We start from the raw sequence: 93,227 nt of genomic DNA on the forward strand, positions 1-93,227 counted from the left end.
TGACGATGTCGCCCAGCACGGTGGTACGGGTGCGATAGATGCCCCCCGAATTGCGTACTTCGCGCGATGCGTCGCCGCGCAGATAAGCCATGGCCGTGGCGATGTCGCCGCCCAGCTTTTCAGCCTCGGTCGCGGAACAGCGCGCAATGCCCGGATACTGCTTCTCATCCTTGTTGCAGAGGTCGCTGAAGGCGATGTTGGTGCTGCTGAAGTCAACTGCAGCATTGCCCTTGGTGGCAACGATGGTGCGCGAACGCTGCGCTCCCAGTTTCTCCGCCGCTTCCCACACCTGCGTGTACTCGGTCTGCTGCGTCTTGTCGTTCACCGCAAGCTTGGATGCCTTCAGGCGACTGAACCAATCGGTTTCCTCGTTGGCCACTTCGAACTGGGGTGTGACCGCCAGCGACCCGGTACCGATACGCGCGCCGGTCAGGCCCTGGCTGCCCGAAGGCGCTGGCCCGGAGGTGACCGACGACAGCACCCGGCGCATGGCCGCGGTGATGTCTGCCGGAGTACGCGCGTTGATGTACTCACCGCGGGTATTGGTCGCGGCGTGCCAGATGTCATCCACGGTGCTGGGGTTGTCGTTCTGGCGACTTGGCCAGTTGCTGTAGACCGCCGAATCGGTATACGGGTTCTGCTGCTTGTCAGGGTCGAACAGGTTGCCACGCGCACCCAGGGTGATCCCGTAGAAGTTGATATGCAGGTTCTTGTTGCAGTCCAGCGACTTGTCGGTACTGGTCGCGCACTGCTCCGGCACCGGCACATTGCCCTTGGGCATCGCGGTATCGGTGCGCAACGGATTGACGTAATAATACGCCGCGATATCAGCCATCGTATCCGAGTTGCTGTCCTTGAACGGGGCACCCATGGCACCGTCAATGTTCCCTGGGGTGGGAATCGAACTCGATGGGAACCCGTTGCCGTTGTTGCTGTAGCCATCGGTGAACAGCATCACCGCGTTTTTCTGGCAGGAAAGCTTGATGGGGGCCGCATCGTCGGTTCGCATGAACTGCAGGCCGGCCGCATTTACCGCATTGCGGTTTGGCGTGCCACCGCTGGCCGTCAGTGCGATCATGTCGTTATACAGCTGAGTCTTCTGACCAATCAGGCTCATGTCCTGGATCGTTAGACGCTTCGCAGCATCCGTCGAGCTGTTGTACTTCAGGAAATCGTTGATCCTGAAATAGCCGACATACATATCGTTGACATTCAACGCATGCGTCATGCCCGCGATCATCGCGCGGTTGCGGTTTCCGTAGTAGGTAAACCAGTTGGCGAAGTTCTGCATTGCCGCCGCATCACTTGCCGTGAGCACGTACTTCCACATGTGGCAACCCTTGCCGCAGGCATCCAGGACCTTGGTCCGATTGTTGCCCGCGTTGGCATAGGCATTGGGCGTTCCTGCCAACTGCGGATAGGGGTCGCCATCGCTCTTGAAGGGCATATAGAACGTCGCAGGCGTGTACTCCAACGACGCGTTGGCCGCGGACGACCATGAGGTCCCAGATTTGTTCTCCTGCACGGAACTGAACCGTCCGGAGTCGGATACGGTCATGTATCGCTGGCCCGGCGGGGCATACATGCCGTCCTGCATGCGCTGCACATCCCAGGATCGAGTTCCCAGGTAGCTGCTCGATACATTTACGACATAGTTGCTGTCATTCTGGTTACGCGGATCAATGAGCGCGGCGCTGGCGACCGATGCCGGGTAGGATTCAACAGCCTCATTGACGATACGGAGCCAGGGTTGATACTGGATCGAGGGATCGTAGTAGGCTGGATTGTAGGCAGCGGATCGGGCAAACCCGAACACGTCCAACGCAGGGATTCCGAGATAACTGGTGTTGATCCGCGGCCCCGGCAACAGGTAGAAATAGTTGCACTGCCCATCGTTGTAGGGCCTGTTCCACGAATCGTAAGCGATGATGTCATCCGGTTTGTTCAGGACCCCGGCCGACTTGAAGAAGCTCTTGCGCGCGTTGCTCCAGCACGCCGTTCCATCCTGCCCTGGGAACTGAGTCTGAAAGGTCATCGAACCCGAATCATCCACCGCCATGATGAATGACGGCGGCGCGGAGACCTTCAGGTTCATCGGGTGCTGCGACAATGTGCCCTGCGCCTGCGCGGCGAACAGGTTCATCGCAAGCCAGGTGCCGCCAGCCACCGCCAGCAACAGCCCGGAGCCGGCCAGGATCTTGATCTTTCGGGTCGCCATGACCGGGTTCCTCAAAGCTTGAAAACAGTGTCGACAGCCGCCGAGGAAGTACCCTCGTTGCTGGTGGCGGCATCGCGATCGGAGCCGAACGCGGTGATCTGGTAGACGCGGGTGGGCTCTTCGCTTTCCGGCGTGCCCATGCCCAGCGTCGATTCGCCCTGGATGCAGGCGTCGATGCGGCGCACGCTGACCACCGGCGCCGCCGACAGTTTCTGCTCTCCCACCCAGCGGGTGGGATCGAAGCCGTCATCGCAGATGCGCTTGATGGCGTCAGCCTTCAACGAGCCGCCGTCGCCGGTATTGTTGTCGATCTCCTCGATCGACCGCTCGGCGTCACGGACCGCCCGCTCGCTGGCCTGGAACGCCACGTTGGCGGCCCGGTAGTTGGAGGACATGCGCTCCTGCATGCTCGCCACCTGCATGCCGACCACGCCGATCAGCGACAGCAGGATCAACAGCATCAGAGCCACGTACAGCACCGCACCGCGCTGCTGCGTACGCCCCTGCAATCGACGGGAGACGGAGGGCTTCATGGGTCAGTTCCCGAACAGTCGGTTGCGCAGTGCCACGGACACCTCGTAGGAGGCACGGTAACGATCGTCGTAGGTCGTGGGCGGATTGAAGCCAACGCCGAGCACGCCCAGCTGGGCCACGGCCGTATTGGCCTGCTCGGCCGCGGCGCGCTGCGGGCTGCGCACCAGCAGTCCAAACTGCACCAGGCCAACCCGTCGCCACGCGGCGACAGCGGCAGCATCGGTACCGGTACTGACCCCGCTGGCAGTCTTCTGGAAGGCGATTACCCCGGTCGGCGGCGCGGTGCTGCTGATCGCCGTCTCGGTATCCTGGCCGTAGAGGAACTGCAGGCTCTCAATGCCTTCCACCAGCTCCTCACCGGTGGCGAACGTATTGTCGCCAGCGCCACGCGCGCGGTACAGCGCGGGTTCGCCGGCGGTATTCGTTGCCACGTAGTACGCCATCGATTCCACCCGATAGACCATGGTCACCGCGTTGTTGGCCGAATACGCCGAGAGATCGGCTTTGCTGGCCGTGATCGTGCTGCCGGCGATTTTTCCGGCAAACACGTCCACTTTGCTGCAATCGGCCACGGCAAACGCCGAGGGCGTGGTGACGGCACCGGCCGACAGGCGGGCCGCCGCGTCACTGGCGATCGTGATGTCCGGCGAAGTACCGGAGCCGATGGACAGCACCGGCGAGCCTTCCGGCGCCAGGTAGCGCATCACGATGATGTCGCTGCCGCCAAGCGGTTTGGGCTTCAGATTGGTGATCGCCGACGGCGTGCTGCCGGCAGCCCCCCAGCTTGCGCCGAGGGTCAGCTTGTTGCCAGGCGCGGTGCCCTGTGCCTCGTAACCCTGGATCGGCACCGAAAAGTCCATCGGGCTGCCATCACCCGACTTCACGCCGGCAATGTTGACCTTGACACTGTCCTGGGCGCGCACCAGGTGCGCCTGGTCATTCACGCAGCCCATGTGCCCGGCCATCCGGATGTCGCGCTCGAGGAACTCCAACGCGAATCGGGCGTTCTCCTGGGTGCGCGCGACACCTTCGGACAGCTGTGAGGCCGCCCGCGAAGCCATGAAGATCTGGGTCACGCCCAGCATCAGCACCAGGCCGATGACCAGCGAGATCAGCAGTTCAACCAGCGAGAGGCCAGCCGCATGGCTGGCAGCGGAAGGCGCGCGCTTCATAGACGGGTAACCAGGGTGAACGTGGTGATGCTGTCGGGATTGGCTGCGTTCCATCGCTCGTCTCCCCAGCCGATGCCCACCGTGACCAGACCATCATTGACGGTCACGTTGGCGCTGGCCTTGCCTCCCAGCACCTTGACGACCTGGCATTGCCAGCGCGCCACGTTCGCCTTGGAGGCTGTCACGTCGGCACTGTTGGGCCAGGTGCAGGGGCCAGCCGGCGCGGTGACCGAGCCGGCAGTGAAGGAGGCCTTGGTGTATTCGCCACCGTTGAGGGTTTCGCTGCGCTGTACGCGCATCAGCTCGATCAGATCGTAGGCCAGGCTGGTGGCCTGGGTGCGCTGGCTGGCGCTCTGCACGAACCGCACGTTCATGGTCTGCAGCAGCGCAAAGCCAAGCAGGCCGAACGCCAGCACCAGCAGCGCGATCAGCACCTCGATCAGGCTGAAGCCACGACTGCGGGCAGGCCCGCCCATGCCGGAACGACGACGTTTCATTTGCAGGTTCCTGCGGTGGAGCGGACCTGCCCGGAGAACAGGACGGTCAGGGTCCGCATGGGGTCACCCGTCTTGCAGCCTTGCGGCACCAGGCTCACGACCTGGTCGGCGGACGCGCGGCGGCGCCCCTGGGAATCGAAGGTGATGACGGTTGGGCTGGGAGCCTCGACCGCCAGGCTGCTGCTGCCCTTGGAGAAGCGCAGCACGCTTTCGCTGCCGCTGACGGAGCCATCGCCATCGGCGTCGCCCCAGGCCAGCATGCCCTTGCTCCACTCACCATCGCAGGACGTGCCGTTGCTGCTGCCGCACACCCCGCCACCATGGCGGTTGCGGATGGCCTCGCTGCGAGCGAGCGACAACAGACCGATCACCTCGTTGTTGGTGGTGGTCAGCCGGTTCGAGCGCATCGCGGTGCGGAAGCTGGGATAGGAGATGCTGGCCAGAATGACCAGGATGACCAGCGTGATCATCAACTCGACCAGCGTGAAGCCGTTTTGCCGGCGCAAAGACATTGGACGCTCCCCAGCGTGTTGATGGCCACGATGGGCCATCGTCCCGCCACCGGCAAGCGGCGGCAGGATGAACGGTCAATCCAGGGCGACGGGCGTCAAAGCCTTGACGACCCGCACCTTCCCACCCCGGCCGGCGCGATCCCCATCGCGCCGGCCCGGGCTCAGGCCAGCACCTGGTAGCAGGGCTGGTATTCGCCAGAGATCTTCATCCGGCGCTGCTCGACGAAAGCGCGCAGCAACGCGTCCAGCGCCTGCATCATGTCCGGGTCGCCATGGATCTGGAACGGTCCGAACTGTTCGATGCGACGCATGCCGTCTTCCTTCACGTTGCCGGCGACGATGCCCGAGAACGCGCGGCGCAGGTCGGCCGCCAGCGCGTGCGGCGCACGCCCGTGGTGCAGGTCCAATGCGGCCATCGCCTCGTGGGTGGGCACGAACGGCTGCTGGTACTCCCACGGAATCTCGATCGACCAGTTGAAGAAGAACGAGTCCTTCTGCGCCAGGCGGTGCTCGCGCACGCGCTTGATGCCATTGGCCATCTTCTTCGCCACCGCCACCGGGTCGCCGATGATGATCTCGTAGCGCTCGGCGGCCGCGTCACCCAGGGTCAGACGGATGAAGCGGTCGATCTGCTCGAAGTACGGCGCCGCCACGGTCGGTCCGGTCAGGATAAGCGGGAACGGCAGGTCCTTGTTTTCCTCGCGCAGCAGGATGCCGAGCAGGTACAGGATCTCCTCGGCGGTACCGACGCCACCGGCGAACACGATGATGCCGTGGCCGATGCGGACGAAGGCCTCCAGGCGCTTCTCGATGTCCGGCATGATCACCAGGTGGTTGACGATCGGGTTCGGCGACTCGGCGGCGATGATGCCCGGCTCGGTCAGGCCGATGTAGCGCGTCACGGTACGGCGCTGCTTGGCATGTGCGATCGTGGCACCCTTCATCGGACCCTTCATCGCGCCCGGGCCGCAGCCGGTGCAGATGTCCAGGCCGCGCAGGCCCAGTTCATAGCCCACCTGCTTGGTGTACAGATACTCGTCGCGCGAGATCGAGTGGCCGCCCCAGCACACCACCAGGTTCGGGTCACCCGGGTTGAGGATGCGCGCATTGCGCAGCAGGCCGAACACCGCGTTGGTGATGCCCTCGGACGACTCCAGCTCGGCCGCGTAGGCAGGGCCCATCTCGATGGCCATGTAGGCCAGGTCACGCACCACGGCGAACAGCAGTTCGGCAACACCGCGGATGATCTCGCCATCGACGAAGGCCATGGCCGGTGCGTTGACCAGGTCGATGCGCACGCCGCGATCCTGCTGCGCGACCTGGATGTCGAAATCGGGATACAGATCGCGCGCCGCGCGCGGATCGTCAGAGGCACTGCCGCTGGTCAGCACGGCCAGCGCGCAGCGGCGCAGCAGCTCGTGCATGCCGCCGGCAGAGGCATCGCGCAGGCGGGCCACTTCGGCCCGCGACAGCACATCCAGCCCACCGCGCGGGTAGATCCGTGCGTCCTGCACCGGCAGTGCGCGGGCTGATTTTTCGTTCGTGGTCATGTCCAATTTTTTGCTTCCTTCAAGGTTTCCGACTGTACTGCCGCCCCCTTAAAAAGCAAAACGGCCGGGAAGCCCGACCGTTGGATGTGTGCTCCCCGCGTTCGCCTTTCCGGGACCGCATCGGCGGCGTTGGCACCGCGCACATTTCCGGATGCTACGCCGATGCAGAGTGGCCCGCAAGGACTTTCGCCTGAACGGAAAACGGCCGGGTTTCCCCGGCCGTTTTCACTTACCGCTTCAGGCTCTGATTGATCAGAACTTGTACTTCACAGTCAGCTGCATGGACCAACGCGACACGGCAGTGTTGCCCTTGTCGTTGTTGTTTTCCTGGATCGACGAATCATCCGCACCGGTGAACGAGTACACATACTTCCCGGTGGCCGGATCGATACCTGCGAAGTTGCCCACGCGGCGGGTTGCATAGAAGCCGTAGTCGTCGATCAGGCCCCACTTCTTGTTCAGCAGGTTGCCGACATTCATGATGTCGAGGGCGACTTCACCCTTGTGACCCTTCACGAAGCCCGGGAATTCCTGGCTGATGCGGACGTCGAAGCTGTTGACCCACTTGGCGCGGTGCGAGTTGGCCGGGACCACGCTGCCACGGTAGGCATCGAGTTCCGGGTTCTGCGCCAGCCAATCGAAGAACTTCTTCTCCATCGTTGCGCCGCCAGTGAACAGCACGTCGCCCACACCCTTCGGCACGTAGAACAGATCGTTGCCGATCGCACTGTCGCCGTTGGCATCGTTGTAGAACACGTAGCTGTACGGACGGCCCGAGCGACCTTCGTAGAACAGGCCGATACGGGTAGCGTTGTCACCGAAGAAGTTGTGCTTCCACTCCAGGGTGCCGGTGATACGGTCCTTGATCGCATAGCGCGAGTTGTACGCGATGTTCTCGTTGGCGTTCAGGATCTGGGTGTTGTTCCAGTTCGAGGTGTTCTGCGAGCTGGTCAGCGGGCTCACTTCCTTCGACTGGGTGTAGGTGTAACCCAGCGACCAGCCCCAGTTCTCGGTCAGCGGCTTGGCCAGCGAGAAGGTAGCCTGGCTGCCACGACCCTTGTCGGTGTTGCGCAGCAACATCACGTCACCGATGTTGTTCGGACGGTTGGCGCGGTTCAGCGCGCCGTTGGTGCCGTTTTCCATACCAAGGTTGTCGCCGGAACGGCTGTCGATCTTGCTGTTGGCCTGATTCAGACCTGCCGGGTTCCAGTAGAGCTCACGACCGTCCTGCGCCGAAACGAAGGTCGCACCCTTGCCCTTGCCGTCCGTCAGGTCCAGACGTTCGAAGTACAGACCATCCTTGACCTTGGTGAACAGCACTTCAGCCGACGCCACGATGCCGTACCACGGCAGCTCATGGTCGAACGCCAGGTTGGCCTTCCACACCGACGGCAGGCGGGTGCCCGGAGCGATAATGTCCACGTTCTGGCGAGCAATGATCTTCGACGGATCCGGAATGAACGGATTGTCGGCATCAGCACTGAAACCACCCGGGTTGCCACTGACGTTGTACTCAACGTAGTTCAGACCGGTGTTCTGGTAGGCACCTGCCAGCCACACGTTCGGTGCTGCACCGCCGAACAAGCCAACGCCACCACGCAGCTGAGTCGGACGATCGCTGTCGAAGGTGTAGTTGAAGCCAACACGCGGCTGGAACAGGCTCTTGTCCACCAGCTTGGTGTTGTCGTAGCCGTAGCGCGACTGGATGTCGGTGTTGTACTTGTTCTGGCTGGTGAAGTCCGGGATATCGAGACGGACACCAAACATCAGGCTCAGGTTGTAGTTGATCGCCCAGGTGTCCTGGATGAACAGGCCAGTGTTCTTCAGATGGAACTTGGCCGGAATATCATCCAAGCTGCCACCCGGACGCGGCACCCGCAGCTGGTAGCCGTTGGCGGTACCCTTCAGGAACGACGCCAAGTCGCGGAAGTCATACGCGCCGTACAGATTACGGCCGTAGAAGTTCATCAGGTTATTGTCGGTGTAATCGAAACCGAACTTGACGGTGTGGTCACCGATGTACCAGGTACCAGCACCGAAGGCGCTCAGCTCCTTCGACTCGACCAAGTTGGTGTGAGTGTTCTGCTCGGTGCCCAGGTACAGCGAGTTGTTGCCGAAGCGCACGCGCATCTGCGGCAGGTGCGAGGCCGCGACACGATTGGACGAGTAGTCCTTGTGCGAAACCTTGAACTCGGTCGAGAAGTTCTCAGACCAGTCACTGAACAGTTCACCCATCCAGGTTTCGTACTGGGTCGGCTGGGTGTACCAGAAGTCACTCAGCGACAGCGCGCTGCTGCTGACCTGCGGGAAGCGGACGACGTCCTGCTTCATCTTGTTGTAGCGCAAGGCCGCACGGTGGTTCTCGTTGATGTTCCAGTCGAGCTTGACGGCGTACTCTTCGATCGTCGTCTTGTTGTTCAGACCGTCAACGCCGCCGACCGGATAGCCCAGATCACTCATGCGCTTCTGGACTGCCGAGATATCGGCGTCACTGATGCCGCCCTTGGACGGATCCTTGTTGTACGGGCTGTCACTCAGGCTCACGCCGCCGCCGCTACGCTCGTACTTTTCATAGTTGGTGAAGAAGAACAGCTTGTCCTTGAGGATCGGACCGCCGAACGTCATGCCGTAGGTCTTCTCGTCCTTGAAACCATTGAAGTCCGACTTGTCACCTTCCAGGCGCGAACGGACCATGTCCTTGTCGCGGTACGAGCCGTACACGGTGCCGTGGAACTCGTTGGTACCCGACTTGGTCACGGCGTTGATCACCGCACCGGTACCGCCGGAGATGGTGGTGTCGTAGTTGGCCAGGTCGATGTTGATTTCCTGGATGGCGTCCATCGACACCGGCTGACGCTCGGTCGGCAGGTTGTTGGAGCCCAGGCCGAACGGATCGGAGGCGCTGATGCCGTCGATGCGGATGGCGTTGTAGCGGGTGTTCTGGCCACCGGCCGAGATCGCACCGTCAGCCTTGCTGACCTGCGAGATGCGCGGGTCCAGGCGGATGTAGTCCTGGATGTTGCGGTTGGCCGACGGCAGCGCGTCCATCGTTTCGCGGGTCACGTTGCTGCCGGTGCCCATCTTGTTGGCGCTGAACAGGTCCAGGCCGCCGGCGGTCGCAACAACGTTCACCGCGTCCAGGTTGGTCGCAGCCAGGTCACCGCCCAGGTTGGCGTTGACGGTGTTGACCTGGTTCAGGTTCAGGTAGACACCCTCTTCGGTCTTGGTACCTTCACCGGACTTGGTGATGGTGATGGTGTACGGACCACCCACGCGCAGGCCGCGCGCGTTGTATCGACCCGACGCATCGGTGGTGGCACGCGAAACGGTGCCCGACTCGGTGTGGGTGATGGTGACTTCAGCGCCGGCGACAGGCTGGCCTGCGGCGGACATCACCTGGCCGCCGACACCGGCAGAGGTGCTCTGGGCGAAGGCGGGAGCGGCGGCGAGCGCAGCCACGAGACCAAGGGTGAGCTTGGACATCCGGAGTGGGTGGGTCATTTTTCGGTAGCCTCGATGCGAGTTGGCGATGGCGGAAAAAAAGCGCATCCAAACAGCCCTGCGGGTGGCTGGTCGGAGATTTATCTGGGGTTCCCTACCGCTTGGCTGAAGGCAGCCATAACGGTTAACACTAGATTAACACGCTACGCCATCAATGTGACGGTTGTGCGACAAACGGCACCGGATCGCAACGCAATCGTGACGGGTTCTTCACTCCGCCTTTCCCCCGGCCTCATTCCGGCAGGAGCGCCTCACTGGCGTCGAGAACCCGGCCCCGCCAGGCAAGCCCAGCGCCGGACAGCAGGGTCACGGCCGCCGCAGCGGCGGCCTCCGGGCCCCGGGCGGCCGGGTCCTGGTCGACGGAATAGGCCCTGGCGCGCAGCGCCGTGCGCAGGGGGCCCGGATACAGGCCGCTGACCCGCACCGGGCTGCGGCCGAGTTCGTCATGAAGGCTGGTGATGAGCCCGCGCAGGCCATGCTGGGCCACACCGTATCCCCCCCAATAGGCCTGCCCCACCCGTTCGGAGGCATCGACCGCAAACACCAGGGCCGCGTCCTCGCGCTGCCGCAGCAGCGGCAGGCAGGCCTGGGCCAGCCACGCCGGGGCAGTGAGCGTGACATGCACCGCACGGGCGAAACTGGCCGGGTCGGCCAGTTCGAACGGGGTCAATCCGGGGAAATGGGCGGCACAGACCAGCACTCCATCCAGGCGCCCCAGCTCGCGCTGCAGGGCCTGGGCCAGTTCGGCATAGTCGTCGGGGCCCGCACCCTCCAGATCCAGCGGATACAGCAGCGGTTCCGGGCCGACGGCCTGGACCTGGGCGTAGACACGGTCCAGGCGGCGCGGCTTGCGGCCCAGCAGGACCACGGTGGCCCCGGCGGCGGCGGCGGCAACGGCCGCCGCACTGCCCAGCCCACCGCCGGCGCCGGCAACCAGCACCACGCGATCCTGCAACGGGCGGCCATCGAGCGCCCCGTTGGTCGGTGACGTCGATGGCCAGGCACTCATCCCTGGGTCGCCTCTTCGACGATGCGCTTGAGCTCGCCGGCTTCAAACAGTTCCAGGACGATGTCGCAGCCGCCGATCAGCTCTCCATTGATGAACAGCTGCGGGAAGGTCGGCAGGTTGGAGAACCGCGGCAGGTTGGCGCGGATCTCGGGTTCTTCCAGCACGTTGACGGTGCGCAGGGTGACCGCGCCGGCTGCCATCAACGCCTGTACGGCGCGGCTGGAGAAACCGCACATCGGGTATTGCGGGGTGCCCTTCATGAACAGCACGAGTGGGTAACGATCGACCTCGGCCTGGATTTGCTGCATTACCGCCACAACCTCACTCCTTGCTTCGCCGGACAAACCGACCGCGGTGGTCGGCTAGACTGCCCACGGTAGCCGCCATTGTAAGCGGATGGAACCGGCTGCCGCCGCCCCTCTGGCCACGAACCTGTCCATGCCTGTCGAATTGCCTGCCCTGCCCTACCTTTCCGGCTCCCTGCAGCCGCACCTGTCCGCACAGACCCTGGAGCTGCACCACGGCCGCCACCATCGCGCCTACGTGGATGCGGTCAATGCCGGCATCCTCGGCACCGAGTGGGAAGACGCGTCACTGGAAGAGATCGTCCGCCAGGCCCAGGGCAAGCTGTTCGATGCGGCCGCCCAGGCGTGGAACCACGGCTTCTACTGGCAGTGCCTGCGGCCTCGTGGCGGTGGCGAACCGCAGGGCCGCCTGGGCGAGCTGGTGAAGCGTCAGTTTGGCGACGTGCAGCGCCTGCGCGAGGAATTCAACCGCACCGCGCTGGGCCTGTTCGGCTCCGGCTGGGTGTGGCTGGTGCAGCATCCGGGCGGGCAGCTGGGCATCCAGGCGACCCGCAATGCCGGCACGCCGCTGACGGGTGAAAGCACGCCGCTGCTGTGCTGCGATGTCTGGGAGCACGCCTACTACACCGACTACCAGAATGATCGCGCGCGCTATCTGGACGCGTTCTGGCAGATGGTCAACTGGGAATTCGCTGAGAGCCAGCTACGCTGAGGCAACGGCTCCGCCCCGGGGTGGTGCCGGCCGCTGGCCGGCATCCCCATCGGTGTACAGAGATGGCGAATCTGCCGGCCAGCGGCCGGCACTACCGGAAAGCAGAGCGTGGCTTCACGCGTTCTCGTGCGCGGCCACCGCATCCATCACCCGCGCCGAGTACACCAGCGCCGCACCGGCATTGAGCGACACCGCCACACCCAGCGCCTCGGCGATTTCCTCGCGGTTGGCACCGTGCTTCAGCGCGGCATCCACGTGCACGGTGATGCAACCGTCGCAGCGGGTGGTCACCGCCACCGCCAACGCGATCAGCTCGCGGGTCTTCGCATCGAGGTGGTTGGTCTGCGCGCCAGCGTTGGCCAGGGTGGCGTAGCCCTTGACCGTATCCGGTGAGAGCCTGCCGATCTCACCGATACGGCCCTTCAGTTCCTTGCGGTAGGCATTCCAGTCGAGCATGGTCGTGACTCCTGTAAAAGGAGTTCCACGCTACCACCGGGAATGTTGCGCCGACGCCTGCACCGGCGCGCCACAGCGTTGCACTGCCGGCCAGCGGCCGGCACTACCGGACTCAGCGATTGCGCAGCGCGTGCACCGCCGGCGCCACCTGGGCCTGGCGATCCAGCTCCAGGCCGACCTGCTCCAGCGCATCGGCCAACGCGGCAGCATCGTCATCGCGCAACGTGGCGTGGCCGACCTTGCGGCCTTCGCGCGGCTCCTTGCCATAGTCGTGCCAATGGCCGCTGGCCTGGCCCAGCACCGGTGCCGGGTCCGGCATCGCACCCAGCCAGTTCAGCATGCAGGCGTGGCCAAGCATGCGGGTGCTGCCCAGCGGCAGGCCCAGCACGGCACGCAGATGGTTCTCGAACTGCGAGGTCTCGCTGCCCTCGATGGTCCAGTGGCCGGAGTTGTGTACGCGCGGCGCCATCTCGTTGGCCAACAGCTCGCCATCGCGACAGAACAGCTCCAGCGCGAACACGCCGACGTACTGCAGGTGCTCGGCGACACGGCGGGCATAGCCGATCGCGGCCTGCTGCTCGGCATCGGACAGCACAGCCGGTGCCACGCTGGCCGACAGCACGCCGTCGACATGCCAGTTGCCGGTGACCGGCCAGGCTTCGAAGCTGCCATCGCGGCCACGCACGGCGACCACGCTGACCTCGCGCTGGAACGCCACGAAGCCTTCCAGGATCAGGCCGGTACGCTCGACCTGCGCGCCCAGTGCATCCCACGCGGCGTCGATGTCGGCCTCGCTGCGCAGGCGGAACTGGCCCTTTCCGTCATAACCAAGGCGGCGGGTCTTGAGGATGCACGGCAGGCCGAACTCAGCCGCCTTCGCAGCCAGCTCGTCACGGCTGCGGATATCAGCGAAGGCCGGCAGCGGGATGCCCAACTGCTGGAACAGGGTCTTCTCGCTCAACCGGTCCTGGGCCACCGCCAGCGCGGCCGGCGGCGGATAGACCGGCACGCGGTTGGCCAGGAACTGCGCGCTGTCTGCGGGCACGTTCTCGAAATCGAAAGTGACCACATCGACCTTGGCGGCGAACTCCGCCAGCGCGTGGCGGTCATCGAAGGCACCGACGGTGAGCGGCGCCAGCGGGCCACTGCAGGCGTCGGCCGCCGGGTCGTACAGCTGGAAGCGCAGTCCCAGCGGCGCACCGGCCAGGACCATCATGCGGGCGAGCTGGCCGCCGCCCAGGATGCCGACGGTCAGGCTCATTGGCGCGGATCGTCGTGGGCCATCACGTGTTCGGTCTGGCGTGCACGGAAGGCGTCGAGCGCCTGGCCGATCGCCGGCTGGTCGCTGGCCAGCATCGCAGCAGCGAACAGCGCCGCGTTGGACGCTCCGGCATTGCCGATGGCGAAGGTGGCGACCGGGATGCCGGCCGGCATCTGCACGATCGACAGCAGCGAATCCATGCCGTTGAGGGCCTTGGACTGCACCGGCACGCCCAGCACCGGCACGGCGGTCTTGGCGGCGATCATGCCCGGCAGGTGGGCGGCCCCGCCGGCGCCGGCGATGATCGCGCGCAGGCCACGCGGACCCGCCTGCTCGGCGTAACTGAACAACACATCCGGCGTCCGATGCGCGGACACCACCTTCACTTCGAACGGAACACCCAGGGCTTCAAGCTTCTGGGCGGCGTGCTGCATGGTTTCCCAGTCGGAACGGGAACCCATGACGATGCCGACAAGCGGCGCGATCGGGTTGGGGGTCATTGGCCGTCACCTGCCTTAAAGACGTATTCTAGCCATCTTCCACGCAAGACGAAGAACCATGGATCGCAAGCTGCTCGACCTGCTGGTGTCGCCGGACACCCGCCAGCCCCTGTCCCTACTGGATGGCAAGGGCCTGGAAGCCCTCAACAAGGCCATTTCCGCCGGCGCGGTGAACAAGGCCGATGGCAACCCGCTGGCGCAGCCACTGCGCGAAGCGCTGGTCACCCGCGACCGCAAGCAGGTGTTCCGCGTTGACGACGGCATCCCGGTGCTGCTGGCCGAGGAAGCCATCCCGACCGCCCAGATCGCCGACTTCCCGGCCGCATGAGCGCGCTGCCGACGCCGGATGCGGCCGTTGTCGCCGCCGATGTCGCGCGTGCGCTGGCCGAGGACCTGGGCAGCGGCGACGTCACCGCCGCCCTGCTGCCCGACCAGGCCGACAGCGCTTACCTGCTGTGCAAGCAGGACGGGGTGATTGCCGGCCGTCCGTGGTTCGACGCCACCCACCGCGCACTCGACCCGGACGTGCGCATCGAATGGCGTGTCTCCGAAGGTGACGCAGTCACCGCAGGCACCGTGCTGGCCCTGCTGCACGGGCGCAGCCGCAGCCTGGTCAGCGCCGAGCGCACCTCGCTGAACTTCCTGCAGACGCTGTCTGGCACCGCCACCACCACTGCCCGCTACGTGGCGGCGGTGGCCGGTACCGGCACGCGCATCCTCGACACCCGCAAGACTCTGCCTGGCCTGCGCCTGGCGCAGAAGTACGCGGTGCGCTGTGGCGGCGGTGACAACCACCGCTTCGGCCTCTATGACACGGTGATGCTGAAGGAAAACCACATCCGTGCCGCCGGTTCGCTGGCCGCGGCGGTGGCCGCCGCGCGCCGGCAATGGCCCGCGCTGCCGCTGGTGGTCGAGGTCGAGGACCTGGCCCAGCTGCGCCAGGCGCTGGAAGCCGGTTGCGAGCGCATCCTGCTGGATGACTTCAGCCCCGACCTGCGCCGCGAGGCAGTGCGCATCACGGCGGGCCGCATTCCGCTGGAAGTATCCGGCAGCGTGGGCCTGGGTGGCCTGCGTTCGATCGCCGAGGACGGCGTTGACTGCATCTCCATCGGTGGACTGACCAAGCACGTGCAGGCCATCGATCTGTCGCTGAAGCTGGGCCCGCCGCCGGGTTGAGGCCTGGCGTGGGGGCCGATTCCTTTTCCATGGAAAAGGGATCTGACCCCGTTCTCACACCCGGCGTTCACGACAGCGCTGCGACGCTGAGGTATCCCCCACAGGAGCCGCGCATGCGCCGGATGCTCTTGCCTGCCTGCCTGCTGCTGGCCGCGGCTCCGTTGTCCGCAGCGGCCGCCGAGGCCTGCGATGTTCCGCCCCGCTTCGGTCTGAGTCCGTTGGCGGTGGCCATCCGCAACACCGCCTGCAATGAGCACCGGCTCTGGTACCGGCCCTTCATCGATCGTGAAGGCCGTGCCGCCAGCCTCAGCGTCACCGAGGCCGAAAGCGATCACCTGGCAGACAATGGCCTGATCGCCTGGCAGCGCGTGGCCGGCTACTGGCGCAACAGCGGCACGCTCAATGCGATGGGCAGCATCGCGGGCGCCAGCAGCTGCCTGGCGCCGTTGGGCACGCGCTACACCGACAGCGACTGCCGCGCCTTCCTGATCGACAACCCATGGTCGGCCGCGTTCATTTCCTGGGTGATGGTGCAGTCCGGCGTTCCTGGCTTCAATACGTCGCCACGCCACATCGACTACATCCGTGCCGCCTACCAGGGCGGCCCCTCGGGCGTGCCGTACCGGCTGGTCGACCCGGCCACGGCCAAACCCGCACCGGGCGACCTGCTGTGCTTCCTGCGCGACCGCAGCACCACGCTCAGCTACAGCGGGCTGGTGCAGGCACTGGGCAATGGCTCGGTGGGCCACTGGAAATCGCATTGCGAAGTGGTGGTGGCGGCCAACCTCGGCGGCGACCAGACCCTGTACCTGGTCGGTGGCAACGTGATGAACACCGTAGCGATGCGGTTGCTGCAGCTGGATCGTACGGGGCTGATCAAGCTGCCTCCGGCACGCGAACGCAACAGCACCGGCATCGACCCCGGCTGCACGCCAGGTCGCGAGGACGAATGCAGCTTCAACCGGCAGGACTGGGCAGCGCTGCTGCAGCTGACTGCAACCTCACCGCTGGTGATGCCCTCGCCCACTGCGACGCCGATGCAGCCCACTCCGGCACCTCAACCGGTCATCGTGCCCGCGCAGCCGATGTCCAGCGAACCGCAGCCGCGGCGGTGAGTGCAGCGCTTGATCCCGCGCGCGTTCGCCGCCATCTTTGCGGGATCGCCCCCTGACGGCTGACGCCATGCCCACCCTGCTGCTGTTGCTGATTGCCGGCGGAATCATCTATTTCTTCTGGAACGCGGCGCGTTCGGCCGCCGAGCGCGCGGTCGAACTGGGGCGCAATGCCTGCCGTGCTGCCGACGTGCAATGGCTGGATCAGGCGGTGCACGCCACCGGCCTGCGCCTGTCGCGCGGCGAAGATGGCCGGCTCGGCTTCGAACGTACCTTCAAGTTCGAGTATTCCTACGACGGCATCGATCGCCACGTGGGCCGCATGGTGCTGCGCGGCGACCAGCTGATCTCATTCACTGGTCCGGGCGCGGCGCGGATCAGCCAGATCCGCGCGGATGTGGACGATGCCGAGGATGTGTAAGGGCTGAAGGCGTGCCGACCAACGGTCGGCACCCACCGTTACCTGGTTACTTGACCACGCGCAGGTTCGGGCGCCCCTTCGGCGGCGGGCTGGCTGGCGGCGTATCGTCCGGCGGCGTGCCTTCCTCGTGCAGCAGCTCATCGCTGGTCGGAGCGGTCTCGTTGCCCGGGATGTCATCCGGTAGCGCCATGCCCTGCCCGGTCTCGCGGGCGTAGACGGCCAGCACGGCGCTGATCGGCACCTGCACCGGGTAGCTGGTACCGGAGAAGCGCGCAGAGAAGCTCACCATCTCGTTGTCGATCATCAGCCGCACGACAGCACGTTCGGCGATGTTGAGCACGACCCGGCCATCCTTGACCGCCGAAGGCGGGACCTGCACGCCGGGAACGCCGGCGTCGACCAGGATGTGCGGGGTCAGCTGGTTGTCGTTGATCCATTCCACCAGCGCCCGCAGCAGGTACGGGCGGTGGCTGGTCATGTGGAAGAAGTCTTCGGTCATGCGTGAAGTGTACGCGCCCGGCGCCCCGCCGGGGCGGATCACCTGCACGCCGGTCGGCGTGCAGACGGGTAACGCAGGCCCGGATCAGACCGGCAGATCGCGCAGCTTCTTTTCCTGATCGGTCAGGCTGCGGACGAAGCCCGGATGGCGGAAGATGCGGTTGCCGTAGTCCTCGATCGCCTTGCCGTCCTTCGGCAGCGGTACGTCCAGCGACTGCAGGCGCCAGATGATCGGCGCCATCGCGCAGTCGGCCAGGCTCATTTCCGGGTTGAGGAAGAACTTGCTGGCCTTGAACAGCGGCAGCGAGGCGGTCAGCAGCTCCTTCAGGCGCTTGCGGCCAGCCTCGGCCTGGGTCTTGTTGCCGAGCTGGATGGCCTGCACCTGTGGCACCCAGTCGTGCTCGATGCGCAGCATCGCCAGGCGGATGCGCGCACGCGAGAGCGGATCGACCGGCATCAGCGGCGGATGCGGATAACGTTCGTCCAGGTACTCGCTGACCACTGATGCGGCGTACAGCACCAGCTCGCGTTCGACCAGGGTCGGCACCGAGTGATACGGATTGAGGTCGATCAGGTCTTCAGGCGGGTTCTGTGGATCGACCGGAACGAAGTCGAAGGTCACACCCTTGGCCGCCAGGACCAGGCGTACACGGTGGCACAGTACATCGTCGTTCGAGGAAAACAGCGTCAGTGTATTGCGCATGCGTACGCTCGCCGCCATCAAAGGCTCTCCCACGACAGGAGACCGCCTGCCGCATCGGCGCCGCCGGCACCGTGCCGGCGGTCGACTCCTCCCCGAGTGTGCAACCGACCATCACAAAAGCCAATAGGCCCGTGAGATGGCCGGCGGCAGATTCAGTGAACGTCCTTCCAGTATTCCTTCTTCAGCAGGTACAGCAGGAAGGTGAGCAGGGCCAGGAACAGGATCACCCACACGCCCAGCTGCTGGCGCTTGAGCGCGGCCGGTTCACCGGCATACTCGAGGAAGTTGGTGATGTCCCGCACCGCCTGGTCGTACTGCCCGGCATCGACCGACCCGGGCGTTTCGATCTTCAGGCCGGTCACCGGCGGGTCCATGCCGGGCGCTTCCGCCTTGCCGTGCACCGCATGCTGCAGGCCCTGCATCTCCCACAGCGGGTTGGGCATGGAGGCATTGGCGAACAGCGCGTTGTTCCAGCCCAGCGGGCGACTGCTGTCCAGATAGAACGACTTGAGGTAGGTGTAGACCCAGTCACTGCCCCGCACACGCGCGATCAGGCTGAGATCGGGCGGCATCTTGCCGAACCACTTCTCCGCATTCTCCTTGGGCATCGCCACCGGAATCGGGTCGCCGATCGCCGAGCCGGTGAAGTTGAGGTTGTTCATCACCTCTTCCTCGGTCAGGCCCAGGTCCTGCGCCATCCGCGAATAGCGCAGGTACTTCAGCGCGTGGCAGCCGGAGCAGTAATTCATGTATAGCTGCGCGCCGCGCTGCAGCGAAGCGCGGTCGCCCAGATCGTTGCCGGCCTGCAGCAGCTTGGTGCCACCTTCGGCGGCGGAGGCCAGGAAACTGCCCAGCATCAGGGTGGCCGTCAGGGCCAACCGGACCATCCAGCGATCAGTCATGGGTGGTCACCCTCTCCGGTACCGGCTTGGTCTTGTCCAACCGCGTCCATAGCGGCATGGTGATGAAGAACGCGAAGTACAGGAAGGTCAGCACCCGCCCGATGTAGGTCTCGTGCACGTCGGTGCCCGGGCCGGAACCAATCACGCCCAGCCACACGAAGCACACCGCCAGCACGCCCAGCATCACCTTCGAGATCCAGCCGCGGTAGCGCACCGACTTCACCCTGGCCTTGTCCAGCCACGGCACCAGGAACAGGATCGCAATGGCCGAGAACATCACCAGCACGCCACCGAGCTTGTTCGGCACCACGCGCAACATCGCGTAGTAAGGCGTGTAGTACCAGACCGGCTTGATGTGTTCCGGGGTCACCAGGCGGTTGGCCTCGGTGAAGTTGTCATGCTCCAGGAACAGGCCGCCGAAACCGGGCGCGAAGAAGATGATGAAGGCGGCGATGATCAGCAGGAAACCGGCGCCGACGCCATCCTTGAGCGTGTAGTACGGGTGGAACGGGATGCCATCGGCCGGTGCGTTCGGCGACCAGCGGTTGCCCTTCGGCCCCTTCTTGATCTCCACGCCATCGGGGTTGTTCGAACCCACTTCGTGCAGCGCGCCCAGATGCAGTACCACCAGCAGCAACAGCACCAGCGGCAGGGCGATGACATGCAGCGCGAAGAAACGGTTGAGCGTGGCGTCACTGGGCAGGTAATCGCCCATGATCCATTCGGTCAGGCCGTTGCCGATCACCGGTATCGCGCCGAACAGCGAGATGATCACCTTGGCGCCCCAGAACGACATCTGGCCCCACGGCAGCACGTAGCCCATGAAGGCTTCGGCCATCAGCACCAGGTAGATCAGCATGCCGAGGATCCACACCAGCTCGCGCGGCTTCTGGTAACTGCCGTACAGCAGGCCACGGAACATGTGCAGGTAGACCACGATGAAGAACAGCGAGGCACCGGTGGAGTGCATGTAGCGGATCAGCCAGCCCCACTCCACATCGCGCATGATGTATTCGATGGAGCCGAACGCCTCGGCGGCGCTGGTCTTGTAGTGCATCGTCAGGAAGATGCCGGTGACGATCTGGTTGACCAGCACCAGCAGCGCCAGCGAACCGAAGTAGTACCAGATGTTGAAGTTCTTCGGCGCGTAGTACTCGCTGACGTGCTTCCGGTAGACCGGCATCAGGCCCGGCGCGCGGGCATTGACCCAGTCGGCGACGCCGCTGGCGGTACGGGCGAGGATATTGGCCATCAGGCAGCCCCCTGCGGATCGACACCGATGATGATGGTGTTGTCGTCCTGGTAATGGTGCGCGGGCACCTTCAGGTTGATCGGCGCCGGCACGTCCTTGAAGACGCGTCCGGACATGTCGAAGCGCGACTTGTGGCACGGGCAGAAGTAACCGCCCTTCCACTGCGGGTCGTAGGGCTCAGGCCGGATTTCGGCGACCATTTCCGGCGAGCAGCCCAGGTGCGTGCACAGGCCGACCAGTACGGAGATATCCGGCTTGATCGAGCGCAGCTCGGGGTTCTGCTTCAGCACGTAGTCCGGCTGCTGGTCCTTCTCGCCGGACTCGGGGTCCTTGAGGCGGCCATCCAGCCCGTGCAGCGCGTCCAGGATCGCCTTGGACCGCTTGACGATCCAGATCGGCTGGCCACGCCATTCCACGATCAGGCGTTGGCCTTCCTGCAGGGCGCTGATGTCGGCCACCACCGGTGCGCCGGCAAGCTTGGCGCGGGCACTGGGGTTCCAGGATTTGATGAAAGGAACTGCGGTGAATCCGACGCCGACGGCGCCAACCACAGCAGTGGTGGCAGAAAGAAAACGCCGACGTCCGGTGTTGACTGGATCGTGTACCCCATCGTTGGCCATCCGGCACTCCGATATTGATTAGGTAGCTTTAAGGCTGCCAGCGGATCCGGTGGGGGCCAGAGCCGCATTGAATCACGGTCGAGTGTAGCGGAACCGTCGCGCGCCACACAACGCATTGCAACAACATTGATTGCGGGGTTGCCGGCCAGCGGCCGGCACTACCTTTCAAAGGAGTGCCGACCAACGGTCGGCACCTACTGGTGACTCAGGGCGGTGCGGTAACGCTCGGCCAGCTGCCCGACCCGGCGCACGTAGTACTGGGTCTCGCTGTAGGGCGGCACGCCACCGTGGCGGTCGACCGCGCCTTCGCCAGCGTTGTAGCCGGCTGCGGCAAGGGTCAGGTCGCCATTGAAGCGTTTCAGCAACCACGCAAGATACTGCACGCCGCCACGGATGTTCTGCCCGGCGTCATAGGAATCGCTTACGCCGAAGCGCGCGGCAGTCGGCGGCATCAGCTGCATCAGGCCCTGCGCGCCAGCACGGCTGAGCGCGGTCGGGTTGTAGGCCGACTCGGCATGGATGATGGCGCGCACCACCGCCTCCTCCACGCCGAACTCGCGCGCGGCCGAGGTGATCTCGGCCTGGAAGGCCGAGGTGTTCAGGCGCACGGTGCCGAAGTCCACGCGTGGATTGACCCCACAGGCATAGCAACGTTCCATGAAGCTGTAGCGGATGGTCCGGACCGGGCCGAGGTTGGCCACCTGTGCCGGGCGCGCACTGGTGTAGTGGCGCACGCCATCCTTCATGAAGGAATACACCTGGCCACTGACCATGCGCCCGCTGCGCGAGGCGACCGGCTGTGCGGGACCGGATGCCGGCACGGACGCAGGCGCGACCGTTGCCGGCGCTGCGGCACTCGCGGCAACTGCCACCGGGTTGCGTTCGATGCTGGCCATCGTGGTGGATGCCGGCCTGGGCGCGGCCACCACCGGTCGAGGTGCCGGGCGGGTGTCACGGGTGTAGCTGATGGTGCTGCAGCGCGCGCCGGCCACCCGCTTGCTCACATAACTGGTGACGCCGTCAGCGCCCTGGCACTTGTACAGGGTTCCAGCGCTGGCCGGCGCAGCGGTCAGCGCAGCGATGATGATCGCCGTTGTCCCCAGTATCCCCTTCATGGCGGCGAGTGTCCCAGCTTCGCCGGGGCTTGCCAAGCGACGTGGCTCAGCCTGTGACCGGCGGCACAGCCAGCAGCTGGCCGAGGCCCGCCAGGCGCTGTGCCAGTTCGTCGCGCAGGCCCGGCGGGGTGGTCCAAAGCGCCACGGGTAGGCGGTCCAGGCTGAGAATCTGCGCCAGCATCATGCCGCGGCTCTCGGCGCCCATGCGCAGCAGGCAGTGGTCTGGGCCATCCGCTTCCAGTACTCCACACCACGGCGGGATGCGGCCTTCCAGCTCGGAATGGCTGCCGGACAGGCGGAGGATGGCCTGCAGCGCGAACGGCGCCTGGCTGACCGCCTGCCGCACCATCACATCGGGCGGCGCCGGGGTGCGCCGGTGCAGGCCCGGCCCGGCGCACTCACGTACGGCGCCCATGCGGTCCACGCGCAGGGTGCGCCAGTCCTGCCGCCCCAGGTCCCAGGCAAGCAGATACCAGCGTCGCCCGTAATTGACCAGGTGCTGGGCCTCGACCTCGCGCTGGGTGACGGCTTCCTGCGCGCTGCGGTATTCGAAGGCCAGCCGTGACGCCTGTCGGCAGTGCTGGGCCAGCCGCCCGAGCAGGCGTGCGTCGGTGGACGTAAGGTCGGACAGGGTGGCCGTCGCTGCATGCACCTCGCCGGCCTGCTGGCGACGACGGGTCGGCACCAGCGGATCGAGCTTGGACAACAGGCCACGCGCGGTGTCGTCGATCCCGGCAACGGTGGCCGCGGCTGCGCGCAGGGCGATGGCCAGGGTGGTCGCCTCCTCCTCGTCCAGCAGCATCGGCAGCACCGGGGCCCCGGCCCCCAACTGGTAGCCGCCGCCGACCCCGGACGAGGCCTGCACCGGATAGCCCAGCTCGCGCAGGCGCTCGATATCACGGCGGATGCTGCGCCGGTCCACGCCCATGCGCTCGGCGAGCTCGGCCCCGGACCACTGGCGGCGGGCCTGCAGCAGGGCGATCAGGCGCAGCAGACGATGGGCGGTATGGCGCATGAAGGATCGAGGACAGAAGTCGTCCGCAATAGTGCCCCAGGATGGCCTCCAGTTCACCACCCACCGCAAGGAGCAATGCCATGAATTCACGCCAGATCACCCTGTACCACGCCGCCCGTTCCCGCTCGAGCGGCGCCGTGGCCCTGCTCGAAGCGCTGGGTGCCGACTACCGCATGCAGGTGCTGGACCTGAAAGCCGGCGCCAACCTGGCCCCGGCCTACCTGGCCATAAACCCGATGGGCAAGGTGCCGGCCATCGTCCACAACGGCGCACTGGTGACCGAGCAGGTGGCAATCTACCTGTACCTGGCCGACCTGTATCCGGAAGCCGGGCTGGCGCCGCCGATCGGTGACGCCCTGCGCGGGCCCTATCTGCGCTGGATGGCCTTCTATGGCGCCTGTTTCGAGCCGGCGATGGTCGACAAGGCGATGCACCGCGAGCCGCCGCCGCGCCTGATGTCGCCGTACAACGATGCCGAGACCGTGCTGCAGGTGGTCGAGGCCCAGCTGGCGCAGGGCCCGTACCTGCTGGGCGAGGTCATGAGCGCCGCCGACGTGCTGTGGGGCAATGCACTGGCGTGGACCACGGCCTTTGGCCTGGTACAGCCGGCGCCGGCCACGGCTGACTACATCGCACGGATGAGCGCGATGACCGCGTTCGACCGTTCGCGGCAGATCGATGCGGAGCTGGTGGCGGCCTGAGGCGTGCCGCCGGGCGCGGCCGGGGGGCGGACCCGCAGTTCCAGTAGATCCACGCCATGGGTGGATGAATACAGCCAGGCATGGCCTGGCTCTACTGGGCCGGCGCACGCGCCGGGATGCAGGTAGAATTGCCGGCTTTCCCGCCACCCGAATGGATTAAGCGCCATGACCGGGACGCCAGACGTCTTTCCGCCCGCCCCGCCGGGCGGTGCCCCGCTCGTTGCCCTGCCCGCCGGTCCGCGCAAGCCCGACCAGGTGAAAGGCAAGCTGTACATCAAGACCCACGGTTGCCAGATGAACGAGTACGACTCGGCCAAGATGGCCGACGTGCTCGCCGCCAGCGATGGCCTGGAACTGACCGATACCCCGGAAGACGCCGACGTCATCCTGGTCAACACCTGCTCCATCCGCGAGAAGGCGCAGGAGAAGGTGTTCAGCCAGCTCGGCGTCTGGAAGGGCCTGAAGAACAAGGGCCGCGAGGTCATCATCGGCGTGGGCGGCTGCGTTGCCTCGCAGGAAGGCGAGGCGATCATCAAGCGTGCGCCGTTCGTGGACCTTGTGTTCGGCCCGCAGACCCTGCACCGGCTGCCGGAGCTGATCCGCGCCCGCCGCGAGCAGAAGCGCCCGCAGGTGGACATCAGCTTCCCCGAGATCGAGAAGTTCGACCGTCTGCCGGAACCGCGTGCCGAAGGCGCTTCGGCGTTCGTGTCGATCATGGAAGGCTGCTCGAAGTACTGCTCGTTCTGCGTGGTGCCCTACACCCGCGGCACCGAAGTCAGCCGCCCGTTCGAGGACGTGGCGGTGGAAGTGGCGCAGCTGGCCGCGCAGGGCGTGCGCGAAATCAACCTGCTCGGGCAGAACGTCAATGCCTATCGCGGCCCCTATGGAGATGGCGAGTTCGCCGATCTCGGTCTGCTGATCCGGACCATCGCCGAGATCGACGGCGTCGGCCGCATCCGCTTCACCACCTCGCACCCGCTGGAGTTCAGCGACTCGCTGATCGATGCGTTCCGCGACGTGCCGCAGCTGGCCAACTTCCTGCACCTGCCGGTGCAGGCCGGCAGCGACCGCGTACTGTCGGCGATGAAGCGCGGCTATACCGCACTGGAATTCAAGTCGAAGATCCGCAAGCTGCGCGCGGTGCGCCCGGACATCTCGATCAGCTCGGACTTCATCGTCGGCTTCCCCGGCGAAACCGATGCCGATTTCGAGAAGACCATGAAGCTGATCGAGGACATCGGCTTCGACCACAGCTTCTCCTTCATCTATTCGCGCCGCCCGGGCACGCCGGCGGCCGACCTGGAGGACACGATCAGCGATGCCGAAAAGCACGCTCGCCTGTCGCGCCTGCAGGAGCGCATCAATGCGCACGCCGCCGGCATCTCCGAGAAGATGGTCGGTACCGTGCAGACCGTGCTGGTGGAAGGCCCTTCGCGCAAGAACCCGAACGAACTGACCGGCAAGACCGAGAACATGCGTTCGGTGAACTTCCCTGCGCCGGCGCGGCTGATCGGCCAGTTCGTGGATGTGGTGATTACCGAGGCGCTGACCAATTCGCTGCGCGCGCGCGTGGTGGCGGAATAAGGTGCGCCGACCAACGGTCGGCACCCACCGGGGTGGATGCCGACCGTTGGTCGGCATGCCTCAATCCAGTCGCTTGCGGAAACGCAGGATCGCCAGGGTCATCATCACCGCGATGAAGGCCAGCAGCGCCAGCGCGTCGTGCCACAGCTCCCACAGCGACGCTCCGCGCAGCATGATGCCGCGCACCAGGCGCAGGAAGTGGGTCAGCGGCAGTACTTCGGCCAGCCATTGCACCGGCCGCGGCATGCCCGCGAACGGGAACATGAAGCCCGACAGCAGGATCGACGGCAGGAACAGGAACAGGGTCATCTGCATCGCCTGGAACTGCGAGCGCGCGCGCGTGGAAATCAGCAGCCCCAGTGCGAGGTTGGCCAGCACCAGCAGCACCGCGGCCAGGTAGATATCGAGCAGGCTGCCGCGGATCGGCACCTGGAACAGCCAGGTGCCCAGCACCAGCACCAGCGTGGTCTGCAGCAGGCCGATGGCTGCATAGGGCAGCACCTTGCCCACCATCAGTTCGCTGCGCGACACCGGTGTGGCGATCAGCAGCTCCATGTTGCCGCGTTCGCGTTCACGCACCACCGCCACCGCCGTGAACATCACCAGGGTCATGGTCAGGATCACCCCGATCAGGCCTGGCACGATGTTCACCGCCGAACGCCGCTGCGGGTTGTAGAAGCTGGTCACGCTGATTGGACCATCGGCGATGCTGCCTTCGCGCAGCGGCCGCGTGTTGCTGGTCGGTCGCGTCTCCAGCGGCACCTGCGCCAGCTGGATCGCCGCGCTCTGCACCACGGTGTCGCTGCCATCAACCAGCACCTGCACCGCCTCGCGTCCATCGAAGCGACGGCGCTCGAAGTCGGCCGGCACCACGATGCCGACACTGATCTCGCCACGCCGCAGCGCCTGCATCAACTGGTCGGGCGTATAGGCTTCGCTGCGCGGCGTGATCACGCCGGTGGCGACCATGTCCTGCACCAGCGCGCGTGACGCCGCACTGCTGGCCTGGTCGGCGACACCTGCGTCGAGGTGGCGCAGGTTGAGATTGATCGCGTAGCCGAACAGCAGCAGCTGCATCACCGGAATGCCGACGATCATCGCCAGCGTGATGCGGTCGCGGCGCAGCTGGCGCAATTCCTTGAGCATGATCGCCCACAGCCGGCGCAGGTTCATGCCGCTGGCTCCCGGCCACGGCCGCGGGTGGCGGCGACGAAGACGTCTTCCAGGTTCGGCGCCACCGCCTCGATGCGGGCCTGCGGGTCGGCGCTGGCCAGCGCGCGCCGCAACGCTGGCGTATCGGCGGCCGCCTCGCTGCACAGCACGCGCAGCTGCGTGCCGATCTGTGCCACGCTCAGCACGCCGGGCAGCTCAGACAATGCGCGGCTGGCCTGCCGCGGCTGCGCCGACGTGACCTGCAGCGTGCGGCCGTCCAGCCGTGCACACAGTTCGGCCGGCGTGCCATCGGCGACCAGCGCGCCTCGATCGAGGATCGCCAGCCGGTGGCAGCGCTCGGCTTCGTCCATGTAGTGGGTCGATACCAGCACGGTGGTACCGGCGTCGGCAAGTTCAAACAGGGCCTCCCAGAAATCGCGGCGTGACTCCGGGTCAACCGCGCTGGTCGGCTCGTCCAGGAACAACAGCTCGGGCGCGTGCACGACGGCGCCGGCCAGCGCCAGGCGCTGCTTCTGGCCACCACTGAGGGTGCCGGCCAGCTGCGGCTGCCGGTCCAGGAGACGGTACTGCTGCAGCAGTTCGTCGACCCGCTGCCGGGCCTGCGTACGCGGCAGGTCCTGGATGGCGGCGAGGAATTCCAGGTTCTCGCGCACCGAAAGGTCTTCATACAACGAGAAGCGCTGGGTCATGTAGCCGATGCGCCGGCGCAGTGCCTCGGCCTGCTCCGGCACGGCCAGGCCGAGCACCTCGATCTGGCCGGCGCTCGGTTCCAGCAGGCCGCACAGCATGCGGATGGTGGTCGACTTGCCCGACCCGTTCGGGCCCAGGAAGCCATAGACCTGGCCACGCGGCACGGTCAGGTCGACATTGTCCACGGCCAGCAGATCGCCGAAGCGGCGGGTCAGGCCCTGGGCATGCACCGCGATGTCGTTGCCGGTGTTCAGAAGGTCACCTGCACCGGCATTCCCGCCGGCAGCTTCCGCATGTCGGCGGCGTCGTCCACTTCGATCTCGGCGAGGTAGCTCAGGCGCGCGACGTCGTCACCGGTCAACGCGTAGTACGGCGTAAATGACGGCTCGCTGCGGATCGAGCGCACATGCCCCTTCAACGCAGTGCCCTGCCCTTCCAGGTGCACCTGCGCGACCTGCCCGACCTTGACCTGCAACCGCAATGGCTGCGGCAGGTAGACGCGCGCATAGGGGCGCTCGCCGACCAGCATCACCGCCAGCGGCGCGCCGACCGGCGCCTGGTCGCCCTGCCGGTAAGGCAAGGCATCGACCACGCCGTCGCGCGGCGCACGCAATTGCAGCTTCTGCAGGTTCACGGCCTGCACTGCCTGTTGCGCCTGCGCGGCATCGGCGGTGGCCTGGCCCTGGGCGATATCCTGCACACGGCTGCCGTGCACCCGCTCCAGCCAGGCCTGCTCGGCAGCACGCACGCTGGCCTCGGCATTGCCGGCGGCGGCACGTGCACGATCCAGCTCAGCGGCGGCAATCAAGCGCTGCTGTGCCAACGGCTGGACCCGTCGGTAATAGGCACTTGCTTCGGCAGCCTGCGCGCGCAGCGCGGCCAGTTGCGCCTGGGCCTGCGCGATCTGCTCCTGGCGTGGGCCGATCTTCAGTTCTTCCAGCTGCGCCTGCGCACGCGCCGTATCAGCCTGCGCTGCGGCGAACTGCGCGTCGCCGCGGGCCGGGTCGAGCTGCATCAGCACGGCGCCGGCCTTGACCTGCTGTCCCTCGCGCACCTCCACCGTGGCGATCACTTCGGCCGCCGGTGCCGGCACCGTGATCCGGTCCCACTCCAGCGTGCCCAGTGCAGTCGGTGTCGACTGCCCACACCCGGCAAGCAGGCCGATGCCCGCCAGTCCGATTCCTCGCATCCCGTTGCCGATGCCCATGCCATCCCCTCCTGCGACGGCGACACGGTGCCATGTGCCCCGTGCACCCTCAATGATTCCGATCAGCCCTGGCGGTTTTTTCGCCACGCGCGGGCACGCCTTTTGCTGCAAGGCTCCGCACCACCTATCCACAGGTTGATTCGGCATCATTCCACAACCGTTGTGGAAATCCGCCAGCGCGCGGCTTTGTTGCTCGCCCGGCAACGAAACCTGCACTGTCGTCACGATGAATGCCCCCGTGCAGGCCCCCCGTGGCAGTGTTGCCGAAGCGACGAGCGACCATGACGTTTTTTTCACCAGGACCTCATGGGCCTTGTGGCACAAGCATTGCGAGGGTCTATCCACAGGTTTTCGCGCGCCCCGTCCACACCGGGTGTGGAAAACGCTGTATCGACCGTCTGCTGGCCGTGTGCCCCGCACGCGCGCTACCCTTGTCTCCCCTGAATACACTGCGGTGGAAGGCGTCCGCCCCACCCGAAGCAATGAAAAGCATCGAGCATCGAGACTTCACCCTGTCGCCGGAAGACAACGAACGGCTGGCCAACCTGTGTGGCCCGTTCGACGGGCACCTGCGGCAGATCGAACTGAAACTCGGCGTGGAAATCGCCAACCGTGGCTTCGTGTTCCGCATCAGCGGGCCGAACGAAGCCATCGTCGAGGCGCAGAAGCTGGTTGAAGCGCTGTACGCCGAAGCCGGCGAAACGACCTTCGACAACCACGCCATCCACCTGCGCCTGGCGCAGGCCAATGTCGAGCAGATCGCCGAGCGCTCCTACGAAGCGCAGGAGGTGGCGATCAAGGTCAAGCGCGGCACGGTACGCGGGCGCGGTGCCAACCAGGCCCGCTACCTGCACCAGATCGCAACCCACGACATCAACTTCGGCATCGGGCCGGCCGGCACCGGCAAGACCTTCCTGGCCGTGGCCAGCGCGGTCGAAGCACTGAACGAATCGCGGGTGCAGCGGCTGATCCTGGTCCGTCCCGCGGTGGAAGCCGGCGAGAAGCTGGGCTTCCTGCCCGGCGACCTGAGCCAGAAGGTCGATCCCTATCTGCGACCGCTGTACGACGCCCTGTACGAGATGATGGGCGTGGAGAAGGTGGTCAAGCTGCTGGAAAGGAACGTCATCGAGATCGCGCCGCTGGCCTATATGCGTGGCCGCACGCTCAACGATGCGTTCGTGATCCTGGACGAAGCACAGAACACCACCATCGAGCAGATGAAGATGTTCCTGACCCGCCTCGGCTACGGCTCCACCGCGGTGGTCACCGGTGACCTGACCCAGACCGACCTGCCCAAGCACGTGAAGTCGGGCCTGCGCGACGCCATCGATGTGCTGCGCGACGTGGAGGGTGTCAGCTTCACCTTCTTCGAATCCCGCGACGTGGTCCGCCACCCGCTGGTGGCGCGTATCGTCAGCGCCTACGACCGCCGCGACCTGCATCAGATCCAACCTGGAGCGACTCCATGACCCGTGGTCCCGTGCGACTGGACGTCGCCGTCAGTTATGCCCTGCCGCGTGCCGGCCTGCCGGCGGCAGTGAGCTTCCGCAGGTGGGTGGCTGCCGCGCTGAAGGGCCGCATCCGCGAGGCCGACCTGGCCATCCGCGTGGTCGACGCCAAGGAAGGCCAGTCGTTGAACCGCCACTACCGTGGCAAGGACTACGCCACCAACGTGCTCAGCTTCCCGGCCGAAGTGCCCGAAGGCCTGCCCAAGGGCGTCAAGTTCCCGCTGCTCGGCGATCTGGTGATCTGTGCACCTGTCGTAGCGCGGGAGGCCGACGAACAGGGCAAGGCGCTCAACGCCCACTACGCGCACCTGACCGTGCACGGCGTGCTGCACCTGCTCGGCTGGGACCACGAGGACGACAAGGAAGCCGAAGCGATGGAACAGCTGGAACGGGAGATCCTGGCCGAGCTGGGCATCGACGACCCCTACGCGGGCGAGCGCTGACACCGGGCCCTGTTCCGAGCCCACGCACTCACGGAAGAGGAGCGCAGCATGACCCTGCCCGCACTTGTGCTTGCCGCGCTACTGCAGTCCGGGGCAGGCCTGATGCCCGATCCTGACCGTCCCTCACCGTTCCCCGCCAGCGACAGCGAGGCCGACATCGCCGCAAAGATCGCCGAACTACGGGCGTTCTTCGGCAGCAGCGAGCGCGACACCCGCAACATCGTCGCCACTGCCCAGCAACGGGCACTGATCGAGCGCCTGGAAGCGCGGCACGCGGCACGTCTGGCCGGCATATGGGTGGACAATGCGAGGGGCTGGAACGTTGTCGTGCGACTGACAGGCGCCGCACCCGAGGCCGATGAGACACATCCAGGGGCGGATGGCCCGCAACGTGTGCGCTACATCACCGGCGCCGCGATGACCGAAGCGGAGATGACGCGCCGCCTGCACGCACAGCAGGACTGGCTGCGGGCCCAGCTGCCCGACCTGTTCGGCCATGGCCTGGATGTCAAGACCGGGGAGCTGGAGGTGGAGCTGCGGGATACCCCAGCCAACCGCGCGACGGCGGCGGCCGTGCGTGACCACCTGCAGGCGCGACTGGGCTACCCGGTCAGGCTGCGCTGGTACCCAGCGGCCACGCGCTGGAATCCGCCCTGACTGCGCCACGGCTGGAGTGCCAGCCCATGCGCTGAGCTACTGTTCAACACCGGCCAGGACGCGGAAGGAAAAAGGATGAACCCAGGGAACAGCTTCACGACGTTTGCGATGGCCCCCGGCCTGCTCGCGGGCCTGCTGGTGCTGGGCGCTTACACCTTGCGCCGCATCAGCGCCCGCGACCCCGGCGGCAGGCACTGGCTGCTGCGCAGCCTGGCCCTGCTGTCGCCCGTGTGCCTGCTGGCCGGGCTGGCGATCGGCATGTTCGGCCCGCACCTCACAGGTAGAGCTGAACCCGCCCACCTGCCGGGGCTTTGGGAAACGTCGATGGTGCTGATACTGGTCGGTGCCTTGACCCTGCCAGTACTGTGGCGAACGCTGCTGCAGCAGTGGCTTGGCAGGCCGGCCAATGCACTCCCGTTCTTCCACGCCAGCCGCACCTCGCTGCTGGTGCTGTTCGTGCTGGCCGTGATCTACATGAAAGTGGCCAGGACAGCCGCGGCGGAACTGATGCCCTGGCTGACCAGCCCGGGCCTGTGGCCGGCGGTGGCGCGCATCGCGGGGCAATCGATGCAGGTCGCCATGCTTGCGGTTGTGCTGACTCTCTCACTGATGGTCGTACGGCGGGCGATGACCGGTTTCCTGCGCCTTCTCAGCGGGCTGTTCCGGCGCTCGCCGGGGCTATGATGGCGGCCCCTCGCCTGCGGAAACCGACCGTGTCACTGCGCTGCTGTCTGCCCCTGCTCTGTGCCCTCGCCGCTCCCTCCGCCTTCGCCACCCGCCTGGACCTGCCGGCCCTGATCGAATGCCGCCAGGGCGTGGCCGAGCAGGCCGCGCTGGCGCCGCTGCTGGCCGATCCGCTGAAGGCCGTGGCCCAGGGCCTGCAGCCGCTGCCGCAGGGCAACCAGTTCATGAGCGAGTTCCGGCTGGCCAGCCCGATCACCGTCTTCGGCCAACAGACCGATCGGGTGGCGGTGGCCGGCGCCAGCGTCATGGCCGTCCTCGACCAGGCCGACCCACGCCCGCTGGCCAAACGGCTGGAATTGGAGACCGGCTACGACCAGGACGGCAAGTTCATGGCCGGCCGCGAACTGGTCAGCCGCGACGTGACCGACCCGAAGACCGGCGAGGCCCAGATCGAGTCGATCATCCTCAGCGTCTCCACCGTGGCCTCCCACCCGGGCAAGACCCTGGCCGGCTGCACCTACAGCCTGGACCTGCCCGAGGAGGCGCCGGCCGCGGCCGCCCCAGCCCCGGCCACCGGCAGTCACTGACAGGCCGTCACATCCTGCTAGACTTGGGTCAACGCCCGGCCTGCCGGGTGCCTTTTTTCCAGAGATGTCAGAAGACGACAGTAGTAGCTCCCCTGCGGAGCACAGTGAAAAGAAGCGCGGCTGGCTTGAACGCCTGACCTCCGCCTTCTCCGGCGAACCCCATACCCGCGACGAGCTGGTCGCTGTCCTGCACACCGCGCAGGAAGAGGGTCTGATCGCCGCCGATACCCTGAAGATGATGGAAGGCGCCATTTCGGTGGCCGAGCTGACCGTGGGCGACGTGATGATCTCGCGCTCGCAGATGGTCTCGCTGCCGGTTGAAGCGCCCTTCCTGGAACTGATGAAGCAGGTGGTCGAATCCGGCCATTCACGCTTCCCGGTACACGGCGAGAACAAGGACGACATCCTTGGCATCCTGCTGGCCAAGGACCTGCTGCGCGGCGTGGTCGCCGACAACGGTCCGGCCAACGTGCGCGAGCTGCTGCGCCCGGCGGTCCTGATCCCGGAAGCGAAGAAGCTCAACGTGCTGCTGAAGGAATTCCGCCTGTCGCGCAACCACATGGCCATCGTGGTGGACGAGTACGGCGGTGTCGCTGGCCTGGTCACCATCGAGGACGTGCTGGAACAGATCGTCGGCGAGATCGACGATGAGCATGACGAGGCCGAGGATCCCTCGGCGCAGATCGCGATCCAGTCCGACGGCCAGTACGTGGTCGACGCGCTGACCCCGATCGGCGACTTCAACGAGCGATTCGGCGCGACGTTCTCCGACGAGGACTACGACACCATCGGCGGCCTGGTCACCGAGGCCGTGGGCCACCTGCCGGAAGTCGGTGACGAGCTGGCGCTGGACCGCTTCATGTTCCGCGTGGCCCGCGCCGATGCGCGCCGGGTACAGGCCTTCCACGTGACCGTGCTGCCGCCGGACGCGCAGGACGACGCTTGAAGCGCCGCGGCCTGATCCTCATGGTGTGGCTGGCACTCTACGTGCTGGCCATGGCCCTGCCGCTGGCCGCCTTCGCGCAGCCGGCGCCGGCCACACCTGCCGTGCCCGCGGCCAGCGCTGAAGCCCCTGCTCCGCGCATCGGCGTGGTGACCATGCAGCCGGGCACGGTGTTCTTCGAACGCTTCGGCCATGACGCCATCGTGGTGGTCGATCCGCTCAGCGGTGAAGCGACCTCGTACAACTTCGGCTACTTCGATCCGTCCGAGGACGATTTCGTCAGCCGCTTCGCGCGCGGCGACATGATGTACTACCTGGTGGCGCTGCCGCTGCAGCAGGACCTGTCGTACTACGACGAGACCGGCCGTGGCGCCAGCGTGCAATGGCTGGACCTGCGCCCGGACCAGGCGCGCTCGCTGGCCGCCGGCCTGGCCGAGCGGGCCAAACCGGAAAACGCGCGTTACCACTACGATTACTACACCGCCAACTGCGCCACGATGGTGCGCGACACGCTGGACAAGGCGCTCGGCGGCGGCCTGCAGTCGCAGCTGTCGGGGCGCTCGCGTGGCAACACCTATCGCAGTGAATCGGTCCGTCTGGCCTCGCCGGCACCCTGGATGTGGCTGGGCTTCGATGTAGGCCTCGGACCGTTCGCCGACCAGCCGCTGTCGCGCTGGCAGGAAGCGTTCGTCCCGATGCGCCTGGCCGATGCCCTGCGCCAGGCACGCAACAGCGATGGCCGGCCGCTGGTGCAGTCCGAACAGGAACTGTTGCCGCACCGCATCGATCCGGAGCCGAAGGAGTTCGCACGCCGCTGGTGGCCGTGGCTGCTGTGTGGCCTGGTGATCGCCGCTGGCGTGCTGGCGCTGCGCAACCGCCCGCGCCTGCTGGCCGGGCTGGCCCTGCCGTTCTGGCTGCTGTGCGCCCTGTTCGGTGGCGTGCTGGTGTTCCTGTGGGGCTTCAGCATCCACTATGCCGCATGGGCCAACCGCAACCTGCTGCTGCTTTCGCCACTGGCCGTGCTGCTGCTGCCGGGCGCGATCGCACTGCTGCGCCGGCGCGTGCCGGGACGCATGTTCAGGATCGTGCTGTGGCTGCTGGCGGTACAGGCGGTGGCCGCGCTGGTGCTGCACTGGCTGAGCCTGCAGGCGCAGTACAACGTGCAGTGGATCGTGCTGCTGCTGCCGGTGCACATGGCACTGGCGTGGGTGCTGGCGCGTCGTCCTCACTTGTCCGAAACACGGCCCTGACGCACGATGGCGGGCATGTCATTGCCCGCCTCCGCTTCCGCCCCCGCTTCGGCCAACCCTACCTGCGTCATCAACTGCGTCCACTACGATGACGAGGGCAAGCGCCACGACATCAGCCTGGATGCCATCAGCGATGTCATTGCCAGCGGCAACGGCTTCGTCTGGGTCGGCCTGTACGACCCCAACGAAGACGTGCTGCTGAAACTGCAGGAAGAATTCTGCCTGCACGACCTGGCCATCGAGGATGCGCGCAACGCGCACCAGCGGCCCAAGGTCGAGACCTATGGCAACTCGTTGTTCGTGGTGGTGACCACCGCGCAGATGGTCGACGAACGCATCCAGTATGGCGAAACCCATGCCTTCCTCGGCCCGCGCTTCCTGGTGACGGTCCGCCACGGCGCCTCGCTGTCCTACGCGCCGGTGCGCGCACGCGTCGAGCGCGAGCCGCAGCTGCTGAAGATGGGCCCGTCGTACTGCCTGTACGCGGTGACCGACTTCGTGGTCGACAACTACCTGCCGATCGTGCACCGCTTCCGCGACACCCTGGACCTGCTGGAAAAGGACATCTTCGCCGACACCTACAAGCGCAGCACGGTGGTGCGGCTGTACGAGCTCAAGCGCGAACTGAACAAGATGCGGATGGCGGTGGCGCCGTTGCAGGACGTGCTGGCGCAGCTGCGCCGCTACCAGGGCGAACTGATTCCCGATGAAGTGAAGCTCTACGTGCGTGACGTGCATGACCATGCGGTGCGCATCAGCGATGTGATCGACACCCTGCGCGAGATGCTGGGCACCGCGCTGAGCGTGAACCTTTCGCTGGTGACACTGGCGCAGGGCGAGACGGTCAAGCGGCTGGGCGCCTGGGCTGCGCTGCTCGCCGCGCCGACGCTGATCACCAGCTGGTACGGCATGAACTTCAGTCACATGCCGGAGCTGAGCGAACCCTGGTCGTACCCGCTGATGATCGTTGGCGTGGGCGGTGTGTGCGTCGGGCTGTACCGGTTGTTCAAGCGCGCGAAGTGGTTGTAGGGCGTATCGACCAACGGTCGATACCCACCAAGCACGGCACATGCCCCGCTTCTGGTAGTGCCGGCCGCTGGCCGGCAACCCGGCAATGCCGGCCGGCGGCCGGCACTACAGTTCGGGATCAAGCCACGTAGACGGTCTTGATGTTCATGAACTCATGGATGCCATGGTCAGCCAGCTCCCGACCAAAGCCTGACTGCTTGCTGCCGCCGAACGGCAGCCGCGCGTCGCTCTTGACGATGGCGTTGACGAACGCCGCACCGCATTCCATGCGCTGCGCGAAGCGCTCGCCGCGTACCGGATCGCCGGTCCACACGCTGCCGCCCAGGCCGAAGCGGGTGTCGTTGGCCACGCGCAGTGCCTCGGCCTCATCCTTGACCCGGATCACCGCGGCCACCGGCCCGAACAGCTCCTCGTCATACGCTGGCATGCCCGGGCCGACCTGATCGAGCACCGTGGCCGGATAGCCGGCATGGGTGCCGGCAATCGGCTCACCACCGATCAGCACCCGCGCGCCCTTGGCCACACTGGCCTGCACCTGCTTGTGCAGTTCGTCGCGCAGGTCGGCGCGCGCCATCGGCGCCAGCGTGGTGCCCCGCTCGTCAGGGTCGCCATACTGGCGCTCGCCCGCCGCTTCCACGAAGCGACGGGTGAATTCATCGGCCACCGCCTCGACCACGATGAAGCGCTTGGCCGCGATGCAGGTCTGGCCGCTGTTGTCGAAGCGTGACTTCACTGCCGCGGCCACGGTCTTGTCGAGGTCGGCATCGTCGAGCACCACGAAGGCATCGCTGCCGCCGAGCTCCATCACCGACTTCTTCAGCTGGCCGCCGGCATTGGAAGCGATCGAGCGCCCTGCCCGCTCGCTGCCGGTCAGCGTCACCGCCTTCACCCGCGCGTCGCGCAGCACCTCGGCGGCCTGGTCGTTGTCGATGTGCAGCACGTCGAACACGCCATCGGGCAGGCCGCCGTCACGGCACACCGCCAGGATCAGGTCGGCGCACTGCGGCACGTTGCTGGCGTGCTTGAGCAGGGCCACGTTGCCAGCCATGAACGCCGGGGCCAGGAAACGGAACACCTGCCAGATCGGGAAATTCCACGGCATCACCGCGAACACGCAGCCGATCGGCTCGTAGCGCACGTAGCTGCGCTGGGCTTCGGTATCGATCAGCTGCGGCTTGAGATAGTCGGCCGCGTGATCGGCATAGTACTCGCAGGCGGCAGCGCACTTGTCGACCTCGGCCAGCGCCTCGGCCTTGAGCTTGCCCATCTCGTGGGTCATCGCCTGCTGCAGGTCGTCGCGCCGCGTGCGCAGCTGCGCGGCGATCTGGCGAAGGATGGCGCCGCGGTCCTGCAGCGAGCGATCTGCCCAGCCCGGAAATGCATCGGCAGCGGCCTGCAGGCGCTGCTCGATGTCGGCTGCGCCCATCAGTTCATGGCGGTAGGTCACCTGTCCGGTGGCCGGGTCGACGATCTCGACGGTCATGGGGGATCTCCATCTGGAAGACCCCCATTGTGCGCCGCCGGCTGTGAGCCGGGTGTTGCCGGCGTTGTCGGCAGACCGTGTCCTCAGCCGTTGTCCTGCCGCGCCAGCTGCAGGTCGCGCTGGCGCCGCTTCTCGGCGCGGGCGTTGATGTACCAGCCGATCACCGCGGCGATCGACACCGCCGACACCAGCAGCGTGGCCAACGCGTTGATCTTCGGGCTGATGCCCATGCGCACCGAGGCGAACACCTTCATCGGCAGCGTGGTCGAGCCCGGGGTGGCGACAAAGCTGGCCACCACCACGTCATCCAGCGACAGGGTGAACGCCAGCAGCCAGCCCGCCACCAGCGCCGGCGCGATGATCGGCAGGGTGATGCGACCGAACACGGTCAGCCGGCTCGCTCCCAGATCCATCGCCGCTTCTTCCAGCGACAGGTCCATTTCCTGCAGCCGCGAGGACACCACCACGGTGACGAAGCACAGGGTGAAGGTGACGTGGGCGATCCAGATGGTGGCCAGGCCGCGTGCCGGGAAGCCGGGAATCGCGCCCATCGATGCCAGCAGCGCCATCAGCGAGAAGCCCAGGATCACATCCGGCATCACCAGCGGTGCGGTCACCAGCGCGCCGAACAGCGGCTTGCCACGGAAGCGCTTGAAGCGGGTCATCACCATCGCCGCCAGCGTACCCAGCACGGTAGCGGTACAGGCGGTCCAGAACGCCACCACCAGGCTGGTCCACATCGCATCCATCAGCGCGCGGTCGGCGAACAGGTCGCTGTAGGCACGGGTGGAGAACCCGGCCCAGACCATCGCCAGCCGCGAGCTGTTGAACGAATAGAACATCAACAGCAGGATCGGCAGGTACAGGAAGGCGAAGCCGAGCAGCAGCACGCCCAGCCCCAGGCCCTTTGCGCTACGCGGGCTCATGCCTGCTTCCCTTCCAGCAGGCGCTGCTGGGAACGGTTGAACAGCAGGATCGGCACCAGCAGCAACAGGATCATCGCCACCGCCATCGCCGAGGCGCCCGGCCAGTTGCGGTTGTTGAAGAACTCGTTCCACAGCTGGCGGCCGACCATCAGCGTTTCCGAGCCACCCAGCATTTCTGGGATCACGAATTCACCGATCGCCGGAATCATCACCAGCATGCAGCCGGCGATGATGCCCGCTTTGGACAACGGCAGGGTGATGCGCAGGAACGCCTGCCACGGCCTGGCACCGAGGTCGTAGGCCGCTTCCAGCAGGCGGTGGTCATGCTTGACCAGATTGGCGTACAGCGGCAGCACCATGAACGGCAGGTAGCAGTAGACGATGCCGATGTAGGCGGCGGTCGGGGTGTCGATCAGCTGCAGCTTGGGCAGACCCATGCTGGTCATCAGCGATTGCAGGCCGGTGAACTGCAGGAACTGGTCGAGCAGCCCATTGCGGTCCAGGATCGCCTTCCACGCATACACGCGGATCAGGAACGAGGTCCACGACGGCAGCACCACCAGCATCATCGCCACGTTGCGAGCGGCGGGCGACAGGCGCGCGATGGCATAGGCCATCGGATAGCCGATCAGCAGGGTCAGGAAGGTCGAGATCGCCGCGATCTTGATCGAGCTCAGGAACGCCTGGGCATAGATCGAATCGCGGAACAGCGCCAGGTAGTTTTCCAGGTTCAACTTCAGCGAGAAACCGCCGTCGGCGTACTGCAGCAGCCAGGTGTACGGCGGCGAGCCGACCCGGCTGAGCGAGAAGCTGATCATCAGTACGATCAGGAACGGCACTGCGAAGAACAGCAGCAGCCACAGGTACGGAATGCCGATCACCGTGGCACGCAGCCCCGGCAGCCAGCGCTTCAGGCCGGCGGTGCTCATGAGGTGAGCACCACGCCGTCGTTGTCGCGCCAGTGCACCCACACCTCGTCGCCCCAGGTGAGGCCATCACTGGCCCAGCGCTGCGAATTGGCGAAGTTGGCCAGCACCTTGGCGCCGCTGGGCAGGCGCACGTGGTAGACCGAATGGCTGCCGAAGTAGGCGATGTCCTCGATCACGCCCTGGGCCTTGTTGGTGTGCCCTTCCGGTTCGTCCTTGCCGATCATCACCTTCTCCGGGCGCAGCGCGAACGCGACCGGCTGCCCTTCATAACCGGTGATGCCATGGGCGATGTAGATCGGCGCCGGGAACAGCGGCGAGCGTACGGTCACGTACTCCGGCAGGTCCTCGTCGATCACCCCGTCGAACAGGTTGACCGAACCGATGAACTCGGCGACGAAGCGGTTGGCCGGCTGCTCGTAGACCTCGTCCGGCTTGCCGACCTGCTGGATCCAGCCGGCATCCATCACCGCGATGCGGGTGGCCATGGTCATCGCTTCTTCCTGGTCGTGGGTGACCATCACGCAGGTCACGCCCGACGATTCGATGATGCTGACCAGTTCCAGCTGCATCTGCGAGCGCAGCTTCTTGTCCAGCGCGCCCATCGGCTCGTCCAGCAGCAGCAGCTTCGGCCCCTTGGCCAGCGACCGCGCCAGCGCCACGCGCTGCTGCTGGCCGCCGGACAGCTGGTGTGGCTTGCGCTTGCCCAGGTGGCCCATCTGCACCAGGTCGAGCATCTCGCCGACGCGCTTGCTGATCGCGTCCTTGCCCAGGCCATCCTGCTTCAGGCCGAAGGCAATGTTCTGCTCGACCGTCATGTGCGGGAACAGCGCATAGGACTGGAACATCATGTTGACCGGCCGCTGGTACGGCGGCAACGCATCCAGGCGCTGGCCGTCGAGGGTGATGCTGCCCTTGGTGGGCGTCTCGAAGCCGCCCAGGCAGCGCAGCAGGGTCGATTTGCCACTGCCGGAGCCACCGAGCAGAGCAAAGATCTCGCCCTTGCGCACGTCCAGGTTGACGTCGTCGACGGCGACGAAACCGTCGAATTCCTTGCGCAGGTCACGAATGGAGAGATAGCCGGGCACACCGGTCGTGTCAACGACGGCGGCTACCGGCTGGGCTTCAACGGGCATGGGGGCTCCGGGAGCGGGCGGTGGACAGCGGCCGCCATTCTAACGGCCGGGGAGGCCCAGGGGATATGACGGCGGCAGGCGGAAGCGGCCGCTGGCCGGCTCCGGGGGCCCCAGGAGTGTCGGTTTTCCCCCGCCATGGTGGCCTGCCCGCGCAAAGGCCCGGGCTCCCCTGGACGACCCTGCGGCCGTCCCGGCCAGACACCACAGGCGACGCCTCGATCTGCAACGTTTTTCAGAACCGGATCTGTTGAAGGCCCGGGGCATTCCCCGCGCAATGGCCCTGATCAAGGCCTTGCATGGACCCACCCTCGTGACTTCCCCGGACAGCCCCTCCCCTTTCCCGCCCCGCCTGCCGGGCTCCCTGCCTGCAAGGCTGCCGCTGGTCATCATCGGCGCCGGCCAGGCCGGGCTGTCCCTCAGCGCGCTCCTGCAGGAAGCCGGCGTCGAGCATCGCGTGCTGGAGGCCGAAACCGTGGGCGCCAGCTGGCAGCGGCGCTGGGAGTCGTTCCAGACCAACACCGCCAACGCGACGATGGCCCTGCACGGCCATGCCTATGCGGGTGACGACCCGGAAGGCTTCATGGGCGCCCCGGAGGTGATCCGTCGGCTCCGCGACTATGCCGACGAGCGCGTGTTGCCGATCAGCGAAGGGTGCGCGGTACATCGGGTCGCGCCCGAGTGCGGCGGCTATGCCATCGACAGCAGCCAGGGGCTGATCCATGCCAGCGCGGTGGTGGTCGCCACCGGTGAATACCGCCGTGCACGGATGCCCCGGGTCCCGTTCGCGCCCGCGCCAAGCCTGACCGTGCTGCACTCGGGCGACTACCGCAGTGCCCGCCAGCTGCCCGATGGCGCCGTGCTGGTCATCGGGGGTGGGCAGTCCGGCGCGCAGATCGCCCAGGACCTGCGCGACAGCGGTCGCAGCGTGCACTGGTCACTGGCCCAGCGCCATTCGCATACCCGCCGGCTGCGCGGCAAGGACTCGATGACCTGGTGGGACATGGCCGGGCGCATCCACCAGCACGTGAGTGAAGCAGCCGCCGTACTGGCCGGGGAACCGGATGCGCTGCGCAAGGCCCGCACCGCGGAGTTCCCACTTATTTCCGGCAAGGGAAACGGTGGCCTGGGTAGCTCGATCAGCCTGCTGGCGATGCACCGCGCGGGCATCAGGCTGCTGGGCCGGTTGCAGGGCTTCGATGGAAACGTCGCCCGCTTCGCCGATGTGCGCCCGCAGCTGCGTACCGCGATCGAGGCCACGCAGGCCGAGTACGCCTATCTCGATTCGCTGGCCAGCGCGTACTACGCCACGCGTCCCGAGCCACGCACCGACGATGCCCGCTACATTCCGGAGGAGGTCTATCTGCACTGGGAGCCGGACGCCGCCCCGCGTGAACTGGATCTGCAGGCGGAAGGCATCCGCTCGGTGGTGCTGGCCACCGGCTTCGTCGCCGAATGGCCCTGGCTCGACGTACCGGGCGCGCTGGATGCACATGGCTACCCGCTCGGCGACTTCGGTGTTTCACCGCAACCGGGGCTGTTCTTCATCGGCATGCACAACCTGCAGCGGATGAGTTCATCGTTCCTGTGCAACGGCGGTCGCGATGCACGCGACCTGCTGCCTGCCATCCTGCGGCACCTGGGCCGAAGCGGGAGTACCGGCATCGACCCAGGGTAAGGCAGCCGCCGGGCATGACGCGGCGGCACCAGGCCGGCTCAACGGCCGGTCTTCACCTCGGTCCACAGCCGGGTGTAGAGCTTGTCGGTTTCCGGCGTGTTGATCGAGTACGTGAACATCTTCGCGGCCACGTCGGCCGGCGGGTAGATGGTCGGGTCGGTACGGATCGCCTCATCCACCAGCGGGGTCGCGGTCGGCACCGGGTTGGCGTAGTGGATGAAGTTGGTGTTGGCCGCGGCAACCTTCGGCTGCAGCAGGTAATTGATGAAGGCGTAAGCGGCCTCCGGATGCTTGGCGTCCTTCGGGATCGCCAGCATGTCGAACCACTGCGGGGCGCCTTCCTTCGGGATCGAATAGGCCACGTGCACGCCATTGCTGGCTTCCTCGGCGCGGTCGCGGGCCTGGATGATGTCACCCGACCAGCCGACCACCAGGCAGGTGCCGCCATTGGCCAGCGAACCCACGTACTGCGAGGAGTGGAAATTCTGCACGTACGGTCGGATCGACTTCAGCAGGTCGGCCGCCTTCTGCAGCTCGGCCGGGTCACCGCTGTGCGGGTCCAGGCCCAGGTAATGCAGCGCGATCGGGATCATGTCGGCCGGCGTGTCCAGGATGGTCACGCCGCAGTCCTTCATCTTGCTGATGTTCTCCGGCTTGAACACCAGGTCCCAGCTGTTGGCGATGTCGGTGCTGCCACCGAAACGCTGCTTCAGCATCTCCACGTTGTAGCCGATGCCGGTGGTGCCGATCATGTACGGCACGCCGTACTGGTTGCCCGGGTCCTGGGTGGCGATGCGCTTCATCACCGCCGGATCGAGATTGGCCAGGTTCGGGATCTTGCTCTTGTCCAGCGGCAGGAACACACCGGCCTGGATCTGGCGACCGAAGAAGTTCAGGGTCGGCACCACCACGTCGTAGCCGCTGTTGCCAGCCAGCAGCTTGGTCTCGACCATCTCATCGCTGTCGAACACATCGTAGGTCACCTTGATGCCGCTCTCCTTCTCGAAGGTCGGGATGGTGTCCTCGGCGATGTAATCGCTGTAGTTGTAGACGTTCAGGACCTGGCTGTCCTGCGCGCCGCCATTGCCACCGCCACAGGCGGCGAGCATGGCGGAGGCCAGGCCGAGCGTGAGGATACGCAGCTTCATCGGGTGCTCCAGAATGCGGGAAGGGGGGCCGGCGGGGCCGGCGACGGGTGCCAGCCTACCCCCCGGCGGCGGATTTTTCTATTCCGGATGCTTAGACGTTCAGCAGCAGGAACTCGCGCTCCCACGAGCTGATGACACGGAAGAAGGTCTCGTATTCCTTGCGCTTCACCGAGATGTAGGCCCGGCAGAAGCGTTCGCCCAGCAGGGCCTGCAGTTCGCTGCACTGCTCCAGCCCATCCAGCGCTTCGCCCAGCGAGCGCGGCAGGTTGTAGCCCAGTTCCTTGGCGCTGCCGGTCACCGGCGCATCCGGTGCCAACCGCTCGCGGATGCCCAGCAGGCCGCAGGCCAGGGTCGCCGCCATCGCCAGGTAGGGGTTGGCGTCGGAACCGGCGAAGCGGCTCTCCACGCGCATGTTTTCCGGCGTGTCCAGCGGCACGCGCAGGCCACAGGTGCGGTTGTCGAAGCCCCAGTGCACGTTGCTCGGCGAGACTTCGCCGAACACCAGCCGGCGGTAGGAATTCACGTTCGGCGCGAAGAACGCCATCGCCTGCGGCGCGTACTTCTGCAGGCCGCCCAGATAGTGGCCGAACACCGGGCTGAACTCGCCTTCGGCATCGGTATCGCCAGCGAACACATTGCTGCCGTCGCTCACCCGCACCAGGCTCTGGTGGATGTGCATGGCACTGCCCGGCTCGTTCTCCATCGGCTTGGCCAGGAAGGTGGCATACACGCCGTGGCGCATCGCCGCCTCGCGCATGGTGCGCTTGAACAGGAACACCTGGTCGGCCAGGTCCATCGCATCGGCATGGGTGAAGTTGACCTCCAGCTGCGCCGCACCGGATTCGTGGATCAGCGTGTCCACATCCAGCTTCATCGCATCGGCGTAGTCGTACATCAGGTCGAGGATCGGGTCGAATTCGTTGACCGCATCGATCGAGTACGACTGCCGCGCGGTTTCCGGGCGCCCGGAGCGGCCGGCCGGTGGCAGCAGCGGGAAGTCCGGGTCGGTGTTCTTCTGCACCAGGAAGAACTCAAGCTCCGGCGCCACCACCGGCCGCAGGCCCAGCTCGGCGTAGGCCGCCAGCACGCGGCGCAGTACGTTGCGTGGCGCCAGCTCGTGCGGCTCACCGTTCTTGGTGTAACAGTCGTGGATGACCTGCGCGGTGGCGTCGGCCGCCCACGGCACCATGCGCACCGTGTCCGGATCGGGACGCAGCATCATGTCCGAGTCCGACGGCGAGGTCAGCTCGTAGTAGTCATCAGGGAACTCGCCGGTGACGGTGGTGGCGAAAATGCCTTCGGGCAGCCGCGTACCGTAATCATGCGAGAACTTGTCGGCGGGAATGATCTTGCCGCGCGCGTTGCCGGTGATGTCCGGGACCAGGCATTCGACCTCGGTGATGCGCCGCTCCTTCAGCCAGCGCAGCAGGCTGCTTTCCTGCGGTGCGGGGGGCGTAGCCGTCTTGCGCGGGCGCGTTCGGGAACTCATCGGGAATCCAGTCGGTTCTGTTGGTGCTGCCGGCAAGCTTGGCCGAACGCACGGAAAATAGCGTGATAGAACGGCGAGTCCATGACACGCCACTCCGGGTGCCACTGTACGCCGAGCACGAAACGATGGCGTGGGCTGCGCGCTGCCTCGACCAGTCCATCATCGGCCCAGGCCTCGACCTGCAGCCCGTGTGCCAATCGGTCGATGCCCTGCCCGTGAACCGAATTGACCTGTGCGCGGTCACCGCCTTGCCACTGCGCCAGCCAGCCATCCGCCGCCAGGGCGACCGCATGGGCCGGCCCGTACTGCACATCAACCGGCGCCTTCGGGTCTTCACGATGATCCGAAAGACCGGGCGCCGCGTGCACCTGCGGATGCAACGTGCCACCCAGCGCAACGTTCAGCTCCTGCAGGCCGCGGCAGATCGCCAGCACCGGCAGGTCCAGCGCCAGCGCCTCGTGCAGCAGCGCGAACGCGTTGGCGTCACGGGCCGGGTCATGCGGATTGCCCGGCCAGCTGCGACCGCCGTCGTAATGCTGCGGTTCGATGTTGCTGACCGCACCGGTCAACAGCAGGCCATCGAGCCCCTGCAGCCAGTCGCCGGCCGGCAGCGGCGGCTGCACGCTCGGCAACAGTACCGGGGTCACCTCGGCGGCCTCGGCCAGCGCGCGCACGTACTTCTCGCCGGCCACCGCGAAACGGTGATGGCCGAGCACGGTGCTGTCGGTGGGCAGGCCCACCCAGGGCAGGCGGCGCATGGGAAAACTCCTTGGCGTGCCGACACGTTACCCGCCGTCAGGCGAAGGCGGCAAGTCGTCGCCGTCACACCATGGCTGTCACGCATCGGCGAAACTACTCGGGTGAATGCTGATCGTCCTCCCCCGCTCTCCTCCACCGCACTGCGCCCGCGAGGCCTGCGGTGAGTGCCGCGTTCCCGCCCAGCTGGTATGCCGCCAGCCTGCCCGAACCACCCGCGCTGCCCCCGCTGCAGGGCGAGGTTCAGGCCGATGTCGCAGTGCTTGGTGCGGGCTACACCGGCCTGACCGCGGCCCTGGAACTGGCCTCACGTGGCCAGCGCGTGGTGGTGCTGGAGGCGCAGCGGATCGGTTGGGGCGCGTCCGGCCGCAATGGTGGCCAGGCGCTGGTCGGCTACGGCTGCGAGGTGGACGAACTGGAGCGTCAGCTGGGTCGTGATGATGCACGCCACCTGTTCGACTGGTCGCGCGACGCGGTGCAGGCGATGCGCACGCGCATCGATCGCCACCGCATCGACTGCCATTGGGTTGAAGGCCACGCCAGCGTGGCCATCCGTGAACGCCACGAGCGTGACCTGCGCGCCAACTGCGAGCACCTGCAACGCCACTACGACTACCCCATGCAGTGGTGGGGCCGTGACGCTCTGCGCGCGCAGCTGGACAGCCCGCGCTACCGCGCCGCGATGTTCGACCCGCTCAGCGCACACCTGCACCCGCTGGCGTATGCACGCGGTCTGGCCGATGCAGCGCGCGCGGCAGGTGTGGTCATCCACGAGAATTCGCCCGTCGTGCGCATCCAGCGCGGGCCACGGCCGAGCCTGCACACTGCCCAGGGCAGCGTGCGCGCCATGCATCTGGTGGTGGCCGGCAATGCCTGGCTGCAGGGCCTGCTGCCCGAGCTGGAACGGCGGATCATGCCGGTGGGCACCTATATCGGTGCCAGTGAGCCACTGGGCGCAGAACGTGCCCGCGCCCTGATCGGCAACAACATGGCCGTGGCCGACACCGCCTGGGCACTGGACTACTTCCGCCTCAGCCACGACCACCGCCTGCTGTTCGGCGGCCGCGCCAGCTACTCGGCACTGCCCCCGCCCGGCCTGCGCGGGGTGATGCAGCGACGCATGCACGACGTCTTCCCGCAGCTGGCCGACGTGGTACTGGACCAGGTCTGGGGTGGCTACGTGGACATCACCCGCAACCGCGCCCCGCACTGGGGCCGGCTGGACGGCAACCTGTACTTCGCGCAGGGATTCTCCGGCCATGGGGTGGCCGCCGCCGGACTGGCCGGCGAGGTGATCGCCGCCGCCATTGCCGGCCAGAGCGAGCGTCTGGACGTGTTCCAGCGCCTGCGGCATGCGCCCTTCCCCGGCGGCCGGCTGCTGCGCACGCCCCTGCTGGTGGCGGCGATGTCGTGGTACAAGCTGCGGGATGCGTTGTGGTAGCCGGGCCCTTCCCAGCCACATAATCGGCGCAGGAGCTGGGGAGCACGTGGATGCAGTGGTGGAAGGACGGCCTGCTGGTGAGGATACGGGTCAGCCCAGAAGGGCTGGCGCTGGCGCTGCTCTATGCCCTCGCCTGCTGGGGTGCGCGCAAGCTGTCACTGGACCAGTTCTTCCTGCCTGCCGGCGTGCGGGTGGCCGCGCTGTTGCTGTGCCCGCCGCGTCTTTGGCCCTACCTGCTGATGGGTGAATACGCCTACTTCGCGCATCTGCGCATCCCCCTGATCAGCAAATACAACCTGACCTGGGTAATCCTGGCCTCGGTGTTCCTGATGCCTGCCGTGATGCTGATCGTGCGCCTGCACCGGAAGCTGCTGGCACGCACCACGATCGTCGGCGTGATCTCCATTGCGGTATGCGCCGCGACGGTCGTCAGCCTGCTCAACCTCGGAATCTCGTATGTGATGTGGGCACCGTTGCATGAAGAGACATTACTCACCAATGTGCTGCGCTATGCGCTGGGCGACTTCACCGGCATCCTGATCCTGGCACCCCTGGCATTGCTGTGGATCCGACGCGCCGAGGAAAAATGGACAACCGGGTCTGTCGCGGCCACGGTCGCAGCACTCGGCGCCATGCTGGTCATTGGCCTGCAGGCGACGCCGGTACCGGCCTCGATCACGGCCCCCGGCTCGCTGCAGCTGCTGTTGATCCTGCCTATTCCCGCGATCGCACTGACCTGCCTGCTGGGATGGCGCGGTGCGGCCATCGGTGTCGCCGCCGTTAACATGATTCTTGGCCTCAGCACCCCCGCCGACCATCCGACCGCATTCGACCCGGCTACCTTCGCTACCCAGCAGGCCATGGCCATCGCCAGCATCGCCCTGCTGTTGCTGGGTGCGCGCATCACCCACTTCCAGACCCAGCACCGGCTGCACGAGGAAGATGGTAGAGCGGCCCTGCAGCTTGCTCGGAATTCACACCTGGCCAGCGAGATGGACCTGCGTGAGCGCGCGGCCCATCTGCGCCAGCTGGGCGATGGCATGGACCTGTCGCTGAACGAAATGGTGAACTGGCTGCATGCGCAGGGTCATCACGCCGTGGCCGACAGCCTGCGGCATACCTCTGAGGTGCATTCGCGCCTGTTCCGGGCCCAGGCCAGCATGATCTATCCCGCCGCCCTGGAACAGCTGGGCCTGTACGTGGCGTTGCAGGCTGGCGGGGTGCGCGAGGCATGGAATGCTGCGCATCGCATCGGCCAGCCGAGGTTGAAGGGTGACCCCTGCGCACTCGGGGTCGGCCTGCAGCTTGCTGCCTATCGACTCGTGGTCGATGCGGTCTCGCTTCTATTGAAGTGCGAGTGTGGACAGATCTCGGTCAGTATCCGCTGCGGAAGCTCCTTCCGGAAGCGTGGTGCCTTCATCTGCGTGGCTCTTCTGGACCGCCACGCATCACTGGGAAGCCGTGCAAAGGCGCTGGCAAACGAGCAGCTGCTGGGCCGAGTGCTCGCACACGCTGGCCACATGGACCTGAGTGGCAACAGGCTCAGGATGGTGTTGACCGAAGCACGGGACGCTCCCCGCCAGGCAGGCACTACTGAAGCCTTGAGGGAAAGCACACGCTCCATGGACACTGGCGCCCCCCGGGCCGCGATCTGACTATCCCGGTGAAAGGAGCTGCAGATCATTGCGCGAAAGTGATCTTTGGTCGGCGCCGAACCCACCCCGTCAGGATCTGGCGCCGGCGTGCAATTGCGCCCCCCTGCTTCCATCGATACTGTCATCCAATGGCGCGTCATGGCGCGTTCAAGCAACCCGCACGGCCGCTGCCATGTCACGAGCAAGGGAGGCTCGGGTTTGGACCGATTCAAGAAGGCAGTTGAACTGAGCCTCCGTATCCGGCCAGCCGGCATCGCACTCGCGGCCGTCTATGCGCTGAGCTGCCTCGGCTCGCGTCAGTTTTCGCTGGATCAGTTCTTCCTGCCGGCGGGCATCCGCGCAGCGGCACTGCTGATCGTCCCGACCCGCCTGTGGCCCTACCTGCTGCTGGGCGAGTACGCGCACTTTGCAACGCTGCGCATCCCCATGATCGACACCTACGGCCTGGATTGGGTCATCCTGGCTTCGACGCTGCTGATGCCGATGGCGATGCTGGTGGTCTACCTGCATCGGATGAGAATGCCGTCCGAAGCAGCCACCGGTCTGTGGCTGCTGTCGCTGTCGTTCTGCACAGCGTTGTTCGTGCCGGGTCTCAACCTGGGCATTTCATATGTCCTATGGTCGAACCCACCACCCAGCAACCTGCTGGACGCGGTCGACCGGGCGATCTTTGGCCACTTCGCCGCCATCATCACCCTGGTGCCGTTGGCATTCCTCTGGTCGCGGCGGCAGGCCGACCCCGGTTGGACAGACCGTTTCGTCGCCCCTACCGCCTCGGCGATCCTGGTGATGCTGGTGCTGGGCCTGTGCATGCAATTGACACGCGCCGACGCCCACACGACGCGGACACACATGGTGCTGCTGGCCGCCCTGCCCGCCATCGCCCTGACCTTCATGCACGGGTGGCGCGGCGCAGCCATCGCGATTCCGTTGTTGAACCTCCCCCTGCACGGCGCAACGCCCAGCACTGGCCTGCCTTCCTCGTTCGACCTGGGCACGTTCACCACCCAACAGAACATGGCGGTGATGAGTGTCGCACTGCTGGCACTCGGTTCCAGCATCAGCTATCACCATCAGCGCGCCCGGTCCCGCGGCCTGGCCGAGGCAACCACGCTGCGCCTGGCACGCGGCTCACTTCAGACCAGCGAGCGTGAGCTGCGTGAACGGGCCGTCCACCTGAAGCACCTGGGCGAGGGCATGGACAATTCGCTCAGCGAGATGGTCAGCTGGCTGAAGTCCCAAGGCCACCATGCGGTCGCAAACAGCCTGCAGCACGCGTCGTCGGTACATTCACGGCTGTTTCGCGAACAGGCCAGCCTGGTCTATCCCACCGGACTGGAGCACGTCGGGCTCTACATCGCGCTGCAAGCCGGCGGTGCATGCGAAATCTGGAACAACACGCATCGCGTCATTCCACCCAGGCTGGCGGGCAATCCCTGCCTGCTGACCGTGGATCTGCAACTGGCCATCTATCGCTCGCTGATCGAGGCGGTTTCACTTCTGCTGGAACTGGAAACCGGGCAGGTCTGCGTGCGCGCCCGAAGCGGTCGGGCAGGCAAGCATCGCGGCATTGTTGCCGTGGTGAGCCTGCTCGATCGTGGTTGTCCGCTTTCCACGCGTACCACCCAACAGGCCGTCGAGCGCCTGGCCGGACGGATGCTTGCCTACGGCGGAACGGTCCACTGCCGCAGCAATCGTCTGCGGCTGGTCCTGCATGAACCGATCACCCACGCGTCGCCAGCGGCGGCCTGACGCGGAATCTGGCCCGGCGCGCAACGTTCGCCGCTAAAGTTACACCCGAAACCGCCGTTATCCGTGCCGAGCCCCTCCCTCGTGAGCCACCGCATCATGCCCGTCCTGCCGCAGGCCGCCGTCGATGGCGACCTGACCGATCCGCTGCCGCAGCGGATCCTGCTGGTCGAAAACTCCCGCGCCTTCACCGGCATGCTGCGCGAGGCCATCGAGCAGCGCCTGGAACTGCCGGTGGTGATCGCCTCCACCCTGGCCGAGGCCGACCGCCTGCTGAGCGAAGGTGGCGGCTGGTTCCTGGTACTGACCGGGCTGGTCCTGGCCGATGGCGACCGCGACGCGGTGGTCGAGTTCTTCCTCAAGCGCGACCTGCCCACCGTGGTGGTCAGCGGCGTCTACGACGAGGACCTGCGCAAGCGCGTGCTGCAGCAGCAGATCATCGACTACGTGCTGAAGAACACTCCCGGCAGCATCGATTACCTGGTGTGGCTGGTGCAGCGGCTGGAGCGCAACCGGCGCATCGCCGCGCTGGTAGTGGACGACTCACCGTCCGCGCGCGGTTACGCCGCAGCCTTGCTGCGCATGTACGGCCATGAGGTGCACGAAGCGGCCGATGGCAACGAAGGCCTGGCCGCGATCGAGGCGCATCCGGCGATCCGCCTGGCCGTGGTCGACCAGGAAATGCCGGGCATGCAGGGCGTGGAGTTCACCCGCCGCCTGCGCACCCTGCGTTCGCGCGACAAGGTGGCGGTGATCGGCATCTCCGGCAATACCGATGCATCGTTGATTCCGCGCTTCCTGAAGAACGGCGCCAACGATTTCCTGCGCAAGCCGTTCTCGCGCGAGGAATTCTTCTGCCGGGTCTCGCAGAATGTGGACCAGCTGGAGCTGATCGGCACCCTGCAGGACCTGGCCACCCGCGATTTCCTCACCGGCCTGCCCAACCGCCGCTGCTTCCTGGAGCAGAGCCAGCGCCAGCTGCCGCAGCTGCAGCTGCACGGCCAGTGCGTGGCGGTGGCGATGATCGACATCGACCACTTCAAGCACATCAATGACACCCATGGCCACGAAGCCGGCGACGATGCGCTGCGCGCGGTGGCCGGCGCGGTGGCCACGCATGCACGCAGCCACGACCTGATCGCGCGCTTCGGCGGCGAGGAATTCTGCCTGCTGGTGCCGGACATGGAACAGGACGAGGCGCTGCTGTACTTCGAGGAGCTGCGCCAGCGCATCGCCGCGCTGGAGGTGGACATCGGCACCGCCACGCTGCGCATGACGGTCAGCATCGGGCTGTGCTGCCTGCGCCCGCAGCGCGATGCACTGCACCGGCTGATCTCCGAAGCCGACCGCCAGCTGTACCTGGCCAAGGCCGGTGGCCGCAACCGGGTCAGCTGCACCACGGTCGCCAGCCCGCTGCGCCCACGCGAGCCGGCGCTGCCCTGACCCGTACGCTTTGATCCAGATCAACGCCGCCCGCGCCGGGCGGCTCTACAGTCCGCCCCGACATACGCATGAAGGGGAGCCGGGGATGGCACTACTGGTCTGGCAGGACGATCTGAACATCGGCATCGATGTGATCGACCAACAACACCGCCGCATCATCGAAATGCTCAACCACCTGCACGTGGCCCAGGCCAGCATGCAGCGTGCCGCAGTGGGTGAAGTGATCGACGAGGTGGTGGACTACACCATGTCGCACTTCGCGTTCGAGGAAGAGCTGATGGAGGAAGCGGGCTACCCGTTCTGTGCCGCGCACAAACGCGTGCATGAGGTCTTCATCAAGCGTGTCTCGGAGTACCGCATGCGCTTCCAGGCCGGCGAGGACATCAGTGACGAGCTGCGCACCATGCTCTCGCGCTGGCTGTTCAACCACATCCGCGGCGACGACCAGGCCTATGCCGAACAGGTCAAGGCGCACCTGAACCAGTTCGCCCGCGAACACCAGGGCGGCGGCTGGCTGGGTCGCACGCTCAAGCGCTTCTTTGGTTGAGCCGCAGCGCGCGCCGGTGCAGTGCCACCAGCGCGCACAGGGTGGCCACCGCGGTCAGGCACAGGTAGTAACCCACCGCAACCAGGCCGAAGCGCTCGGCCAGCCAGGTGGCCAGGTACGGCGCCGGTGCCGCACCGAGGATGCCGGCCAGATTGAAGGACAGCGAGGCACCGGTGTAGCGCACCTCCACCGGGTAGATCTCGGCCAGGAAGGTACCGCAGGGGCCGTAGGTCAGCCCCATCAGGAACAGGCCCAGGCACAGGAAGGCGGTGACCAGCCACGGGCTGTGCGGCTGGAACAACGGCGCGAACAGTACGCCGAAGCCGACGATCAGTACGCTGGCAACAATCATCGTGCGCCGCGTGCCCCAACGGTCGCCATAGCGCGCCGACAGCGGGATGCCCAGCGCGAAGAACAGCATGCCGGCCATCTGCATCAGCAGGAACTGCTCGCGGCTGTAGCCCAGCACCGCGGTGCCATGGCCGAGACTGAACACCGTCATCAGGTAGAACAGCACGAAGGTGGCGAAGGCGCCCAGCGTGCCGAGCAGCATCGGTACCGGGTGGTCACGCAGTACCGTCCACATCGGCAACCGCACCGGCGCCTTGCGCTCCAGCGCCTTCTTGAAGTCCGGTGTCTCGTGGATGTTCAGGCGCACCCACAGGCCAAGGCCGACCAGCAGTGCGCTGGCCACGAACGGAATGCGCCAGCCCCACTGCAGGAAGTCGTTCTGGCTCAGGCAGCGGCCGAGCACGAGGAAGATGCCGGCCGACAGCAGGAAGCCGAGCGGTGCGCCCAGCTGCGGGAACATGCCGTACCAGGCGCGCTTGCCCGGCGGCGCATTCTCGGTGGCCAGCAGCACCGCCCCACCCCACTCGCCGCCCAGCCCCAGGCCCTGGCCGAAACGGCACAGCGCCAGCAGCGCCGGCGCCCACAGCCCGATCTGCGCGTGGGTCGGCAGCAGGCCGATCAGCACCGTGGACAGGCCCATGGTCAGCAGCGCGGCGACCAGAGTGGCCTTGCGGCCGATGCGGTCGCCGAAATGGCCGAACACCGCCGAGCCGACCGGACGCGCGATGAACGCCACCGCGAAGGTCGCCAGTGACTGCAGCAGGGCCGCCTGCTCACTGCTGTCCGGAAAGAACAGGTGCGGGAACACCAGCACGGCGGCCGTGGCGTAGATATAGAAATCGAAGAATTCGATGGTGGTGCCGATCAGGCTGGCCAGCAGGACACGACGGGGGGAATTCACGGGTGGCGCGGCAGCAGTGATCGTCGACATCGGCAACACGGGTAACGGCGGATCGCCCGATTCTGCCACGGGCCGATGGCCGCACGGGACGATGGTTTCAGCCGACACCGATGCCAACGGAATTTTTCCGGCCGCCGGCTAGGCTGCGCCACCGGTCCCTGCATGGATGCCTTGCCCATGGCTGCAGTTGCGTTGTCATGCTCCGATTCGCCGAAGCTGCCGCGGATGGCGGCGTGGCTGGTGGTACTGCTGGTGCATGGCGGGCTCGCTCTGTGGCTGCTGGACAGCGGCCGGATCGAACTGCGCAGCGGTGAGGGCCCGCGGATCTCGCTGCATTGGCTGCCACTGGAACCGCCGGCGCCGGTACCTCAACAGCCCGCCTCGCCCTCCGTAAAGATGACGCGTCCGGCCGCATCGATGATGCCCCGCCCTGCTCCGGTTGCACAGGCAGAGAGCGCCCTGCCTGCCCCGGGGAACGTGGCTGCAGTGGCGCCACTGATCCTGAGCCTGCCTGCGGGCAGCATCGACGGTGGTGACGGCATCAGCGCAGCTGGCGTGGCGCCGCGCCTGATCGGTCGGCGCGAGGTCCATCCTGCGTTCGGGCCTCGCCGCAATTACTTCCGGATCCGTCGGCAGATGAGCCCCGAGCAGATCGTGCATGGCGTGGCGCAACTGCTGGGGCTTTGGCCGCCGGGATACATCGTCGACCCGTGCGAACTGGGTAAACAGGACATGGACTATTTCCAGAACGCGGTCGAAGACGCCGACCGCGACATGCTGCGCGCGGCAGTGCTGCAGGTGAGTGCCCGCTGCCGGTAGCTCGACGGCTGTCTGCCTTCTGCAGAGTCGAGCAACGCTCGACTGCTCTTCGCGAGAAGCAGTCGAGCAGGGCTCGACGCTACAAAGAACGAACAGCGGTCAAGCCGCCACGTCGTTACAGCTGGATCCAGGTGGCCTTGATCTCGCTGTACTTGTCGAACGCATGCAGTGACTTGTCGCGCCCATTGCCGGACTGCTTGTAGCCACCGAACGGTGCGGTCATGTCGCCACCATCCCAGCCGTTCACCCACACGCTGCCGGCGCGCAGCTGGCGTGCGACGCGATGGGCGCGGCCGAGGTCACGTGTCCACAGGCCCGCCGCCAACCCATAGCGGCTGTCATTGGCCACGCGCACTGCCTCTGCTTCGTCCTCGAAACCAAGTACCGCCAGCACCGGGCCGAACACCTCCTCGCGTGCCAACGCGTGGTCCGGACGCACCTGGTCGAACACCGTGGGCTGCACATAGCAGCCGCCGGCCTCCACCTCGGCCCGATGGCCGCCGAGCAGCAGGCGGGCGCCCTCGCCTTCGGCCCGTGCGATATCGGCCAGCACCTTGTGCACGTGCGCGGCATCGACCAGCGCGCCCATCGGTGCATCGGCCTCCAGTGGATGCTGCGGCTGCATATGCTGGCCGTAGGCAATCACCTGGTGCACGAAGTCCTCACGGATCGAGCGCTGCACCAGCAGCCGCGAGCCGGCGGTGCAGACTTCGCCCTGGTTGAAGAAGATGCCCTGCGCCACGGCCTTGGCCGCTGCGTCCAGGTCCGGTGCATCGGCGAACACCAGGTGCGGGCTTTTGCCACCGCATTCCAGCCAGACCCGCTTGAGGTTGGACCGTCCCGCATGCTCCAGCAGCTTCGCGCCGGTGGCGGTGGAACCGGTGAAGGCCAGCACGTCCACATCCATGTGCAGCGCCAACGGTTCACCGACGCGCGTACCGTGGCCTGGCAATACGTTCAGCACGCCGTCCGGCAGGCCCGCCTCAGCGGCCAGCGCGGCCAATCGCAACGCACTCAAGGGCGACCGCTCGGAAGGCTTGAGCACCACCGAATTGCCCATGGCCAGCGCAGGCGCGATCTTCCAGCAGGCCATCAGCAACGGAAAGTTCCATGGCACGATCGCTGCGACCACGCCGGCTGGCTCGCGCGTGACCAGGCCCAGCTCGTGTGGGCCAGTCGGTGCGACTTCGCCGTACAGCTTGTCCACCGCTTCGGCGGTCCAGCGCAGGCAGCGCACCACGCCGGGCAGGTCGATACGGCGTGCGTCGCGCACCGGCTTGCCCATGTCCAGGGTTTCCAGCAGGGCCAACTCATCAGCGTGCTTTTCCACCAATGCCGCCAAGGCCAGTAACACCCGCTTGCGATGGGCCGGGCTGGCCTCTGACCAGTGGCCCGCATCGAAGGCACGCCGCGCCGACCGCACTGCGCGCTCTACGTCATCTGCATCGCAGTCGGCGACCACCGCCAGCACGCGCCCATCAATCGGGCTGATGCAGTCGAAGCGCGCGCCGCTGGCAGCGTCGGTGTAACGACCATCAATGAAGGCCTGTGCGGATATCGAAAGCTGCTGGGCCAGCACCTGCCAGTGGCTGCGGTCGGGAAAGGCGGCCATGTCGGGCTCCTCGGAACAGTTTCCCCGGTTATACCGGCGCGGCCGCGACTCCGCCGTGACGTGGCTGCGCTACATTTCCCCCATCGGACCCGATGGAGCTGGCATGAAGCGTTCCGCGAGCGACCTGCACGATCTGGCTACCCAACGCCCGGAGTCATTGGAGGCGTACTGGATGCCGTTCACCGCCAACCGCCAGTTCAAGGCCGCGCCGCGTGTGCTGGTGCGTGCCGAGGGCATGCACTACGAGGATGTCGACGGCCGCCAGATCCTCGATGGCACCGCCGGCCTCTGGTGCTGCAACGCGGGCCATGCCCGCCCACGCATCGTCGAGGCCATCGTCGAGCAGGCACGCACGCTCGACTACTCGCCGGCCTTCCAGATGGGCTCACCGCCGGCCTTCGCGCTGGCGCAGCGACTGGCCGCATTGGCGCCGACGCCACTGAACCATGTGTTCTTCACCAGCTCCGGCTCGGAGGCGGTGGATACCGCGATGAAGATCGTGCTGGCCTACCACCGCCAGCGTGGCGAGGGCCAGCGCACGCGTTTCATCAGCCGCGAGAAGGCCTACCACGGCGTGGGCTTCGGCGGCATGGCGCTGGGCGGCTTGCCCAACAACCGCAGGGCGTTCGGTCTGCAGCTGGGCGGCGTGGACTACCTGCGCCACACCCTGGACCTGCAGCGCAATGCGTTCAGCAAAGGCCTGCCGCGCCAGGGCGCCGAGCTGGCCGATGACCTGGAACGACTGATCGCACTGCATGATGCCTCAACCATCGCGGCGGTCTTCGTCGAACCCATTGCCGGTTCCGCCGGGGTGATTCTGCCGGCGCCGGGCTACCTGCAGCGCCTGCGCGAGCTGTGCGACCACCACGGCATCCTGCTGGTGTTCGATGAGGTCATCACCGGTTTCGGCAGGGTCGGCATGCCATTCGCCGCACAGCGCTTCGGGGTCACCCCCGACCTGCTGACCTTCGCCAAGGCGGTCAGCAACGGCGCAGTGCCGCTGGGCGGCGTGCTGGCCAGCGACGCCGTGCATGCAACCCTGATGCAGGCACCGCCACAGGCCATCGAGCTGTTCCATGGCTATACCTATTCGGGGCATCCGCTGGCCTGCGCGGCCGCACTGGCCACGCTGGAGGTCTACGCCGAGGAGCGCCTTTTCGAGCGCGCCATCGAGCTGGGCGAGTACTGGCAGGAACGGCTGCATGCGCTGCAGGGCCTCCCCAACGTGATCGACATCCGCAACTTCGGCCTGGTCGGCGCGGTCGAGCTGGCGCCTCGCCGCGATGCGCCGGGCAGCCGGGGCTACGAGGTCTATCGGCGCTGCTTCCACGACGGCGGGCTGCTGGTGCGCTGTACCGGTGACATCATCGCGCTGTCGCCCCCGCTGATCGTGGACAAGGCGCAGATCGACCAGATCACCGGCACGCTGGGCGAGATGATCCGGGCCACTGCCTGAGCCCTGGCCGGCGGCGGCGAGCGGGTACAATGGGCGGTTCCGCTCCTGCTCGCTGCCGTGCCCATGGATATCGTCGTCAAAGAAGAACTCAAGGCCTATATCGATCCGCTGACTGCGGACGAACATGACGCGCTGGAGCGCAGCATCCTGGCCGAGGGCTGTCGTGACGCGCTGGTCCTGTGGGGCAACGTACTGGTCGACGGCCACAACCGCTTCGGCATCTGCCAGAAGCATGGCCTGCCCTTCAACACCGTACAGAACACCCGCTTCCAGAGCATGGAAGACGTGCACCTGTGGATGATCGAGCAGCACCTGGGCCGTCGCAGCGTGTCCGACTTCCAGCGCGGCGTGCTGGCGCTGCGCAAGCGCGACATCCTGGCCGCCCGCAAGCAGATCGAGCAGGCGCAGCTGCAGCGCGAGAGCGATGGCACTGCCGACGTCACCGATGAGGCCGGCGAAGACAGCCCGCCGTGGGAGCCGGCACCGAAGATCAGCCGCGCCGAGCTGGCCCGCGAGGCCAAGCTGAGCACCAGCCAGGTCGGCATGATCGAGCGCATCCACGCCCAGGCCGCGCCCGAAGTCGTCGAAGCGGTGAAGGCCGGCGTGATCTCGATCAGCGCCGCCGCCGCCGTGGCCGACCTGCCGGAGGACGAGCAGCGCGCGGCCGCGGCCGGTGGCAAGGACGAGCTGAAGCAGGCCGCCAAGCGCGTGCGTGAATCCAAGCGCAAGCCGCGCGCACCGAAGCCGGACGCGGCCGAGATGGATTTCGAGGAGGCAAATGAGGACGAGATCGCCAGCCGCGATGCCGAGGTGCTGTCGGCGCTGGAGCAGCTGGGCGAGGACGCACCGGCGCTGCGCCGTCGGGTGGTCGCGCTGACCCGTGAGAACGACACCCTGCGCGCGCAACTGGCCGCGCTGCGCAAGCAACTGGAAGCGCTCTGAACCAAGGGGTAGTGCCGGCCGCTGGCCGGCAACGCCATGAACGTATCGGGTGCGTTGAGGATGCCGGCCAGCGGCCGGCACTACCAGATGCTCATGCCGTGCCGGTTAGACTTCCGGCATGACGTCTGCCAACGATCCGCGCCGCGCTCAGCTGCGGCGCCTGAAAGCCCTCGCGCTGGGCCTGCTGCTGTTGATGCTGGCCGGTTTCGCGGTCAGCCACTGGCAGGGCGAGCGCGGCATCTGGGCCTGGGTTTCGGCGTTCTGCGAGGCCGCAGCCGTGGGCGCACTGGCCGATTGGTTCGCCGTGGTCGCGCTGTTCCGGCGGCCGATGGGCCTGCCGATCCCGCACACCGCGATCATCCCGCGCAGCAAGGAACGCATCGGCGACAGCCTTGCGCTGTTCGTGCGCGACCAGTTCCTGGAGCCGGGCGTGCTGCTGGCCAAGCTGCAGGTGTTCGATCCGGCCAGCCGCCTCGGCAGCTGGCTGGCCGACCCGGCACGCTCGCGCATGCTGGCCGACATGGTCCGCGGCTGGGCGCTGCAGGCACTGGATTTCTTCGACGAAACCGCCGTGCGCCGGCAGCTGCACGGCTTCGTTGTGCAGCAGTTGCGGCAGTGGAATGCCGCTGCCACTGCCGGTGAACTGCTGGCCCTGCTGACCGCCGATGGTCGCCACCAGCGCGTGCTGGACGAAGGCCTGCAGCGGCTGGGCCGCTGGCTCGAGCAGCCCGAGGTGAAAGAACGCGCCTCGCAGCTGATCGTGCGTTACATCCAGCGCGAATGGCCGACGCTGTCGAGCACGGTGAACTGGGTCAAGCCGATTGACGAGATCGGCGACAGCCTGGCCGAGCGCCTGGCCCGCGCGGTACTGGAAGAGCTGCAACAGGTGCTGGCCGAGCCGCAGCATCCGCTGCGCCAGGACTACGAGAGCTGGCTGCAGAATTACGTGCAGCGCCTGCGCGAGGACCCGGCCCTGACCGAGCGCATCGAACAGCTCAAGCAGGAAATGATCGACCATCCGGCCCTGCAGGACTACGTGCAGGGGTTGTGGGCGCGCATCCACGCCAGCCTGCGCGCGGACCTGCAGCGCGAGGACTCGGCGCTGGTCGGCCACCTGCAGCGCAGCCTGGGTTCGCTCGGTGCGAGCCTGCAGGCCGACCCGGCGCTGCGCGAGGCCCTCAACCAGCACCTGCTGGAAGGCGCGCAACGCCTGACCGGCCGCCTGCGCGAAGGCGTGACCACGCATATCGCGCAGACCGTGAAGGGCTGGGACGAGCGCCATCTGGTGGAACAGCTGGAACTGAGCGTGGGCCGCGACCTGCAGTTCATCCGCTTCAACGGCACCCTGGTGGGTGGCCTGATCGGCCTGCTGCTGCATGCGGCGACAGTGGTGTTCAGGTTCTAGGCCTCAACGCGCCCTTCGGGTAATCACGCTTGATTCATAAAATGCGAATGCCTATCATTTACTGATCGGTTGTACGCTTAGCCAATCGGGTGCGGAAGACGCACCCATCGCCCGTGTACATCCCCCACCTCTGGACTGCCCGTCTGCGCGGGCCGTGCTTCGTCGATGGGACACGCTGGGCGACATGCGCAGGGCGCAAGGGGGCCGCGGACGCGTTCCATCCCCTCTCCTACCTGCAGGAATGCCGTGGACCGCTCGCCCGCAACCGCCAGCCCCCGCACCTTCTTTTCCAACCCGCGCTGGGGCGTGCTGTCACGCTCGTTGGCCGCGATCTTCGGCGGTTACGCGCTTGCCTCGGTGACCAGTGTGTTCTGCGCCGTGGCCCTGCCCGGCGCCCGTGGCCAGACCGTGCTGACCGGCATGCTGCTGGCCATCCTGGTCGCCGCCTGTGCGGCACTGTGGGCATTCGCCACCCGCAGCGCGCTGCGCGCCTGGGTCGGCATCCTCGCGCCCGCGCTGCTGATGGCCGCCATTGCGCGCCTGATGGGGGCCTGGGCATGAAGAACGGATTCCGCCAGTCGATGGCCTGGCTGCACACCTGGACCGGGCTGCTGGTTGGCTGGTTGCTGCTGCTGATCTTCATGGCTGGCACGGCCAGCTACTACCGCGAGGAAATCAGCCGCTGGATGCGTCCGGAACTGCCGTCCAGCAACGTCAGCATCGACGTCGCCGCACAGCGCGCGGTGGACTACCTGCAAGCCAACGCCGCGCAGGCCGAAAGCTGGTTCGTCACACTGCCGCAGCCGCGCAACCCGGCCATGCAGATGTTCTGGCGGTTGCCGCCGGAACTGGCCGATCCCAGCCGTGGCCGCCGCGGTGGCTTCGGCGACGCCACGCTGGACCCCAACACCGGCCAGGCATTGAAGGCGCGCGAGACCCGCGGCGGCGACTTCTTCTACCGCCTGCACTTCGACCTGCACTACATCCCGGTGCTGTGGGCACGCTATCTGGTCGGCTTCTGCGCGATGTTCATGCTGGTGGCGATCATCACCGGCGTCATCACCCACAAGAAAATCTTCAAGGACTTCTTCACCTTCCGCAAGGACAAGGGCCTGCGTTCCTGGCTTGATTTCCACAACGTCAGCGCGGTGATGGCCCTGCCCTACCACGCGATGATCACCTACACCGGCATTGTGACGTTGATGATCATGTACCTGCCGTGGGGGGTGAAGGTGGCCTACCCGCAGGACGAGGACACGTTCTTCTTCGAGGCCTTCGGCGGCCTCCCGGAAGTGACCGCGCCCGCCGAGGGCCACGCCACGCCGTTGCCGATCGCACAACTGCTGGACAACGCGCGCGCGCATTGGCACGGCGTGGAGGTGGCCGGTTTCACCGTGTCCAATCCGGGCGCGGCCAATGCGGTGATCGACATCCGCCAGCGCGACGGCAAGCGCCTGTCCATCGACACCCCGGCCGTGCGTTACGCCATGGTCAGCGGTGCTCTGCTTGAGGAAACGCCGCCTTCCGGCGGTGCCACCGCCACCCGCGGCGTGCTGTACGGCCTGCACCTGGCGCGTTTTGCCGACTGGGGCCTGCGTGCACTGTTCTTCCTGTCCGGTCTGGTCGGCTGCCTGATGGTGGCCAGCGGCGTTGTGCTGTGGGCGGTGAAGGAACGGCCCAGGCACGCCAAGAGTGGCCGCACCGGCTTCGGCCTGCGCCTGGTCGATGCGCTGAACATCGGCACCGTGGCCGGCCTGCCGATCGCCTTCGCCGCCTACTTCTGGGGCAACCGCCTGCTGCCGCTGGACATCGCCGAGCGCTCGAGTGCGGAGGCCAACGTGTTCTTCTACGCCTGGGCCGGCGCGCTGCTGGCCGCCTTCATCTGGCCGAAGCGGATGATGTGGGCGTGGCAGCTCTACCTGGGCGCGGCCGCGTTCGCACTGGTACCGGTGGTCAATGCGCTGACCACGCATGCGCACCTGGGCAACACCCTGCGCAACGGCGACTGGGTATTGGCTGGCTTCGATCTGTCGATGATCGCGTTCGGTGCGATGCTGGTGCTGTGCGGTTGGCGCATGCAGCGCTGGACGCCACCGCTGAGTGCGGCCGAGAAGAAGAAGCGTGCAGCCACTGCGGCTGCGCCGAAGGCATCGGTGAACACTGCAGACGCGGCCGAAGCGGAGGCCAGCGCATGATGCTGCTGGCGCTGACCCTGTCGTTCTCTGCGTTTACTGCGCTGTCGCTGGCGATGGAAAAGCACCAGCACGACCTGCATGGCAAAGCCGCGGCCACACCCGCACGGCGGGTGCTGTGGCGGGTGCTGGGCTGGGCGCTGCTGGCGGCGGCGTTCGCACTGTGCGTGGCCGACCACGGCTGGGCGATGGGCCCGGTGCTGTGGCTGGGGGCAATGACCCTGGCCGGCGTGACGCTGTCGTTCGGGTTGTATCCGTATCGTCCAACATGGATTGCGCCGCTGGCGATCGCGCTGCCGGTGCTGGGGTTGATGCTGGAATTGCTGTAGCCGCAGGACGGGGACAGCGGCATCCACGCTTGGCGTGGATCTACAATGCCCGTATGGATAGCATGCTGCAGCGGATGTCTGGAATCGGCTTTTTTTCCCGGTTGGGTGAAACACTGCCCATAACGGCCGGCGTCGTCGCCGTTCGGTCGCTGGCCGAAGCAATGCGGACCATCGATACCGATGGTTTCGAATGGATGCCCACAACACTGGGCGATTCGGATCCGTTTCACGGCGCCCTGCCCCATCCCGCCGAACTGGCCGACGCCCGACGCGAACTCAACCGCACGTTGATGCGCGCGCTTTCGGCGCTGGATCTGCCGGCACTGCGCTGCGGTGCACATGACCTGCAGCTGGTGGCGCGCGATGGAGCGATGTTCGCCTTCCGGCAACGCCTGCTGGAGATGCATCTCGGCCTGCCGGCACACTGGGAGCCTGTGCTTGCGCTGTACGAACAGGGCCATTGGCCCCTGGCCCATGCGCCGGGGCGATTGTTGGTGCTTTAGGTCGATCCACGCATGGCGTGGACCTACGGACCAGATGCGGTAATGCCGACCGCTGGCCGGCATCCCGCGGACCTTCCACGGTTCTGACGCAGTTGCCGGCCAGCGGCCGGCACTACCGGGATTACCCCAACCGCTTCAATTCCCACGCGCGATGGATGCGCGCGTTGCGCTCGAAGTCCGGGCCGATGGTGCGCGCGGTGATCTCGCGGCACTGGGCAAATTCGGCAATGGCGTTTTCTTCCAGCTTGAAACGGCGGAAGTTGTTCGAGAAGTACAGCACGCCCCCCGGTGCCAGCCGCGCCACCGCCGCGCGCAGCAGCTTCAGCTGTTCGCGCTGCACGTCGAAGTCATCGGCGCGTGCGGAGTTGGAGAAGGTCGGCGGGTCACAGAAGATCACGTCGTACTGGCCACGGTCGCCTTCCAGCCAGGCCATCGCATCGGCCTGCACCAGAAGGTGCTGGTTGCCGCCCTGCCCGTTCAACGCCAGGTTGTCGTAGCACCACTGCAGGTAAGTGGCCGACAGGTCGACGCTGGTGGTGCTGGCGGCACCAGCCACGGCGGCCTGCACGCTGGCCACGCCGGTGTAGCAGAACAGGTTGAGGAAACGCTTGCCACGCACCTGCTCGGCCATCATCCGGCGCAGCGGGCGATGGTCGAGGAACAGGCCGGTATCGAGATAGTCGAACAGGTTCACCTGCAGCAGTGCGTTGTTCTCGCGCACTACGATGAATTCATCTCGCTGCTCGAAGCGGCCGTACTTGCTGCCGCCCTTGCCGCGCTCGCGCGACTTCATCGAGACCTGCTCCGGCGGCACGCCGAATACTTCGCGCGCGGCAGCCAGCAGTTCGTTGCGGCGGCGGCGCACGTCGTTCTCCGGAATCGCGGCCGGTGCGGCGTATTCCTGCACGTGCAGGAAGGTACGGCGCTTGCCACCGTCTTCCTCGTAGACGTCGATGGCGGCCGCGTATTCCGGCAGGTCGGCGTCATAGGCACGGAAGCAGGTGATGTGCTCGCGGGCGCGCCAGCTCTTGAACTTCTTCAGGTTCTTGCGCAGGCGGTTGGCCACCATCTGCGCACCTTCGCTCAGCTCGCGCGGTTGTGCCGGATCACGGCCCGGCACGGCAATCGGATCGCAGACGATCAGCGCGCATTCCAGCGCACCGTTGAACATCTGGTACTTCTTGCTGGCGCGCAGGCCGGTGGCGAAGGCCAGCTCGTCGTTGCCGCACAGCAGGCTGGCACGCCACTGCGGCACCGCCTTCTGCAGGGCGTTGCCCAGTGCGCGGTACAGCGCCGGATCGGCGGCCAGGCGCTCGTCGTAGGGCGGGTTGCAGACCACCGCACCGATCTCCTGCTCCGGCGCGGCCAGGTCGGCCACATCGGCACGGGTGAAGCGGATCGCATGAGCGACGCCCGCGACCTCGGCATTCTCGCATGCCGCCTGGATCGCAGTCGGATCGATGTCGCTGCCGTGGATGACCGGCTTCAGCGCGGCCAGGCCGGCGGCCTCGCGATCGCGTGCTTCGCTCTGGAGGGTCTTCCAGGCCGCCTTGTCGAAGCCCAGCCAACGGCTCGGCGGCAGGCTGCCGTGGCGCATCAGGCCCGGGGCGACGTCGGCGGCCATCAGCGCGCCTTCGATCAGCAGCGTGCCGCTGCCGCACATCGGGTCCAGCAGGCCGCCACCGGCGGCGTGCAGGCGCGGCCACTGCGCGCGCAGCAGCAGCGCGGCGGCCAGGTTTTCCTTCAGCGGTGCCTCGTGGGCGGCGCCACGCCAGCCACGGCGATGCAGCGGGCCACCGCCGAGGTCGATCGACAACGAAGCGCGGCCCTTGCGCAGCGACAGGTTGACGCGCACATCGGGCAGATCGGTGTTGACCGAAGGGCGCTCCAGGCCTTCATCGCGCATGCGGTCGACGATGGCGTCCTTGATCCGCTGCGCGGCGAAGCGGGCATGGGTGATCTTGTCGCCGGACACGTGTGCGTCCACCGCCAGGGTCATCTCCGGCTTGATGTGCTCATGCCACGGCAGCGCACGCACGCCGTCGTACAGAGCCTGCTCGTCCGGGCACTCGAACTCGTCGATCGGCCACAGCACGCGGCTGGCCAGGCGTGACCACATCACGATCCGCAGCGCCTGCTCCAGTTCGCCCTCGGCGTTGACGCCGGCAATGGTGGCAGTGGCCTTGCCAAGGCCCAGGGCCGACAGTTCATCGGCAAGCAGGTATTCCAGGCCCTTGGCGCAGGAGACGAAGAATTTCACGGGGTCGGTTCGCAGGTGGTCGGGCGCGGCACAGGGGCCGCGCCGGTCGGAAAGGAGGGCCGTAGGCACGGCCGGCAGGCCCGCGCCGGGGGCGGCGGGGCTGCCATTGTAGTCAATGCGGGCAGGCGCGCCTTGCGCCCGGGCTTCACAGTTGCCGCAACAGGCGCTCGAAGGCCTGTGCGGAGGCCTCCACGTGGTGCTCCAGGCGGTGGCCGTCGTCGACCAGCAGCAGCTGCGCCGAACGCGCCTGCGCCCAGGCGATCACTCCGGCGGCCGGGACCACATCGTCATGCCAGGCCTGGACCACGGTGGTCGGCACGGCGGCGGCGTCCAGCGCCGGCATCGGGCCCATCGTAGTCGGCGGCACCATCAGGAACAGGCCGGCGACCGGTACCTGCAGTGAGGCGATGCCGGAGATGTAGGCGCCCAGGCTGGAACCGGCCAGTACCACTGGGCCCTGCCGGGCGGCGATGGCGGCGCGCTCGACCAGGCGGCGCAGGCGGGTCGGCACATCGCCTACCCGGCTGACCTCGCTCATCGCATCCAGGTCGGTGTAGTCGGGGCGCTCGTGGGTCCAGCCCAGCCGCTGTGCCACCTCGGCCAGCGCGGTGACCTTGGTCGCTTCCGGGCCGCTCTCGAAGCCGTGGGACAGGATGCAGTGGCCGCGGCTCATGCGTGCGCTCCGCACGAACGGGCCGACAAGGAAAGGGAAGGCAGGTTCATGCCGCAATGCTAGCATCGCCGGATGCCCAACCCGCTCCTGCCCGGCCTGCAGCTGCAGCCCCTGCCCTACGAAGACCGCCTGCCACTGCGCGACCCGGCCACGCTGGAGATGGTGGTGATCCACTGCACCGAGCTGCCCGACCTGGCGATGGCCCGCGAGTACGGCGAGCGTGTGCTGTACGACAGTGGTGCCGGCAACAGCGGGCATTTCTACATCGACCGCGATGGCAGCGTGGTGCAGTACGTGGCACCGGAACGGGTGGCCCACCACGTGCGCGGCATGAACGCGCATACGCTGGGTATCGAACTGGTCAATACCGGGCGCTACCCGCACTGGTTCGACAGCCGTCACCAGGCGATGGACGAGGCCTACACCGAGGCGCAGGTGGAAGCGCTGGAACAGCTGCTGTTGGCGCTGGTGGCACGCTATCCGTCGCTGCAGCGGATTGCCGGGCATGACCAGCTTGATCGGGAGCAGGTGCCGGCCAGCGATGATCCGACGCTGATGGTGGCGCGCAAGCGTGATCCGGGGCCGTTGTTCCCGTGGGCGCGGGTGCTGGCGAAGGTGCCGCTGCAGCCGGTTGGGTAAGCGGCAGGGCTGCGCTCTGCACCCGCAGAAGCAACGGCAACGTCAACGTCAAGAGCTGGCATTCCGGGGGATGGCGGGGTGGGTCCGGTTGTGGGGGACGCCGTAAACCCGTCCATGGGGGCTTGGCCGCGGCATCCATGCCGCGGACACCCCCGCAACCGGCCCCACCCCGCCTTCGACAGATTTCTGCCGCTGTTGGTGGGTGCCGACCTTGGTCGGCACGGAGTCGGATCCCGTGGCCACGCAACGGGCTCTGACCCCCGATTTACGCTCGATGGGGTCAGAGCCGTTTTCCGTTGGAAAACGGATCCGAACCCGCGCTTCTCAGGTACCGGTCGCCACCGGGCGGCTGCTGTCGCTCACCCAACCGCTCCAGGAGTCGGCGTAGATGCGTGCGCCGCTCAAGCCTGCGCTTTCCATCGCCAGCAGCAGGTGGCAGGCGGTCACGCCGGAGCCGCACATCAGCACCACCTGCTGCGGATCACGGTTGCCGATCACACCCTGCAGCTCGACGCGCAGTTCCTGTGCATCGCGCAGCCGGCCGTCGGCGACGTTCAACGCAAACGGACGGTTGACCGCGCCGGGTACGTGGCCGGCGACCGGGTCCAGCGGCTCGACTTCGCCGCGGAAGCGTTCGCCCGCGCGTGCGTCGACCAGCCAGCCCGGCGCGTGCTTCAGGCGTGCGCTGATCTCCTCGGCATTGGCGATCCGGGTGGTGTCGAAACGGCCCGGGTAAGCCGGCAGCGTGGTCACCTCGTCCGGCCCCGTCGCCAAAGGTTGCCCTGCGGCCTGCCACGCGGCGATACCACCATCGAGCACGGCCACCTTGCTGTGCCCGATCAGGCGCAGCAGCCACCACAGGCGCGAGGCGGCCATGCTGCCGTCGCTGCCGTCGTAGACCACCACCTGCGTGTCAGGACCGATACCCCACTGGCCGAGCTTCGCGGCGAAGGCATCGCTGTCCGGCAGCGGATGGCGACCATGGCCGACGCGCGACAGATCGGACAGGTCACGATTCAGATCGGCATACACCGCACCCGGGATATGACCTGCCAGGTATTGGCCGCTGCCCGCCTGCGGATCGGCCAGCGAGGAACGTGCATCAACCACGCGCACCGCGGTGCTGGCGGTGGCGCGTGCGTCGACCACACGGATGCCCTCGCCCAACGCGGCAGCCAGGGTGGCGACATCGACCAGGGTGGTCCACGGCGGATCGATCGGGTTCATTGCACTTGCTCCAGGCGGCGACGCAGGTTGTAGAGAATGGCCGCGGTGGCACCCCAGATGCGCTGGCCGGGCCAGCTGTACTCAAGGACGTGACGGATGCGGCCGCGATGGTTGATTTCGACCTGGCGCAGGTTGTCCGCCGCCATCAGGTAGTCCAGCGGCACCTCGAACACCTCGGCCACTTCGCTGGGCTGCGGCACCGGCACGAAGTCCGGATCGACCACCGCCACCACCGGGGTGACCCGATAGCCGGTGATCGTCACGAAGGGATCGAGATAGCCCAGCGCCTGCACCTGGCCCGGAGCCAAGGCGATTTCTTCCTGGCTCTCGCGCAATGCTGCCGCCAGTGCGTCGCGGTCGTCGGGCTCGGTGCGGCCGCCGGGGAATCCGACCTGGCCACCGTGCGTGCGCAGGGTTTCGGTGCGACGGGTGAGGATCACCTGCGCGCCACTGGCGCGCGGCACGATTCCCGCGAGCACGGCCGCTTCCACCGGAGGCCCGGGCGGCAGCAGATCGATCAGCTCGCTGCGGTTCCAGCCATCGCCGGCCGGCGGATCGGCCAACGGATGCAGCGCGCGCATCAAACGTTCGTGGTCGGCCAGCGAGCCGCGCAGTGATTGCTGGAGCTGCGCCCGCAAAGGCTGCACGCGATGCAGGATGCGACTGCGTTCGTCGTTGCTCATCGACGGCCACCGTGCGATTTCATCGATATGACGTCCGCAGCCGGTGCACTGCCGGTGCGGATCCAGCGTGCACACTCCGATGCAGGGACTTGCGACAACACGCGCCGTTTCTTCCATTGTTTGCACCCGGCAACAGTAGCGCGAACGGGCTGAATTTGCGCGGGTGGGCCGGTCGGACGGTAGAGTCGACTGTCAGTCGACTCGCGCGCGCAGCGCGGGCGTTTCCCCGATGTGACCCAAGAGCAGTCGACTGACAGTCGACTCTACCGTCAGGCACTGCGCAAACAAAAACGGGCCGGTGGAATCACCGGCGCGTTTGGTTTACTGCTTCGATTTACTTGACGCTGACCAGCTTGATCTCGAACTGCACAGCCACGTTCGGCGGGAACGGGGTGCGCGGGTCCGCACCGTAGGCCTGGTCCGGCGGCAGGGTGACTTCCCACTTCGAGCCGGCCGGCATCTGCAGCAGGGTCTCGCGCATGGCCTTCATTTCGACTTCGCTGACCTTGATCGACGGGATCTGCTGGGCCGGGCGGGCTTCGGTCGGGCGCTGGCCGTACGGGAACGGACCGGCCACTTCCAGCTGCACGGTGCTGGCCTGGGTCGGCTTGGCACCCTTGCCGGCTTCGATCACGCGGTACTGGACGCCGCTCGGCAGCGACTGCACGCCGGCCTTGGCCTTGTTCGCCGCGATGAACTGATCGCTCTTGGTCTTGTTTTCGGCAGCAGCCTTCTCGTACTCGGCCTTGGCAGCCTGGGCACGGCCCTGCTCGCGCTTCTGGAACGCTTCAACGGCCGGCTTCAGCTGCTCGGCGGTGATCGCCGGCTGCTTCTTGGCGTAGGCATCCTGCAGGCCCTTCACCACCGAGTTGATGTCCAGCTGTTCACCACGACCGGTCAGCTCCGCCAGGTTGTTGCCGTAGTCGTAACCGAAGTAGTAGCTCAGCTTGCCCTTTTCGGACGAGACGTCCTGGGCGAAGGCATTGCCCGTCAGGGCCAGGGCCGCGACGGCGACCGCGATAGAACGCAACTTCATCAAACAGTTCTCCAGGGGTGGTAACTCAGGGACGTTCTGCGCCGCCCTGAGGCGACGGGTTAGGATAACGGGCGCAACGTGTAACCGCTACTCACGATGCAGGCTATGACCCGTCTGCGTTCGCGGAGTTCAATATCACTTTTTTTTAACGTTCCAGGAGTTTCCCCGTGGCCGATGCCCTGATCGCTGTCGCCGACGACGGCGCCATCCGCACCGTGACCGTCCAGCGCCCGGACAAGCTCAACGCTCTGAACGCCGCGACCCTGCAGGCCCTGGCCGAGGCCTTCAGCGCCTCCGCCGCAGACCCGGAGATCCGCGTGGTGGTGCTGACCGGTGCCGGCCCGAAGGCGTTCGTGGCTGGCGCTGACATCGCCGAGATGAACACACTCAGCGCGGTTCAGGGACGTGATTTCTCGCTGCTGGGCCAGGCCCTGATGCGCCAGATCGAGCGCATGCCCAAACCGGTCATCGCCCGCGTCAACGGTTTTGCCCTGGGCGGCGGCCTGGAACTGGCCATGGCCTGCCACCTGCGCATTGCCGCCGATACCGCCAAAGTCGGCCAACCGGAAATCAATCTCGGGCTGATTCCCGGCTTCGGCGGCAGCCAGCGCCTGCTGCGCCTGTGCGGCCGCGCCGCCACCCTGGAGCTATGCCTGCTGGGTGCACCGATCAATGCCGCACGTGCGCTGGAACTGGGGATCGTCAACGAGGTGGTACCGGCCGACGCGCTGGACAACCGCGTGCAGGACATCGCCCTGCAGCTGGCACGCTCGGCGCCGCTGGCCCTGCGCGGCCTGCTCGATGCGGTGCACGTGGGCGGCGAATGCAGCCTGGAAGCCGGGCTGGAATACGAAAGCGCACAGTTCGGCCTGCTGTTCGCCACCGAGGACATGCGCGAAGGAACCAGCGCCTTCCTGCAGCGCCGCCCGCCGGCCTTCCAGAACCGCTGACGCCATGGCATCCCGACCCAACCCCGCGCAGCTGTTTGCCCGGGTCCAGGCAGACGATCTCGACGGCGCCCTGCAGGCCGGGCTGATGGACTATGTCGCCCGCGCCGACGACGCGCAGTTGCTGCACGGCCACCCGGAACTCCCGCAGCGGTTGCAGCAGGCCCAGCAGCAGCTTCAGGCCGCCTGGGCGGCACGCGAACGCTACCGCGCCCGTGCGGTGCGACTGGCCCGCCGCGAAGCCGAACGCGACGCGCGGCGCACGCCCGCCCCGGCGCCGGACGTGAAGCCCGCCCTGCCCGCCGCGGCCGCCGCCATCCTCGCCCGGGCCAAGGCCCGCGCCAGCGGCAAGGAGCAGTAATGGCGACCACGAAGAAAACCGCACGCGCCCCGGCGCGGCGTGGCGGCACGATGCCGCGCGCCGACGTGGTGGAAATGTTCACCCGCCTGCGCGAACTCAACCCGCACCCGAAGACCGAACTGGAGTACAGCTCGCCGTTCGAGCTGCTGGTGGCGGTGGCGCTGTCGGCGCAGGCCACCGACGTCGGCGTCAACAAGGCCACGCGCCGCCTGTTCCCGGTGGCCAACACGCCGGCGAAGATCCTCGCGCTTGGCGAAGAAGGACTGAAGCAGTACATCGCCACCATCGGCCTGTTCAACGCCAAGGCGAAGAACGTGATCGCCACCTGCGCGATCCTGCTGGAAAAGCATGGTGGTGAAGTGCCGCGCGATCGCGATGCGCTGGAAGCACTGCCGGGCGTGGGCCGCAAGACCGCCAACGTGGTGCTCAACACCGCCTTCGGCGAGCCGGTGATGGCGGTGGACACGCATATCTTCCGCGTCTCCAACCGTACCGGCCTGGCCCCGGGAAAGAATGTGCGCGAAGTGGAAGACAAGCTGGTGAAGGTGATCCCCGCCGAATTCCTGCTCGACGCGCATCACTGGCTGATCCTGCACGGACGTTATGTGTGCAAGGCGCGCAAGCCGGATTGCCCGGGATGCGTGATCGCCGATCTGTGCCGGTTCAAGGACAAGACCCCGGCCGAGTGACGGCCGCATCCATGCAGGGCGTGGATCGACTGCAACCAAGGCGCAATCCGGGCGTCATACGCAAGCGGGTTCAATGGCAGGCCCTGCCGTGACGGAGCCTGCGGTGGATGTCTGCCGCGCGTGAACTGTCACATTTACGCAATCTTTACCTTCTAGCCTGCGCGCATCTTCCCACCTGCCTGCAAGGCTCCTCTCCATGAAACTGCATCACCAACTCCTGACGGTGGCCGTGGCTGCTGCGCTGTATGTGCCGGCTGCACACGCCGAAGTCGCCATCGACGTGATCGGCGGTTCGGAAATCACCTTCGAAGGCCTGGTCCAGGCCGATGGCAACTGGTTCCACAACGATGTGGTCGACCTCAACGGTGGCGACGCCGGCAACGGCAAGAACAGCGAATTCGAACTGCGTCGCGCCGAGCTGGTGCTGAAGGGCAAGGGCCCGGGCAACGTGGAGTGGGTGGTCGGCTATGACGCCAAGGCCGACAAGTTCCTCGACACCAACGTGAAGTACAAGCTGCTGGGCAACGCCAACCACTTCCTGCAGCTGGGCCAGTTCAAGCAGCCCAACAGCCTGGAAGAACTGTCCAGCACCAAGAACAACGATTTCATTTCCAAGGCAGCGGTCACCAACACCTATGCCATCGCCCGCCGCCTGGGCGGCGCATACAGCTACGGCCAGGACAACTGGTCGGTGACTGCCAGCGCCTTCGGCCGCGAGCTGACCCGCAACCTGGCCCACGGCAGCGGCTACGGCGCGCGTGGCACCTGGGCCCCGATCAATGAAAAGGGCCAGGTCCTGCACTTCGGCCTGAGCTACGTCAACTACGACACCGACGCCGACACCCTGCGCGTGCGTGCACGTCCGAATGCCGACCTCGCCACTGCCCGCCTGGTCGACAGCGGCAACCTGACCGACACCGACCGCGTCAGCACCATCGGTGCCGAAGCGATGTACTTCCAGGGCCCGTTCAAGGCCCAGGCCGAGTACTACACCAGCAAGGCCAAGCGCTACGACCACGACAACTACACCAGCGACGGCTATTACATCAGCGGCGTGTGGAACGTCACCGGCGAGACCTGGAGCTACAAGGGCGGCACCCCGGGCACCGGCCTGCCGAACAACCCGGCCGGCGGCCAGTGGCAGCTGGGCGTGCGCTACGACCACATGGACCTCAATGACGGCAACCTCGCCGCCAACCCGGTTGCCGGTCGCCCGCCGATCGTCGATGGCGTGCTGGGTGGCAAGATGGACATCTGGACCGTGGGCGCCAACTGGTACCTGCGTTCCAACTTCAAGCTGATGCTCAACTACGTGATGGTCGACAGCAAGAAGTACAGCTCCACGGCGCGCGGTTTCGTCAACGATGATCCCAACATCCTGGAAGCCCGCGCGCAGTTCTTCTGGTAAGTCCAGCCCCCTGCGTTGACCCGCGAAGGCACGGCCCCGGCCGTGCCTTCGTCGTTGCATCGGTAGCCGCGCTGCCCTGCCGGCGCAGCGGACGTGACATCGCTCATGACGCGTGTCACGCCCGCGTCATATGACAGACGCGGGGGTGTCACGCAACCGTTATGGAATGTGCACCGAAACGTCGGGCAACCGCCCTTCGACCACCACCCCAGGAGTCTCCCCGTGATCCACGCCTTCAAGTCGCGCGCCGCTGTCGCCATCCTGGCCGCATCGTCCGTGTTCGCCGCCAACGCCGCCGATATCACCGGCGCGGGCGCATCGTTCATCTACCCGGTCATGTCCAAGTGGTCGGCCGACTACAGCACCGCAACCGGCAACAAGGTCAACTACCAGTCCATCGGTTCCGGCGGCGGCATTGCCCAGATCAAGGCCAAGACCGTTGATTTCGGCTCCTCCGACGCGCCGCTGAAGCCGGAAGACCTGGCTGCCGCGGGCCTGGCGCAGTTCCCGTCGGTGATCGGCGGCGTGGTGCCGGTGGTCAACGTGGCCGGCATCGCGCCGGGCGCGCTGAAGCTGGACGGCGCGGTGCTGGCCAACATCTTCCTGGGCAAGATCAAGACCTGGAACGACCCGGCCATCGCCGCGCTGAACCCGGGCGTGACCCTGCCCAACGCCAAGGTCACCGTCGTGCATCGTTCGGACGGCTCGGGCACCACCTTCAACTTCGTCAATTACCTGTCCAAGGTCAGCCCGGAGTGGAAGAGCTCGGTCGGTGAAGGCACCTCGGTGCAGTGGCCCGCCGGCATCGGCGGCAAGGGCAACGAAGGTGTTGCCGCCTATGTGAAGCAGATCAAGGGCGGCATCGGCTATGTCGAACTGTCCTACGCGCTGCAGAACAAGCTCTCCTACACCGCGATGAAGAATGCCGCCGGCAAGTTCGTGCAGCCGAGCGACACCTCGTTCGCAGCCGCTGCCGCCAGCGCCGACTGGGCCAACGCCCGCGACTTCTACCTGGTGATGACCAACGCGCCGGGCGCCGAGTCCTGGCCGATCACCGCCACCAACTTCATCCTGGTGCAGAAGACGCCGAAGAATGCTGCCAATGGCAAGGCGACCCAGGAATTCTTCCGCTGGGTCTACAAGAATGGCGACGCCCAGGCCCGCCAGCTGGACTACGTGCCGCTGCCGGACAGCCTGGTCCGCCAGATCGAGACCTACTGGTCGCAGAACCTGAAGTAAGCGCGTTCCCCCGCAGGAACGGGGGCGGCGGGTCCTCTCTCCCCCGCCGCTCCCACCCGGGCGCGAGATCCTCGAGATCTCGCGCTCTTCTTGTTTTTGGGGGATGGGTCGTGAAGAGCGCTGCGCTTCCAATCTACTGCCCGGAGTCGGCGCAGGGCCCAGCCCGGGACACGCCATAAACCCCGCTCCGCGGTCCGGCCCAGCCGCTGACGGCTGTGCGTTCGGGCGCTTGCGAGGCAGTGCCTCGCAGGCAAACCGCCCTCACCTTTGGGGGCTCGTCCACGGCATCCATGCCGTGGACGGTCCTGCACGCCCTGGCCCACCGCCTCTCGACTTTTCATCGGGGGCGCGGTGGGGTCATGGAAGGCAGGAGCAAAGGCAGGAGCGTTTGTAGAGACGAGCCCACGCTCGGCTGGGTGCTGGAGCGTGCGGACCAACGGTCCGCACCTACCGAGAACAGGGAGCAGTCGAGCATGGCTCAACTCTACAAGGGCCAACCGACCGTCATATCGGTGCGCAGATCGGGGGTTTCCGGGCACCTGCTGGATCGGCGCCAATCCTGTGAAACCCTTGTCAGAACGTGATCCAGGACACCCCTGTCATGGTCGTAATACGGCTGTAACAAAAACATCATTTCATAGCCGCATCCGCCGACCACGTCGGCTCTTCCCCGCTATGGAGTGACCATGAAACTGCACTCGGCCGGCCTCGCCGCCCTTTCCCTGGCCATCGCCCTGGGCCTGTCGGCCTGCGGTGGCGACAAGCAGGCCGCGCAGCAGCCGGCTGCCGACGGCGCCGCCGCCCCGGCCGCTGCCGGTGCCAAGGTGACCGCCGAAGTGTCCGGCGCGGGCGCGTCCTTCATCTTCCCGCTGGTCTCCAAGTGGTCGGCTGACTACAACACCAGCACCGGCGCCAAGATCAACTACCAGTCGATCGGCTCCGGCGGCGGTATTGCCCAGATCAAGGCCGGCACCGTCGACTTCGGTTCCTCCGACAAGCCGCTGAGCAGCGAAGAGCTGGCCCAGGCCGGCCTGGCGCAGTTCCCGTCCGCCATCGGCGGCGTAGTGCCGGTGGTCAACATCGAAGGCCTGGAAGCCGGCAAGCTGCGCCTGAGCGGCGCCCTGCTGGCCGACATCTTCCTGGGCAAGGTCAAGACCTGGAACGATCCGGCCATCGTCGCCGCCAACCCGGGCGTGAAGCTGCCGGACGGCAAGATCACCCTGGTCCACCGTTCGGACGGTTCGGGCACCACCTTCAACTTCTCCAACTACCTGTCCAAGGTCAGCCCGGAGTGGAAGAGCAAGGTCGGCGAAGGCACCTCGGTGCAGTGGCCGGACGGCGTCGGTGGCAAGGGCAATGAAGGCGTCGCTTCCTACGTGAAGCAGATCAAGGGCTCGATCGGCTACGTCGAACTGGCTTACGCGCTGCAGAACGGCATGCCGTACACCGCCATGCAGAACGCGGCCGGCAACTGGGTCGAGCCGAGCGCGGAAACCTTCGCCGCCGCGGCCGCCAGCGCCGACTGGGCCAGCGCCAAGGACTTCAACCTGGTCATCACCAACGCTCCGGGCGAGCAGGCGTGGCCGATCACCGCCACCAACTTCATGCTGATGCAGAAGAAGCCGAAGGACGCCAAGCGCAACCAGGACACCCTGGCCTTCTTCAAGTGGGCCTTCGAAAACGGCCAGGCGCAGGCCAACGAGCTGCACTACGTGCCGCTGCCGGCCGAACTGGTCAAGCAGATCGAGGCCTACTGGGCGACCGACCTGAAGTGATGGACACGACGGTGCCCGCCCCACGCGGGCACCGTTTCTTCCACGCCGTGCCGCCCCGCCCCTTCCTGGCCCTGCCGTCCCCATGAATGCCATCGCCCAGCCTGTAGCCGCCCCGTCCACGCGTGATGCGCGTGATGCCCGCAACGACAAACTGTTCCGATGGGTGCTGGTCGGCACCGTCATCTTCGTCCTGATCGCCCTGGCCTGCGCCGCGCTGTCGATGCTGTGGGGCGGCCGCCATGCCCTGCAGATGCAGGGCCTGAGCTTCTTCTTCTCCGCCGACTGGAATCCGGTCGAAAACAAGTTCGGTGCGCTCGCCCCGATCTACGGCACCCTGGTCACCGCCGTCATCGCGATGGTCATCGCCGTGCCGGTCAGCTTCGGCATCGCCTTCTTCCTCACCGAAGTCGCGCCGCGCTGGCTGCGTGGCCCGGTCGGTACCGCCATCGAACTGCTGGCCGGCATTCCCTCGATCATCTACGGCATGTGGGGCCTGTTCGTGCTGGTGCCGGTGATGACCGAGTACGTCACCCCGTTCCTCAACGAGACCCTGGGCGAATGGCCGATCATCGGCCCGATGTTCCAGGGCCCGCCGCTGGGCATCGGCATGCTCACCGCCGGTTTCGTGCTGGCCATCATGGTCATTCCGTTCATCTCCTCGGTGATGCGCGAAGTGTTCCTGACCGTGCCCACCCGCCTGAAGGAGTCGGCGTACGCGCTGGGCTCCACCAAGTGGGAAGTGAGCTGGGACATCGTCCTGCCCTACACCCGCTCGGCAGTGATCGGCGGCATCTTCCTCGGCCTCGGCCGCGCCCTGGGCGAGACGATGGCGGTGGCCTTCGTGATCGGCAACAGCGTGCGCCTGTCGCCGTCGCTGCTGGAGCCGGGCACCACCATCGCCGCGCTGATCGCCAACGATTTCGGCGAAGCCACTGAAACCTACCGCTCGGCCCTGCTGCTGCTCGGCTTCGTCCTCTTCATCGTCACCTTCGTGGTGCTGGCCATCGCCCGCCTGATGCTGATGCGCCTGTCCCGCAAGGAGGGCAACTGATGTCCACCACCGCTGATTCGTTGTACCTGCGCCGCCGCATCGGCAACGTCGTTGCGATCACAGCCTCCTGCGCCACCGCGCTGTTCGGCCTGTTCTTCCTGGGCTGGATCCTGTTCACCCTGGCCTCGAAAGGCCTGGCCGGCATCAACTGGGACCTGTTCACCAAGATGACGCCGCCGCCGATGCAGGACGGTGGCCTCGCCAACGCCTTCTTCGGCAGTGCCGTGATGTGTGCGCTGGCGATCGGCATCGGCACGCCGCTGGGCGTGCTGGCCGGTACCTGGCTGGCCGAGTACGGCAACGCCCGCAAGGCCGGCACCGTGGTCCGCTTCGTCAATGACATTCTGCTGTCGGCACCGTCGATCGTGCTGGGCCTGTTCGTCTACACCCTGTACGTGATGCAGACCGGCGGCAACTTCTCGGCGTTCGCCGGTGCCCTGTCGCTGGCCTTCATCGTGCTGCCGGTGGTGGTGCGCACCACCGACGAGATGCTGCGGCTGGTGCCCTCGCAGATGCGCGAAGCGGCCCTGTCGCTGGGCATCCCGCAGTGGAAGGTGATCGTGCAGGTGCTGTACCGCAGCGCGTCGGCCGGCATCATCACCGGCATCCTGCTGGCGCTGGCCCGCATCTCCGGCGAGACCGCGCCGCTGCTGTTCACCGCTTTCGGCAACCAGTACTGGAACAACAACATCTTCCAGCCGATGGCCTCGGTGCCGGTGGTGATGAACCAGTTCGCCGGCAGCCCGTATGAATCCTGGCAGGTGCTGGCCTGGGCCGGTGCCCTGGTGCTGACTGTCTTCGTGTTGCTGGTCAGCCTTGCCGCCCGCGGCATCCTGCTGCGCAACCGTATCTCCCATGACTGACCTTTCCGTGGACAACGCCATGAACGACCTTTCCAACGCCGTGCCGATGCAGCGCATCGCCGTGCCGTCCTCGCACGAGAGCCTGCACACGCCGTCGCCGGTGAAGCTGGCTGCACGTGGACTGGACTTCTACTACGACAAGTTCCACGCCCTGAAGGGCATCAACCTGGAGATTCCGGAAAAGCGCGTGACCGCGCTGATCGGTCCCTCCGGTTGCGGCAAGTCGACCCTGCTGCGCATCTTCAACCGCATCTACGCGCTGTACCCGAAGCTGGAAGCGCGCGGTGAAGTGCTGCTGGACGGCGAAAACATCCTGTCGCCGAAGTACCCGATGAACCGCCTGCGCAGCAAGGTCGGCATGGTGTTCCAGAAGCCGGTGCCGTTCCCGATGACCATCTTCGAGAACGTGGCCTACGGCATCCGCCACCACGAGAAACTGAGCAAGGCCGACATGGCCGACCGCGTCGAGCAGGCACTGCGCCAGGGCGCACTGTGGGACGAAGTGAAGGACAAGCTGGGGCAGAGCGCGCTGGGCCTGTCCGGTGGCCAGCAGCAGCGCCTGTGCATCGCCCGTGCCGTGGCGCTGCGCCCGTCGGTGCTGCTGCTGGACGAGCCGACCTCGGCGCTGGATCCGATCTCGACCAGCCGCATCGAGCAGCTGGTGGAAGAGCTCAAGCACGAGTACACCATCGTCATCGTCACCCACAACATGCAGCAGGCCGCGCGCGTTTCCGACTACACCGCCTTCATGTACCTGGGCGACCTGATCGAGCACGACCGCACCGAAGTGATCTTCTCGCAGCCGTCGCAGCGGCAGACCGAGGACTACATCACCGGTCGCTTCGGCTGATCGACGCTGATCCTTCGCCACATGTCCAGCCAGGCACGGCCTGGCTCTACCCGGATTGCAGACCATGAACCTTCCCAACGACCACATCGTCAAGAGCTACGACGAAGAGCAGCAGCGCCTGGTGGCCGAAATCGTGCGCATGGGCGAGATGGCCGTCGCCCAGCTCGAAGCGTCGATGGACGTGATCGAGAAGCGCGACGAGAACGCCGCCCATCGCATCATCGCCAACGACGAAGCCATTGATGCGCTGGAGCAGCAGATCAGCCATGACGTGATGCGCCTGGCCCTGCGCGGCCCGATGGCGCGCGACCTGCGCGAGATCCTCGCTGGCCTGCGCATCCCGGCCGACATCGAACGCATCGGCGACTATGCAGCGAACGTCGCCAAGCGTTCGATCGCGCTGGGCAAGGTGCCGCCGCTGCCGCAGATCCAGGGCCTGCGTGCGCTGGGCCGCCTGGCCGCGCAGCAGGTCCGTCGTGCCATTGCCGCCTACCGCGACAACGACGCCGACGCCGCACTGGAACTGCGCGAGGACGACGCCCGCCTGGACGCGCAGTACACCGCGCTGTTCCGCGAGCTGCTGACCTACATGATGGAAGACCCGCGCAACATCACTCCGTGCACGCACCTGCTGTTCATGGCCAAGAACCTGGAGCGCGTGGGCGACCACGCCACCAACATCGCCGAGAACGTGTGGTTCCTGGTGCACGGGGAGCAGCCGCTGCCGCCGCGCGAGAAGCGCGACGAGACCTCCAGCACCGGCCAGCCCTGACGCTGCACTGCAACACCGGAGTCGACTCCAAGGTGGCCGCTGTCCTGGTGACAGCGGCCTTCTTTTTGGGGTGTTCCACCCGCGTTGTGGGCGCCGGGCTTGCCCGGTGCGAACCTTCCGGATGCTTCTGTAACAAACCTCACGAAAATTTGAGTTCTTGGCGAGGATTCGTTGAGTAGGATCGCTGCACCATCGTTTCCACCGGCATCCCTGCCGGCCATCCGGGCACCCGCCCACACCACCCAGGAGCACGACCGATGAGCAGTTCCAACAAGACCCTGTCCCTGCTGACTGCTACCGCCCTGGCCGCCGGCCTGGGCATGACCGCCAGTGCCTCGGCCCTGAGCATGAGCGACCTCGCCCAGGGCTACCTGGTTGCCGGACAGGCAGCCAAGGCCAGTACCGACGCCAAGGCCGCCGACACCAAGATGGCCGCTGACGCGACCAAGCATGCCGAAGGCAAGTGTGGCACCGACGGCAAGACCGCCGAAGGCAAGTGCGGCGCCGACAAGGGCAAGGCTGCCGGCGCTGCGGCAGGCGCCAAGGCCACGTCCGGCGACAAGAAGGCGGCCGAAGGCAAGTGTGGCGAAGGCAAGTGCGGTGGCAAGCACTGACGTCCGCGCCAGCGTCGTCAGCCCGCGGTTGCCGCTTCGTGCGGCGGCCGCCGGGTTGGGGCTGCGCCGGGCGCTGTTGCAGGAGCTGCGTGATGCACCGGCGGGCGACTTCGATTTCCTCGAATGCGCGCCGGAGAACTGGATCCATGTCGGTGGTCCTGCCGGGGATGCACTGGCCGAGCTGGCACAGCGCCATCCGTTGAGCTGCCACGGCCTGTCGTTGTCGCTGGGCGGCAGCGCGCCACTGGATACGCAGCTGCTGGAACAGGTCGGCCAGTTCCTGGAAAAGCACCGCGTGCCGCTGTACAGCGAGCACCTGAGCTACTGCAGCGACGACGGCCACCTGTACGACCTGCTGCCGATTCCATTTACCGACGAAGCGGTGCGCCATACCGCCGCACGCATCGCCCGTGTGCAGGACCTGCTGGGTCGCCGCATCGCAGTGGAGAACGTGTCCTACTACCTTGCGCCGGAGCCGGCGATGGACGAGCTGGCCTTCACCAACGCCGTGCTCGCCGAGGCCGACTGCGACCTGCTGCTGGACGTCAACAACGTCTACGTCAACGCCTGCAACCACGGCTACGACGCCGACACCTTCATTGCCGGGCTGCCCGCAGAACGCATCGTCTGCCTGCACGTGGCCGGGCACCTGGACGAGGCACCGGACCTGAAGATCGATACCCATGGCAGTGCGGTGATCGATCCCGTCTGGGACCTGCTGGCGCGTACCTACGCGCGCATCGGCCCGCGCCCCACCCTGCTTGAGCGCGATTTCAACTTCCCGCCCTACGCCGAACTGCAGGGCGAGCTGCAGACCATCCGCCGCCTGCAGGCGACGCACGCCGGGAGCGCACATGGCTGATGCTCCCGACACCCTGCGCGCGCAGCAGCACGCATTCACTGCCCATCTGCGTGATCCACAGGGCGTGCCGCCACCGGCCGGGCTGGAATCACACCGGGTCGCGGTATACCAACGACTGCTGTTCAACAACCTGCTCGGCCTGTTGAGCAACGGCTTCCCGGTCTGCGTGCGCCTGCTCGGCGAGCCGGCCTGGAGCGGACTGGTGCGCCATTACTTCGCGACCCATCGCTGCCAGACACCGCTGTTCACCGAACTGGCCGCCGAATTCGTGCAGTGGCTGCAGGCGCAGCCACAGCTGCCGCATCCGGCGTTGGCCGAACTGACCCACTACGAGTGGGTGGAAACCGCGCTGTACCAGCTGGATGCCGAACCGCTGCCGGCGCAGGACGACACCGACCCGCTGCGGGTGCCGCTGCAGCGCTCGCCGTTGGCATGGCCGCTGCTGTACCAGTGGCCGGTGCACCGGCTCGGTGCCGAGGACGCACCGACCGAGCCGCCGGCCGAGCCGACTGGCCTTCTGGTGCGCCGCGATGCCGACGGCGAGGTGCGATTCGCCGCGCTCAGCCCTCTGGCGGTGTTCCTGCTGTCCAGCATCGGCGAACAGCCCGGCCTTGATGGACAGGCCTACCTGCAGCGTCTGGCCGCTGCGCACGGCTTGGCCGAGGATGCGCTGGCCGAACCCGGTGCCGCGCTGCTGCGGCAGTTCCTGCAGGCCGGCGTGATCGGCCCGCTCACAGCCCCTCCCTGACACACCTCATTCGCGGAGACCCCCTGATGAACCTTCCGACCCTGGCCACCGCGCGTGGCCAGCTGGACCGTCTCGCCCCCTGGTTGGCCCCGCTCAGCCTGCGCCTGCTGCTGGCCTGGGAGTACTTCGAATCCGGCCGCGAGAAACTGCACGGCCAGAACTGGTTCGCCGACCTGCACGATGCCTTTCCGTTCCCGTTCGATCAGCTGCCGAGCACGCTGAACTGGCAGCTGGCGACCTGGTTCGAACTGGTCGGCGCGGCCTGCCTGCTGTTGGGTTTCGGTACGCGTTTCGCCGCCGCCAGCCTGCTGGTATTGACCGTGGTGGCCACCTACGCCGTGCACTGGCCGATGCAATGGGACTCGCTGGGCGACCTCGCGATGGGCTATGCGATCACTGATCAGGGCTTCGGCAACTTCAAGCTGCCGGTGCTGTTCATGGCGATGCTGCTGCCGTTGATTTTCAGCGGCGCCGGCAGGCTGAGCGTGGATGCGTGGTTGGCACGGTGGTCTCCCTCGGCCACGCCTGCGCGCCCAGGATTCCGGTAGGTGCCAACCTGGGTCGGCGCGCACCGTGCCACCCCAGGTTGGCACCTACCGGAATCCTGGGCGCGCGGTGCACCGGTAGGTGTCGACCTTGGTCGACACACGCCCACCATGCACAGAAGGCTGGCCGGACGCTCAAGGCCGCTCTGATAGAATTCACGCATGAATGACCCCACTCCCGCACCTGCCGCCGCCTCCGATTCCGCAATCCCCCAGGCGCAGCGCGCGATGTCACAACGCTTCCGCGGCTTCCTGCCGGTGGTGGTGGACGTGGAAACCGGCGGCTTCGACAGCCAGCGCAACGCCCTGCTGGAAATCGCCGCGGTGCCCATCGAGATGGACGAGAACGGCCTGCTCTACCCCGGCCAGACCGCCAGTGCCCATGTGGTGCCGGCCGAGGGCCTGGAGATCGACCCGAAGTCGCTGGAAGTGACCGGCATCATCCTCGACCACCCGTTCCGGCTGGCCAAGGAAGAGAAGGCCGCACTGGACCACATCTTCACCCCGGTACGCGCGGCGATGAAGAAGTACGGCTGCCAGCGCGCGATCCTGGTCGGCCACAACGCCCATTTCGACCTGGGCTTCGTCAACGCCGCCGTGGCCCGGACCGGCCACAAGCGCAATCCGTTCCATCCGTTCAGCGTGTTCGACACCGTCACCCTGGCCGGCATCGCCTACGGGCAGACGGTGCTGGCGCGTGCAGCCACGGCCGCCGGGTTGGGCTGGGATGCGAACGAAGCACACAGCGCGGTGTATGACACCGAACAGACCGCACGATTGTTCTGCACCATCGCCAATGCCTGGCCGCGGTGAAGCGGCCAACGGCGGAGCCCCTCGTGGCGTGAAGCGAATCATCAGGTGGGCCGGACGGGTGGACTGCGCAGGGGACGCTGCACGTACGTCCATGTAAGCTCGGTCGCCGCTTGCTCGTGTGCGCTGTCCTGCGCACACGGCAAGACCGGGGTTGGGCATCCGGCCCAACCCGCCCGAGGCATGCCTCAGGCCCATGCGGCTCACGCCCCTGCGCAGCCCACCCGTCCGGCCACGGACACGTTGCTGAGCGCCACGGAAAGATCAGAAGAAGCGGGAGCAGCAGCGGGTCGCTGCGCTCGTTGGGGGCCTGCCGATCACCTCTGTAGTGAGTCACTTCTCTGGTGGGTGCCGACCGTTGGTCGGCACTGCCGGGTAGTACGACAACACCAGTAGATCCACGCCATGCGTGGATGCGATCAACCAATACTCGTACGATCGCGGCCGTCGCTCTTGGCGCGGTACAGCGCGCGGTCGGCGCGCTGGTACAGCAGCGCCGGGGTGCGGTCATCGGCATCCAGTTCCACCAGGCCTGCGCTGAAGGTCACGCGCAGGCCCGCTACTCCGGCCCAGTCGGGGTGGTCATGGAACAGGCCACGCAGGCGCGCGCACAGCTGCGCGGCTTCTTCCAGGCGGGTGTCGTTGAGCAGCAGCGCGAACTCCTCGCCACCGGTGCGCGCGGGCAGGTCCGAGTCGCGGCAGGCCGCGGCGATCAGTCGGGCCACCTGCACCAGCACAGCATCGCCGATGCTGTGGCTGTGCCGGTCGTTGACGTCCTTGAAGTGGTCGATGTCCAGCACCACCAGGCACAGCGGGTGGCCGCTGCGCTGTGAGCGGGCGAAGTCGCGCGCCAGCGTTTCGTCGAAGGCACGGCGATTGGCCAGCCCGGTCAGCGCATCCTCGCGCGCCTGCCGCTCGAAGGCCTCGGCCTGCCGTGCAAGGCGCTCGGCCAGTTCGGTCTTTTCCTGGTTCAGCGCCTGCAGGTGCACGGTCTTGGCCTGCAGGTCGAAGGTTGCCTCGTCCACGCGCCGTGCCAGGCGCAGGTTGCTGGCCTTCAGCTGCTGCAGCAGCAGGCGGTACAGCACAACCAGCCCGGCCAGCAGCAGCAGCCCGCCCAGCATCTGCACGCTGCGGCGCTGCCACCAGAACGGCTCCACCGTGAAGCTCCACACGGCTTCCTGCTGGCCCCAGGCCCCGCCTGGATGCGCCGCCGACACGTGCAGGGTGTAGTCACCCGGAGGCAGGCCGACGAACTCGACGCTGCGCTGCGGGCCGCGCTCGACCCAGCCGGTGTCCAGGCCATCCAGCCGCGTGCGATAGCGGATCCGGTCCGACATCAGGTAACTCAGGCCCACATAGCTCACCGCCAGACGTCGGCCGCCGGGAATGTAGTTGCGATCCGGGCCCTCCCAATGCACGGGTGCGCCATCCACCTGCACGCTCTCGATCGCTGCCGGCGGTGATGGGCGCTCGCGGAAGCGCTGCAGGCGTTGCGGGTCGACGGTGCTCAGGCCTCCGGCGGTGACCACCCAGAAGGTGCCGTCCTGGCGCAGGATGGCCGATGGCCCGGAGCTGCCGTTGGCCTGCGCGTTGGCCATGCCGTCGATCTCGTTGTAGCGCTCCACCACCACTCGTGGTGCGCGGCCATCTGCCACGGCATTGAGGGTCGCCATGTCGGTGCGCAGCACGCCGCGGTTGCTGCTGATCCACACGTTGCCAAGACGATCCGGCACCAGCTGGAACACCGCATCCACCGGCATGCCCTGCTCCAGGCCGACGCGCGCCAGCTTTCCGTCGAGCCAACGGTACAGGCCGCGGTCGCTGCTGATCCACATCGCGTCGCCCAGCTGGTGGAAACCGAACACACTGCGGCCCCCGCCCATCGGTGCCAGGTCGATCGACTGCACGTGGTCGCCACGCAGCACGCGGATGCCCTCGATGGTGCCGATCCACAGGTTGCCCTGGTGGTCATGCTCAAGTGCGGTGATGAGGCCACCGGGCATGCCCGGGGCAGTCGACACCTGCACCCGGTCGCCGTCGATGCGTACCACGCCCTTCTGCGTACCCGCCCAGACCCTGCCCTGCGGATCGACACTGATCGCGCGGATGTTGCCACCCGGCATGCCGTCGGCTGCCGCATAGTTGTGGCGGAGACTGCCATCGCGGTCCAGCCGGTAAACGCCGTCGCCGAACGTACCCACCCACAGGTCGCCGTCCGGGCCCTGCGCCAGACTCAATACCGATGGCGCCTTGCCGCCGCGGTTGTGCAGGGGAACCGCGCGGAAGCGGCCATCGGGTGTCTGCAGGTCGAGACCACTGGCACTACCGACCCACAACTGGCGGTCGCGGTCCTCCAGCACCGTGCGCACATAGTCGCCACTGAGGCCATCGCGCTCGGTGTAGCTGCTGAACAGTGTTTCGCGCAGGCGGTACAGGCCACCGTTGGCCCCCACCCAGATGCTGCCTTCGGCATCCTCGCGCAGGCTGACCACGCGCCCGCCCGGCAGGTTCAGGCCGGCCGGCAATCGTTCCAGGCCATGCGCCGAGATCCGCAGCAGACCCTGGTTCTCGGTTCCCAGCCACAGGTCGCCGTGCCGGTCCTGCAGCATCGAGGTCATGTGCAGCTGTCCCGGCAGCCGGTGCACCAGCACCAGCTGATCGTCCTCCACGCGGTACAGGCGCTCGCCAGCGACGATCCACAGCGCGCCATCAGGAGCCCGGTACGGCCAGGACAGGCCGGTGCCGGCACCCAGGCCCCACGCCGCGGGCGCGCGCTTGAGCACGCCGTCGTTGTCGCGCAGCACCAGCCCGTCAAGCGTGCCAACCCAGACCCGGTCCTGCGCATCGACCACCAGCTTGGTGAAGCTCATCGCCATCGGCAGGTCGGCCGCCGGGGCTTGGTAGACGATGCCCTTGTCCGGGGTGAGATAGCCGATGCCCTTGCCTTCGTACAGCAGCCACAGGCGCCCCTGGCTGTCCATCTGCATGGACTGGATCAGCACCTGCGGGGTGCCGGCCTGATGCTCCCAGACCCGCCACTGGCCGTCGTTGCCACGATGGCTGACGTTACCGCGCGAATCACTGATCCACAGCCCTCCCTGCCGATCGACCAGCAGTGCGCCGATGCCGTTGTCGCGCAGCCCCGGGCGGGTGCTGCGGTCGAACACGGTGAAATCCAGGCCGTTGTAGCGGACCAGGCCTTCCCAGGTGGCAAACCACAGGTGCCCCTCGGGGGTCTGCGCGATATCGCGCAGCGAGTTGTGCGGCAGGCCATTGCGCGAGGTCCACACGTCGATGGCGTAGTCGCGCAGCGGCGGCGCGCCCTCCTGCGCGGCCAGCGGCAGCGGCAGCGCCAGCACCAGCAACAGCCACAGCAGACCGCGCTGCAGTGCCTGCCTGGCCTTCGAAACGCGGCGCTCCACCCAGCACCCGTTGTCCCCTGACCTGCCCATCAGCTCGGCGGCAGTGGCCGGTAGCAGCTGCAGGGCATGGCAGCAAGCGGGAACGACCGGGCAACGCGGAACGGCGTGCCGTCAGGAACGGGCTGACTCATCGGGGAGAAACTGGGGAGATGCGCAGATGATAGGCCAAACCCTGGCCCCGGCGTCATCGCGTGCGTCCGGCGGGACTCAGCCGGGCCGGCCAGGCGGCACCACCTGCGCACTGGCCGGCCACTGCACCACCGCCTCCAGACCGCCCTCGGCACGGTTGCGCAGCCACAGCCGCGCGCCATCCTTCTCGGCCAGGGCGCGCGCGATGGTCAGGCCCAGCCCGGCGCCGCCGGTTTCCCGCGAACGCGAGGTTTCCACCCGCACGAACGGGTCGAACACGGCCTCCAGCTGGTCTTCCGCCAGGCCCGGGCCGTCGTCGGACACCATCGCCGTGATCGTGCCGCCGCTGCGCTCCACCCGCACGCGCACGCGGTGGGCATACATCACGGCGTTATCCACCAGGTTGGAGAACAGCCGGTGCATGGCCAGCGGGCGCAACATCAGCACCGCACCGGTGCCGCCCTCGAAGACCACGTCGGCACCGCCCTCGGCGGCGTCTTCCACGATGCTTTCCAGCAGCGAATCCAGATCCAGCGCGGCGCGCTGCTCGGCGCTCTCGGCACTGCGGGCCAGCTCCAGGCCTTCGCGCACCAGTGCCTGCATCGCCGCCAGATCGCCGATCAGGCGCTCGCGCAGCACCTCGTCGCTGACGTTCTCCAGGCGCAGGCGCAGGCGGGTCAACGGGGTCTGCAGGTCATGGGTGATCGCCGCCAGCATCTGCGTGCGTTCGGCCAGGTGCCGCTGCAGGCGGTGCTGCATGGCATTGAAGGCCTCGGCGGCGCGCTGCACCTCGCGCGGCCCGCGCAACGGCAGTGGATCGCGCTGCAGATCGTCGCCGAGATCCTCCGCGGCTGCCGCCAGCTCCTGCAGCGGCGCACTGGCCATGCGCGCGACGATGTAGGCCAGCACCGCGATGGCCAGCACCAGCAGGGTCAGGAACCACGGGTCCACGGCCAGAATGCCGTTGTGGGCCACCGCCGGCGAATCCAGCGCCAGCTTCAACAGCGTACCGTCGTTGAGCGTCACATCGACCGCGCGGCACTTGGGCGGAATGAAGGCCGGATCGCGCTCACGCGGATGCCGCCGGTGCCCCGGCGGCGGTGGCGGCAGCAGATCCTGCAGCTTGGGAATGCAGGAACGGAACGAGGTGAAGTGCACATGCGCGCGCGACACCGGGCCGGGCCGGTCATCCAGGACTTCCATCAGTGCGGTATCCGCCCGCCCCAGGCGCGCGCCGGGCTGCAGCGCACGCACGCTGGGCCCACCGATCTCAAGCAGTCGCTCGCGCAGTTCTGGATTGCCATCGAGCAGGTTGACGTAGCCCTGCAGGCGGTCGGCGATGCGGTTCAGGTTCTGCCGCTCGAACTCCTGCTGGCGTTTGGAGGTGGCCAGCATGGTCGCGCCGATCGCAGCCACGCTCATGCCCAACAGCAGGATCACGAACAACCGCCCGACCATCGAGGACAGGAAATGGCGCAGGCGCTTCATGACGGCTTATTCCAGGTTCACCGAGGAGGCCAGCACGTAGCCTTCGTTGCGCACGGTCTTGATCAGGCCATCCGGCCCACCGTCATCGCCCAGCTTGTTGCGCAGGCGGCTGACCTGCAGGTCGATCGCGCGATCCTGCGCCTCGTAGTTGCGGCCGCTGCTGAGCGCGACCAGCTGTTCGCGCGACAGCACCTTGTTGGCATGGGCGATGAACACGCGCAGCAGGCGGAACTCGGCACCGGACAGCACCACCACGCGATCATCCGGATCGACCAGGTGGCGATGCTCCAGATCGAACACCCAGCGCGAGAAACGCGCACGGCGCACCGCCAGCGGCTCCAGGTTGGCCGGCAGCGCCTCGGTCCGGCGCAGCACGTTGCGGATGCGCGCCAGCAGCTCGCGCGGTTCGAACGGCTTGGCCAGGTAGTCGTCGGCGCCCATTTCCAGGCCGAGCACGCGGTCGATCGGCTCGGCGCGCGCGGTCAGCATGATCACCGGGGTGTTCGAGCGCGCACGCAGGTCGCGGCACAGGGTCAGGCCATCCTCGCGCGGCAGGTTGAGGTCGAGCACGATCAGGTCCACGTGCTCGCGGTCCAGCAGCTGGCGCATGGCGGTGCCATCGGCGGCGGTGCTCACCTGGTAACCGGCACGGCCGAGCTGCTCGGCCAGCAGGGTGCGGATGTCGTTGTCGTCGTCGACGATCAGCAGTCGATGCATCGTGTTTTCAGTCTCCATGTCGCGATCATCCCGTGTCGGCAGCTGAACCGCATCCGGGGCAATGCGTACCAGTGTATCCAGCCATGAGCGGGATACCTGTGGTTACGCGTATTCACCGACAGTGTTACATAGAGACATACCCCGAGGATTGAGCCGCCTGTCGCCCGGTCTTCACAATGCCCACCAACGCCGCCGCCGCGGCCCCGAGAGTGAAGCCACGACGTGACGTTCCGCCTGTTGCCCGCGACCCGCCGTGGTCGCCTGATACTGATCGCCCTGCTCGCCCTCATCGTGGCCGTCGCCGCCTGGTGGCTGCTGCGCAAACCCGCCGCCCCGGCGGTGGCGACCACGCCGGTCAGCCGCGGCGACATCGAGCAGACCGTGGAAGCCACCGGTGTGATCGACGCCTACAAGCTGGTCAGCGTGGGTGCCCAGGCCTCGGGCCAGATCAAGTCGCTGAAGGTGCAGCTGGGCGACACCGTGAAGGAAGGCGACCTGATCGCCGAGATCGACGCCACCACACAGCAGAACCAGGTGCTCAACGCGCAGGCTTCGCTGGACCAGGTCACCGCCCAGCGTGCCGTGCAGCAGGCCACCCTGCGCCAGGCCGAACTGGAGTTCGCGCGCCAGCAGCAGATGCTGGCCGCCGAAGCCACCTCGCGCCAGGAATACGATGCCGCCGAGGCACAGCTGAAGACCGCCCGCGCCCAGCTGCAGTCCTACGAGGCGCAGATCAAGGGCCGCGAAACCGAACTGGGCACCGCCCGTGCCAACCTGGCCTACACCCGCATCACCGCGCCGATGGACGGCACCGTGGTGGCGGTGGTGGCCGAGGAAGGCCGCACCGTGAACGCCAACCAGACCGCGCCCACCATCGTGATGCTGGCGCGGCTGGACGTAGTCACCGTCAACGCAGAGATCTCCGAGGCCGACGTGGTCAAGATCAAGGCCGGCATGCCGGTGTACTTCACCACGCTGGGCGACCCGGACCGCAAGTACCACGCCACCCTGCGCCAGATCAATCCGGCACCGGCCTCGATCGCCAACGAGAATTCGTCCAGCTCCAGCAGTTCGTCCAGCTCCAGTTCCAGCAGCGCGGTCTACTACAACGCCCTGTTCGACGTGGAGAACCCGGACGGCACCCTGCGCATCGACATGACCGCGCAGGTCTCGGTACTGCTCAAGCAGGCCAAGGACGTGCTGATGGTGCCGGCGGTGGCGCTGGGACCGAAGCGCCGCGGCAACGAGCGCATGGTGCGGGTGCTGGACGACAAGGGCCAGCCGCAACCGCGCAAGGTCACCGTGGGCATCAACAACGGCGCCTCGGCCGAAATCCTGTCCGGGCTGAAGGAAGGCGAACGCGTGGTGGTGGGCGAAGCCGGTGCGGCCGGTGCCAGCGCCGGCGGCGGCAACCGCGGCGGCATGCAGATGCGGGTCGGCGGCCCGGGCATGGGTCCGCGCCGATGAGCACGAAGGCGCCGCTGCTGCGCCTGCGCGACCTGCGACGCGAATTCCCGGCTGGCGATGATGTGATCGCCGTGCTGCGCGACGTCAATCTCGACATCCACGCCGGCGAGATGGTGGCGATCGTCGGCCAGTCCGGCTCGGGCAAGTCGACGCTGATGAACATCCTCGGCTGTCTCGATCGCCCCACCCGTGGCAGCTACCAGGTGGCCGGCCGCGAAACCGGCAGGATGGCGCCGGATGAACTGGCCGAACTGCGCCGCGAGCATTTCGGCTTCATCTTCCAGCGCTACCACCTGCTGGGCGACCTGGATGCGCGCGGCAACGTGGAGGTACCGGCGGTGTATGCCGGCAGCCCCGGCCCGGTGCGCAACGCGCGTGCCGAGCAGCTGCTGCAGCGGCTGGGCCTGGGCGACCGCATGCACCACAAGCCGGGCCAGCTGTCCGGTGGCCAGCAGCAGCGCGTGTCGATCGCACGTGCGCTGATGAACGGCGGCGAGGTGATCCTGGCCGACGAACCGACCGGCGCGCTCGACACGAAATCCGGCGAGGAAGTGATGGCGATCCTCGGCGAGCTGCACGCCGAAGGCCACACCATCATCATCGTCACCCACGACATGAGCGTGGCCGAACACGCGCAGCGCATCATCGAAATCCGCGATGGCGAGATCATCGCCGACCGCACCAATCCGAACGCACCGACCTACCGCGCGCAGCGCGAGGCCAGCACCGGCGTGGCCCGCGGCAACAGCTGGCGGGCGGCCCGTGACCGCTTCACCGAAGCGTTCCGCATGGCCCTGCTGGCGATGAACGCACATCGGCTGCGCACCTTCCTGACCATGCTCGGCATCATCATCGGCATCGCCTCGGTGGTCTCGGTGGTGGCGCTGGGCAATGGCTCGCAGCAGCAGATCCTGCAGAACATCAGCGCGCTCGGCACCAACACCATCGACGTCTATCCCGGCCGTGGTTTCGGTGACATGCGCTCGGCGCGGGTACAGACGCTCAAGGCCAGCGATGCCGATGCACTGGCAAAGCAGAGCTACGTGGACAGCGCCACCCCCAGCGTGTCGACCTCGGTCACCGCGCGTTACCGCAACCAGTCCTCCACGGCCCAGGTCAGTGGCGTCGGCGAGCAGTTCTTCCGGGTCAAGGGCGTGACCCTGCTCAGCGGCAGCTTCTTCGATACCGACGCGGTGAAGGGCCTCGGCCAGGTGGCGGTGATCGACGAGAACACCCAGACCCAGTTCTTCCCCGATGTCGATCCGGTCGGCCAGGTGATCCTGCTCGGCAACGTACCGGCACGCGTGGTCGGCGTGGCCAAGCGCCAGAGCTTCGGCTTTGGTGGCAGCACCAGCCTCAGCGTGTGGGTGCCCTACACCACGGTGATGTCGCGCATGCTCGGCCAGAGCCACGTTTCCAGCATCACCGTGCGCGTGGACGACGACACGCCGATGGATGCGGCGCAGGAAGCGATCACCCGCCTGCTGACCCTGCGCCACGGCACCGAGGACTTCTTCCTCAGCAACAGCGCAGAGATCCGCCAGACCATCGAGCAGACCACGCGCACGATGACCCTGCTGATCGGCGCCATCGCCGCCATCGCGCTGCTGGTCGGCGGCATCGGCGTGATGAACATCATGCTGGTCTCGGTGACCGAGCGCACCCGCGAAATCGGCGTACGCATGGCGGTGGGGGCACGGCAGAGTGACATCCGCCAGCAGTTCCTGATCGAAGCGGTGCTGGTGTGCCTGCTCGGTGGTCTGCTCGGCATCGGCCTGGCCCTGCTGCTGGGCTCGATGATCGGCCGCTTCGCCAGTGACTTCCAGGTGCTGTTCTCCACCGCCTCGATCGTTGCCGCGTTCGCCTGCTCGACCCTGATCGGCGTGGCATTCGGCTTCCTGCCCGCGCGCAACGCCGCGCAGCTGGACCCGGTGGAGGCCCTGGCCCGCGAATGAAGATGATGACCCGACTGCCCTTCCCTGCTCCCTCGCGCCTGCTGCTGGTGGGCGCTGTTCTGCTCGCCCTCTCTGGCTGTGCATCAGTGGGCCGCTACCCGGTGCAGGCCCCCGACGTGGCGGCCAGCTACGGCCGTGGCGATGCCACCCTCAACGCACCGGCCGACGACCCGCGCAGCAGCCTGGATACACCGGGCCGCGATATCCTCCAGGACAGCTGGTGGACGGGCTTCGGCGATGAACGACTGAATCGCCTGGTGGCGCAGGCGCTGGCCGCCAACAGCGATCTGGCCGCCGCTGGCCTGGCCGTGCAGCGATCGCGCCTGCAGGCCGGCCTGGCCAGCAATGCGCTGTGGCCGCAGCCTTCGTCGTCCGGCGTCAGCGGCAATGCCAGCCGCGCCACCGATCAGGCCGACGACTGGCGCCGCAGCTATTCCACCGGCGTCTCGCTGGGCTGGGAGGTCGATCTTTGGGGCCGTCTGCGCACCCAGCGCGACATCGCCCGCTGGGAAGCCGAGGCCAGCGAGGAAGACCGGCAGAACACCGCGCTGCTGGTGATCGGCGACACCATCACCCAGTACTGGAACCTGGCCTATCTCAACCAGTCCATCGCCACCGGCCAGGCCAACCTGGAGCGGCTGGAGCGCACCCGCGACCTGGTGCAGGCCCGCTTCGACGCTGGTGCGGTATCGCGCCTGGAAGTGCGCCAGGCGCTGCAGAACCTGCAGTCGCAGCGTTCCTCGCAGAGCGCGCTGGAACAGCAGCGGGTGGAGGTGCGCAATGCATTGACCGTGCTGCTGGACGGCACGCCCTGGCCGCAGCAGGACGAACCGCAGGACCTGCTGGGCGCACGCAGCCCCGGGATCAACGAAGGCCTGCCGGCCGAGCTGCTCGGCCGCCGTCCCGACCTGCGCGCGGCCGAACTTCGCCTGCGCAACAGCCTGAAGACCATCAAGGTGACCGCTACCCAGTACTACCCGGCGCTGAGCCTGACCGGCAGCCTCGGCTCCAGTGCAACGTCGCTGGGTGACGTGCTGCGCAACCCGGTGGCCACGCTGGGCGCCGGCCTGTCGCTGCCGTTCCTCAACCTGCAGCGCGCGCAGCTGGATACCGACATCGCCGGCACCAGCTATCAGATCGCCGCGACCAATTTCCGCAAGACGCTGTACACCGCGCTGTCGGAAGTGGACAACGCGCTGTCGGCACGCGAGCAGCTGGCGCGCCAGGTGGCGGCCTCGCAGGCTTCGTATGACGAAGCGGTGGAAGTGGAGCGCGCGCAGGAAGTGCGCTACCGCGTAGGTGCCACCGACCTGCGCACCTGGCTGGAGGCCCAGCAGACCCGGCGTGATGCCGAGCTGTCGCTGGCGCGCGTGCGCCAGAGCCAGCTGAACAACGACGTCACCCTGTTCAAGGCACTGGGCGGCAGCGCGGGGTGAGGCGGCAAGAGCGCCAACCCAGGTTGGCGACTACCCGCTGGGTGTCGACCTTGGTCGACACGGCAACGGCCCGGTAGGTGTCGACCTTGGTCGACACGGCAACGGCCCGGTAGGTGTCGACCTTGGTCGACACGGCAACGGCCCGGTAGGTGTCGACCTTGGTCGACACGGCAACGGCCC

88 protein-coding genes (1 of these 88 only partly in view) are annotated in these 93,227 nt (G+C 66.9%); 48 read left to right on the top strand and 40 right to left on the bottom strand.

Annotated features, from left to right (window positions below):
• The 9 genes from AC5P8Y_RS16050 to grxD all read right to left on the bottom strand — a co-directional run.
• A protein-coding gene (locus AC5P8Y_RS16050) for a pilus assembly protein (protein ID WP_495202088.1) crosses the window boundary here: on the bottom strand, positions 1 to 2,218 show its 5' portion. Its footprint begins 1,586 nt before the window's first position; only the first 2,218 of its 3,804 coding nucleotides appear in the window; its start codon is at positions 2,216 to 2,218; the stop codon falls past the left edge of the window.
• Between the two features lie 11 nt (positions 2,219 to 2,229).
• Positions 2,230 to 2,751 (bottom strand): pilus assembly PilX family protein, encoded by a 522-nt coding sequence (locus AC5P8Y_RS16055; protein ID WP_049431909.1) that lies wholly within the window; start codon positions 2,749 to 2,751, stop codon positions 2,230 to 2,232.
• A 3-nt stretch (positions 2,752 to 2,754) separates the two neighbouring features.
• On the bottom strand, positions 2,755 to 3,924 hold the full coding sequence (locus AC5P8Y_RS16060; RefSeq protein ID WP_005408858.1) for a PilW family protein: 1,170 nt from the start codon (positions 3,922 to 3,924) through the stop codon (positions 2,755 to 2,757).
• Positions 3,921 to 4,421 carry a type IV pilus modification protein PilV gene (gene pilV / locus AC5P8Y_RS16065; RefSeq protein ID WP_005408857.1) on the bottom strand — a complete coding sequence of 167 codons (501 nt, stop codon included), beginning with the start codon at positions 4,419 to 4,421 and terminating at the stop codon, positions 3,921 to 3,923. Before pilV ends, AC5P8Y_RS16060 begins: the two co-directional genes overlap by 4 nt.
• Positions 4,418 to 4,933, bottom strand: coding sequence for a GspH/FimT family pseudopilin (locus AC5P8Y_RS16070; protein WP_005408856.1), 516 nt, complete (start codon positions 4,931 to 4,933; stop codon positions 4,418 to 4,420). Before AC5P8Y_RS16070 ends, pilV begins: the two co-directional genes overlap by 4 nt.
• A gap of 161 nt (positions 4,934 to 5,094) precedes the next feature.
• Positions 5,095 to 6,483 carry a nucleotide 5'-monophosphate nucleosidase PpnN gene (gene ppnN, locus AC5P8Y_RS16075; RefSeq protein ID WP_005408855.1) on the bottom strand — a complete coding sequence of 463 codons (1,389 nt, stop codon included), beginning with the start codon at positions 6,481 to 6,483 and terminating at the stop codon, positions 5,095 to 5,097.
• A 252-nt stretch (positions 6,484 to 6,735) separates the two neighbouring features.
• Positions 6,736 to 9,984, bottom strand: coding sequence for a TonB-dependent receptor (locus tag AC5P8Y_RS16080; RefSeq protein ID WP_080354653.1), 3,249 nt, complete (start codon positions 9,982 to 9,984; stop codon positions 6,736 to 6,738).
• Positions 9,985 to 10,216: 232 nt separating this feature from the next.
• Positions 10,217 to 10,993 (bottom strand): SDR family NAD(P)-dependent oxidoreductase, encoded by a 777-nt coding sequence (locus tag AC5P8Y_RS16085; RefSeq protein WP_049431903.1) that lies wholly within the window; start codon positions 10,991 to 10,993, stop codon positions 10,217 to 10,219.
• The gene (grxD, locus tag AC5P8Y_RS16090; protein WP_005408852.1) at positions 10,990 to 11,310 is read right to left on the bottom strand and encodes a Grx4 family monothiol glutaredoxin; all 321 of its coding nucleotides are present in this window, start codon (positions 11,308 to 11,310) and stop codon (positions 10,990 to 10,992) included. The genes AC5P8Y_RS16085 and grxD overlap by 4 nt, the downstream gene beginning before the upstream one ends.
• Before the next feature lie 121 nt (positions 11,311 to 11,431).
• Between grxD and AC5P8Y_RS16095 the strand changes: the two genes are divergently transcribed.
• A complete protein-coding gene (locus AC5P8Y_RS16095; protein WP_032966020.1) occupies positions 11,432 to 12,010 on the top strand; it encodes a superoxide dismutase in 579 nt (192 codons plus the stop codon).
• Between the two features lie 114 nt (positions 12,011 to 12,124).
• Here the strand turns inward: AC5P8Y_RS16095 and AC5P8Y_RS16100 are convergent, their stop codons facing one another.
• The 3 genes from AC5P8Y_RS16100 to purE form a co-directional block, all read right to left on the bottom strand.
• A complete protein-coding gene (locus AC5P8Y_RS16100) occupies positions 12,125 to 12,466 on the bottom strand; it encodes a carboxymuconolactone decarboxylase family protein (protein WP_049431900.1) in 342 nt (113 codons plus the stop codon).
• A 112-nt stretch (positions 12,467 to 12,578) separates the two neighbouring features.
• Complete coding sequence (locus AC5P8Y_RS16105; RefSeq protein WP_049431897.1) at positions 12,579 to 13,727, bottom strand: 5-(carboxyamino)imidazole ribonucleotide synthase; 1,149 nt, start codon at positions 13,725 to 13,727, stop codon at positions 12,579 to 12,581.
• Positions 13,724 to 14,227 (bottom strand): 5-(carboxyamino)imidazole ribonucleotide mutase, encoded by a 504-nt coding sequence (gene purE, locus AC5P8Y_RS16110; RefSeq protein WP_495202089.1) that lies wholly within the window; start codon positions 14,225 to 14,227, stop codon positions 13,724 to 13,726. The genes AC5P8Y_RS16105 and purE overlap by 4 nt, the downstream gene beginning before the upstream one ends.
• Before the next feature lie 58 nt (positions 14,228 to 14,285).
• On the opposite strand from purE, the gene AC5P8Y_RS16115 reads away from it, so the two are divergent.
• The 4 genes from AC5P8Y_RS16115 to AC5P8Y_RS16130 all read left to right on the top strand — a co-directional run bounded on the left by AC5P8Y_RS16115 (position 14,286) and on the right by AC5P8Y_RS16130 (position 16,936).
• The gene (locus AC5P8Y_RS16115; protein ID WP_005408847.1) at positions 14,286 to 14,555 is read left to right on the top strand and encodes a Trm112 family protein; all 270 of its coding nucleotides are present in this window, start codon (positions 14,286 to 14,288) and stop codon (positions 14,553 to 14,555) included.
• The gene (nadC, locus tag AC5P8Y_RS16120) at positions 14,552 to 15,403 is read left to right on the top strand and encodes a carboxylating nicotinate-nucleotide diphosphorylase (protein ID WP_005408846.1); all 852 of its coding nucleotides are present in this window, start codon (positions 14,552 to 14,554) and stop codon (positions 15,401 to 15,403) included. Before AC5P8Y_RS16115 ends, nadC begins: the two co-directional genes overlap by 4 nt.
• Positions 15,404 to 15,516: 113 nt before the next feature.
• Positions 15,517 to 16,518 carry a DUF2272 domain-containing protein gene (locus AC5P8Y_RS16125; RefSeq protein WP_005412807.1) on the top strand — a complete coding sequence of 334 codons (1,002 nt, stop codon included), beginning with the start codon at positions 15,517 to 15,519 and terminating at the stop codon, positions 16,516 to 16,518.
• Between the two features lie 67 nt (positions 16,519 to 16,585).
• Complete coding sequence (locus tag AC5P8Y_RS16130; protein ID WP_005408844.1) at positions 16,586 to 16,936, top strand: DUF3301 domain-containing protein; 351 nt, start codon at positions 16,586 to 16,588, stop codon at positions 16,934 to 16,936.
• A 46-nt stretch (positions 16,937 to 16,982) separates the two neighbouring features.
• Here AC5P8Y_RS16130 and AC5P8Y_RS16135 read toward each other — a convergent pair whose 3' ends face one another.
• The 7 genes from AC5P8Y_RS16135 to AC5P8Y_RS16165 all read right to left on the bottom strand — a co-directional run bounded on the left by AC5P8Y_RS16135 (position 16,983) and on the right by AC5P8Y_RS16165 (position 23,041).
• On the bottom strand, positions 16,983 to 17,435 hold the full coding sequence (locus tag AC5P8Y_RS16135) for a ClpXP protease specificity-enhancing factor (RefSeq protein ID WP_005412806.1): 453 nt from the start codon (positions 17,433 to 17,435) through the stop codon (positions 16,983 to 16,985).
• An 84-nt stretch (positions 17,436 to 17,519) separates the two neighbouring features.
• Entirely contained in the window at positions 17,520 to 18,155 is a 636-nt protein-coding gene (locus AC5P8Y_RS16140) for a glutathione S-transferase N-terminal domain-containing protein (RefSeq protein WP_005408842.1), read from the bottom strand.
• A gap of 134 nt (positions 18,156 to 18,289) precedes the next feature.
• On the bottom strand, positions 18,290 to 19,039 hold the full coding sequence (locus AC5P8Y_RS16145; RefSeq protein ID WP_005408841.1) for a cytochrome c1: 750 nt from the start codon (positions 19,037 to 19,039) through the stop codon (positions 18,290 to 18,292).
• Complete coding sequence (locus AC5P8Y_RS16150) at positions 19,032 to 20,291, bottom strand: cytochrome b (RefSeq protein ID WP_049454044.1); 1,260 nt, start codon at positions 20,289 to 20,291, stop codon at positions 19,032 to 19,034. Before AC5P8Y_RS16150 ends, AC5P8Y_RS16145 begins: the two co-directional genes overlap by 8 nt.
• Entirely contained in the window at positions 20,291 to 20,911 is a 621-nt protein-coding gene (gene petA, locus AC5P8Y_RS16155; protein ID WP_004151998.1) for a ubiquinol-cytochrome c reductase iron-sulfur subunit, read from the bottom strand. Before petA ends, AC5P8Y_RS16150 begins: the two co-directional genes overlap by 1 nt.
• Before the next feature lie 194 nt (positions 20,912 to 21,105).
• Entirely contained in the window at positions 21,106 to 22,026 is a 921-nt protein-coding gene (locus AC5P8Y_RS16160; protein ID WP_049431894.1) for a lytic transglycosylase domain-containing protein, read from the bottom strand.
• Between the two features lie 46 nt (positions 22,027 to 22,072).
• Positions 22,073 to 23,041 carry a helix-turn-helix transcriptional regulator gene (locus AC5P8Y_RS16165; protein ID WP_495202090.1) on the bottom strand — a complete coding sequence of 323 codons (969 nt, stop codon included), beginning with the start codon at positions 23,039 to 23,041 and terminating at the stop codon, positions 22,073 to 22,075.
• An 80-nt stretch (positions 23,042 to 23,121) separates the two neighbouring features.
• Here AC5P8Y_RS16165 and AC5P8Y_RS16170 point away from each other — a divergent pair, with 80 nt between their 5' ends.
• Complete coding sequence (locus AC5P8Y_RS16170; RefSeq protein WP_049402735.1) at positions 23,122 to 23,742, top strand: glutathione S-transferase family protein; 621 nt, start codon at positions 23,122 to 23,124, stop codon at positions 23,740 to 23,742.
• A 165-nt stretch (positions 23,743 to 23,907) separates the two neighbouring features.
• Positions 23,908 to 25,326: a tRNA (N6-isopentenyl adenosine(37)-C2)-methylthiotransferase MiaB gene (gene miaB, locus AC5P8Y_RS16175; protein ID WP_111108361.1), complete on the top strand. Its 1,419-nt coding sequence runs from the start codon at positions 23,908 to 23,910 to the stop codon at positions 25,324 to 25,326.
• Between the two features lie 60 nt (positions 25,327 to 25,386).
• On the opposite strand, the gene AC5P8Y_RS16180 is transcribed toward miaB, so the two are convergent.
• Genes AC5P8Y_RS16180 through AC5P8Y_RS16190 form a run of 3 tightly spaced genes read right to left on the bottom strand, consistent with a single transcriptional unit; the run spans position 25,387 to position 28,396 of the window.
• Positions 25,387 to 26,499 (bottom strand): ABC transporter permease, encoded by a 1,113-nt coding sequence (locus tag AC5P8Y_RS16180; protein WP_049431887.1) that lies wholly within the window; start codon positions 26,497 to 26,499, stop codon positions 25,387 to 25,389.
• Complete coding sequence (locus tag AC5P8Y_RS16185) at positions 26,496 to 27,419, bottom strand: ABC transporter ATP-binding protein (protein ID WP_012479664.1); 924 nt, start codon at positions 27,417 to 27,419, stop codon at positions 26,496 to 26,498. The genes AC5P8Y_RS16180 and AC5P8Y_RS16185 overlap by 4 nt, the downstream gene beginning before the upstream one ends.
• A 20-nt stretch (positions 27,420 to 27,439) precedes the next feature.
• Positions 27,440 to 28,396 carry an HlyD family secretion protein gene (locus AC5P8Y_RS16190; RefSeq protein WP_049402732.1) on the bottom strand — a complete coding sequence of 319 codons (957 nt, stop codon included), beginning with the start codon at positions 28,394 to 28,396 and terminating at the stop codon, positions 27,440 to 27,442.
• A gap of 482 nt (positions 28,397 to 28,878) precedes the next feature.
• Here AC5P8Y_RS16190 and AC5P8Y_RS16195 point away from each other — a divergent pair, with 482 nt between their 5' ends.
• The 8 genes from AC5P8Y_RS16195 to AC5P8Y_RS16230 all read left to right on the top strand — a co-directional run bounded on the left by AC5P8Y_RS16195 (position 28,879) and on the right by AC5P8Y_RS16230 (position 35,497).
• A complete protein-coding gene (locus AC5P8Y_RS16195) occupies positions 28,879 to 29,865 on the top strand; it encodes a PhoH family protein (RefSeq protein WP_033834734.1) in 987 nt (328 codons plus the stop codon).
• On the top strand, positions 29,862 to 30,347 hold the full coding sequence (ybeY, locus tag AC5P8Y_RS16200) for an rRNA maturation RNase YbeY (protein WP_032966554.1): 486 nt from the start codon (positions 29,862 to 29,864) through the stop codon (positions 30,345 to 30,347). Before AC5P8Y_RS16195 ends, ybeY begins: the two co-directional genes overlap by 4 nt.
• Before the next feature lie 48 nt (positions 30,348 to 30,395).
• Complete coding sequence (locus tag AC5P8Y_RS16205; protein WP_049402731.1) at positions 30,396 to 31,004, top strand: hypothetical protein; 609 nt, start codon at positions 30,396 to 30,398, stop codon at positions 31,002 to 31,004.
• Positions 31,005 to 31,079: 75 nt separating this feature from the next.
• Positions 31,080 to 31,688, top strand: a complete 609-nt coding sequence (locus AC5P8Y_RS16210; RefSeq protein WP_111108360.1) for a hypothetical protein — start codon at positions 31,080 to 31,082, stop codon at positions 31,686 to 31,688.
• On the top strand, positions 31,688 to 32,275 hold the full coding sequence (locus AC5P8Y_RS16215) for a hypothetical protein (RefSeq protein WP_172711786.1): 588 nt from the start codon (positions 31,688 to 31,690) through the stop codon (positions 32,273 to 32,275). The genes AC5P8Y_RS16210 and AC5P8Y_RS16215 overlap by 1 nt, the downstream gene beginning before the upstream one ends.
• A gap of 64 nt (positions 32,276 to 32,339) precedes the next feature.
• Entirely contained in the window at positions 32,340 to 33,221 is an 882-nt protein-coding gene (locus AC5P8Y_RS16220) for a CorC family transporter (protein ID WP_005408827.1), read from the top strand.
• Positions 33,218 to 34,468: a lipoprotein N-acyltransferase Lnb domain-containing protein gene (locus AC5P8Y_RS16225; protein WP_164133425.1), complete on the top strand. Its 1,251-nt coding sequence runs from the start codon at positions 33,218 to 33,220 to the stop codon at positions 34,466 to 34,468. Before AC5P8Y_RS16220 ends, AC5P8Y_RS16225 begins: the two co-directional genes overlap by 4 nt.
• A 6-nt stretch (positions 34,469 to 34,474) precedes the next feature.
• The gene (locus AC5P8Y_RS16230) at positions 34,475 to 35,497 is read left to right on the top strand and encodes a magnesium and cobalt transport protein CorA (protein ID WP_005408825.1); all 1,023 of its coding nucleotides are present in this window, start codon (positions 34,475 to 34,477) and stop codon (positions 35,495 to 35,497) included.
• 118 nt (positions 35,498 to 35,615) lie between these two features.
• On the opposite strand, the gene AC5P8Y_RS16235 is transcribed toward AC5P8Y_RS16230, so the two are convergent.
• The 4 genes from AC5P8Y_RS16235 to AC5P8Y_RS16250 form a co-directional block, all read right to left on the bottom strand.
• Positions 35,616 to 36,980, bottom strand: coding sequence for an NAD-dependent succinate-semialdehyde dehydrogenase (locus AC5P8Y_RS16235; RefSeq protein WP_049402727.1), 1,365 nt, complete (start codon positions 36,978 to 36,980; stop codon positions 35,616 to 35,618).
• A gap of 83 nt (positions 36,981 to 37,063) precedes the next feature.
• The gene (locus tag AC5P8Y_RS16240; protein ID WP_005408823.1) at positions 37,064 to 37,906 is read right to left on the bottom strand and encodes an ABC transporter permease subunit; all 843 of its coding nucleotides are present in this window, start codon (positions 37,904 to 37,906) and stop codon (positions 37,064 to 37,066) included.
• Positions 37,903 to 38,835 (bottom strand): ABC transporter permease subunit, encoded by a 933-nt coding sequence (locus tag AC5P8Y_RS16245; protein WP_049454030.1) that lies wholly within the window; start codon positions 38,833 to 38,835, stop codon positions 37,903 to 37,905. The genes AC5P8Y_RS16240 and AC5P8Y_RS16245 overlap by 4 nt, the downstream gene beginning before the upstream one ends.
• Positions 38,832 to 39,968, bottom strand: a complete 1,137-nt coding sequence (locus AC5P8Y_RS16250; RefSeq protein ID WP_033834728.1) for an ABC transporter ATP-binding protein — start codon at positions 39,966 to 39,968, stop codon at positions 38,832 to 38,834. Before AC5P8Y_RS16250 ends, AC5P8Y_RS16245 begins: the two co-directional genes overlap by 4 nt.
• A 274-nt stretch (positions 39,969 to 40,242) precedes the next feature.
• On the opposite strand from AC5P8Y_RS16250, the gene AC5P8Y_RS16255 reads away from it, so the two are divergent.
• Complete coding sequence (locus AC5P8Y_RS16255; protein ID WP_164227182.1) at positions 40,243 to 41,643, top strand: flavin-containing monooxygenase; 1,401 nt, start codon at positions 40,243 to 40,245, stop codon at positions 41,641 to 41,643.
• Between the two features lie 38 nt (positions 41,644 to 41,681).
• Here AC5P8Y_RS16255 and AC5P8Y_RS16260 read toward each other — a convergent pair whose 3' ends face one another.
• The 3 genes from AC5P8Y_RS16260 to AC5P8Y_RS16270 all read right to left on the bottom strand — a co-directional run bounded on the left by AC5P8Y_RS16260 (position 41,682) and on the right by AC5P8Y_RS16270 (position 45,038).
• The gene (locus tag AC5P8Y_RS16260) at positions 41,682 to 42,791 is read right to left on the bottom strand and encodes a polyamine ABC transporter substrate-binding protein (protein WP_005408819.1); all 1,110 of its coding nucleotides are present in this window, start codon (positions 42,789 to 42,791) and stop codon (positions 41,682 to 41,684) included.
• A gap of 91 nt (positions 42,792 to 42,882) precedes the next feature.
• Complete coding sequence (locus tag AC5P8Y_RS16265) at positions 42,883 to 44,280, bottom strand: glutamine synthetase family protein (protein WP_005408818.1); 1,398 nt, start codon at positions 44,278 to 44,280, stop codon at positions 42,883 to 42,885.
• A complete protein-coding gene (locus AC5P8Y_RS16270; protein ID WP_164133510.1) occupies positions 44,277 to 45,038 on the bottom strand; it encodes a gamma-glutamyl-gamma-aminobutyrate hydrolase family protein in 762 nt (253 codons plus the stop codon). The genes AC5P8Y_RS16265 and AC5P8Y_RS16270 overlap by 4 nt, the downstream gene beginning before the upstream one ends.
• 161 nt (positions 45,039 to 45,199) lie before the next feature.
• On the opposite strand from AC5P8Y_RS16270, the gene AC5P8Y_RS16275 reads away from it, so the two are divergent.
• The 5 genes from AC5P8Y_RS16275 (at position 45,200) to AC5P8Y_RS16295 (ending at position 51,871) form a co-directional block, all read left to right on the top strand.
• On the top strand, positions 45,200 to 46,477 hold the full coding sequence (locus AC5P8Y_RS16275; protein WP_049402721.1) for an NAD(P)/FAD-dependent oxidoreductase: 1,278 nt from the start codon (positions 45,200 to 45,202) through the stop codon (positions 46,475 to 46,477).
• 50 nt (positions 46,478 to 46,527) lie between these two features.
• Complete coding sequence (locus tag AC5P8Y_RS16280) at positions 46,528 to 48,132, top strand: MASE1 domain-containing protein (RefSeq protein WP_033834724.1); 1,605 nt, start codon at positions 46,528 to 46,530, stop codon at positions 48,130 to 48,132.
• Between the two features lie 198 nt (positions 48,133 to 48,330).
• Entirely contained in the window at positions 48,331 to 49,884 is a 1,554-nt protein-coding gene (locus AC5P8Y_RS16285; protein ID WP_495202091.1) for an MASE1 domain-containing protein, read from the top strand.
• A 96-nt stretch (positions 49,885 to 49,980) separates the two neighbouring features.
• Positions 49,981 to 51,324, top strand: a complete 1,344-nt coding sequence (locus AC5P8Y_RS16290; protein WP_049402719.1) for a diguanylate cyclase — start codon at positions 49,981 to 49,983, stop codon at positions 51,322 to 51,324.
• 85 nt (positions 51,325 to 51,409) lie between these two features.
• The gene (locus tag AC5P8Y_RS16295) at positions 51,410 to 51,871 is read left to right on the top strand and encodes a bacteriohemerythrin (RefSeq protein ID WP_004151683.1); all 462 of its coding nucleotides are present in this window, start codon (positions 51,410 to 51,412) and stop codon (positions 51,869 to 51,871) included.
• Here the strand turns inward: AC5P8Y_RS16295 and AC5P8Y_RS16300 are convergent.
• Complete coding sequence (locus AC5P8Y_RS16300) at positions 51,852 to 53,144, bottom strand: MFS transporter (protein WP_174842179.1); 1,293 nt, start codon at positions 53,142 to 53,144, stop codon at positions 51,852 to 51,854. The two genes, AC5P8Y_RS16295 and AC5P8Y_RS16300, sit on opposite strands and share 20 nt — an antisense overlap.
• Before the next feature lie 156 nt (positions 53,145 to 53,300).
• Here AC5P8Y_RS16300 and AC5P8Y_RS16305 point away from each other — a divergent pair, with 156 nt between their 5' ends.
• A complete protein-coding gene (locus tag AC5P8Y_RS16305; RefSeq protein ID WP_111188552.1) occupies positions 53,301 to 53,942 on the top strand; it encodes a hypothetical protein in 642 nt (213 codons plus the stop codon).
• 115 nt (positions 53,943 to 54,057) lie between these two features.
• Here the strand turns inward: AC5P8Y_RS16305 and AC5P8Y_RS16310 are convergent, their stop codons facing one another.
• Positions 54,058 to 55,554 carry an aldehyde dehydrogenase gene (locus AC5P8Y_RS16310; protein ID WP_049402717.1) on the bottom strand — a complete coding sequence of 499 codons (1,497 nt, stop codon included), beginning with the start codon at positions 55,552 to 55,554 and terminating at the stop codon, positions 54,058 to 54,060.
• A gap of 103 nt (positions 55,555 to 55,657) precedes the next feature.
• Between AC5P8Y_RS16310 and aptA the strand changes: the two genes are divergently transcribed.
• From aptA to AC5P8Y_RS16345, 7 genes are all read left to right on the top strand, one after another.
• Positions 55,658 to 57,010, top strand: a complete 1,353-nt coding sequence (gene aptA, locus AC5P8Y_RS16315) for an omega-aminotransferase AptA (RefSeq protein ID WP_005412783.1) — start codon at positions 55,658 to 55,660, stop codon at positions 57,008 to 57,010.
• A gap of 63 nt (positions 57,011 to 57,073) precedes the next feature.
• Positions 57,074 to 57,952, top strand: a complete 879-nt coding sequence (locus tag AC5P8Y_RS16320; RefSeq protein ID WP_049402715.1) for a plasmid replication/partition related protein — start codon at positions 57,074 to 57,076, stop codon at positions 57,950 to 57,952.
• A gap of 118 nt (positions 57,953 to 58,070) precedes the next feature.
• Complete coding sequence (locus tag AC5P8Y_RS16325) at positions 58,071 to 59,357, top strand: DUF445 domain-containing protein (RefSeq protein ID WP_111108355.1); 1,287 nt, start codon at positions 58,071 to 58,073, stop codon at positions 59,355 to 59,357.
• Positions 59,358 to 59,603: 246 nt separating this feature from the next.
• Entirely contained in the window at positions 59,604 to 59,918 is a 315-nt protein-coding gene (locus AC5P8Y_RS16330) for a DUF3649 domain-containing protein (protein WP_033834719.1), read from the top strand.
• Entirely contained in the window at positions 59,915 to 61,552 is a 1,638-nt protein-coding gene (locus AC5P8Y_RS16335; RefSeq protein ID WP_111188550.1) for a PepSY-associated TM helix domain-containing protein, read from the top strand. The genes AC5P8Y_RS16330 and AC5P8Y_RS16335 overlap by 4 nt, the downstream gene beginning before the upstream one ends.
• Positions 61,549 to 61,878, top strand: a complete 330-nt coding sequence (locus AC5P8Y_RS16340; RefSeq protein ID WP_049402712.1) for a DUF3325 domain-containing protein — start codon at positions 61,549 to 61,551, stop codon at positions 61,876 to 61,878. The genes AC5P8Y_RS16335 and AC5P8Y_RS16340 overlap by 4 nt, the downstream gene beginning before the upstream one ends.
• Positions 61,879 to 61,907: 29 nt before the next feature.
• Positions 61,908 to 62,381, top strand: a complete 474-nt coding sequence (locus tag AC5P8Y_RS16345; protein WP_033836021.1) for a hypothetical protein — start codon at positions 61,908 to 61,910, stop codon at positions 62,379 to 62,381.
• Positions 62,382 to 62,502: 121 nt separating this feature from the next.
• On the opposite strand, the gene rlmKL is transcribed toward AC5P8Y_RS16345, so the two are convergent.
• Together rlmKL and AC5P8Y_RS16355 are read right to left on the bottom strand one after the other, a co-directional pair.
• Positions 62,503 to 64,641, bottom strand: a complete 2,139-nt coding sequence (gene rlmKL / locus AC5P8Y_RS16350) for a bifunctional 23S rRNA (guanine(2069)-N(7))-methyltransferase RlmK/23S rRNA (guanine(2445)-N(2))-methyltransferase RlmL (protein ID WP_049402711.1) — start codon at positions 64,639 to 64,641, stop codon at positions 62,503 to 62,505.
• Positions 64,642 to 64,786: 145 nt separating this feature from the next.
• Positions 64,787 to 65,314, bottom strand: a complete 528-nt coding sequence (locus AC5P8Y_RS16355) for an alpha/beta hydrolase (protein ID WP_033834993.1) — start codon at positions 65,312 to 65,314, stop codon at positions 64,787 to 64,789.
• A 72-nt stretch (positions 65,315 to 65,386) separates the two neighbouring features.
• Between AC5P8Y_RS16355 and AC5P8Y_RS16360 the strand changes: the two genes are divergently transcribed.
• The gene (locus AC5P8Y_RS16360) at positions 65,387 to 65,953 is read left to right on the top strand and encodes an N-acetylmuramoyl-L-alanine amidase (protein WP_049402710.1); all 567 of its coding nucleotides are present in this window, start codon (positions 65,387 to 65,389) and stop codon (positions 65,951 to 65,953) included.
• 324 nt (positions 65,954 to 66,277) lie between these two features.
• Here AC5P8Y_RS16360 and AC5P8Y_RS16365 read toward each other — a convergent pair whose 3' ends face one another.
• From AC5P8Y_RS16365 to AC5P8Y_RS16375, 3 genes are all read right to left on the bottom strand, one after another.
• Positions 66,278 to 67,180, bottom strand: a complete 903-nt coding sequence (locus tag AC5P8Y_RS16365) for a sulfurtransferase (RefSeq protein WP_049402709.1) — start codon at positions 67,178 to 67,180, stop codon at positions 66,278 to 66,280.
• Positions 67,177 to 67,980 (bottom strand): CoA pyrophosphatase, encoded by an 804-nt coding sequence (locus AC5P8Y_RS16370; protein WP_032965692.1) that lies wholly within the window; start codon positions 67,978 to 67,980, stop codon positions 67,177 to 67,179. The genes AC5P8Y_RS16365 and AC5P8Y_RS16370 overlap by 4 nt, the downstream gene beginning before the upstream one ends.
• Positions 67,981 to 68,197: 217 nt before the next feature.
• Positions 68,198 to 68,899 carry an FKBP-type peptidyl-prolyl cis-trans isomerase gene (locus tag AC5P8Y_RS16375; protein ID WP_005408797.1) on the bottom strand — a complete coding sequence of 234 codons (702 nt, stop codon included), beginning with the start codon at positions 68,897 to 68,899 and terminating at the stop codon, positions 68,198 to 68,200.
• A gap of 167 nt (positions 68,900 to 69,066) precedes the next feature.
• Between AC5P8Y_RS16375 and AC5P8Y_RS16380 the strand changes: the two genes are divergently transcribed.
• From AC5P8Y_RS16380 to rnt, 15 genes are all read left to right on the top strand, one after another.
• The gene (locus AC5P8Y_RS16380) at positions 69,067 to 69,849 is read left to right on the top strand and encodes an enoyl-CoA hydratase/isomerase family protein (protein ID WP_049402708.1); all 783 of its coding nucleotides are present in this window, start codon (positions 69,067 to 69,069) and stop codon (positions 69,847 to 69,849) included.
• Between the two features lie 4 nt (positions 69,850 to 69,853).
• Positions 69,854 to 70,207: a hypothetical protein gene (locus tag AC5P8Y_RS16385; protein WP_049402707.1), complete on the top strand. Its 354-nt coding sequence runs from the start codon at positions 69,854 to 69,856 to the stop codon at positions 70,205 to 70,207.
• Complete coding sequence (gene nth / locus AC5P8Y_RS16390) at positions 70,207 to 70,896, top strand: endonuclease III (protein WP_012479638.1); 690 nt, start codon at positions 70,207 to 70,209, stop codon at positions 70,894 to 70,896. Before AC5P8Y_RS16385 ends, nth begins: the two co-directional genes overlap by 1 nt.
• Positions 70,897 to 71,092: 196 nt before the next feature.
• Entirely contained in the window at positions 71,093 to 72,304 is a 1,212-nt protein-coding gene (locus AC5P8Y_RS16395) for an OprO/OprP family phosphate-selective porin (RefSeq protein ID WP_005408793.1), read from the top strand.
• A gap of 222 nt (positions 72,305 to 72,526) precedes the next feature.
• Positions 72,527 to 73,543, top strand: coding sequence for a phosphate ABC transporter substrate-binding protein PstS (pstS, locus tag AC5P8Y_RS16400; protein ID WP_005408792.1), 1,017 nt, complete (start codon positions 72,527 to 72,529; stop codon positions 73,541 to 73,543).
• 686 nt (positions 73,544 to 74,229) lie between these two features.
• Positions 74,230 to 75,318: a phosphate ABC transporter substrate-binding protein PstS gene (pstS, locus tag AC5P8Y_RS16405; RefSeq protein ID WP_005408791.1), complete on the top strand. Its 1,089-nt coding sequence runs from the start codon at positions 74,230 to 74,232 to the stop codon at positions 75,316 to 75,318.
• 82 nt (positions 75,319 to 75,400) lie between these two features.
• Positions 75,401 to 76,369: a phosphate ABC transporter permease subunit PstC gene (gene pstC / locus AC5P8Y_RS16410; RefSeq protein WP_005412771.1), complete on the top strand. Its 969-nt coding sequence runs from the start codon at positions 75,401 to 75,403 to the stop codon at positions 76,367 to 76,369.
• Entirely contained in the window at positions 76,369 to 77,232 is an 864-nt protein-coding gene (gene pstA / locus AC5P8Y_RS16415; RefSeq protein WP_005408789.1) for a phosphate ABC transporter permease PstA, read from the top strand. Before pstC ends, pstA begins: the two co-directional genes overlap by 1 nt.
• A 19-nt stretch (positions 77,233 to 77,251) precedes the next feature.
• The gene (pstB, locus tag AC5P8Y_RS16420) at positions 77,252 to 78,082 is read left to right on the top strand and encodes a phosphate ABC transporter ATP-binding protein PstB (protein ID WP_005408788.1); all 831 of its coding nucleotides are present in this window, start codon (positions 77,252 to 77,254) and stop codon (positions 78,080 to 78,082) included.
• Between the two features lie 64 nt (positions 78,083 to 78,146).
• A complete protein-coding gene (gene phoU, locus AC5P8Y_RS16425) occupies positions 78,147 to 78,854 on the top strand; it encodes a phosphate signaling complex protein PhoU (protein WP_005408787.1) in 708 nt (235 codons plus the stop codon).
• Between the two features lie 257 nt (positions 78,855 to 79,111).
• Positions 79,112 to 79,468 (top strand): hypothetical protein, encoded by a 357-nt coding sequence (locus tag AC5P8Y_RS16430; protein WP_033834113.1) that lies wholly within the window; start codon positions 79,112 to 79,114, stop codon positions 79,466 to 79,468.
• The gene (locus tag AC5P8Y_RS16435; protein WP_111108352.1) at positions 79,455 to 80,330 is read left to right on the top strand and encodes an HvfB family MNIO-type RiPP peptide maturase; all 876 of its coding nucleotides are present in this window, start codon (positions 79,455 to 79,457) and stop codon (positions 80,328 to 80,330) included. The genes AC5P8Y_RS16430 and AC5P8Y_RS16435 overlap by 14 nt, the downstream gene beginning before the upstream one ends.
• A complete protein-coding gene (locus AC5P8Y_RS16440; protein WP_111108351.1) occupies positions 80,323 to 81,078 on the top strand; it encodes an HvfC family RiPP maturation protein in 756 nt (251 codons plus the stop codon). The genes AC5P8Y_RS16435 and AC5P8Y_RS16440 overlap by 8 nt, the downstream gene beginning before the upstream one ends.
• A gap of 26 nt (positions 81,079 to 81,104) precedes the next feature.
• Positions 81,105 to 81,626: an HvfX family Cu-binding RiPP maturation protein gene (locus AC5P8Y_RS16445; RefSeq protein ID WP_111108350.1), complete on the top strand. Its 522-nt coding sequence runs from the start codon at positions 81,105 to 81,107 to the stop codon at positions 81,624 to 81,626.
• Positions 81,627 to 81,785: 159 nt separating this feature from the next.
• Entirely contained in the window at positions 81,786 to 82,436 is a 651-nt protein-coding gene (rnt, locus tag AC5P8Y_RS16450; protein WP_032965690.1) for a ribonuclease T, read from the top strand.
• Between the two features lie 416 nt (positions 82,437 to 82,852).
• On the opposite strand, the gene AC5P8Y_RS16455 is transcribed toward rnt, so the two are convergent.
• From AC5P8Y_RS16455 to AC5P8Y_RS16465, 3 genes are all read right to left on the bottom strand, one after another.
• Positions 82,853 to 85,885, bottom strand: a complete 3,033-nt coding sequence (locus AC5P8Y_RS16455; RefSeq protein ID WP_049433551.1) for a ligand-binding sensor domain-containing diguanylate cyclase — start codon at positions 85,883 to 85,885, stop codon at positions 82,853 to 82,855.
• Positions 85,886 to 86,062: 177 nt separating this feature from the next.
• Complete coding sequence (locus AC5P8Y_RS16460; RefSeq protein WP_005408780.1) at positions 86,063 to 87,472, bottom strand: ATP-binding protein; 1,410 nt, start codon at positions 87,470 to 87,472, stop codon at positions 86,063 to 86,065.
• Between the two features lie 6 nt (positions 87,473 to 87,478).
• On the bottom strand, positions 87,479 to 88,207 hold the full coding sequence (locus AC5P8Y_RS16465; protein ID WP_005408779.1) for a response regulator: 729 nt from the start codon (positions 88,205 to 88,207) through the stop codon (positions 87,479 to 87,481).
• Positions 88,208 to 88,411: 204 nt separating this feature from the next.
• On the opposite strand from AC5P8Y_RS16465, the gene AC5P8Y_RS16470 reads away from it, so the two are divergent.
• Genes AC5P8Y_RS16470 through AC5P8Y_RS16480 form a run of 3 tightly spaced genes read left to right on the top strand, consistent with a single transcriptional unit; the run spans position 88,412 to position 93,047 of the window.
• Complete coding sequence (locus AC5P8Y_RS16470) at positions 88,412 to 89,656, top strand: efflux RND transporter periplasmic adaptor subunit (RefSeq protein WP_049402699.1); 1,245 nt, start codon at positions 88,412 to 88,414, stop codon at positions 89,654 to 89,656.
• A complete protein-coding gene (locus tag AC5P8Y_RS16475; RefSeq protein ID WP_005412764.1) occupies positions 89,653 to 91,611 on the top strand; it encodes a MacB family efflux pump subunit in 1,959 nt (652 codons plus the stop codon). The genes AC5P8Y_RS16470 and AC5P8Y_RS16475 overlap by 4 nt, the downstream gene beginning before the upstream one ends.
• Positions 91,608 to 93,047: an efflux transporter outer membrane subunit gene (locus AC5P8Y_RS16480; protein WP_111188532.1), complete on the top strand. Its 1,440-nt coding sequence runs from the start codon at positions 91,608 to 91,610 to the stop codon at positions 93,045 to 93,047. Before AC5P8Y_RS16475 ends, AC5P8Y_RS16480 begins: the two co-directional genes overlap by 4 nt.
• Here AC5P8Y_RS16480 and AC5P8Y_RS16485 read toward each other — a convergent pair.
• Positions 93,019 to 93,227, bottom strand: a 209-nt coding sequence (locus AC5P8Y_RS16485; protein WP_495202092.1) for a hypothetical protein, incomplete at its 5' end; no start/stop codon positions are given. The genes AC5P8Y_RS16480 and AC5P8Y_RS16485 overlap by 29 nt on opposite strands.

It is taken from the genome of Stenotrophomonas sp. YJH_SMC_12-1, assembly GCF_059370935.1.

What these genes read in the sequence shown, in the direction of transcription:
- AC5P8Y_RS16055 (WP_049431909.1), bottom strand. Translation starts at nt 2,751, where the DNA reads ATGAAGCCCTCCGTCTCCCGTCGATTGCAGGGGCGTACGCAGCAGCGC.
- AC5P8Y_RS16060 (WP_005408858.1), bottom strand. Translation starts at nt 3,924, where the DNA reads ATGAAGCGCGCGCCTTCCGCTGCCAGCCATGCGGCTGGCCTCTCGCTG.
- pilV (WP_005408857.1), bottom strand. Translation starts at nt 4,421, where the DNA reads ATGAAACGTCGTCGTTCCGGCATGGGCGGGCCTGCCCGCAGTCGTGGC.
- AC5P8Y_RS16070 (WP_005408856.1), bottom strand. Translation starts at nt 4,933, where the DNA reads ATGTCTTTGCGCCGGCAAAACGGCTTCACGCTGGTCGAGTTGATGATC.
- ppnN (WP_005408855.1), bottom strand. Translation starts at nt 6,483, where the DNA reads ATGACCACGAACGAAAAATCAGCCCGCGCACTGCCGGTGCAGGACGCA.
- AC5P8Y_RS16080 (WP_080354653.1), bottom strand. Translation starts at nt 9,984, where the DNA reads ATGACCCACCCACTCCGGATGTCCAAGCTCACCCTTGGTCTCGTGGCT.
- AC5P8Y_RS16085 (WP_049431903.1), bottom strand. Translation starts at nt 10,993, where the DNA reads ATGAGTGCCTGGCCATCGACGTCACCGACCAACGGGGCGCTCGATGGC.
- AC5P8Y_RS16095 (WP_032966020.1), top strand. Translation starts at nt 11,432, where the DNA reads ATGCCTGTCGAATTGCCTGCCCTGCCCTACCTTTCCGGCTCCCTGCAG.
- AC5P8Y_RS16100 (WP_049431900.1), bottom strand. Translation starts at nt 12,466, where the DNA reads ATGCTCGACTGGAATGCCTACCGCAAGGAACTGAAGGGCCGTATCGGT.
- AC5P8Y_RS16105 (WP_049431897.1), bottom strand. Translation starts at nt 13,727, where the DNA reads ATGAGCCTGACCGTCGGCATCCTGGGCGGCGGCCAGCTCGCCCGCATG.
- purE (WP_495202089.1), bottom strand. Translation starts at nt 14,227, where the DNA reads ATGACCCCCAACCCGATCGCGCCGCTTGTCGGCATCGTCATGGGTTCC.
- AC5P8Y_RS16115 (WP_005408847.1), top strand. Translation starts at nt 14,286, where the DNA reads ATGGATCGCAAGCTGCTCGACCTGCTGGTGTCGCCGGACACCCGCCAG.
- nadC (WP_005408846.1), top strand. Translation starts at nt 14,552, where the DNA reads ATGAGCGCGCTGCCGACGCCGGATGCGGCCGTTGTCGCCGCCGATGTC.
- AC5P8Y_RS16125 (WP_005412807.1), top strand. Translation starts at nt 15,517, where the DNA reads ATGCGCCGGATGCTCTTGCCTGCCTGCCTGCTGCTGGCCGCGGCTCCG.
- AC5P8Y_RS16130 (WP_005408844.1), top strand. Translation starts at nt 16,586, where the DNA reads ATGCCCACCCTGCTGCTGTTGCTGATTGCCGGCGGAATCATCTATTTC.
- AC5P8Y_RS16135 (WP_005412806.1), bottom strand. Translation starts at nt 17,435, where the DNA reads ATGACCGAAGACTTCTTCCACATGACCAGCCACCGCCCGTACCTGCTG.
- AC5P8Y_RS16140 (WP_005408842.1), bottom strand. Translation starts at nt 18,155, where the DNA reads ATGGCGGCGAGCGTACGCATGCGCAATACACTGACGCTGTTTTCCTCG.
- AC5P8Y_RS16145 (WP_005408841.1), bottom strand. Translation starts at nt 19,039, where the DNA reads ATGACTGATCGCTGGATGGTCCGGTTGGCCCTGACGGCCACCCTGATG.
- AC5P8Y_RS16150 (WP_049454044.1), bottom strand. Translation starts at nt 20,291, where the DNA reads ATGGCCAATATCCTCGCCCGTACCGCCAGCGGCGTCGCCGACTGGGTC.
- petA (WP_004151998.1), bottom strand. Translation starts at nt 20,911, where the DNA reads ATGGCCAACGATGGGGTACACGATCCAGTCAACACCGGACGTCGGCGT.
- AC5P8Y_RS16160 (WP_049431894.1), bottom strand. Translation starts at nt 22,026, where the DNA reads ATGAAGGGGATACTGGGGACAACGGCGATCATCATCGCTGCGCTGACC.
- AC5P8Y_RS16165 (WP_495202090.1), bottom strand. Translation starts at nt 23,041, where the DNA reads ATGCGCCATACCGCCCATCGTCTGCTGCGCCTGATCGCCCTGCTGCAG.
- AC5P8Y_RS16170 (WP_049402735.1), top strand. Translation starts at nt 23,122, where the DNA reads ATGAATTCACGCCAGATCACCCTGTACCACGCCGCCCGTTCCCGCTCG.
- miaB (WP_111108361.1), top strand. Translation starts at nt 23,908, where the DNA reads ATGACCGGGACGCCAGACGTCTTTCCGCCCGCCCCGCCGGGCGGTGCC.
- AC5P8Y_RS16180 (WP_049431887.1), bottom strand. Translation starts at nt 26,499, where the DNA reads ATGAACCTGCGCCGGCTGTGGGCGATCATGCTCAAGGAATTGCGCCAG.
- AC5P8Y_RS16190 (WP_049402732.1), bottom strand. Translation starts at nt 28,396, where the DNA reads ATGGGCATCGGCAACGGGATGCGAGGAATCGGACTGGCGGGCATCGGC.
- AC5P8Y_RS16195 (WP_033834734.1), top strand. Translation starts at nt 28,879, where the DNA reads ATGAAAAGCATCGAGCATCGAGACTTCACCCTGTCGCCGGAAGACAAC.
- ybeY (WP_032966554.1), top strand. Translation starts at nt 29,862, where the DNA reads ATGACCCGTGGTCCCGTGCGACTGGACGTCGCCGTCAGTTATGCCCTG.
- AC5P8Y_RS16205 (WP_049402731.1), top strand. Translation starts at nt 30,396, where the DNA reads ATGACCCTGCCCGCACTTGTGCTTGCCGCGCTACTGCAGTCCGGGGCA.
- AC5P8Y_RS16210 (WP_111108360.1), top strand. Translation starts at nt 31,080, where the DNA reads ATGAACCCAGGGAACAGCTTCACGACGTTTGCGATGGCCCCCGGCCTG.
- AC5P8Y_RS16215 (WP_172711786.1), top strand. Translation starts at nt 31,688, where the DNA reads ATGGCGGCCCCTCGCCTGCGGAAACCGACCGTGTCACTGCGCTGCTGT.
- AC5P8Y_RS16220 (WP_005408827.1), top strand. Translation starts at nt 32,340, where the DNA reads ATGTCAGAAGACGACAGTAGTAGCTCCCCTGCGGAGCACAGTGAAAAG.
- AC5P8Y_RS16230 (WP_005408825.1), top strand. Translation starts at nt 34,475, where the DNA reads ATGGCGGGCATGTCATTGCCCGCCTCCGCTTCCGCCCCCGCTTCGGCC.
- AC5P8Y_RS16235 (WP_049402727.1), bottom strand. Translation starts at nt 36,980, where the DNA reads ATGACCGTCGAGATCGTCGACCCGGCCACCGGACAGGTGACCTACCGC.
- AC5P8Y_RS16240 (WP_005408823.1), bottom strand. Translation starts at nt 37,906, where the DNA reads ATGAGCCCGCGTAGCGCAAAGGGCCTGGGGCTGGGCGTGCTGCTGCTC.
- AC5P8Y_RS16245 (WP_049454030.1), bottom strand. Translation starts at nt 38,835, where the DNA reads ATGAGCACCGCCGGCCTGAAGCGCTGGCTGCCGGGGCTGCGTGCCACG.
- AC5P8Y_RS16250 (WP_033834728.1), bottom strand. Translation starts at nt 39,968, where the DNA reads ATGCCCGTTGAAGCCCAGCCGGTAGCCGCCGTCGTTGACACGACCGGT.
- AC5P8Y_RS16255 (WP_164227182.1), top strand. Translation starts at nt 40,243, where the DNA reads ATGGCCCTGATCAAGGCCTTGCATGGACCCACCCTCGTGACTTCCCCG.
- AC5P8Y_RS16260 (WP_005408819.1), bottom strand. Translation starts at nt 42,791, where the DNA reads ATGAAGCTGCGTATCCTCACGCTCGGCCTGGCCTCCGCCATGCTCGCC.
- AC5P8Y_RS16265 (WP_005408818.1), bottom strand. Translation starts at nt 44,280, where the DNA reads ATGAGTTCCCGAACGCGCCCGCGCAAGACGGCTACGCCCCCCGCACCG.
- AC5P8Y_RS16270 (WP_164133510.1), bottom strand. Translation starts at nt 45,038, where the DNA reads ATGCGCCGCCTGCCCTGGGTGGGCCTGCCCACCGACAGCACCGTGCTC.
- AC5P8Y_RS16280 (WP_033834724.1), top strand. Translation starts at nt 46,528, where the DNA reads ATGCAGTGGTGGAAGGACGGCCTGCTGGTGAGGATACGGGTCAGCCCA.
- AC5P8Y_RS16290 (WP_049402719.1), top strand. Translation starts at nt 49,981, where the DNA reads ATGCCCGTCCTGCCGCAGGCCGCCGTCGATGGCGACCTGACCGATCCG.
- AC5P8Y_RS16295 (WP_004151683.1), top strand. Translation starts at nt 51,410, where the DNA reads ATGGCACTACTGGTCTGGCAGGACGATCTGAACATCGGCATCGATGTG.
- AC5P8Y_RS16305 (WP_111188552.1), top strand. Translation starts at nt 53,301, where the DNA reads ATGGCTGCAGTTGCGTTGTCATGCTCCGATTCGCCGAAGCTGCCGCGG.
- AC5P8Y_RS16310 (WP_049402717.1), bottom strand. Translation starts at nt 55,554, where the DNA reads ATGGCCGCCTTTCCCGACCGCAGCCACTGGCAGGTGCTGGCCCAGCAG.
- aptA (WP_005412783.1), top strand. Translation starts at nt 55,658, where the DNA reads ATGAAGCGTTCCGCGAGCGACCTGCACGATCTGGCTACCCAACGCCCG.
- AC5P8Y_RS16320 (WP_049402715.1), top strand. Translation starts at nt 57,074, where the DNA reads ATGGATATCGTCGTCAAAGAAGAACTCAAGGCCTATATCGATCCGCTG.
- AC5P8Y_RS16325 (WP_111108355.1), top strand. Translation starts at nt 58,071, where the DNA reads ATGACGTCTGCCAACGATCCGCGCCGCGCTCAGCTGCGGCGCCTGAAA.
- AC5P8Y_RS16335 (WP_111188550.1), top strand. Translation starts at nt 59,915, where the DNA reads ATGAAGAACGGATTCCGCCAGTCGATGGCCTGGCTGCACACCTGGACC.
- AC5P8Y_RS16340 (WP_049402712.1), top strand. Translation starts at nt 61,549, where the DNA reads ATGATGCTGCTGGCGCTGACCCTGTCGTTCTCTGCGTTTACTGCGCTG.
- AC5P8Y_RS16355 (WP_033834993.1), bottom strand. Translation starts at nt 65,314, where the DNA reads ATGAGCCGCGGCCACTGCATCCTGTCCCACGGCTTCGAGAGCGGCCCG.
- AC5P8Y_RS16360 (WP_049402710.1), top strand. Translation starts at nt 65,387, where the DNA reads ATGCCCAACCCGCTCCTGCCCGGCCTGCAGCTGCAGCCCCTGCCCTAC.
- AC5P8Y_RS16365 (WP_049402709.1), bottom strand. Translation starts at nt 67,180, where the DNA reads ATGAACCCGATCGATCCGCCGTGGACCACCCTGGTCGATGTCGCCACC.
- AC5P8Y_RS16370 (WP_032965692.1), bottom strand. Translation starts at nt 67,980, where the DNA reads ATGGAAGAAACGGCGCGTGTTGTCGCAAGTCCCTGCATCGGAGTGTGC.
- AC5P8Y_RS16375 (WP_005408797.1), bottom strand. Translation starts at nt 68,899, where the DNA reads ATGAAGTTGCGTTCTATCGCGGTCGCCGTCGCGGCCCTGGCCCTGACG.
- AC5P8Y_RS16385 (WP_049402707.1), top strand. Translation starts at nt 69,854, where the DNA reads ATGGCATCCCGACCCAACCCCGCGCAGCTGTTTGCCCGGGTCCAGGCA.
- nth (WP_012479638.1), top strand. Translation starts at nt 70,207, where the DNA reads ATGGCGACCACGAAGAAAACCGCACGCGCCCCGGCGCGGCGTGGCGGC.
- AC5P8Y_RS16395 (WP_005408793.1), top strand. Translation starts at nt 71,093, where the DNA reads ATGAAACTGCATCACCAACTCCTGACGGTGGCCGTGGCTGCTGCGCTG.
- pstS (WP_005408791.1), top strand. Translation starts at nt 74,230, where the DNA reads ATGAAACTGCACTCGGCCGGCCTCGCCGCCCTTTCCCTGGCCATCGCC.
- pstC (WP_005412771.1), top strand. Translation starts at nt 75,401, where the DNA reads ATGAATGCCATCGCCCAGCCTGTAGCCGCCCCGTCCACGCGTGATGCG.
- pstA (WP_005408789.1), top strand. Translation starts at nt 76,369, where the DNA reads ATGTCCACCACCGCTGATTCGTTGTACCTGCGCCGCCGCATCGGCAAC.
- pstB (WP_005408788.1), top strand. Translation starts at nt 77,252, where the DNA reads ATGAACGACCTTTCCAACGCCGTGCCGATGCAGCGCATCGCCGTGCCG.
- phoU (WP_005408787.1), top strand. Translation starts at nt 78,147, where the DNA reads ATGAACCTTCCCAACGACCACATCGTCAAGAGCTACGACGAAGAGCAG.
- AC5P8Y_RS16430 (WP_033834113.1), top strand. Translation starts at nt 79,112, where the DNA reads ATGAGCAGTTCCAACAAGACCCTGTCCCTGCTGACTGCTACCGCCCTG.
- AC5P8Y_RS16440 (WP_111108351.1), top strand. Translation starts at nt 80,323, where the DNA reads ATGGCTGATGCTCCCGACACCCTGCGCGCGCAGCAGCACGCATTCACT.
- AC5P8Y_RS16445 (WP_111108350.1), top strand. Translation starts at nt 81,105, where the DNA reads ATGAACCTTCCGACCCTGGCCACCGCGCGTGGCCAGCTGGACCGTCTC.
- rnt (WP_032965690.1), top strand. Translation starts at nt 81,786, where the DNA reads ATGAATGACCCCACTCCCGCACCTGCCGCCGCCTCCGATTCCGCAATC.
- AC5P8Y_RS16455 (WP_049433551.1), bottom strand. Translation starts at nt 85,885, where the DNA reads ATGGGCAGGTCAGGGGACAACGGGTGCTGGGTGGAGCGCCGCGTTTCG.
- AC5P8Y_RS16460 (WP_005408780.1), bottom strand. Translation starts at nt 87,472, where the DNA reads ATGAAGCGCCTGCGCCATTTCCTGTCCTCGATGGTCGGGCGGTTGTTC.
- AC5P8Y_RS16465 (WP_005408779.1), bottom strand. Translation starts at nt 88,207, where the DNA reads ATGGAGACTGAAAACACGATGCATCGACTGCTGATCGTCGACGACGAC.
- AC5P8Y_RS16475 (WP_005412764.1), top strand. Translation starts at nt 89,653, where the DNA reads ATGAGCACGAAGGCGCCGCTGCTGCGCCTGCGCGACCTGCGACGCGAA.
- AC5P8Y_RS16480 (WP_111188532.1), top strand. Translation starts at nt 91,608, where the DNA reads ATGAAGATGATGACCCGACTGCCCTTCCCTGCTCCCTCGCGCCTGCTG.